The sequence below is a fragment of the Streptosporangium sp. NPDC050284 genome, from assembly GCF_044459525.1.
Lineage (GTDB): Bacteria > Actinomycetota > Actinomycetes > Streptosporangiales > Streptosporangiaceae > Streptosporangium.
On record NZ_JBITIZ010000008.1, the window covers coordinates 286,608 to 377,196 of the forward strand.

74 protein-coding genes and 1 tRNA gene (1 of these 75 running past the window's edge) are annotated in these 90,589 nt (G+C 70.0%); 30 read left to right on the forward strand and 45 right to left on the reverse strand.

Translation table 11 applies throughout. From position 1 onward, the window contains the following. Positions 1-1,302: the 3' portion of an acetate kinase gene (locus ACIBH4_RS20860; protein WP_362507975.1), read on the forward strand. It extends 24 nt beyond the left edge of the window; only the last 1,302 of its 1,326 coding nucleotides appear in the window; its start codon lies beyond the left edge, outside the window; the stop codon is at positions 1,300-1,302. A 263-nt stretch (positions 1,303-1,565) separates the two neighbouring features. On the opposite strand, the gene ACIBH4_RS20865 is transcribed toward ACIBH4_RS20860, so the two are convergent. Continuing rightward, a complete protein-coding gene (locus ACIBH4_RS20865; protein WP_362507978.1) occupies positions 1,566-2,999 on the reverse strand; it encodes an aldehyde dehydrogenase in 1,434 nt (477 codons plus the stop codon). Between the two features lie 525 nt (positions 3,000-3,524). Here ACIBH4_RS20865 and ACIBH4_RS20870 point away from each other — a divergent pair. After that, entirely contained in the window at positions 3,525-4,391 is an 867-nt protein-coding gene (locus tag ACIBH4_RS20870; RefSeq protein WP_362507981.1) for a hypothetical protein, read from the forward strand. A gap of 321 nt (positions 4,392-4,712) precedes the next feature. After that, positions 4,713-6,185: a DUF1996 domain-containing protein gene (locus ACIBH4_RS20875; protein ID WP_362765686.1), complete on the forward strand. Its 1,473-nt coding sequence runs from the start codon at positions 4,713-4,715 to the stop codon at positions 6,183-6,185. 440 nt (positions 6,186-6,625) lie between these two features. Here ACIBH4_RS20875 and ACIBH4_RS20880 read toward each other — a convergent pair whose 3' ends face one another. Then, positions 6,626-8,740, reverse strand: a complete 2,115-nt coding sequence (locus tag ACIBH4_RS20880; RefSeq protein WP_362765684.1) for a cellulase family glycosylhydrolase — start codon at positions 8,738-8,740, stop codon at positions 6,626-6,628. Continuing rightward, entirely contained in the window at positions 8,737-8,919 is a 183-nt protein-coding gene (locus ACIBH4_RS20885; RefSeq protein WP_362507990.1) for a hypothetical protein, read from the reverse strand. Before ACIBH4_RS20885 ends, ACIBH4_RS20880 begins: the two co-directional genes overlap by 4 nt. 295 nt (positions 8,920-9,214) lie before the next feature. On the opposite strand from ACIBH4_RS20885, the gene ACIBH4_RS20890 reads away from it, so the two are divergent. Together ACIBH4_RS20890 and ACIBH4_RS20895 are read left to right on the forward strand one after the other, a co-directional pair. Continuing rightward, positions 9,215-10,783 carry a glycoside hydrolase family 43 protein gene (locus ACIBH4_RS20890; RefSeq protein WP_362765750.1) on the forward strand — a complete coding sequence of 523 codons (1,569 nt, stop codon included), beginning with the start codon at positions 9,215-9,217 and terminating at the stop codon, positions 10,781-10,783. Continuing rightward, on the forward strand, positions 10,767-11,891 hold the full coding sequence (locus ACIBH4_RS20895) for a LacI family DNA-binding transcriptional regulator (protein WP_362507993.1): 1,125 nt from the start codon (positions 10,767-10,769) through the stop codon (positions 11,889-11,891). The genes ACIBH4_RS20890 and ACIBH4_RS20895 overlap by 17 nt, the downstream gene beginning before the upstream one ends. Positions 11,892-11,928: 37 nt before the next feature. Here the strand turns inward: ACIBH4_RS20895 and ACIBH4_RS20900 are convergent, their stop codons facing one another. Beyond that, positions 11,929-12,360, reverse strand: a complete 432-nt coding sequence (locus ACIBH4_RS20900; protein ID WP_362765682.1) for a hypothetical protein — start codon at positions 12,358-12,360, stop codon at positions 11,929-11,931. An 80-nt stretch (positions 12,361-12,440) separates the two neighbouring features. On the opposite strand from ACIBH4_RS20900, the gene ACIBH4_RS20905 reads away from it, so the two are divergent. Continuing rightward, positions 12,441-12,965 (forward strand): hypothetical protein, encoded by a 525-nt coding sequence (locus ACIBH4_RS20905; RefSeq protein WP_362507999.1) that lies wholly within the window; start codon positions 12,441-12,443, stop codon positions 12,963-12,965. A gap of 31 nt (positions 12,966-12,996) precedes the next feature. Here the strand turns inward: ACIBH4_RS20905 and ACIBH4_RS20910 are convergent, their stop codons facing one another. Beyond that, positions 12,997-13,383 carry a hypothetical protein gene (locus tag ACIBH4_RS20910; RefSeq protein ID WP_362508002.1) on the reverse strand — a complete coding sequence of 129 codons (387 nt, stop codon included), beginning with the start codon at positions 13,381-13,383 and terminating at the stop codon, positions 12,997-12,999. A gap of 626 nt (positions 13,384-14,009) precedes the next feature. On the opposite strand from ACIBH4_RS20910, the gene ACIBH4_RS20915 reads away from it, so the two are divergent. Beyond that, positions 14,010-15,434 (forward strand): arabinofuranosidase catalytic domain-containing protein, encoded by a 1,425-nt coding sequence (locus ACIBH4_RS20915; RefSeq protein ID WP_362765679.1) that lies wholly within the window; start codon positions 14,010-14,012, stop codon positions 15,432-15,434. A gap of 152 nt (positions 15,435-15,586) precedes the next feature. On the opposite strand, the gene ACIBH4_RS20920 is transcribed toward ACIBH4_RS20915, so the two are convergent. After that, positions 15,587-16,534, reverse strand: a complete 948-nt coding sequence (locus tag ACIBH4_RS20920; RefSeq protein ID WP_362508009.1) for a helix-turn-helix domain-containing protein — start codon at positions 16,532-16,534, stop codon at positions 15,587-15,589. 102 nt (positions 16,535-16,636) lie between these two features. Between ACIBH4_RS20920 and ACIBH4_RS20925 the strand changes: the two genes are divergently transcribed. Next, a complete protein-coding gene (locus ACIBH4_RS20925) occupies positions 16,637-17,788 on the forward strand; it encodes a saccharopine dehydrogenase NADP-binding domain-containing protein (protein WP_362765676.1) in 1,152 nt (383 codons plus the stop codon). Between the two features lie 24 nt (positions 17,789-17,812). Here the strand turns inward: ACIBH4_RS20925 and ACIBH4_RS20930 are convergent, their stop codons facing one another. The 12 genes from ACIBH4_RS20930 to ACIBH4_RS20985 form a co-directional block, all read right to left on the reverse strand. Beyond that, positions 17,813-18,874 carry a VWA domain-containing protein gene (locus ACIBH4_RS20930; protein ID WP_362765673.1) on the reverse strand — a complete coding sequence of 354 codons (1,062 nt, stop codon included), beginning with the start codon at positions 18,872-18,874 and terminating at the stop codon, positions 17,813-17,815. A 62-nt stretch (positions 18,875-18,936) separates the two neighbouring features. Further along, positions 18,937-19,887 carry a VWA domain-containing protein gene (locus tag ACIBH4_RS20935; protein WP_362508018.1) on the reverse strand — a complete coding sequence of 317 codons (951 nt, stop codon included), beginning with the start codon at positions 19,885-19,887 and terminating at the stop codon, positions 18,937-18,939. Between the two features lie 175 nt (positions 19,888-20,062). After that, complete coding sequence (locus ACIBH4_RS20940) at positions 20,063-21,127, reverse strand: DUF58 domain-containing protein (RefSeq protein ID WP_362765670.1); 1,065 nt, start codon at positions 21,125-21,127, stop codon at positions 20,063-20,065. Between the two features lie 6 nt (positions 21,128-21,133). Further along, a complete protein-coding gene (locus ACIBH4_RS20945; RefSeq protein WP_362508024.1) occupies positions 21,134-22,123 on the reverse strand; it encodes a MoxR family ATPase in 990 nt (329 codons plus the stop codon). Between the two features lie 80 nt (positions 22,124-22,203). Then, entirely contained in the window at positions 22,204-23,022 is an 819-nt protein-coding gene (locus ACIBH4_RS20950; RefSeq protein ID WP_362508027.1) for a trypsin-like peptidase domain-containing protein, read from the reverse strand. Between the two features lie 80 nt (positions 23,023-23,102). After that, complete coding sequence (locus ACIBH4_RS20955) at positions 23,103-24,377, reverse strand: glycosyltransferase (protein WP_362508030.1); 1,275 nt, start codon at positions 24,375-24,377, stop codon at positions 23,103-23,105. After that, a complete protein-coding gene (locus ACIBH4_RS20960; protein WP_362508270.1) occupies positions 24,374-26,611 on the reverse strand; it encodes a glycoside hydrolase domain-containing protein in 2,238 nt (745 codons plus the stop codon). The genes ACIBH4_RS20955 and ACIBH4_RS20960 overlap by 4 nt, the downstream gene beginning before the upstream one ends. Before the next feature lie 199 nt (positions 26,612-26,810). Next, positions 26,811-27,674: a maleylpyruvate isomerase family mycothiol-dependent enzyme gene (locus ACIBH4_RS20965; RefSeq protein ID WP_362765667.1), complete on the reverse strand. Its 864-nt coding sequence runs from the start codon at positions 27,672-27,674 to the stop codon at positions 26,811-26,813. 190 nt (positions 27,675-27,864) lie between these two features. Next, a complete protein-coding gene (locus ACIBH4_RS20970; RefSeq protein WP_362508036.1) occupies positions 27,865-28,626 on the reverse strand; it encodes an SDR family oxidoreductase in 762 nt (253 codons plus the stop codon). A 226-nt stretch (positions 28,627-28,852) separates the two neighbouring features. After that, positions 28,853-29,845 (reverse strand): sigma-70 family RNA polymerase sigma factor, encoded by a 993-nt coding sequence (locus tag ACIBH4_RS20975; protein ID WP_362508039.1) that lies wholly within the window; start codon positions 29,843-29,845, stop codon positions 28,853-28,855. A gap of 54 nt (positions 29,846-29,899) precedes the next feature. Beyond that, positions 29,900-30,745: a hypothetical protein gene (locus tag ACIBH4_RS20980; RefSeq protein ID WP_362765664.1), complete on the reverse strand. Its 846-nt coding sequence runs from the start codon at positions 30,743-30,745 to the stop codon at positions 29,900-29,902. A 303-nt stretch (positions 30,746-31,048) separates the two neighbouring features. Further along, positions 31,049-31,903: a helix-turn-helix transcriptional regulator gene (locus tag ACIBH4_RS20985; protein ID WP_362508045.1), complete on the reverse strand. Its 855-nt coding sequence runs from the start codon at positions 31,901-31,903 to the stop codon at positions 31,049-31,051. Between the two features lie 151 nt (positions 31,904-32,054). Between ACIBH4_RS20985 and ACIBH4_RS20990 the strand changes: the two genes are divergently transcribed. Next, positions 32,055-32,660, forward strand: coding sequence for an NAD(P)H-dependent oxidoreductase (locus tag ACIBH4_RS20990; protein WP_362508048.1), 606 nt, complete (start codon positions 32,055-32,057; stop codon positions 32,658-32,660). 87 nt (positions 32,661-32,747) lie between these two features. Here the strand turns inward: ACIBH4_RS20990 and erm are convergent, their stop codons facing one another. Then, positions 32,748-33,443 (reverse strand): ErmE/ErmH/ErmO/ErmR family 23S rRNA (adenine(2058)-N(6))-methyltransferase, encoded by a 696-nt coding sequence (gene erm / locus ACIBH4_RS20995; protein ID WP_399172643.1) that lies wholly within the window; start codon positions 33,441-33,443, stop codon positions 32,748-32,750. Positions 33,444-33,928: 485 nt separating this feature from the next. Beyond that, the gene (locus tag ACIBH4_RS21000; RefSeq protein WP_362508055.1) at positions 33,929-35,245 is read right to left on the reverse strand and encodes a GH1 family beta-glucosidase; all 1,317 of its coding nucleotides are present in this window, start codon (positions 35,243-35,245) and stop codon (positions 33,929-33,931) included. Positions 35,246-35,315: 70 nt separating this feature from the next. On the opposite strand from ACIBH4_RS21000, the gene ACIBH4_RS21005 reads away from it, so the two are divergent. Then, positions 35,316-35,972 (forward strand): TetR/AcrR family transcriptional regulator, encoded by a 657-nt coding sequence (locus tag ACIBH4_RS21005; protein WP_362508058.1) that lies wholly within the window; start codon positions 35,316-35,318, stop codon positions 35,970-35,972. 13 nt (positions 35,973-35,985) lie between these two features. On the opposite strand, the gene ACIBH4_RS21010 is transcribed toward ACIBH4_RS21005, so the two are convergent. Further along, on the reverse strand, positions 35,986-36,924 hold the full coding sequence (locus ACIBH4_RS21010) for an aldo/keto reductase (RefSeq protein WP_362508061.1): 939 nt from the start codon (positions 36,922-36,924) through the stop codon (positions 35,986-35,988). Positions 36,925-37,198: 274 nt separating this feature from the next. On the opposite strand from ACIBH4_RS21010, the gene ACIBH4_RS21015 reads away from it, so the two are divergent. Further along, the gene (locus ACIBH4_RS21015; RefSeq protein WP_362508064.1) at positions 37,199-37,555 is read left to right on the forward strand and encodes a MerR family transcriptional regulator; all 357 of its coding nucleotides are present in this window, start codon (positions 37,199-37,201) and stop codon (positions 37,553-37,555) included. A 326-nt stretch (positions 37,556-37,881) separates the two neighbouring features. Continuing rightward, positions 37,882-39,342, forward strand: a complete 1,461-nt coding sequence (locus tag ACIBH4_RS21020) for a penicillin-binding transpeptidase domain-containing protein (protein WP_362508067.1) — start codon at positions 37,882-37,884, stop codon at positions 39,340-39,342. Here the strand turns inward: ACIBH4_RS21020 and ACIBH4_RS21025 are convergent. Beyond that, a complete protein-coding gene (locus ACIBH4_RS21025) occupies positions 39,330-41,207 on the reverse strand; it encodes an ABC transporter ATP-binding protein (protein ID WP_362508071.1) in 1,878 nt (625 codons plus the stop codon). The genes ACIBH4_RS21020 and ACIBH4_RS21025 overlap by 13 nt on opposite strands. A 167-nt stretch (positions 41,208-41,374) precedes the next feature. Here ACIBH4_RS21025 and ACIBH4_RS21030 point away from each other — a divergent pair, with 167 nt between their 5' ends. From ACIBH4_RS21030 to ACIBH4_RS21040, 3 genes are all read left to right on the forward strand, one after another. Next, positions 41,375-43,882 (forward strand): tetratricopeptide repeat protein, encoded by a 2,508-nt coding sequence (locus ACIBH4_RS21030; protein WP_362508074.1) that lies wholly within the window; start codon positions 41,375-41,377, stop codon positions 43,880-43,882. Positions 43,883-44,568: 686 nt separating this feature from the next. Further along, positions 44,569-45,345, forward strand: a complete 777-nt coding sequence (locus ACIBH4_RS21035; RefSeq protein ID WP_362508077.1) for an AMP-binding protein — start codon at positions 44,569-44,571, stop codon at positions 45,343-45,345. Positions 45,346-45,520: 175 nt separating this feature from the next. Next, positions 45,521-46,303: an SDR family NAD(P)-dependent oxidoreductase gene (locus tag ACIBH4_RS21040; protein ID WP_362508080.1), complete on the forward strand. Its 783-nt coding sequence runs from the start codon at positions 45,521-45,523 to the stop codon at positions 46,301-46,303. A 59-nt stretch (positions 46,304-46,362) separates the two neighbouring features. Here ACIBH4_RS21040 and ACIBH4_RS21045 read toward each other — a convergent pair whose 3' ends face one another. Beyond that, positions 46,363-47,349: a winged helix-turn-helix domain-containing protein gene (locus ACIBH4_RS21045; RefSeq protein ID WP_362765660.1), complete on the reverse strand. Its 987-nt coding sequence runs from the start codon at positions 47,347-47,349 to the stop codon at positions 46,363-46,365. Between the two features lie 66 nt (positions 47,350-47,415). On the opposite strand from ACIBH4_RS21045, the gene ACIBH4_RS21050 reads away from it, so the two are divergent. Then, on the forward strand, positions 47,416-48,771 hold the full coding sequence (locus ACIBH4_RS21050) for an MFS transporter (protein WP_362765657.1): 1,356 nt from the start codon (positions 47,416-47,418) through the stop codon (positions 48,769-48,771). 48 nt (positions 48,772-48,819) lie between these two features. Here the strand turns inward: ACIBH4_RS21050 and ACIBH4_RS21055 are convergent, their stop codons facing one another. From ACIBH4_RS21055 to pcaB, 5 genes are all read right to left on the reverse strand, one after another. Next, entirely contained in the window at positions 48,820-49,461 is a 642-nt protein-coding gene (locus ACIBH4_RS21055) for an MBL fold metallo-hydrolase (RefSeq protein WP_362508089.1), read from the reverse strand. 96 nt (positions 49,462-49,557) lie between these two features. Next, a complete protein-coding gene (locus ACIBH4_RS21060) occupies positions 49,558-50,016 on the reverse strand; it encodes a hypothetical protein (protein ID WP_362508092.1) in 459 nt (152 codons plus the stop codon). A gap of 236 nt (positions 50,017-50,252) precedes the next feature. Beyond that, on the reverse strand, positions 50,253-51,059 hold the full coding sequence (locus tag ACIBH4_RS21065; RefSeq protein WP_362508095.1) for an IclR family transcriptional regulator: 807 nt from the start codon (positions 51,057-51,059) through the stop codon (positions 50,253-50,255). Further along, positions 51,043-51,504: a 4-carboxymuconolactone decarboxylase gene (gene pcaC, locus ACIBH4_RS21070; protein WP_362508098.1), complete on the reverse strand. Its 462-nt coding sequence runs from the start codon at positions 51,502-51,504 to the stop codon at positions 51,043-51,045. The genes ACIBH4_RS21065 and pcaC overlap by 17 nt, the downstream gene beginning before the upstream one ends. Positions 51,505-51,542: 38 nt before the next feature. After that, on the reverse strand, positions 51,543-53,027 hold the full coding sequence (gene pcaB / locus ACIBH4_RS21075; RefSeq protein WP_362765654.1) for a 3-carboxy-cis,cis-muconate cycloisomerase: 1,485 nt from the start codon (positions 53,025-53,027) through the stop codon (positions 51,543-51,545). 198 nt (positions 53,028-53,225) lie between these two features. On the opposite strand from pcaB, the gene ACIBH4_RS21080 reads away from it, so the two are divergent. Both ACIBH4_RS21080 and ACIBH4_RS21085 read left to right on the forward strand, forming a co-directional pair. Further along, positions 53,226-54,677, forward strand: coding sequence for a benzaldehyde dehydrogenase (locus ACIBH4_RS21080; RefSeq protein WP_362765744.1), 1,452 nt, complete (start codon positions 53,226-53,228; stop codon positions 54,675-54,677). Between the two features lie 176 nt (positions 54,678-54,853). Then, the gene (locus ACIBH4_RS21085; protein ID WP_362765651.1) at positions 54,854-56,062 is read left to right on the forward strand and encodes an MFS transporter; all 1,209 of its coding nucleotides are present in this window, start codon (positions 54,854-54,856) and stop codon (positions 56,060-56,062) included. A 74-nt stretch (positions 56,063-56,136) separates the two neighbouring features. Here the strand turns inward: ACIBH4_RS21085 and ACIBH4_RS21090 are convergent, their stop codons facing one another. Genes ACIBH4_RS21090 through ACIBH4_RS21100 form a run of 3 tightly spaced genes read right to left on the reverse strand, consistent with a single transcriptional unit; the run spans position 56,137 to position 59,023 of the window. Continuing rightward, the gene (locus tag ACIBH4_RS21090) at positions 56,137-57,210 is read right to left on the reverse strand and encodes an ATP-binding protein (RefSeq protein WP_362508107.1); all 1,074 of its coding nucleotides are present in this window, start codon (positions 57,208-57,210) and stop codon (positions 56,137-56,139) included. Beyond that, positions 57,207-58,721, reverse strand: a complete 1,515-nt coding sequence (gene kaiC, locus ACIBH4_RS21095; RefSeq protein WP_362508110.1) for a circadian clock protein KaiC — start codon at positions 58,719-58,721, stop codon at positions 57,207-57,209. Before kaiC ends, ACIBH4_RS21090 begins: the two co-directional genes overlap by 4 nt. Next, on the reverse strand, positions 58,718-59,023 hold the full coding sequence (locus tag ACIBH4_RS21100; RefSeq protein WP_362508113.1) for a circadian clock KaiB family protein: 306 nt from the start codon (positions 59,021-59,023) through the stop codon (positions 58,718-58,720). The genes kaiC and ACIBH4_RS21100 overlap by 4 nt, the downstream gene beginning before the upstream one ends. A 432-nt stretch (positions 59,024-59,455) precedes the next feature. On the opposite strand from ACIBH4_RS21100, the gene ACIBH4_RS21105 reads away from it, so the two are divergent. The 3 genes from ACIBH4_RS21105 to ACIBH4_RS21115 all read left to right on the forward strand — a co-directional run bounded on the left by ACIBH4_RS21105 (position 59,456) and on the right by ACIBH4_RS21115 (position 62,456). Then, a complete protein-coding gene (locus ACIBH4_RS21105) occupies positions 59,456-60,109 on the forward strand; it encodes a response regulator transcription factor (protein WP_362508116.1) in 654 nt (217 codons plus the stop codon). Positions 60,110-60,298: 189 nt separating this feature from the next. Next, a complete protein-coding gene (locus tag ACIBH4_RS21110) occupies positions 60,299-61,180 on the forward strand; it encodes a HAMP domain-containing sensor histidine kinase (protein ID WP_362765647.1) in 882 nt (293 codons plus the stop codon). Between the two features lie 178 nt (positions 61,181-61,358). Beyond that, the gene (locus ACIBH4_RS21115) at positions 61,359-62,456 is read left to right on the forward strand and encodes a glycerophosphodiester phosphodiesterase (RefSeq protein WP_362765644.1); all 1,098 of its coding nucleotides are present in this window, start codon (positions 61,359-61,361) and stop codon (positions 62,454-62,456) included. 147 nt (positions 62,457-62,603) lie between these two features. Here ACIBH4_RS21115 and ACIBH4_RS21120 read toward each other — a convergent pair whose 3' ends face one another. Beyond that, positions 62,604-63,122 (reverse strand): cysteine dioxygenase family protein, encoded by a 519-nt coding sequence (locus ACIBH4_RS21120; RefSeq protein ID WP_362508124.1) that lies wholly within the window; start codon positions 63,120-63,122, stop codon positions 62,604-62,606. A 157-nt stretch (positions 63,123-63,279) separates the two neighbouring features. Continuing rightward, complete coding sequence (locus tag ACIBH4_RS21125) at positions 63,280-64,308, reverse strand: amidohydrolase (protein ID WP_362508127.1); 1,029 nt, start codon at positions 64,306-64,308, stop codon at positions 63,280-63,282. 212 nt (positions 64,309-64,520) lie between these two features. Here ACIBH4_RS21125 and ACIBH4_RS21130 point away from each other — a divergent pair, with 212 nt between their 5' ends. Then, positions 64,521-65,513: a LacI family DNA-binding transcriptional regulator gene (locus ACIBH4_RS21130; protein WP_362508130.1), complete on the forward strand. Its 993-nt coding sequence runs from the start codon at positions 64,521-64,523 to the stop codon at positions 65,511-65,513. A 43-nt stretch (positions 65,514-65,556) separates the two neighbouring features. On the opposite strand, the gene ACIBH4_RS21135 is transcribed toward ACIBH4_RS21130, so the two are convergent. Together ACIBH4_RS21135 and ACIBH4_RS21140 are read right to left on the reverse strand one after the other, a co-directional pair. After that, positions 65,557-67,107, reverse strand: coding sequence for an aromatic amino acid lyase (locus tag ACIBH4_RS21135; RefSeq protein ID WP_362765641.1), 1,551 nt, complete (start codon positions 67,105-67,107; stop codon positions 65,557-65,559). 4 nt (positions 67,108-67,111) lie between these two features. Then, entirely contained in the window at positions 67,112-67,492 is a 381-nt protein-coding gene (locus ACIBH4_RS21140; protein WP_362508136.1) for a phage holin family protein, read from the reverse strand. 788 nt (positions 67,493-68,280) lie between these two features. On the opposite strand from ACIBH4_RS21140, the gene ACIBH4_RS21145 reads away from it, so the two are divergent. From ACIBH4_RS21145 to ACIBH4_RS21155, 3 genes are all read left to right on the forward strand, one after another. After that, entirely contained in the window at positions 68,281-68,604 is a 324-nt protein-coding gene (locus ACIBH4_RS21145) for a hypothetical protein (RefSeq protein ID WP_362508139.1), read from the forward strand. 87 nt (positions 68,605-68,691) lie between these two features. Further along, complete coding sequence (locus ACIBH4_RS21150; RefSeq protein WP_362508142.1) at positions 68,692-69,087, forward strand: OsmC family protein; 396 nt, start codon at positions 68,692-68,694, stop codon at positions 69,085-69,087. 478 nt (positions 69,088-69,565) lie between these two features. Then, positions 69,566-69,642: transfer RNA gene (locus ACIBH4_RS21155), tRNA-Lys, on the forward strand. A gap of 152 nt (positions 69,643-69,794) precedes the next feature. On the opposite strand, the gene ACIBH4_RS21160 is transcribed toward ACIBH4_RS21155, so the two are convergent. Continuing rightward, the gene (locus ACIBH4_RS21160; protein ID WP_362508145.1) at positions 69,795-71,561 is read right to left on the reverse strand and encodes a protein kinase; all 1,767 of its coding nucleotides are present in this window, start codon (positions 71,559-71,561) and stop codon (positions 69,795-69,797) included. 6 nt (positions 71,562-71,567) lie between these two features. Further along, positions 71,568-72,968, reverse strand: coding sequence for a DUF4407 domain-containing protein (locus ACIBH4_RS21165; RefSeq protein WP_362765638.1), 1,401 nt, complete (start codon positions 72,966-72,968; stop codon positions 71,568-71,570). Between the two features lie 305 nt (positions 72,969-73,273). On the opposite strand from ACIBH4_RS21165, the gene ACIBH4_RS21170 reads away from it, so the two are divergent. Genes ACIBH4_RS21170 through ACIBH4_RS21185 form a run of 4 tightly spaced genes read left to right on the forward strand, consistent with a single transcriptional unit; the run spans position 73,274 to position 79,387 of the window. Beyond that, positions 73,274-74,740: a hypothetical protein gene (locus ACIBH4_RS21170; RefSeq protein WP_362765635.1), complete on the forward strand. Its 1,467-nt coding sequence runs from the start codon at positions 73,274-73,276 to the stop codon at positions 74,738-74,740. Then, a complete protein-coding gene (locus ACIBH4_RS21175) occupies positions 74,737-75,756 on the forward strand; it encodes a hypothetical protein (protein WP_362508154.1) in 1,020 nt (339 codons plus the stop codon). Before ACIBH4_RS21170 ends, ACIBH4_RS21175 begins: the two co-directional genes overlap by 4 nt. Positions 75,757-75,776: 20 nt before the next feature. Further along, on the forward strand, positions 75,777-77,699 hold the full coding sequence (locus ACIBH4_RS21180; protein WP_362765632.1) for a hypothetical protein: 1,923 nt from the start codon (positions 75,777-75,779) through the stop codon (positions 77,697-77,699). Between the two features lie 14 nt (positions 77,700-77,713). Further along, entirely contained in the window at positions 77,714-79,387 is a 1,674-nt protein-coding gene (locus ACIBH4_RS21185) for a hypothetical protein (protein ID WP_362765629.1), read from the forward strand. Positions 79,388-79,532: 145 nt separating this feature from the next. On the opposite strand, the gene ACIBH4_RS21190 is transcribed toward ACIBH4_RS21185, so the two are convergent. The 8 genes from ACIBH4_RS21190 to ACIBH4_RS21225 all read right to left on the reverse strand — a co-directional run bounded on the left by ACIBH4_RS21190 (position 79,533) and on the right by ACIBH4_RS21225 (position 89,510). Beyond that, positions 79,533-82,340, reverse strand: coding sequence for a hypothetical protein (locus ACIBH4_RS21190; protein WP_362765626.1), 2,808 nt, complete (start codon positions 82,338-82,340; stop codon positions 79,533-79,535). Then, on the reverse strand, positions 82,337-83,635 hold the full coding sequence (locus ACIBH4_RS21195) for a CHAT domain-containing protein (RefSeq protein ID WP_362508276.1): 1,299 nt from the start codon (positions 83,633-83,635) through the stop codon (positions 82,337-82,339). Before ACIBH4_RS21195 ends, ACIBH4_RS21190 begins: the two co-directional genes overlap by 4 nt. A gap of 5 nt (positions 83,636-83,640) precedes the next feature. Then, a complete protein-coding gene (locus ACIBH4_RS21200) occupies positions 83,641-85,401 on the reverse strand; it encodes a hypothetical protein (protein ID WP_362508166.1) in 1,761 nt (586 codons plus the stop codon). Further along, positions 85,398-86,333, reverse strand: a complete 936-nt coding sequence (locus tag ACIBH4_RS21205; RefSeq protein WP_362508169.1) for an AAA family ATPase — start codon at positions 86,331-86,333, stop codon at positions 85,398-85,400. Before ACIBH4_RS21205 ends, ACIBH4_RS21200 begins: the two co-directional genes overlap by 4 nt. Beyond that, positions 86,330-86,671, reverse strand: a complete 342-nt coding sequence (locus tag ACIBH4_RS21210; protein ID WP_362508172.1) for a CU044_2847 family protein — start codon at positions 86,669-86,671, stop codon at positions 86,330-86,332. Before ACIBH4_RS21210 ends, ACIBH4_RS21205 begins: the two co-directional genes overlap by 4 nt. Before the next feature lie 335 nt (positions 86,672-87,006). Further along, complete coding sequence (locus ACIBH4_RS21215; RefSeq protein WP_362508174.1) at positions 87,007-87,642, reverse strand: hypothetical protein; 636 nt, start codon at positions 87,640-87,642, stop codon at positions 87,007-87,009. A gap of 13 nt (positions 87,643-87,655) precedes the next feature. Next, complete coding sequence (locus tag ACIBH4_RS21220) at positions 87,656-88,777, reverse strand: transposase (protein WP_362508177.1); 1,122 nt, start codon at positions 88,775-88,777, stop codon at positions 87,656-87,658. 61 nt (positions 88,778-88,838) lie between these two features. Continuing rightward, positions 88,839-89,510, reverse strand: a complete 672-nt coding sequence (locus ACIBH4_RS21225; RefSeq protein WP_362765623.1) for a hypothetical protein — start codon at positions 89,508-89,510, stop codon at positions 88,839-88,841. A 254-nt stretch (positions 89,511-89,764) separates the two neighbouring features. Here ACIBH4_RS21225 and ACIBH4_RS21230 point away from each other — a divergent pair, with 254 nt between their 5' ends. Continuing rightward, positions 89,765-90,454, forward strand: coding sequence for a ThuA domain-containing protein (locus tag ACIBH4_RS21230; protein WP_362765620.1), 690 nt, complete (start codon positions 89,765-89,767; stop codon positions 90,452-90,454). Positions 90,455-90,589 lie beyond the last annotated feature (135 nt).

Consider the following 90,589-nt stretch of genomic DNA (forward strand, 5'->3'; position numbering starts at 1 on the left):
ACCGAGGTCTCCGGCCTGGACGGGGGTGCCGGCCGTAGGAGTGACGCGGGCCGGGTGGGTGACGCGCTCCGAGGGAGTGGTGCGGTTCAGGGGAGTGGTTCGGTGGTGGGTGGTGACGCGGGTCGGGGGAGTGGCCTGGAGAGGGAGGACGGCGGGGCCGGGGAGCCGGGCCGGGTGCTCGTCCTCAACTCGGGGTCCTCCTCGCTGAAGTACCGGCTCCTGTCCGGCGCCGAGCGGCTCGCCTCGGGAACGGTGGAGCGCATCGGCGAGCCCGGCTCCCCGGTACCCGACCACCGGGCGGCGCTGAGGGTCGTCGCCGAACGGCTGTCCGCCACAGGCCTGGGACTCGACTCGCCGGAACTCACCGCGATCGGGCACCGGGTGGCGCACGGGGGGACCGCCTTCACCAGGCCCACCCTCATCACCGACGAGGTGGCGAGAGGGATCGAGCGGCTCATCCCGCTCGCGCCCCTGCACAACCCCGCGAACCTGGCGGGCATCGAGATCGCCCGGCGGCTCCGCCCCGACCTGCCGCAGGTCGCCGTCTTCGACACCGCCTTCCACGCCACGATCCCCCCGGCCGCCTCGACGTACGCGATCGACCGCGAGGTGGCCGCGCGGCTGGGCGTGCGGCGCTACGGCTTCCACGGCACCTCACACGCGTACGTCTCCCGACAGGCCGCACTCCTCGCCGGCGGGCCCGAGGCCAACGTGATCGTCCTGCACCTCGGCAACGGGGCCAGCGCCTCGGCGGTGTCCGCAGGGCGGTGCGTGGACACGTCCATGGGCATGACCCCGCTCGAAGGGCTCGTGATGGGGACCCGCAGCGGCGACCTGGACCCGGCGGTGGTCCTCTACCTGGCGCGTACGGCGGGCATGTCCCTCGACGAGATCGACGCGCTGCTCAACCGTCGCAGCGGCATGCTCGGCCTGTGCGGGGACAACGACATGCGCGCGGTGACGGAGCGGGTGGCCGCGGGGGACCCCGACGCCGAACTGGCCCTCTCGGTCTACTGCCACCGGCTCCGCAAGTACGTCGGCGCCTACTACGCCGTCCTCGGCACGGTCGACGTCATCGCCTTCACCGGCGGTGTCGGCGAGAACTCCACCCTGGTCAGGGAGCGGGCGCTCGCCGGTCTCGGGGCGCTCGGCATCGCCGTCGACCCGGTGCGAAACGCCCGCGGCGACACGCTCATCTCCGCCGACGGCGGGGCCGTGAAGGTCGCGGTGATCCCCACGGACGAGGAGTTCGAGATCGCCCGCCAAACTCTTTCCGTCGTTTCCCGAACCTTTCGCGGCTGAAAGACGTCTATCACGACAGCGGATGGATCGAATCCGCCGTGAGAAGTACACGGGACCCGAATCATCGTTCGGGGATCGTCGTAGGCCATACTTCTCGTAGTCGGATGGTCGCCCAGCGTCGCGGGGGTGCGTTGGGCGGCCGTCCGGCGGTGTGCCCGTACGGCTCGTCGCGAGCCGTACGGGCACACCTGGGGGTGGTCAACGAACCGACCCGGCAACCGCGGAAAGGTGTGCGCCGTACGGGCACACCTGGAGTGGTCCCCTCAGCCCAGACGGGCGATCGACTTGTACTCCAGATAGGCGGACAGCCCTTCCGGGCCCAGTTCGCGGCCGAGGCCGCTGCCCTTGAAGCCGCCGAAGGGCGAGCTGTTCTCGATCATGAAGAGGTTCACGCCGTAGGTGCCGGTGCGCACCTGGCGGGCGATGTCCATGCCGCGCTCGGTGTCGGCGGTCCACACCGTCCCCGCCAGGCCGTAGTCGCTGTCGTTGGCGATGCGGACCGCGTCCTTCTCGTCCTCGTACGGGATCACGGCCAGGACCGGCCCGAAGATCTCCTCGCGGGCGATGCGCATCTCGTTGGTGGCCCCCGCGAAGACGGTCGGCGCCACGTACCAGCCGCGGTCGTAAGGACGCTCCAGGCCGCCGACGACCGGCTTGGCGCCCTCGTCGATGCCGATCCTGATGTAGCTCTCGACCCGCTCCTGCTGTCGCTTGGCGACCATCGGGCCGATGCCGGTGGCCGGGTCGGCCGGGTCGCCGACCGGCATGCCCCGCACCATCGCCGAGACCGCGTCCACGACCTCGTCGTAGCGGTTGCGCGAGGCGAGGATACGGGTCTGGGCGACGCACGCCTGGCCGTTGTTCATCAGCGAGGCGATCGAGAGGAAGCCCATCGCGGAGGGCAGGTCGCAGTCGTCGAGGATGATCGCCGCGGACTTGCCGCCCAGCTCCAGGGTGCACCGCTTGAGCTGCTCGCCGCAGATCGCCGCGATGCGCCGTCCGGCGGCGGTGGAGCCGGTGAAGGCGACCTTGTCCACGTCGGGGTGGGAGATCAGGTACTCGCTCGTCTCGCGCCCGGCGGCGACGATGTTGACGACGCCGTCGGGGATGCCCGCCTCTTTGATCATCTCGGCCAGCAGGTAGGAGTCGAGCGGGGTCTCGGGCGCGGGCTTGACCACGACCGTGCATCCCGCGACGAGGGCCGGGGCCAGCTTGATCATGATGACGAACTGCGGGACGTTCCACGGGACCACCGCGGCGACCACGCCCACCGGCTCGCGGCGGACGGTCACGCTGCCGAACGTTCCTGGGCGCTCCTCCTCGACGGGGAAGGTCTTGCCCAGCTCGGCGTAGTACTGGAGCATGCCGAGCGGTTGCGGGGCCTGCGCCAGCTGGGAGAAGGTGATCGGCGAGCCCATCTCCAGGGTGATGAGCTCGGCGATCTCGCCCTGGCGGGCCGCGTAGATCTCGGCGAGCCTGCCGACGACGGCCGCGCGCTCGGCCATCGTCATCCGGGGCCACGGGCCGTGGTCGAACGCCTGACGGGCGGCGGCCACCGCCCGGTCCATGTCGGCGGGGGTGCCGTCGGGGACCCGGCCGACGACCTCCTCGGTGTGAGGGGAGACGACGTCGATGACGCCGGTTCCCGCGGGGGCCACCCAGTCGCCTCCGATGAAGAGCGTGTCGTGCTGGCGCATGATGTGTTGCCTCCTGGTGGGCGGGCCAGAGTCGCGATTCTCGGATGGTCTCATCCGCCGGGGAGGGCGCCACGCGCCCTGCCGATGCTTGAGACGCTGTTTGAGACCGAATCATGTTCTACCGCTGATGACAAGAGTCGCCGGACGTCTCCGGCGTCCTCGTGGCGTCTTGGCCGGGTCCTCGCCGGATCTTCGTCACACTCCCCGCCGCGCTCTTCGTGATGTTCTTGGCGGCGGCCTTTGTGGCGGTCTTGGTGGTGCTCTTCCCGGCTCTTCCCGGTGCGGATGGCGTGGTGTGTTCTGTGCGAGGATTCACCGGAGTGACGGGAGTTGCATGTCCTGCAGCGCTTGGTTAAATCACCCTAAAGAGGCATATAGTTCACCAATGGTGCGCGAGTTCCTTCGTTCCGGTGGCGAGCGTCAAGATCGCCTTCTATAGTTTCGCTCCGTCTATGAGGGTGCTCCGGAGGTGAGCGAAGCGTGAGGCCGACTCGCGCAGCCGCATTGGCTGTAACACTCACCGTGATGCTCCTGTCGCCCGCCGTCGCCGGAGCCGCGCCCCTCCGGACCGCCAGGCCCAACCCCGAGGCCGAGCTCAAGAGGCTCACTCAAGAGGCCGCCGCGATCAACAAGAGTTACCGCGGTCAGGTGCAGAGCCTGGAGGAGACCCGGGTCCAGGCCGGCAAGGCCACGACCACCGCCAAGGGCCTCAGGCGCGCCCTGGCCAGGGCCGAGACCGACGTCGTGCGCTTCGCCCAGACCGCCTACATGGGCGGCGCCCTCGACGACGGCAGCCTGCTGAGCTTCCAGGGCGACGCCAACCAGGCCCTCAGTCAGGCCGCCACCATGTCCCACCTGGCCAGCCGCCGAGCCAGCCAGCTCAACCGGGTCAGGGACCTCATCAAGAAGGCCAAGACCGCGGAGAAGTCCGCCGACACGAAGATCGCCAAGCTCAAGAAGGACATCGCCGACCTCAAGCGACAGCGGGTCAGGATCGAGAGACTCCTGGCCAAGTACGGTTTCCAGACTCCCTCGGGCAACGGCGGCCTGACCCCCCGCACGGTCACCATGCGCAACCTCGTGCTGCAGAACTTCCCCATGCCCTACGGCTACGGCTGCCTGCGCCCCGGCGACCCCGGCGAACACGGCAGCGGCCGGGCCTGCGACTTCATGATGAGCTCCGGCGGCAGCGTCCCCGCGGCGGACGCTCTGGAGCGCGGCAACCGCCTCGCCCAGTGGGCCATCGACAACGGCAACCGCCTCGGGGTCATGTACATCATCTGGCAGCAGAAGTACTACGACGTCCGCACGGGCGCCGGATGGAAGATGATGTCCAACCGAGGCGGCAACACCGCCAACCACATCGACCACGTCCACATCTCGATGTTCTGAGCTGCCGGGCTCCTGACCTGCGGTGATCTCATTGTGATGGCGGAGCATGTGGAAGCCGTTCTCACGCGTCGTCGGGATGCCCGCCTTGATCAGGGCGGGAATTCCGGCAGCCGAAGCCATTACGGGCGGCACGCCGATGACCGCCCGCAAGGCGCCTTTGCGGAAGACGGACCGGGCACGGGACGGGCAAGAAAAGTTTCGAGCTTTCCCGAGGTTTTCGTTATCCGCCCGTGGCCTGAGGGTCTCCTTTGTGGCGGCACATGCGAGCGCCGCCAGATGTCCCCTCCGAGATTTCCCAACAGGACAAGGACTTCATTCACTATGAGCACAACCGCCTCGCGCGGCATCCGAGCCGGACGCGCGTCCGTCGTACGCCAGGTCCGCCGCCTGTCGCTGGCCGGTGTTCTCGTCAGCCTCCTGGGCGCCTCCATGGTGAGCGTCATCTCCCCGGCCGCCGCGGCCGAGGTGCCCCTCTCGCAGGGCCGTACCGCCATCGCCTCCTCGGCGGAGCGCGGTGACCTGTCGGCCGCGGCCGCCGTCGACGGCAAGGCCGGCACCCGCTGGGGCAGCAAGTTCAGCGACCCACAGTGGCTCGCGGTCGACCTCGGCAGGTCCACCGCCATCAAGAAGATCGTCATCAACTGGGAGAACGCCTACGCGACGGCGTTCCAGATCCAGACCGCCGCCGGCGGTGACGGCCCCTGGAAGACGGTGCACAGCACCACGGCGGGCAAGGGCGGCGTCCAGACCATCAACCTGTCGGCCACCGGCAGGTTCGTGCGGCTGTACGCGACCAAGCGGTCCAGCCAGTACGGCGTCTCGCTGTGGGAGTTCCAGGTCTTCGGCACCGGCTCGGGCACCACGAACCCGACCTCGACTCCGAAGCCGACCATCACCGCGACGCCCAAGCCGACGTCCAGCGCCACCCCGACCAGCACCGCGCCCGCCGCCGGCTGGGTGCCGGTGAACCAGGCCGCGTGGAAGAAGGCCCTGGACATCTACAACAAGGTCGCGCCCCAGGCGGTCCCCGCGGGAATCGTGAGGGTCCCCGAGTTCCACACCAACTGCACGGTGGCCAACGAGGCCAAGGACGACCCGATCGTGCTGCCCGGCCTGGTCGGCGCCTCCCACCTGCACACCTTCTTCGGCCCGAAGGTGTCGGCGAACACCACGACGGAGGACCTGCTCAAGAGCGCCACGACCTGTGACGCTCTTGGGGACAACAGCGCCTACTGGGCACCGACCCTGCTGAAGAACGGCAAGCCGGTCCCGATGAAGAACTTCCGCGTGTACTACGGCTCCCGGCTCAAGGACCCGTCGGAGGTCGTGCCGTTCCCGCCTGGCCTGCGCGTGGTGCAGGGCGACGCGAAGCGGCAGGTGGCGACGCCGAAGGGTGCCTCCGGCCAGTTCTGGTGCGCCGGCAGTGCGGAGACCGGCCGTAGCGCCGACGGCAACTGGCCCGTCTGCGCCCCAGGCGGCAACCTGATCTACCAGCTGACATTCCAGGATTGCTGGGACGGCAAGCACATCGACTCGCCCGACCACAAGTCGCACATGGGGCCGGCCAAGAACGGCACGTGCTCCGGTGACTACCCGGTCGCGGTCCCCAACCTCTCGTTCATGCTCGGCTACGACTCTCTCGGCGGTGACGGCCTGGCGCTGTCGTCGGGCCTGCCGTCCTCGATCCACGGGGACTTCATGAACGCGTGGACGCCGGAGACGCTCGGCGCGCTCGTGAAGGTCTGCCTCAACGCGAAAGCCAAGTGCGGCACCACGCCGGGTTGGGGTCGCTGACCGATCCCCGCCACCACCTCGCATGACATGCCGTGCCGGCGGCCCCGCCTCCCGTGGGGCCGCCGGCACGGCCGCTTGGCGGTGATCCCGCGTTCCGCGGGGCCGCCGGCACGCTCGTTTGGCGGTGATCGGCCAACGCCCTCGCCGGTACCACCAGTACGAACAGTGCGACGACGGCTCACACCGGCGCGCCACCGCGATTCCCCTCGACGCGGCCCGGCCGTCAGAGGTTGTCCACCGGAGGCCTCGACTATTGAATCCGGGGTATCGCGGTCGGTCACGTCCCGGTGCGGCCGCCACTTCGAGAGATCACCGCAGGTCGGTCGCGATGACAGATCAGGTCTCGATGCTCTGAGATTGCTACAGGTACCGGTACCTGTAGCAATCTCAGGTCGAAAATGGATACCGGTACCTGTTCTACCGCTGTTGAGGGACCGCTGTCAGGTGGTGGCGCCGGTTACGGTGCTTCCGGACTTGGTGATGTAGTACGTGAGCTGCTTTCCACTCCAGAAGTGGAAGGTCAGGGTGATGCGGCCGTCGTTGACCTCGGCGAAGAACTCGGGCTTCAAGATGATGCTGTTCGCGTTGTAGTCGGGCTGGAAGCTCTGCCAGAACTCCTTGTAGGTGGTCCAGTTGGCCGGGCCGGCGGGGCTGCCGTCGGCGTACTTGGCCTCCATCGTGGCGAGCTGGTCTCCGCGGAACTGGGTGGGAATGGTGAACGAGCCGGTCGTGCCGCTGGCGGCGGACTGGGTCGGTGTGTCGGAGCTGATGATGCTGATCGACCACGGCACTCCCTGGGAGAACCGGGCCTCGATGGTGGAGTTCACGCCGTAGGCGCGGTTTCCGGCCAGCCGGGTGAGGGCCGAGGCGGTGAGGGTGAGCGTGTTGCCGGAAACGGTGTAGTCGGTGCCCTGGGCGAGGTTGGTGCCGCCCTGCCGCAGGCCCTGGAACGTGGTGCCGTTGGGGTTGAGCGTGAGTGTCCGGCTGGTGATCGTGCCGGTCCGTGGCAGGTACACCTGATCGGAGGAGGCCGTCCCCGAGCGTGTGGTCCAGCTCGCCTTGAACATGTCGTAGACGCCTTGGTCGCGCCACTTCAGTTCGTCGCGGTTCAGGAACTGGCCCGCGTCCCAGACCATGGTGGTGAGGTTCCGGATCCGGGCGTGATATCCGACCGCCTCCAGGTACTTCAGGAACTCGCCCCGCTCGATGATGCCGGGCCGGGTGTGATCCCAGCTGAGGAGTGCCCACTCTCCGATGATCACGGGGATTCCGCGGGAGACGAATGTGGTCCGTACCCGGTCGAAGGAACCGACGAGGTCCTGTTCGACATTGCTGTCATATCGGGTGCCACCCGCGATGTTGACGCTGAACGGCCACCAGCCGTAGAAGTGGACCGTCGCGGCCAGGTTGGGATCACGCAGCGCGGTGATGGTGGCGTTCAACGCGTCCAGCCGAGCCTGCTCGCCACTGGTGTGCAGGGTGGGCAGCACGAGAAGCCGGGTGGCGTTGCCTCCGCCCGACTGCCGCACGAGGTGGACGAACTCCGTGTTGAAGGTGTTCGTCACCTGGTCGCTCTGGTCGTCTCCGGACGTGCCCGCGAACTGCGGCTCGTTGATGCTCTCGAACACCAACTTCGGCGAGTGGTTGCGGAAGGTGCCGGAGATCTGCCGCCACAGGGCCTTGTACCGATTCATCACGGTTGTGGAGTCGGCCGGGTAGCCGTTGATCCACTGCCATGAGTCGTGGTGGAGGTTGATCATCACGTAGAAGTCCTCGGCCAGCGACCAGTCGACGATCTGACGGACGCGGTTCAGCCAGGCGGTGTCGATGGTGTAGTCCGGTGCGGGGCCGTGGTGGTTGCTCCAGGTGATCGGCAACCGGATGCTCTTGTACCCCTGGGACCGTACGTGCCGGAGCAGGGTCTGGGTCGTCAGCGGATTGCCCCAGGCGGTCTCGTCGGGAATCGCGTCGAGAGTGTTGCCCAGGTTCCAGCCGGGTTGCATCGCGGCCACGGTCGCCATCGCGTTCCCCGGCTGCGGGGTCGGCGAGGGGGAAGGGCTCGGCGAAGGCGACGGCGAAGGCGAAGGCGACGTGGACGGGGACGTGGACGGACTGGGAGACGGTCCGACGTTTCCCGAGCATGTGACGCCGTTGAGGGTGAACGTGGCGGGCGCGGTGTTGCTGCCCGACCATGAACCGTTGAAGCCGAAGGAGACCGAGGCGTTGGTCGCCACGGTCCCGTTGTAGCTCATGTTCGCGGCGGTTGTCTGCGCCCCGGACGAGGTGGTCGTCGCGTTCCATGCCTGGGTGATCTGCTGTCCCGATGGGAACGTCCAGGCGAGCCGCCAGGTGTTGACCGGGTCGCCGAGGTTGGTGACGTTCACGTTGGCGGTGAACCCGCCCTGCCATTGGGACGAGACCGTGTACTCCACGCGGCATCCGGCAGCGGCCTGGGCGTTGAAAGCCGTCATCGTGCTCACTGTGAGCAACGCGATCACGGTGGCGAGGGCCGCGCCGATCCGTGAGCGGGCTCTTCGTAACCTGTGCGGTTTCACGGTTGTCCTCCTTCGGGCGCGTCAACCTTTGACGGCGCCGATCGGCACTCCTTCGATGAAGTGGCGTTGGACGAACGGGTGGGCGGCGCGACGCTGAGGACGACGACAGCCGTCTTGATCGCCTCGGTGGGCGGCGCGGTGGTGTCGGCGGAAGCGCCGGAGTTCAAGGTGGCCACCATGCGAGCTCCATCCGATTGGAGAGAAACTTTCTGGCGGTTTGAGCGAAAACATTAAATAAGGAGGTGGAGTGGTGCTGTCTATCCCCGGGCGACATGCTCGATGAGAAGGCCCAGGTTGGACGCGGCCGGCCCTGCACTGATCTGGAGGACAAAAGAGCAGGCCAAGAGCCTCATAGGCTCCGCCGTGGTGGTCGCCCGCAGCGACGAGGGGCGAGGAACGAAGAAAATTTTCTGGCTGTGATGCGCTGAATGTTTCAGACTGGTGATCATCCGATGAAGGAGCTGGCGAGTGAACATGCGGAAACCTGCGGCGGACCTCTGGACCGACGGCACGTTCGTCAACCCGGTGATCTCCGGCATGCACCCGGACCCGAGCATCTGCAGGGTCGGCGACGACTACTTCCTGGCCTGTTCCAGCTTCGAGTACTTCCCCGGCGTACCGATCCTGCACAGCCGGGATCTGGTGCACTGGGTACAGATCGGCAACGCCCTGGACCGGCCGAGTCAGTTGTTCCTGCCGCCCGACACCCCGTCGTCGGGCGGTATCTACGCGCCGACGTTACGGCACCACGATGGCCGCTTCTGGTTGATCACCACCAACGTCGGTCCTGACGGCGGTGCCATGTTGTTCTCCAGCATCGACCCCGCGGGACCGTGGTCGGATCCGGTCCACGTGCCCGGGGTCGGTATCGATCCCGATCTCGCCTGGGATGAGGAGGGCCGGTGCTGGTGCACTTTCGCCGGGATCCAGCAGGTACGCATCGACCCGGAGACCGGGCACCATCTCGGCCCGCTGCGACCGCTGTGGTCCGGCACGCCCGGTGCCCAGGCTCCCGAGGCTCCGCACCTGTACCGCATCGGAGAGCACTGGTACCTGCTGATCGCGGAAGGCGGGACGGAGCGGGGCCACGCCGTGGCGATCGCGCGTGGGCCCGCGCCCGACGGGCCCTTCGAACCGTGCCCCGCCAACCCCATCCTCACCCACCGGGGCACTGCGCTTCCCATCCAGAACACCGGGCACGCCGACCTGGTCCAGGCCCCTGACGGGTCGTGGTGGATGGTGCTTCTGGGCGTACGCCCGCGCGGAGGGACGCCGGGTTGGCACGTGCTCGGCCGGGAGACCTTCCTGGTTCCGGTGACATGGGCCGACGGATGGCCCGTGGTCGGTGAGGTCGCGCCCCTCATGGCGGCGCCGCCCTGGCCGCCGCACCCCGTCGTCGTGCCGCAGAGGGACGACTTCGACGAGGAGGTCCTGGACCCTCGTTGGATGTCGGTACGTTCGCGGCCGGTCGGCGATTGCTCGACGACGGAACGACCTGGATGGCTCACCCTGCATGCCCGCGACGTCTCGCTCGACGGTCCGGGCGTCACGTTCGTCGGCCGACGTCAGGAGCATCTGTCCTGCCGCTCGCGCGTTCTGATCGACCCCGCCGAGGGACGCGGCGGGCTCGCGGTCCGCCTCGACGAGCGCCATCACTACGAGATCGAAGCCGAGGACGGAGAAACGCGGGTCATCGCGCGGATCGGCCCGCTTCGCACCGTCGCGGCCGTCCGTTACACGTCCCCTGGGCCGGTCCGGCTTCGAATCGACATCATCGCCACCCGGCAGGAGGAGCAGCATCCCCGGAAAGAACCCGATAAGCTCCGTTTCGGGATAGAAGACACAGACGGCGGGTTCGACGTGCTGGCCGAACTCGACGGCAGATACCTGTCGACGGAGGTCGCCGGTGGCTTCACCGGGCGCGTGATAGGTCTCTACGCCGCGGCGGGCACCGTCCGGTTCGACTGGTTCGACCACGAGTCGCTCGACGAGGACGCACGGCGCCGTTCAAGCGAAACCCGACGGGTTGTCCTTGCGCCGTGACCAGGCCCGCGACGGCTCACCGGGCGAGAACGAAACAGCGAAGAAGGGGGCCACGTTGTCGTACGCCGAGGCGGGCGGCCCGGTCGCAGACAGAGAGCACCCCGCAGGCGACCCCACGCGTCCCGTGACCATTTCCTACATCGCGGAGACCGCCGGAGTGTCCGTTCCGACGGTCTCCAAGGTCATCAATGGCCGTGCCGGTGTCTCCGCTGACACCCGTGCCCGAGTAGAGGCGCTGATCAGCGAGTACGGCTATCGGAAGAGTAACCGTAAGAACATGATGGAGCTCGTCTTCGGCGAGCTTGAGGACATGTGGGGCCTGGAGATCATCCGAGGAGTCGAGCGGGTGGCCCGTGAGCAGCGAGTAGGTGTCGTGCTGACGGAGTTCGGCCCTCGCCAGGATTCCACGGAACATCCGATCGACGAGACCCTGGCCCGCCGCCCGGCATGCGTCGTGACGGTGGCCCAGCTGTCGGAGGAACAGCGGAACCAATTGCGGGCCAAGGACATTCCGTTCGTGGTCTTCGACCCCACCACCGAACTACCGGACGGTGTCCCCTTCGTCGGAGCGACCAACTGGGCCGGCGGACGGTCGGCCACCCGGCATCTCATCGAACTGGGCCACCGGCGCATCGCGATGATCGCAGGCCCGGACCGTGTCCTGTGCTGCCGCGCCAGGCTCGACGGCTACCGCTCCGCCCTGGAGACGGCGGGCCTGTCGATGGACGACAGCCTCGTCGTACGTGCCGAACTCACGAGAGAGGACGGCCGTGAGGCGGCGATCAGACTGTTGGGAGGCAGGGAGCGGCCGACGGCGGTCTTCGCCTGCAACGACCTTCAGGCGCTCGGGGTGTACCAGGCTGCTCGCGAGCTGGAATTGCGGATTCCCGGAGACCTGAGCGTGGTCGGCTTCGACGATCTGCCGGTCGCCGCATTCGTCGACCCTCCGCTGACCACCGTCCACCAGCCACTGACCGAGATGGCCGTTACGGCCACCGAGTTGGCGCTCGCTCTTGGCCGCGGCGAGGAAACGCAGCAGGTCGGCCTCGAACTGGCAACCACGCTGACGATCCGGGAGAGCACCGCCCCGCCGCACCACGATGACTGACCGGTCGGTAGAGGAGACCGTTCGCTCAGGTACGCCTTCAGAACGTGATGAATCCATACAACGCGAGATGGTTCGACTTCGTGCCGCCCACCGTGTGGCCGATGCTCGACGGTTGCACGGCACCCTTGACGAACAGGTAGTCGATCTTTCTGGAGCCGGAGGTCGCCTTCGTGCCGTAACCGGTCATGCCGAAGCCGCCGAGCGTCGTCGGGGCGATGTCCGTGCGATTGGCGTCGATCCCGATCACGCGGATGGTCGACGCGTTCATCGGGTTCGTGGCGTCCGCGCCGATATGGATGCCGGATTTCGCGATGCCCGCGGAGCCCGCGCCCGCGCAGGCGTTCGCCCCGTTCTGTTCCGGGAGGTGCATGGTCGCGGCGAACACCGGTGTTCCCGTCGCCTTGATCGATGATCGAATGGCATTGCCGCAGACTACCGATTCTCCCGGCGCTGACAAGGCGAACGCCACAGATAACGGACGATGGTCTCGTCCCGTGTTAACTCCTCCCGGAACGATCTCTCAGGGCGTCGCGACGGTACGGTGTGCCGATGGGGGACATCTACGAACTCGTGCTGTCGGTGAACATTCGTGCTGACGTGACCGACGACGAGCTCGCCGAACTGCGGTGGCACATGGGGCAGGGGCCACGACCTGAGCGGCTGCCGATCGGCTCTGACCGATATGTGGAAACCTGTCCACTCGGTGATCCCGACGACCCCGATTGCGAGTGGGAAGACGCGGATGTGGAGCCCGTGTTCGCGCAGCGAGGCGCTGCCTGGCGGGTAGGGGGTGCGCTCGTCGCCGAGTTGGTCGCGCGAGAGCGATCGGACGGCTGGGCGCTGACGGTACGCCAAGAACTCCATCCCGACGACTTCTACCGGCTCAGGACACTGCTGGACTGGCTCGGCCGGTGCTCGGTCGGCGCACCTGCCGACGGTGTCGAATCCTTCGTCGGCTACCTGCGCTTCCACGAGAGCATCGAGATCGCGCCACTCGTTCTCGTGGACGGGCGGATTCGCATGCCGGAGGACATCGAATCGCATACTCCGCACTGGGAGGACGCCACGCTGTGACCGTGATTCGCCGGAAGGCCGAGAGCCGCGGCTACTGACCCCGGAGCGCGGTCACGAGGAAGGGGATCAGGTACCGGGGCGGTTCGCCCAGGAGCACGGCCAGCTCGTTCTCGGTGACGCTGAGGGTGAATGCCGAGCCTCGTTGGCCAGGGTTCCATCCCTGTTCGACGGCCCGCCGGATGCATCCGGTGACGAGGGCGGGGCGGACCGCGATCGTCCGTTCTCCGAGCCAGTTGTCCGGCCGGGCGCAAGGAAGCGACACCGCGAGAACACACCCCGGCTCCTCGGCCCGCTCAACGGTGACGGTGAGGGGACTCCAACCGTTGCCCTGGTGGTAGGTGGGCTTGTGCCGGACGCGCCAGCGGAAGGCGGTGCCGTCGACGCTGATGAGCCGTGAGCCCTTTCCGGGCATCGCCACGGGCGCCTCCAGTTGTTTTGCGCATGATAACGTTCCTCCGAAAACAGCGTACTCGTCGGTCCGTTAATTTGCCGTGGATAATGCACCTGACGAGTGTTGGGGTTACCTCGTTCCGGATGTCACGATCGGCTCGGCGGGTCGCGTCCGTACGGAAAAACGCCGATGCCGAACCTGTTGAAGTCGTTCGTGAGATCCTTGTCGGGTCCTGCGGCGTCCGCGGTGCACCGCGAGTGCATGCGGAGTTGACGCCGGAGTCGGGAGTCTGACATCGCGCCGCTGGTGAGCGGGCCGCTGGGGACCTCGCGGGCGATGGCTCACCGCCTGGCGGGCGCGACGGATGAAAGTTTCACGATGTCTCATCGTGATGGTGAGAGTTTGCCGCGGCAAGAGTCCAGGTAATGCGCCGAGTGCGCTCGGATGTCCGAGAAATTCGGCCCACCCTATTGACGCGAGGATCTCCGTCGAATGTACTCCACAGTATCTTCAGCCGCGAATCGCTGTCAGACGGGCCATTTATGTTAGCGCTAACATCGCGACCTGGCCTGTCGTCCCGGCGCCGTCCGATCGCGATTTCTTCATCGAGAGAAGAAGGCATGATGTTTTTCGGGACCCTGAGAAGGTCGCTCGTGATCGGTGCGAGCGCGCTGATCGCCATGACGTGGCCAGTCGGCGCCGGTACGGCCGAGGCCGCGGCGGCACAGTCATGCGACATCTACGCCGCGGGCGGCACGCCGTGTGTGGCGGCGCACAGCACGACCCGTGCGCTGTACGGCGAGTACAACGGTCCGTTGTACCAGGTCAGGCGCGCCTCGGACAACGCCACCCGCGACATCGGCGTGCTGAGCGCGGGCGGATACGCCAACGCGGCCGCGCAGGACTCGTTCTGCTCCGGCACGACCTGCCTCATCACCATCATCTACGACCAGTCCGGCCGCAATAACCGGCTCACCCAGGCGCCGCCCGGCTTCTGGCCCGGCCCCGGTCCCGGCGGATGGGACAACCTCGCGAACGCGACCGCGGCGCCGATCACCATCAACGGGAACAAGGCATACGGTGTCCGCGTGGAGCCCGGCACCGGCTACCGCAACAACAACACCAACGGGGTCGCGACCGGTGACCAGCCCGAGGGCATCTACGCCGTCGTCGACGGCACGCACTACAACCAGTGGTGCTGCTTCGACTACGGCAACGCGCAGACGGACGGCCAGGCCGACGCCCGCGGCATCATGGAGACCGTCTACTTCGGCGCCAACAAACAGTGGGGGTACGGGGCCGGAGCCGGTCCCTGGATCATGGCCGACATGGAGTGGGGACTCTTCTCCGGGGTGAACGCGGGCTACAACAACCTCCCGTCGATCAACCACCGCTTCGTCACGGCCATCGTCAAGGGCGAGCCGAACCACTGGGCGATCCGGGGTGGGAACGCGCAGTCGGGCGGTCTGACGACCTACTTCGACGGACCGCGTCCCAGCGGCTACCACCCGATGAAGAAGGAGGGCGCCATCCTGCTCGGTATCGGCGGCGACAACAGCGTCTCCGCCCGCGGCACCTTCTTCGAGGGCGTGTTGACCTCCGGTTATCCGACGGCCGCCACCGAGAACGCCGTACAGGCCAACATCACCGCCGCCGGTTACGCGCCTGCGGGCGGCGGTAACCCGCAGCAGAACGTCCAGATCGTCGGCGGTCAGTCCAACCGTTGCATCGACGTGCCGAACTCCAGCACCGTCAACGGCACCCAGGCGCAGATCTGGGACTGCGGGAGCGGCACCAACCAGCGGTTCACCTACACCGCGGGCAAGCAGTTGCAGGTGTATGGCAACAAGTGCCTGGACGCCTACGGGCAGGGCACCGCGAACGGTACCCAGGTGGCCATCTGGGACTGCAACGGTCAGGCCAACCAGCAGTGGAACGTCAACGCCAACGGCACCGTCACCGGCGTGCAGTCCGGCCTGTGTCTCGACGCGAACGCCGCAGCCACAGCGAACGGCACGAAGATCATCCTCTGGTCCTGCAACGGCCAGGCCAACCAGCGATGGACCCTGCGCAGCTGACGCCGACCAGCCGGTTCGGCGCATGAGGGCGATCGGGTGAAGCGCCTCGGGCGGAGGTCCGGACACCTGGGAGGGCTACGGCTCCCCGGGACGGGCCTTCGCCCGCTGTCGTGAATACGCGGCCGGGACGGTTTCGAGGTCGGTGAGTGGTCTCACGGTCGGAATGTGCGGCGGTAGGTGTCCGGCGGTACGCCGATCGTGCGGTGGAAGTGGCGGCGCAGGGTCGTCGCCGTGCCCATGCCCGCGGCCGAGGCGATGGCCTCGACGCTGTCGTCCGTGCTCTCCAGCAGTTCCTGCGCGCGGCGGATCCGCTGAGTCAACAGCCACTGCAGCGGGGTGGTGCCGGCCACCGAGCGGAAGTGGCGGGTCAGGTGGCGCGAGCTCATGTTCGCCTGGCGGGCCAGGTCCTCAACGGTGAGAGGCTGGTCCAGTCGTCGCATCGCCCAGGTGAGCAGCTCGGCCAGGGGGTGGCCGTCCTGGGCGGGCACCGGTGTGGTGACGAACTGGGCCTGGCCGCCGGCCCGGTGGGGCGGTACGACCAGGCGGCGGGCGACCACGTTGGCGATCGCGGAGCCGTGGTCGCGGCGCACCAGGTGCAGGCACAGGTCCATCGCCGCGGCCTTGCCCGCGGATGTGAACACGCTGCCGTTGTCGACGTAGAGCACGTCCGGGTCGACCTCCACCCGGGGGTAGCGTGCGGCCAGTTCCTCGGTGTGAGCCCAGTGCGTGGTCGCGCGCAGCCCGTCCAGCAGGCCGGCGGCGGCGAGCACGAACGCGCCCGTGCACAGGGAGACCACCCGCGCGCCCGACGCGTGAGCCGCGCGCACCGCCTCGACCAGGTCGGCCGGCGGGTCCTCGTCGACGTCCACCAGGGCGGGGACGATCACGGTTTCGGCGTGCGCCAGCCGGTCGAGCCCGCAGTCCGGCTCCAGCAGGAACCGGCCGACCCGGACGGCGTGCGTGCCGCACACCCTGACGTCGTACCAGGGGCCGGGCAGTGCGGCCGGGGCGGAGCCGAAGACCTCGTAGGCGAGGGCCAGCTCGAAGTGCAGCATCCCGTCGGTGGCGGCGACCGCGACGGAACGCGGGACAGGGCTCATGTCGGGAATTGTACGAGTCATGTCATTCCAGACACTGGCCCCGATGGGGCAACGGGGACAGGATTTCGGCGGTGGATCACTTCGAGTACGCGGGGAGCAAGCATGGGATCGGGTCGGAACGTGGCGGTGTTCGGCGCCTACGGGCACACCGGGCGGTTCGTGGTCGCGGAGTTGCGGGAGCGCGGATACGTCCCGCTGCTCCTCGGCCGTGATCAGGACAAGCTGGCGGCGCTGGTGGAGGCCCACCCCGGACTTGAGAAGCGGCAGACGTCGGTCGAGGATCCGGCCTCGCTCGACCGCGCGCTGAAAGGCGCGGTCGCCGTGATCAACTGCGCCGGGCCCTTCGCCGCGACCGCCGCCCCGCTCATCGAGGCGGCATTGCGCGCCGGCATTCCGTATGTCGACGTGGCCGCCGAGATCGAGGCGAACGTCGACACGTTCGCGCGCTTCGCGGAGCGCGCCCGCGCCGCGGGCACCCTGGTGGTCCCGGCGATGGCCTTCTTCGGCGGGCTCGGCGACCTCCTGGTCACCGCCGCGATGGGCGACTGGACGGCGGCGGACGAGGCGCACATCGCCTACGGCCTGAGCAGCTGGCACCCCACCGGCGGAACGCTCGCCTCGGGCGTGGTCTCGGGGCAGCGGCGAGGTGGTCGCCGTGTTCGCTTCACCGGTGGACGGCTGGAGTATCACGACGACGCCCTGCCGATCTTGGAGTGGCCCTTCCCTGCTCCGCTCGGCCCCCAGAGCGTGATCGGAGAGTTCACCATGGCCGACGTCGTCACCGTTCCCAGCCACCTGGCCGTCCCGGAGGTGCGCACCTACATGACCGCCAAGGCGGCCTCGGACCTGTCCGCTCCCGACGCCCCGGCTCCGACCGCCGTCGACGAGCGTGGCCGTTCCGCGCAGACCTTCGTCGTCGACGTCCTCGTCCGCTCCGGCGGCACGGAACGCCGGGTGACCGCCGCCGGTCAGGACATCTACGCCATCAGTGCGCCGCTCGCGGTGGAGGCCGTCGACCGCATCCTCAGCGGCCGGACCAGGGGTGTCGGCAGCGCCGGGACCAGCGGAGGTACCGGAGTCATCGGCGGCGCCGAGAGTTCCGGCGGTGCCAAGGGCAGAGGGAGCACCGGCGGCGCCGGGAGCGCTGGGAGTGCCGGCGTCGCCTCCGCGGGCGCGGTCTTCGATGCCCCGGACTTCCTCCACGCCCTGTCCCCGCACCTCTCGCTGTACGCCCCGCTCGACGGTCGCCGCTGAGGTTTCGCGCGGACGCAGGTACGGTCAGCGGGCCGGAGGCCGGGGGCGGTTCCACCAGAGGGAGAGGGCGAGGGCCGCGGCGACGAGGAGGCCACCGCCGGTGGCGAAGGCGGCGGCGGTGTCGACCTGTTGGCGGATGACGGTGAAGGTGCCGGGGAGGGCGTCGAGGGCGTTTTGGAGCTGGTCGGCGTTCTCGGCGCGGTGGTAGGAGCCGCCGGTGGTCTGGGCCATCTGTTTGAGCGCGGGCTCGTCGATGGTGCGGGGGTTGCGGCCCCTGTCGAATCCACCACGGCCGCCTCCCCAGCCACCGCCCCAGCCGCCGAAGCCGCGGCCGTCGAACTGTGAGTTCTCGCAGACCATCGGGGCCGGGTCCGTGGTGCCGAAACCGATGGTGAAGACGCGGACGCGGCGCAGGGCCGCCTCCTGGGCGGCGACCTGCGGGTCGACGCCCTGGATGTTGGCGCCGTCGGTGAGTACGACGATCGCGGCACCGGCGTAGCCCGACCCGCTGTCGCCGGGGTCCGCCCCGGTGGGGGCGACCGACGGGTCGACCTCCGCGATCGCGTCGATCGAGGTGAGCACGGCCTGCCCGATCGCGGTGCCACGGGACACGGTGAGGCCGTCCAGCGCCTCGATCAGCGAGTCGGTGTCGTCGGTGGGCGGGACGAGCAGGCCCGCGGTGCCCGCGAAGGTGACCAGGCCGATGCGCGGCCCGCCCCGCTGTGACTCGATGAACTCGGCGGCGGCCTTCCTCGCGGCGGTGATGCGGTTGGGATCGACGTCCGTCGAGCACATCGAGCCGGAGGTGTCGAGCGCGAGCAGGATCGTCGCCGAGGTCTGCGGCACCGGGACCGACGCCTGCGGTCGCGCGGCCCCGACGGCGAGCAGCGCGAGCCCGACTGCGAACAGTGCCGTGGGGATCTTCCGCGTCCAGAGCGTACGACCGGGCAGGGCGCCGCGTACGAGCGCGATGGAGGTGACGCGCACGGCGGCCCGCCGACGGCGGCGGCGCGCCCACTCGCGGACGGCGAAGATCAGCGGGATGACGAGGAGGGAGAGCAGCGCCCATGGCCACGAGAACGACACTCAGATCACCCGCCCGGTTCGGAGTACGGTGAGCGCCGCGTCTGCGGCCATGGGAATGACACTTAGATCACCCGCCCGGTTCGGAGTACGGTGAGCGCCGCGCCCGCGGTGAGCAGGGCGAGGGCGAGTCCGATCAGCCCGCCGGCGAGCGGCAGAGGCTCGTCGGAGACGGTGACCCGCAGGTCGATCGTGTCGGCGATCCCGTCGAGTCGCGCGGTGTCGGAGGCCGGGTGGTAGGCGCCACCGGTGGTCTGCGCGATCAAGGTGAGGGTGTCCTCCTCAAGCGAGGTCTGCAGACGGTAGCCGTCGACCTTCACCGTCGCCCCGGCCGTGGTGCCGACCCCGACGGTGTGGATGTGGACGCCCGCCCGCTGGGCCACCGCGGCGGCCTGTTCGACGTCCCCGCCCCCGTTCTGGCCGTCGGAGAACATCACGACCGTCGCGGACGGCCAGTAGCCGATGTCGGGCGCGGGGCCGTCGCGGCCGACGGCCACCTGCTTGCCGGTGATCGCCGACAGGGAGGCCGTGATGGCCGCCCCCAGCGAAGTGCCACCGACGATCTTCAGCCGGTCGATGGCCTTGAGCGCGACGGAGTGGTCGGCGTCGGGCCGCGCGGTGGTGAGCGCACCGCGTTCGAACGCGACGACTCCGATGTCGACGCTGTCGGGCTGCGCCGCCACGAACGCGCGGGCCGCCCGCTGCGCGGCCGCGAGCCGGGTGGGCGCGACGTCGTCGGCCCCCATGCTGTTGGAGACGTCGATGGCGAGGATGACGGTGCCCGCGGTCCGCGGGACCGGCACCATCGCCGCAGGTCCGGCCGCGGCGACCGCGAGTATCCCGACGCCGGCGATCACCAGGCCGACACCGAGGTACGCCTGGCGGCCGCCGGGCACCGCGACTCCGGCGGCGGTGAGGGCGGTCGTTCTGCGGCGTGCCGAGACGACGGCCGCCCAGGCGAGCGCCGCCGTGAGGAGCAGTCCGACGGCGAGCAGCAGCGGGAAGGACAGCGTCACGAGGCCTCCTTCGCCGGCCTCGGGTATCCGTTGACGACCTCGTGGTTCCGGGTTCGATCGACGGTGCCGAGGTGTTCGGTCGTGGTGGCTTGGTTCCGGGTTCGGGTGATGAGTTCGGCATGCTCGGTCGTTGCGGCTCGGCTCCGGGGCCGATCGATGGTTCCGACATGCTCGGTCATGGCGACCGGTCCCTGGTCCGGGCGACGACTTCGACGAGTGCCTCGCCCAGGTCGCGGTCGGTGTCGATGCGGTGGACGGGCACCCCCGCCCGGCGCATGCCCGCCTTGAGCCGGGCGTCGCGGGCGTCGACGGCGGCGCGGAGGCGGACCCGTAGCAGCGGGTCGGCGGAGTCGACGACGAGTTGCTCGCCGGTCTCGGCGTCCTCGACCACGATCAGCCCGGCCTCGGGCAGTACGTCGTCGGCCGCGTCCACGATCCGCAGGGCGACCACCTCGTGCCGCCGGGCCAGGCGCTGGAGCGAGCGTTCCCAGTCGCCGTCGCCGATGAAGTCGGACAGTACGACGATGAGTGCGCGGCGGCGCGCGAGCCGCCCGGCCGCGTCGAGCATCTCCGCCAGGTCGGTGGTGGTGCCGGAGTGCGTCTTGGAAGCACGTTTCGGCTCGGCGTCGGCGCGTACCTTGAAGGCGCGTTTCAGCGTGGCGCCGACGCCGGTCCTGGCAGTATGTTCCGGTTCACCGCCGACGCCGGTCTCGGGAGTACGTTCCGATTCACCGCCGACGCGCGTCCTGAAGGTGCGTTTCGGTTCTGCGCCGTCGCGCGCCCCGGAGGTGCGTTCCAGTTCGGCGCCGATCCGCAGCGCGTGCCGCCGGGAGGTGCCGGGTGGCACGACGCGCGGCTTCCCGGTGTCGAAGAGCAGGGCGCCGACGCGGTTGCCGCCCCGGCCGAACAGCCGGGCGAGGACGAGCGCGAGTTCGGCGAGTACGTCGTGCTTGCCGCGTCCCGGCCGGCCGGCCGTCATCGACGCCGACCGGTCGAGGACGAGCCACACCGTCAGCTCACGGTCCTCGGTGAACACTCGCAGGTGCGGATCGTCCAGCCGTGCGGTCACGTTCCAGTCGATGTGCCGGGCGTCGTCGCCTTCGCTGTAGGCGCGTAGCCCGGTGAAGTCGATTCCCGAGCCGCGGTGCGCGGTGCGGTGGGCGCCCTGGAGCCGGCCGTCGAGCCTGCGGACGACCTTCCACTCCAGGCGGAGCAGGAGTTTTTCGGGGGCGGTGGCCATGGCGGTTCAGCGGTTCTGCAGGACGACGTCGGGCGTACGAACGGCCCCGAGCACCGCGGTGATGATCGCGTCGGTGTCGACGTCGTCGGCGAGGGCCTCGTAGGACAGTACGAGGCGGTGGCGCAGCACGTCGAGCGCGATCTCGGACAGGTCGTGCGGCAGCACGTAGTCGCGGCCACGCAGGAACGCCAGAGCCCGGGCGCCCGTGACGAGCGCGATGGACGCCCGCGGGCTCGCGCCGTGGGTGACGTACCGTTCCAGCTCGCCGAGCCCGGCCATCGCGGGGGAACGGGTCACGGAGACGAGCCGTACCGCGTAGTCGACGATCGCCAGGTCGACGTACACCTGCTGGGCGCGGGCCCGCATCGCGATCAGGTCCTCGGCCGTCACCGTCGGCTGCGGCGGCTCGGGCGGGCGCAGCGCCCGTTCGACGATCGCCCGCTCCTCGACCTGTGTCGGATAGTCGACGACCACCTTCATCATGAAACGGTCGACCTGCGCCTCGGGCAGCGGGTAGGTGCCCTCCGACTCGATCGGGTTCTCCGTCGCCATGACCAGGAACGGCTCGGGCACCCGGAACGTCTCGCGGCCGATCGTCACCTGGTGCTCCTGCATCACCTCCAGCAGGGCGCTCTGCACCTTGGCGGGGGCGCGGTTGATCTCGTCGGCGAGCAGCAGGTTCGCGAACACCGGGCCGAGCTCGGTTTTGAACTCCCCGGAGTGCTGGTGGTAGACCCGCGTGCCCACGAGGTCGGCCGGTACCAGGTCGGGGGTGAACTGGACGCGCTGGAAACTGCCGGCGATCGCGGCGGCCATCGACCTCACCGCGAGCGTCTTGGCCAGGCCGGGTACGCCCTCGACGAGCAGGTGGCCACCGGCGATCAACGCGACGGCCATGCGTTCCAGCAGGACATCCTGCCCGACGATCGTGCGTTTGACCTCGAACAGCACCTGTTCGAGCGGATGGGCCGACTGGGAGAACCTGGTCGAGGTCATCGTGTTCCTTCCGGCGTGGAGACCCCCGCCTTGAGGTGTGGGGAGGAAGTCAAATGGCGTCCCTTCTCGTGACGCCGCGGTCAGATCTGGGGTCCGTCACCCGGCGGCCCGTCGCCTTCGCCGCCGCCCAGGGCCGCACCGATCGGCACCGCGAACGCGATGCCGGCGAACGCCTCGTCGTTTCCCGGGTCGGCGATCGAGACGACGACCCCGATGACCAGGCCGCGGGCGTCCAGGAGGGGGCCGCCGGAACTGCCGGGGTTCACGGAGGCGTCGAACTGGATGAGCCCGTTCGGGCCGCCGTCATTGGCGGTCCGGTTCAGGCCGGACACGACGCCGGTGGAGACGCTGTAGGTGAGGCCCAGCGGATTGCCGATCGCGACGACGGGCGCGCCCACGGCCGCGGTGCCGCCGAGCGTCGCCGGGACGACGATCTCGGGCAGCTTCTCGGGTTTTAGGGTCGCGACGTCGAGCTTGGGGTTCGACGACGCGACGACGGCCTTCGTCCTGGTGCCGTCGGCGAACGTCACGGTGACCTTCCCGGCGTCTTTGCCGGAACCGCCTTTGTCGGAGGTGCCTTTGACGACGTGGTGCGCCGTCAGGATCGTCCCGTCCTCGGCGGCGATCACTCCGGTTCCGAGCGACTTCTCGGCCTGGATGACCACCACCGACGGCCCGACCCTCTTGAAGACGTCGTTCACCGTGAGCGTCGCGCTGGGCGTCGGTGTCGCGCTCGGCCCGGACGCGGCCTCCTCGCCGTTCCCGCCGCTGCTTCCCAGCCAGTACGCGAGCAGCGCCACGACGACGAGCGTGACACCTCCGACGACGAACCGCCCGGTCCTTCCGGCCACGGTTTTTTGAGCCCTGGCCGCGTCGGTCTCCTGCGGCATGGGCTCCATCTACCCATACTCATTAATCTCAGTCGAAAGTGCTACAAACTCTGCCTGGGAACTCCATGGGAACCGGGGGCGTGCGGAGGTCAGAGGGCGCCGACGGTGAGAGCTTTCTGGGGGAACAGGTTGTCGAACACCGCGGCCCGGTCGAACGCCATCGCGCGGGTGCGGGCGCGCTGTTCCAGGTCCTGGCGTTCGGTGGCGGACATCTCCAGGACCACCCGGTCCACGGCCGCGGCGAGGCCGCCGATGTCCCTGGGCTCGACGATGACGGCGGTGTCGCCGACCGCCTCCAGGGTCCCGCCCGTCCTGGTCGTGACGATCGGTCCGCCTCCGGCCAGCATCTTCTCGGCGAGGGCGATGCCGAACGTCTCGACGAAGTCGGGTTCGGGTTTGGTGGGCAGGACGTAGGCCGCGCAGCCGCGCATGAGCAGTGGCTTCTCGTTGTCGTCCACGTCGGTGAGGATCGTCACCCGGTCGTCCTCCTTGGCCAGCGCCCGTATCTCCTTCAGCGCGGGCCCGGTGCCGGCGACGACCAGCTTCACCCGCGACCGGCAGCGCATCCGGCCGTAGGCGGCCATCAGGTCGTGGATGCCCTTCGCCCGGGTCACCCGGGACAGGAACAGGATGTATCCGTCGCGCTCCAGACCGCGTTTCGCGAGCGCGGCGTCCACGTCGGCCGGATCCGGGTCGAGGAAGGCGGAGGAGTCGATGGGCGGGTAGCTGACGGTCACGCGACGCCGGCACTGCTCGGCGAACGTGGTGCCGCAGTGAGCGTCCACCTGCTCGGCCGAGGCGACGATCTCCTCCCGGGTGTACTCGGAGACCGCGACGACCTCGTCGTTGGCGAGGAACGTGGTGAACAGCACGGTCGCCGCGCCGAACCGGCCCTCCCGCAGGCAGGACCGGATCACGTTGGTCACGTCGGAGCCGACCGCCTTCGCGACGGTGTGCACGTCGGGCGCGAACCCGGCGGCGCGCGCGGAGGTGACCGCGTCCATGACGACCGAGGTGTGCGGCACGAGATACATGGACAGGCAGGTCGTGGGCACCGGTTCCGCGAGCAGTTCGACGAGGCGTCCGGTGAGTCCCGCCTGGTGGCGCCCGTCGGGCACCCGGTAGTCGCCGACCGCCTCGGGACGCTCCACGGTGATCCCGGCGCTGTACGGCAGCAGCCGGTCGAGCGGCTTGAGCGGCAGTCCGGCCGCCTGCAGCGCGGGGATCGGCCAGGTCAGCAGGCGTACGTCGTCGAACCCGCGGGTCAGTGCCACCTCGGCGAGGTTGCGGGCCTCGCCTGAATGGCCGCAGATGACCGGGTCGGCCCTGACAACGATGACGAGACGGCGGCGGGGGTTGGTCATCGTGCTTCCTTCGTTCTGGCGGGCGGATCTGAAAGAGACGGGGGGCGGACCTCCCGCCCCCACCCGGACGGCTCCGGGCCCAGCCGCAGGTGCAACACACCGCCCCGATGCACGGTGGCGGCGCTCAGATGCGTCGCGTTCATGGGTTCGCCGTTGAGGGTCGCCGACTGGACGTACTGCGCCGGCGGGTCACGGTCGATGCCGTCGACACCGATCGGCGTCTCGCGGTGCCCGCTGGTCTCGATGACGAACTCGTTGCCACCGGCCTTGAGCACGGCCCCGGAGAACGCGGGCGCGTTGACCAGGAACAGGTTCTGGCCGGCGATCGGGAACAGTCCCAGCGACGCCCAGACGTACCAGGAACTCAGGCCGCCGGAGTCGTCGTTGCCGGGCAGCCCGCCGGGTCCGGTGCCGAACTGCCAGGTCAGCGCGGCCTGGACCACCTCGGCCGTACGGTCGGGCCGCCCCGCGTAGTGATACGCCCACGGCGCTTCCATGTCGGGCTCGTTGTTCAGCCCCTCGAACCGGTTCAGGGCGTATCCGGCCGCCATCTCCGCAGCCTGGGGGCGCCGCCCCGGCTGTGCCACCGGTGCGGCGTCGAAGCCGAAGAACCTGTCCAGCATGCCGATGAAGGCCCGGTCTCCGCCCGCCAGGGCGATCCTCGCGGCCATGTCGTGCAGCAGCCGGAACGAGTAGTTCCACTTGCCGCCCTCGTAGAACTCCGAGTCGCGCAGCAGTCCCGTACTCGGGTCGAAGGCGTTCACCCACCGGCGGCTGCGGTCGTCGAGATCGTCGGCGAGGCGCCGGTCGTTCATCGCGCGGGCGACCTGCGCCGTGCAGTGGTGGCCGTAGGCGAGGTCGAGGGTGTGGGTGATCGGGTGCACCACCCCGTGCTCGAAGAACTCCTCGCCGTACAGGCGACGCAGGTCGTCGACCATGTGCACGAGCGCCCAGTTCCAGTCCAGGCCCGCCCGGCCGAGAGCGTGGGCGTCGGCCAGCGCGGTGTGCGCGAGCGCGCTCGCCTGGCGGTAGAAGCGGTCGGCGCCGCGAGCCATCCGGTAGCCGATGGGGAAGTTGCCCTCTTCCTCGCAGACCCGGATCAGCGACTCCAGCAGATGCGCGGCCCGGTCGGGGACGATGGCCGCGAGCAGCGGCAACTGCGTCTTGTAGATGTCCCACATGGTGCACACGTCGAACGCGAACGGCCCGGACGTCGGCCAGAACGGGCTCTCGTCGTCGGCGAAACACGGCTTGATCAGCGAGTGGTAGAGCGCCGTCGCGAACACGGTGCGGCGGGCCGGCGTGCCCCCCTCGACCTGAACGCGGTCGAGGTGGTCGCCCCAGCGGACCCTGGTCTTGGACCGCACCACGTCGAACGCCGGCCGGGCCCCGCACTCGCGCTCCAGGTTCTCCCGCGCCTGGTCGCACCCGCGCAGCGAGAACCCGAGCCGCACCTCGATCGTCTGCCCAGGCTCGGTGGGACCCATGAAGAGCATGCCGAAGGGACGCAACGTGGTGTGCCGGATGCTGTCGAAGTCCAGGCGGGTGCCGCCGTCGATGAGCCGCCGGTCGTACCAGAGCATCTGCCGCCAGCCGGGAGCGTCGACGTCCAGGTACACCGAGAGCGGGACGCCCTCCATCGCCACCGTGCCCTGGGCCCGGCCGTGGCCCATGCTCTCCACCTGCGCACGCAACGGCACGGTGCGGCCGTGCTCGATGGCGAGGCCGCCGCAGGACAGGTCGACCACCACGCGAGCGCTGCTGTGCCGGGGGAACGTGTATCGGTGCACGGCGACCTTGGTGCCCACGGTGAGCTCGCAGCGGATCCCGGTGTCGAGGGTGGCCGCGTAGTAGCCCGCCTCCGCCACCTCGTCGTGCAGCGGCCAGGCCTCACCCAGCGCGTCCAGCGGCTGCACCATCGGGGTGACCCGGACGTAGTTGTAGTACTTGCGGATCGCGCCGGTGCCCGACTGCTGGAAGTGGGTGAACCCGGACGCCTGCAGCCGCTCGAACATCTCCTCGGGGACACCTTCGGTGTTCTTGGTGTATCTGCCGTAGCCCGTCGGGTACGCGCCGGAGTAGGCGCAGGCCGACACCATGCCCAGCGGTGACGTGGCGCCCGGATGGGTATTGCCCACCTGCGGTTTCGGCCACCACCAAGTGGCGGCCAGACCATGTGCCCGAGGCAGGTCGGTGGCCGCTACGCCGATGAAGGGATCAACATTGTCGAGGATGGCGGGACTCTACCCAGACGCGATACCGCCGTAGGTTTCGGTGAGGTGAAATCCTGTGTCCGGAGTCACAAAAGACCCGGATCGGCCGATGATTTCCGGGATCTTCCGCGACTCTCGGGACCACCGCGACGGTGTGCGGGTCCGCTCGGCGAACCGGTGCCTCTCACCCGGCCCCGGGCACGCTCGGGATCATCGGCTTCTACGACGACGTGTCTTCGGGATCTTCAGGCCTCATGGCGGTGGACAGCTTGGAAAGGCCCTCGACGGCGGCGTTCGAGACCCCGACGATCTCGGAGAGAGAGGGGCCGCGCCCGGAGAGGCTCTCCAGCACCGCCTCGAACGGCCCGCCGAGGTCAGGGGGCGAGGCGCTTCCGGCGGTCACCCTGACGTCGTCCTGCCGCCCCGAGATCTCGTACACGCCGTCGGGACTGCCCACGAGTTGGAAGGACACCTGTGGGAGGTCGCCGAACAGCGCGGCGACACCTCCGGCGAACAGCAGGCCGTACAGGGCGGCGAGGCGCCGAACGGTGACGTCCGGCGGGCCGTCCGTCCGCAGGGTCTGCGACATGTCGCGCTCGTGGAGCCAGGTGTCCCACAGCACGTGCAGGGACCGTACCGACCACAGGGTCTCGCGACCCGCGACGTTGCGTTCCAGGGAGGAGTCGCCCTTCTCGATCCGGGCACCGAGGCTGTCGTACTCGTCCTCCGTCACCGTCAGGAGCGCCTCGACCGTCTGCTCGGGGGACCGGCCCGCGGAGTCCTGGAGCCACAGGTCGGGAGTCGAGGTGGGATCGAACGATCCGAGCCCGTTGAAGCGGGTGTACCCCGACTGGCCGGTGAGCTCGGCGACGTGATACTCCGCCACATCGACGATGTGGCGGACGACATCGTGAACGGACCACTCCGTGCAGTGCGTCGGAGCCGCCCAGTCGGATGGCGTCAACTCGGCGAGGCGACCGGCGAGGCTCCTGCGCTGCGTGTACAGCGCCTCGCGCATCACCTCTGGGCCGCAGCTCAATCCCGCCCTCTCGGTGAGTGTCAGCCGGCTCGAATCAACGCTCACGAAGACTCCGCTCGTTTTCTCGGGGGTGCGCAGGGTATCCGGCCGGATTCGCGTCTGTCGAGGATCTTCGCGGCCATCCGCTCGTCGAACGCGTCACCCGAGGAAGTCCGCTGGATTACCCCTTCCGCCGCTGTCGAGCCGCCTCCCCGATCACAGGTGAAGCGACGTCGTCGGCCGCCGAGCGCGATCGTCAGTCCAGGACCGCGCCGCAGGTGATGTTGAGCACCGTCCCCGTCATGGTGCGTCCCCAGTCGGAGGCGGCGAAGACGGCCACGTTGCCGACGTCCTCCAGCGACGCCGCCCGCCCGACCAGGGTTTGCCCCACGATGTCCCGCACGATGTCCTCGCGCTCGTCGAGGTGGGCGGGGATCGTCTCCGGCAGGCCACCGGTCCGCAGGGTGACGACGCGAATCCCGTGAGGGCCGAGCTCGACGGCGAGCTGGCGTCGCATGGACTCGACCGCGTCCAACGAGGTGAGCAGACCTCCCAGGTTGTAGCGTCGCGTCGCGCTGTGGTCGCCCGCCCCGCCGAAAAACATGATCACGCCCGACCGCCGCCCGATCATGTGCCGGGCGGCCGCGCGCGAGGTGAGGAGTTTTGAGCGTACGGCGGTCACGACCGGGCTCAGGTAGTCCTCCAGGGACATGTCGACCATCGGCGTCCCCTGCACGTCCGTGTCCGCGATCACGTTGAGGGAGACGTCGATGCTTCCCGCCTCCGCCGCGACGGCGGCCGCGTGCTCGTCGACCGACCTCTCGTCCAGCGCGTCGACCTCGGCGGTCTCGGCCGCGCCTCCCACGGCACGGATCCGGTCGGCGACCCTCTCCAGGGTCGTCAGGGTCCGTCCGGCGAGAAAGACGCGTGCCCCCTCGCGGCCGAACGCGCGGGCGACGGCACCCCCGACCGAGCCGCCTCCGCCGTAGATGATCGCGTTCTTGCCCTTGAGCGACATGGTCCGCCTCCTGTGTGTCGAATGGGTGGTGTCGCCGCGTACAACCCGTGGAGGGCGCCGAACTCATCGCCCGGCGTCGAGATTCCGCCCGACACCGAGACTGCCCGGCGTCGAGACCGCCTCATGGTGGGATCATCCGGCGCCCAGACCGCTTCACACTGAGACTGCTTCACCCGAGACCGCTTCACACCGCGATCGCCTCATGCCGGAAGCGGTGGGCGCCGGATCAGTCCGCGATCTCGCCAGGGAGGCCGAACATGGGGAAGATCTCCGGCGTCAGGAACGAGACGATCTCGGCGATCCTCGTACCCCGCAGTGTGAGCAGGTCGAGCCCGGTCGCGGCGTGGACCTTCCTGCCCTCGTCCCACATGTAGGTGCCGAACGCGAGCTGCCCGTTCGCGTACGTCGGCAGGAAGCGCCACCGGCCGGTCAGCGGTCCCTCGATCAGGAAGGCCCTGATCCTCTCGTGCCCCTCGTACCATTCCGTCAGCGGCGGCATCGCGTATCTGGCGTCGTCGGTCAGCATCGCCACGATGGCCTCGACGTCTCCTGCCTCCCACGCGGCGGCGTACCGATCCGCGATCTCCCGGAGCTCCTTCCCGTCCGGGGAACGCCGGTCGATGTCGGGAAGCCGTGGGCCGATCACCTTGCGGGCCCGCTGCAGCGCGCTGTTGACCGAGGCGACCGTGGTCTCCAGCAGGTCCGCGACCTCGCGTGCCGAGAACCCGAGGACCTCACGCAGGACCAGGACGGCCCGCTGGCGAGCCGACAGGTGCTGGAGCGCGGCGACGAAGGCGAGTTCCATGCCTTCGCGGGCCATGTAGCGGGCCTCGGGGCCCGGTCGCTCGTCGGGGTACGGCTCGATCCACGAGGTCTCGGCGAGCGGCGCGGCACCCGGGCCGAAATCGGTGGGGAGCTCCCGGCGGCCCCGGCGTTCGATCAGCGTGAGACACCTGTTGGTCGCGATCTTGTACAGCCACGACCGGATCGAGCCCCGGTCCTCGAACCGCTCCAGGCTCCGCCAGGCACGCACCAGCGTCTCCTGCACGGTGTCTTCGGCATCGTGGACCGATCCGAGCATCCGGTAACAGTGCGCGTGCAGCTCACCGCGGAACGGCTCGACCAGCTGCCCGAACGCGTCGGGGTCACCCTTCCTCGCGGCGTCCAGAAGCCGCGCTCCGGGCGCGTCGAGCCCGGACTTCCCCTCGATCTCGCTCATCTCGCGGAACCTACCGGCGAGCCCTGACAGTTCGCCGGGCGGTGCTGCGAGGGGTCAGCAACGGTCGCGTTTGACGCAGGTGGTCGAGGCGTTGAAGAACTGCCAGATGCTGAACCTTCGTACGTAGAGGGGGGCGGAGGCTCGACCGAGCACCTTGATCCGCCTGATGCCGGTCTGCTTGTTCATCGTGACCTTCACGCACGTCAGGCACGCCCCGTGGTATCCCGGCAGGACGAAGCGGGAGATGGACGCGGCGCGGTGCCCCAGCCCTCGGTTGGAGAGTCCCAGCCCCACCTCCCGGTAGATGCGCCTCGACCCCTTGAGGTTGAACGCGCCGGAGCCGATGATCGCGTGGTTCGAGTTCGGGGGGCAGTGTACGAATATCCGGACGCTACTGGCCTGGCGGGGCCACGTGGGGACGACGCGGAGCGAAGGGACCTTTTTCAGCCACGGGGGGATGGTGTTCCTGCCGCCGAAGGGAGGCAGCCAGACCGTGCTCTTGGTCTTGCTCTTAATGGTCGCGGTCGCGGTCGCGGTCGCGGTCGAAGTGGCGTTCACGGTCGCGGTGGCGCTGGCGGTGGCACTGGGGGTTGCCGTGGCGAGGGGGGTGGGGGTGAGCGTGGGAGTCGGGGTGGGTGCGGCCTTGGCGCCGGCCGTGGCGGCCGGGGTGGGGACGGCTTTGACACTGTTCGTGGGGACGGGTGCGGGGGTGGGGGCGGCGTTGGCCGTGACGACGGGGGTGGGGAGGGCCTTGACGTCGACCCTGGTGGTCGGCGCGGGAATGGGCGGGGCGATCGGCCTGGCGGCGGGTGTGGGAGTGGGCGGGACGACCGGTTCGGCCGGGGTGCTCGGGGCCGCCATGAGAGTGGTGGCCACTCCGATCCGTATGGCGAGACGCATGCGCTCCTCCTGTCTGACGCCCGGGTCGCTGTACGGTCGTCACGTGGCGTGACGTGGGTGTCGGTGGAGGGGATCCGCCCGGCGGTACGAACCGGAGGGGAGCATCGCGCGTGCGCCCTGACCAGGCTGATCGTCTCGATTATGCCGGTTGTGACGCACAGTGGGGGGAGCCACGCTGGTACGGACCCGATCGTGGCCGTACGCGGGTATGGTCCGCTTCCCCGGTGGGCGACGTGTCCCGTGCCGGATGATCTGTACGATCCGGGTGGACGCACCGCTTCCCCAGCGGCGACGTATCCCGCGTCAGCCGGACACCGCGCGCAGCGCGCCCGGGCGGCGGCCGGTGAGGCGGTCGAGTGCGGCGGCGGTGGCGTCGTCCGCGGGGAGATGGACGATGAGGCGCTGGTCGTCGTCGGCGGGCAGTTCGAGGGTTTCGTACGCCAGGCGCAGCTCACCCGCGTCGGGGTGGACCAGTCGCGTGACGCCGCTGGACTTCGGGAGGCCGGGCAGGGTGTCCACCCGCCCGGCGAAATCCGCCCCGGCGGTGACGGCCAGCTCGTCGGCGAGTGTGGCGATGTGCCAGTCCGCCCTGAACGGCCCCTGCTTGAGCGCGGCGACCTGTTCGTCGGCGACATGCTCCCAGTCGGGGTAGGCGGTCCGTGCCCGGCTGTCGGCGAACACGAAGCGGGCGAGGTTCGGCGGGCTGCCGTCCAGCAGGCCGATCGGCCGCGCCAGCCGGTCGTACCCCGTCGTCCAGGCGAGGATCTCGCTCAGCCGGTTGAGCAGCAGGGCGGGGGCGGGCTCCAGCCGGTCGAGCAGTGCCCGTACGGTGGGGCGGACCGCGCGGGCCGGCGTCGTCGCGCCCATGCAGGTGAAGCCGCCGTCGGCCGACTTGGAGAGCCGGTGCAGGTGGACGCGTTCGCTCGTGGTCAGCCGTAGCGCGGTGGCGAGCGCGGACAGTACGGGGGTGGACGGGCGGCGGTCTCGTCCCTGTTCGAGCCGGGTGAGGTATTCGACGCTGACTCCGGCGAGCGTGGCGAGCTCGGCCCTGCGCAGGCCCGGCGTGCGGCGGCGGGAGCCGGTGGGCAGCCCCACCTCGGCGGGGGTGACGGCTTCACGGCGGATGCGCAGGAACATGCCCAGCTCGTTGTCGCTCACGTTTCGAACGTAACAGCCGTGGCCGCCGTGGTCGTGGCCCTGTCACTACCAGCCTTGGCCCGGTCTTCCTGGTCTCCACGCCGCCCGGCAGGTTGGGGGACGTGATCTTCCGGTCACCCATGAACCCCTATCTCCAGCAGGGAGCACAGACATGCCCAGTGAGACCCTCAACCTCACGGTGATCATCGGTAGCGTGCGGCAGGAAAGGTTCGGCCCCGTGGTCGCGAACTGGTTCACCGAGCGGGCCGAGCGGCACGGCCGGTTCGCGGTGGACCTCGTCGATCTGGCGGACACGCCCCTGCCGCTGGAGCTGCCGCCCCTGCCACCGGCGCTCGAACCCGACATGGCCCGCCCCGCCGAGATGGCGGACCTCACCCGGCGGATCGACGCGGCCGACGCGATCGTCGTGGTGACACCGGACTACAACCGCAGCTTCCCGGCCTCGCTGAAGGCCGCGATCGACTGGCACTACACCGAGTGGGCGGCGAAGGCGGTCGGCTTCGTCGGCTACAGCGGGGGGAGCGGCGGCCTTCTGGCGATAGAGCAGTTGCGGCAGGTCTTCGGTGAGTTGCACGCCCACACGGTCCGCGACTACGTCAGCTTCCCCCGGTACTTCGAGCTGTTCGGCCCCGACGGCGACCTCAAGGAGCCCGAGAGGTACGACGCGGCCGCGAAGGCGATGCTCGACCAGCTTCTCTGGTGGGGCTCGATCCTGCACGACGCCCGGCGCGACCGCCCGTACGGCGCCGAGGGGTAGGGCCCCCTCGAACAGCCGTTCGCCGTACGGGTTGGGAACCCCCGGGGCCGGCCGATGGGGCGGGCCGGCCCCGGGGGTTCCCGGGTGTCATCGGTGAAGCAGCTCGAACAGCGTGAGCCACCGGTCAGGATGGACGAACGCCACCACGGTGTCACGGTCGACCCGCGCCTCCGCGAACGCGGCGTCGACCCGGTGGGGCGCGTACCGCATCCGCAGCGAGGCGTGCAGCGAACCGCCCAGCCCGGTGAAGCCGTACTCGACGAACTCCCGCCAGGCCGCGTCCCGGCCGCCGGGCAGCAGCGGGACGGGACGCGACTCGATCCGCAGGATCGCGGAGTCGACGGCGGGCACCGGCCGGAAACTCGCGCGGCCGACGTGGCCGGCCAGTTCCCAGGAGTGGCCGGGCCACGTCAGCACGGTCAGCCTGCTCCAGCGGCCGAAGTCGCCGGAACGTTTGCGCGCGTACTCCAGCTGGGTGAGCAGGGTCGCCGAGGTGAGCGCGGGCGCGCGCAGGCACCAGTCGACGATCTTCGAGGTGATCGAGTACGGGATGTTCCCGGCGACCGCGAACGGCTCGCGCGGGACCCGCGCGGCCAGGAAGTCGCCCCTGACCACCTCGATCCGGTCGTCGTCGCGGGTGCGGGCGGCGAGTTTGCCCGCGTGCAGCGGGTCGATCTCGTACGCCACCACCCTGGCGCAGCTTCCGGCGAGGGCGAGGGTGAGAGCACCCTCTCCCGCGCCGGGCTCCAGGACCAGCTCGTGCGATCCTGCCGCCTCGGCCATCCGCCGCACGGCGTGCGGATCGACGAGGAAGTTCTGCGAGAGGGTGCGTCTGGCGCGGTCGCGGTCACTGCGGCCACCGCCGTTTTTGACCTTTCTCTGGGTGTGTGAATGGTTTCCGTGCGCGAAGGAGTGCGCCACAGCTTTTCGCCCTTTCGGGTCCGAGGTGAAGGAAGGTCTCGGAGGCCCTGGGCGCGCGTAGGGAACGCGTGAAGAACGGAAGGAAGGTGAAGGTCCCCTAGCGGGCCGGAGGCCGGCTGTGGCGGGGACGGATCACGTAGCCGGCCGTCTGGCAGGCGAAGTACAGGCACATGGCCCTAGACGGTACGACCCGTCTCGTGTCAGCACAACGGGTTTTTCCTTCGGCGCGGCACACCGGGGTCGGCTCGGGAAAGGGCGCCCCGGCGCCTCGCGGGCGACGAGGGGGTCGGCGTGGGCGGCACGGGCGGCACGGCCGGGCGCGGTGAGGGGGCCGCCCGCGCCGCGCGTCACGACGGGGAGGGCGTGCCGCGCGAGATGCGGTCGCGCAGCCAGTGGTAGGAGGCCTTCGGGGTGCGCGTACCGGTGGGGAAGTCGACGTGCACGAGCCCGAAGCGCTGGCTGAAGCCCTCGGCCCACTCGAAGTTGTCCAGCAGGGACCAGACGTAGTAGCCGCGCACGTCCACCCCCTCGGCCCGCGCCCGCTCGACGGCCTCGATGTGGCCGTCGAGGAAGGCGATCCTGTCCTGGTCGTCCACGGTCCCGCCGGGGCCGGGCTCGTCGGGCTGGGAGCAGCCGTTCTCGGTGACGTAGACCGGCGGGAGTGCGTCGCCGTACCGGGCTTCGAGGCCGCAGAGCAGCTCGCGCAGGCCGTCGGGGACGACGGGCCAGCCGAAGGCGGTGGTGGGGTAGCCGGTGACGCCCACGTCCTCGAAGGGGAGGCCCTCGCCGCTGGGCGCGGCGATCCGGGTGGGGTTGTAGTAGTTGATACCGATGCCGTCGAGGGGCGCGCCGATCAGTTCCAGGTCGCCGTCGCGCACACAGTCGAGGCTCACCCCGTACGCGGACAGGTCGGGATAGGCGCCGAGGAGTACGGGGTCGTTGAACAGGCGGTTGTGCAGGGTGTCGTAGGCGTCGGCGGCGGCGAGGTCGGCGGGGTCGGGGGAGGCGGGCCAGACCGGGGTGCAGTTGTTGGTGATCAGGACCTTTTCCGCGCCGCGCGCCCTGAGCTCCCGCACGGCCAGGCCGTGCCCGAGCAACTGGTGGTGGACGGCGGGTAGCGCGTCCAGGACGAGGGTCCTGCCGGGGGCGTGGGTGCCCAGGGCGTAGCCGAAGACCATGTGGATGAAGGGCTCGTTCAGGGTGATCCACAGGGGGATCCGGTCGGCGAGTCTGTCGGCCACGGCCGCGGCGTACTCGGCGAAACGGTAGGCGGTGTCGCGGTTCAGCCAGCCGCCCTCGTCCTCCAGGGGCTGGGGCAGGTCCCAGTGGAAGAGCGTGGCCGCGGGGACGATGTCCTTCTCGTGGAGCGCGTCGGTGAGCCGGTCGTAGAAGTCGAGGCCCGCCCGGTTGATCGCGCCCCTGCCGTCCGGCTGGACGCGTGGCCAGGCGATGGAGAAGCGGTAGGAGTTCACCCCGAGATCGGACAGCAGCGCGATGTCCTCCGGCCAGCGGTGGTAGTGGTCGCAGGTCACGTCGCCGGTGTCACCGTCGCGGACGCGGCCGGGCCGGTGGGAGAAGGTGTCCCAGATCGAGACACCTCGCCCGTCCTCGGCGACGCCGCCCTCGATCTGGTAGGACGCGGTCGCCGTACCCCACAGAAACATCCCGACCTCCAGATAGCGCGAGTCTGGCTCATGTTAATCCCTCGGTCTGTCCGTGGGGGATGATGGGGAGATGACGAACGTCTCCGGGGGAACGCTTCGCCGTCGGCCCGCCCAGCGCCGCAGCCTGGAACGGGTGGAGCGCATGCTGGACGAGTGCGCGCGACTGCTGGACGAGGTCGGCTACGAGGCGCTGACCACCAAGGAGGTCGCGCGCCGCGCGGAGGTGCCCATCGGCACCTTCTACCAGTTCTTCCCCGACAAACAAGGACTCGTACGCGCGCTGGCGCTGCGCAACCTGGAGGCGTTCCTCGGCCGGGTCACGGCCAGGCTCTCCGAGGTGCGGCTGTCGGAGTGGACGGAGATGGTCGACCTCGCGATCGACGAGTTCGTCGCGATGAAGCGGTCCACGCCGGGCTTCGGGGTCGTCGACTTCGGCGAGGTGCTCGCCGCCCCCGGCGGTCCCGCCGTCAAGGGGACCAACCGCATGCTCGACGCCGCGCTGGAGAACAACGCCATCGTGGCCGACCGGCTCCGTACGATCATCGTCGAGGTGGTCGGCACCCCGATCGGACCCGAGCTGGACCGGGTGCTCTTCGTCGCGGTGGAGGCCGCCGACGCGGTGCTCAAACTCGCCTTCCGCTCCCTGCCCAACGGGGATCCCGACCTGATCGTCGAGTGCAAGCACCTGGTCCGCCGCTACCTGTCGGCGCACCTGCCCCAGGACTGACCCGCCCTCCCCGTCAGCGGGCGGCCTCCAGGCGGGCGCGGTGCTCGTCGTCGAGCTTGAGGTCCAGGGCGCCCAGGGCCTCCTCCAGCTGGGCGGTGGAGGTCACGCCGACGATCGGGATCGTCTTCACGTCACCGCCGATCAGCCAGGCCAGCACCACCTGGTTGACGGTCGCGTTCAGCTCACCCGCGATCTCCCGCAGCACGGCGAGCCCGCGGGTGGTGCCCGGGTGATCATAGATGTCCTGGATCGGGCGGTCCTCGCGGGTGTAGGCGCCGAACATGAGCGTGTTGTACGCCCACAGGGTGAGGTCGGACTCCGAGCGCAGATAGTCGAGCATGTCGTCCTGGGCCAGGACGTGGCCCCCCTCCCGCAGCGACACCCCGGGCCGGGGGCGCAGGTAGGTGTGGCGGAGCTGCACGTTCGTGTAGGGCGGCCAGCCGTTCGCCCGCGAGACGGCGCGGGCGCGCTCCAGACGCCAGGCCGGTACGTTGCTCGCGCCGATCTCGCGGACCTTGCCCGCCTGGGCGAGCTCGGCGAAGGCGCCCAGGGTCTCCTCCAGGGGAACGGAACGGTCTTCGAGGTGCGCCCAGTAAACGTCGACGTGGTCGGTGCCCAGCCGTCGCAGGCTGCCCTCGGCGGCGGCGGCGATCACCGGGGCGGACAGGCCCTCGGCGGAGTCCAGGGTCCGGTCACCGGGGACGGTCGGCCGCCCGCCGCACTTGGTGCTCAGCAGTATCCGGTCGCGGTTGCCCCGGGCGGCCAGCCATCGGCCGATGGCGAGCTCGCTCTCGTCGCCGGTGGCGCCCTCGTTCCAGAACGGGTAGTTGTTCGCGGTGTCCAGCAGGGCGCCTCCGGCGTCGACGAACCGGTCGAGGATCGCGAAGACGGTCTTGTCGTCGACCGTCGTGCCGAAGGGGATGGTGCCCAGAGCGAGGGGGATGTGAGTCATGGGCACCACCTTGAATGCTGGAGTGAACTCCAGGGCAAGTGGATGGCCGGGAAATGATGGAGAAAAATTGTTTGTGATGGCCAAGAGGGCATAGGTAGGGTTATGCGTGGTTTATCCCCTGGCTTCTCCGCAGGTGGATATGCCAAGGCTCTGAGCCGGTGTGGGCACACCGGATCGGGGCCGTTTTTGGTTGTGCCGATTCGTCGGTGGCGACAGGTCGGCAGGGGCGACTTTTCGGTTAGGCGGTTATTCGATGGGGGCCACGAGTGTGAGTGTGTACACACCGAGACAGGTGGTGGAGGAGACCGGCTTCAGCCTCGACACGCTCCGCTACTACGAGCGGATCGGGTTGCTTGAGTCGATCGACCGCAACGCGGCCGGGCAGCGCAGGTTCACCGAGAAGGACGTCGGCTGGCTCGGTATGGTCCGCTGCCTGCGCGACACCGGCATGCCGATCGCGGAGATGATCCGCTTCGCGGAGATGATCAGGGAGGGCGACCACACGGTCCACGACCGGATCGCGCTGCTCGAAGCACACGACCGGCGGGTGCAGGAGCAGGTCGAGAACCTGCGCGAGCAGCAGCGGGCGATCCGGAACAAGATCGCTTACTACCGCTCGGTGGCCGACTAGAAATCGCGGGGCCCGCCCCGGCGGGAGGTCGGGAACCGCGCGGCCCGCGTCGGTGGTCAGGCGGGAGGTCGCGCGGCCCGCGTCGATCCGCTCTCCCCGAGAACCGCGCGGTCCGCGTCGGTCCGCGTTGATCCGCGTCGCCCCGCGCCGTCGGGGGCCGCGTGTCCGGGTCGGTGGAGAGCCGTACGGCCGCGCGGTCCGCGTCGGCGTGACCCCTGAGGTATATGGCCGTTCAGAAGTCGTACGACGGCTTTGCCCCCGGTCGAGGTGCCCTTTTCGGTCCGGCTGTTAAACCGGTATCGAGGTCGGGTGTCCGGGGAGGGGTCATGATCGCACCGCGGGCACGCCGGATCAACATTCCGCTGCGTCACGTCGCCCTGATGTGCGGGGGGATGCTGTTCGCCCTTCTCGCCAGCGTGACCTACCTCCAAGCGCTGGACTCCGAACGGCTCAACGAGGACCCGCGCAACCGGCGGACGATGATCGCGCGCTTCGAGAACCCCCGGGGCAGGATCCTGCTCCGCGACGGCACGGTCGTCGCGACCAGCCGCAAGGCCAGGAACGCCGCCTACCGATACCGAAGGGTCTATCCCGGCGGTCCGCTCTACGCCACGATCACCGGGCACTTCTCGCTCCGCGGCACCGGCGGCGTCGAGCAGGCCGAGGAGGCACTGCTGTCGGGGAAGGACCCCCGGGTGAGGGTGCACGGGCTGGTCGAGGGCACTCGCGACGGCGCCACACTCAGGCTCACCGTCGACCGCGGTGCCCAGCGGGCCGCCTACGACGGGCTGCGCGCCACGGGAAGGCCCGGTGCCGTTGTCGCGATCGATCCTCGCACCGGCGCGATCCTCGCCATGGTCTCCCTGCCCTCCTACGACCCGAACCTCTACGCGAGCTTCGACGCGGCCATGCTCGACATGACGGACAAGCGGCTGCGGGGCGACCCCGCGGACCCGCTGCTGAACCGGGCGATCCAGCGGACCTACCCGCTGGGATCCACCTTCAAGGTAATCACCAGTGCGGCGGCGCTCGGCTCGGGGCGGTACGACCTCGACACCCGCGTCGGCGCCCCGAGGTCCTTCCACCTCCCCGGCACCGGCACCCACCTGCGCGACGGCCGCGCCGCCTGCGGCGACGTCGACCTTCCGCTGCTCCAGGCGTTCAGGCTCTCCTGCGACACCCCCTTCGCGAAGATCGGGATCGACCTCGGCCAGGACGCGCTGCGCGAGCGGGCGGAGGCCTTCGGGTTCGACACCGACGACCTGGAGGTGCCCATGCCGGTGACCAGGAGCGTCTATCCCTCCGAGCTGGACGACGCGCGGACCGCGATGTCGGCCCTGGGGCGGTCCGACGTCCGGGCGACCCCGCTCATGATCGCGATGATCGCGGCGGCGGTGGCCAACGACGGCTCGCTGATGCGCCCCCACCTCGTGGACGAGGTCCGCCTCGCCGACGGCGCGGTGATCGACGTGACCGAGCCCTCGCCGTACCGCCGCGCGGTCGGCGCCGAGGAGGCGGAACGGCTCACGGAGATGATGATCGCCGCCACCGGCAGGGAGGGAACCGGCGCCGCCGCGGCCCTCCGGAGGATGAAGGGCGCGGGGAGGACCGGCACGGCGGAGAACGTCCCCCCGGGGGAGGACCACGCCGTCTTCAGCGGCTTCGCCCCCGCGGTCTCCCCTCGGATCGCCGTCGGAGTGCTGGTCGAGGGCGGCGGCCCCGACAGGCGGGCGGCATCGATCGCGAGGGGCGTGATCGAGGCGTTCCTCGGCGGTCAGGCCGAGTAGGCCCTCGCCTGGAGGCCGTAGAGGTCGGCGTAGAGGCCGTCCAGATCCATGAGCTCCTCATGGGTGCCGTGCTCGACGACCTCGCCGTGGTCGAGGACGTAGATCCGGTCGGCGTAGCGGACGCTCGCCAGCCGGTGGGTGATGAGCAGCACGGTGCGCCCGTCGGCGTGCTGCCGGATGCGTTCGAACAGGGCGTGCTCGGCGCGGGCGTCCAGGGCGGCGGTGGGTTCGTCGCAGATCAGCAGCGGAGCGTCCCTGTGGAACCCCCGGGCCACCGCGATCCGCTGCCACTGGCCGCCCGACAACTCCTGGCCGTCCTTGAACCGCCGGTCGAGCAGGGTGCCGTAGCCGTGCGGCAACTCGGCCACCACCTGGTCGGCGCCCGCGACCTCGGCCGCCGCGACGAGCGCCGGCTCTCCCTTGTCGGTGCCCATGCTGATGTTGTAACGGGCGGTCAGCGGCCAGCGCGTGTGGTCCTGGGCGATGACCGCGATGCGATTGCGCAGCTCGTCGGGGTCGACGTCCGCCAGGTCCGTGCCGTCCCAGCTGACCCGGCCACTGTCCGGTTCGTACAGACCCGACAGGATCTTGGCCAGCGTGGTCTTGCCGGAACCGTTCTCCCCGACGAGGGCGATCACCTCCCCCCTGCCGATGGTGACCGTGAGCCCCCGGAGCGCGGGCTCCGCGGCTCCCGGGTAGGTGAAGACGACGTCCTCGGCGGTGATCCGCTCGAAATCCTCCGGCGCCCGCGCCGGGCGTCCGGCGGGCAGCCCGCTCTCGGTCTCGGCACAGAAGTCGAGGAAGTCGGTGAAGTACAGGCCCTCCTCGTAGAGGCGGTTCGTGGCGTGCATCAGGTTGGCGAGGTAGGTCTGGCCGGAACGGATCGCGAGCACCGCGGTGCCCGCGACCGCGAGAGGGACCGCGCCCACCGCGAGCAGCACGCCCAGGGCGACGTAGACCACGGCCGTGCCGACGCCGCCCAGCGCCTCGCCCACCACCCGCGCGAGGGCCTGGCGCCGTGCCAGTCCGAGCATCACGTTCTGCTCGGCCGTCGCCACCGCGTCGTACATCCGCATCAGGAAGCCGCGCATGGTGAACGAGCGCACCTCCGCGGCCGGCTCACGCTCGGCCAGCAGCTCCGCGATGATCCACTTACGGCGCCTGGCCGGGATCAGGGCGTACATCGTCGTGTAGCGCATGCGCGCCGCGCGGACCGCCGCCCACGCGTCGGGGAGCACCGCCAGCACCAGCAGAGGCAGCAGGACCGGGTGGAGCACCCCCAGCACGCTCGCCGCGGCGACGATGCCGATGAGCGCGGTCAGCGTGTTGATCGCCGTGCTCACCACCTCGTCCGCGACGCCGACCCCACGCGACCTGGCCCGCTGGAGCGCGTCGTGGAATTCGGGGTCGTCGAAGGACGCGAGGCCGACCCGGCTGGTCAGCCCGTACAGACGTTCCTCGGCGATCCGGCCGACCTGGGGTTCCAGCCGCGACTGTGCCCAGCCCGCGCCCGCCTGCGTGAGGGTGCGCAGCGTCGCGGCGACACCCACCAGGATCAGGCTGGGCAGGGCGGCCCGCACCCGCTCGGGGGTCGGTCCCGCCTCGAACAGCGCCGACAGCACCCCCGTCGTGGCGAACAGTCCGAACGCGGTGAAGATCCCGCCCAGCAGGCTCAGGGTGATCGCGACGACGGTGTCACGGGGGCCGGCCAGCCACGCCAGTCTGACGGCCTGCGACACCAGCGCGGGAAGCCTGCGGGCTATGGTCAGGAAGCCGACCTTCGTCATCTTGTCGGTGTGGGCGTACCAACCGGAGACGCTGATCTCGCCGATCTCTGGAGCCGGGTCGGCCGGGGAGTCTGTCATGGGAGCAGTGTGAGTCGACGCACCGGTGATGGCCATCGGATGGCCGAGGGCGGCCAGGGCTGGGCAGGATAATCCATAGCTAGAAAAGATTCTAAGAGTTGGGCATGGTTCGGTAATTGATGTCACACTTTCTGTGACGGTTCTACCCGCGACCTCTTTAAGAGCCGATGACCCAGGACACCGCACACGCCTCCCTCACCGGAGGCAATCTCCCCCTCGAACCCAACGGTTTCGTGGGGCGTGAAGCCGACGTGGAAGAGCTCATCGACCTGCTGGGCGTCGCCCGGGTGGTGACGCTCTGCGGTGCGGGTGGCATCGGCAAGAGCAGGCTCGCGGTCCGGGTCGCGCGCCAGGTGGCGGAGGATTTCCCCGGCGGCGTCTGGCTGGTCGAGCTGGCCGACGCGGTGCGCGGCGACCAGATCGAGCCCCGGGTGGCCGCCGTGCTCGGGGTGAAGGCCGAGCCGTCCCGCGCGCTGGCCGACACCCTGATCGACGCGCTCGGCGACCGGCGGCTGCTGCTCGTCATGGACAACTGCGAGTCGCTCATCGAGGAGGCCGCGAGGTTCTGCCGCGCCGTGCTCACCGTCTGCCCCGACGTGCGCGTGCTCACGACCAGCCGTGAGCCGCTCAGGGTGGCGGGGGAGACCGTGTGGCGGGTGCCGCCGCTCACCCTGCCCAGAAGCGGCGGCCACGACCTCGGCACCGGCGAGGCGGTGCACCTCCTCCTCAACACCAGCGAGGCGGTGCGCCTCTTCGCCGACCGTGCCACCGCCGCCTCGCGGGCCTTCTCCGTCACCGAGCAGAACGCGGCCGACATCGTCGGGCTCTGCGAGGCGCTCGACGGGATGCCGCTCGCGATCGAGCTCGCCGCGGCCCTGTGCAGGGTGCTGACCGTGGAGCAGATCAACGCCAGGATCAGGGACAGGTTCCGGCTGCTGTCCGCGGGCGACAGGACGGCCCCGGCCAGGCAGCAGACGCTCAGGGCCACCGTCGACTGGAGCTACCAGCAGCTCAACGAGCCCGAGCGGATCCTGCTGCGCCGGCTGGCGGTCTTCACCGGCGGGTGGACGCTCGACATGGCCGAGCAGGTCTGCGCGGGTAACGCGCTGTGGGCCGAGGACGTCCTGGGGGTGCTCTGCGACCTGGTCGACAAGTCGCTGGTCCTGGCCGACGCCCAGGTGGCCGGCGAGACGCGTTACCGCATGCTGGAGACGATTCGCGAGTACGCCGTCGAGCAGCTCGACGCCTCGGGCGAGGAGCCCGAGTTCCGGCGGCTGCACCGCGACCACATGATCGAGGTCGCCGCCAGGATCCACCGGACGATCGTCAGGCGCCCCCGCCCGACCTGGCCGGAGATCTGCCCGATGCTGGTCATGCTGGACGAACTCCAGACCAACGTGTGGGCGGCGGTGCGCTGGTCGGTCGAGTCCGCGGGCGACCCGGAGAGCGCGCTGCGCCTCCTCGTCCTGCTGCGCTGGCCGATCATCGCCGGAGGGAGGTTCACCCCGGCCGACAAGTGGCTCGACCGCCTGCTCGACGCCGCCCCCGAGGAGCTGACGCCGTGCGTGCGCGGCGACGCCCTCGCGCTGCGCGGGCAGGTGGCCTTCGGGCAGGGCGACCCCGACACCGCGCAGATCGCCTGCACCGCCGCGGTCGGCCTGTGCCGCGAGGCGGGCCTGTACGGGCCGCTCAGCGGCGCGCTCGCCATCCTCGCCTGGGTGGCCATCTACCAGCGGCGCCCCGAGAGGGTCAGATCCCTGCTGGATGAGGCGCTGGAGGCCGTACGCACGGTCGACGACCCCTGGCACGAGACGGTCATCCGTTCCATGGAGGGCACGTTCGCGCTGTCCGAGGGCAGGGCGAAGGAGTCACAGCGATCCTTCGAGGCCGCGCTCGCCATCGCCCACGAGCTCGACAACCACTGGGCCGCGCCGGTCGCCCTCATCGGCCTGGCCCAGGTCGCCTGGCTCCGCGGCGACCTCGTCGAGGCCCGAGCCCACTACGAGCGCGCCCTCGACATGCTCCAGGACATCACCGCCCACTGGCAGGCGATCACCTGCCTGTCGGGGCTCGGCAGGATCGCGCTGGCCCAGGGAGACCTCCCCACCGCGCGGGTCAGGCTGATCGAGAGCCTGAGACTCTGCATCGGGACCGGACAGCGGCTCGGCGTGGCCCGCCGCATCGAGACGCTCGCGCAACTCGCGCTCGCCGAGGAGGACGACCGCCGGGCGGTGCGCCTGGCCGGGGCCTCCGCCGCGATCAGGAGCGCGATGAGCGGCGCCGTGCTGCCACCCGGGTTCGGGGCGCGGATGGAGGAGCTGCTCCAGCCCGCCCGTGCGCGCCTCGGTGACGCGCTCGTCGCCCAGCTGTGGGCGCACGGCCAGGAGATGTCCCAGGAACAGGCGGTCCGCTACGCGCTGCAGTTCGACGAGCCGTCCGAGACGCCCGTACTGCTCGGCAAGCATCCGGTCGCGGCCCCGCTGACCACGCTGACCTGCCGCGAATGGGAGATCGCCGAGCTGATCGCGAGGGGGATGAGCAACAAGGCCATCGCCGACGAGCTGGTGATCAGCCCCGCCACCGCCGCCAGGCACGTCGCCAACATCCTGGGCAAGCTCGGCTTCTCCTCCCGCACCCAGGTGGCCACCTGGGTCATCGAGCAGAACCGCTCCTAGGCCGCGCGTTCACGCGTCCCGTCCGGCGGGCGTGCAGCTCTACATACCCCGGGCTACACATTCGTGGGCGTGAAGATACATCTCCGGATACGCAGTCCGGTGCATGTGTCGTGCTCACCGCGCGCCATACGTTTTCCTGGTGTTCGACCGATGACGTCCAGCCTTCCGCACCGTGCCGGTCACAGTTCCGGTCCGGGACGGCAGGTCCACACCATCCCGGGCGTCTCGGTCGAGCACGTCGCGGACGTCGCGTGTCCCCGTTGATGGCCCGGGTCCCCTCGGAGGGGTGGGGACCTGGGTCATGGGCCATGCGACAGCGGGCTCGAGTCGCGCAGGGCTCGGGCCCGCCCATCGCGTCTCCGTTTCCACGGAGGCCACGGAGGTTCACGACGGAGGTTCACAGAGGCCGGGGAGTCGGCGGACCGGTCGCATCGGGGGTTTCGAGCGCGAGGAGCGGTTTCAGCGGTTTCATCGGAGGCGGAGCCCGTGGCCCCGACGCCCGCCGGGGGGCAGGGGATTCGGAGCGGAGGCACGTTTTCATCGGGGATTCGGAGCGCGGGGAGCGGTTTCATCGGGGGTGCGGACCCGCCGACCGGGTGCGCGCCGGGGGCAGGGGGCCGAATACACAGTCATCTACATACATCTACGGATGCCCGCGCGGATGGAACGGCCCTACCGTCGGCGGCATGAGACCCACCTCCCCGTCAACCAGCTGCACCCTCACCGAAGCGGTGTTCGGCTACGCACACGGTCGAGGTGATCGACCCGCGCTGATCGACCTCGGTGCCGGGGTGGTGTACGGCTATCGCCGGCTGGCCGCGGAGGTGACGCGGGGAGCGTCGGGCCTGGTGCGGCGGGGAGCCAGACGGCGCCAGGTGGCCGGGATCCACGTGGACAGCGCGGTGGCCCAGACACTGGCGGTGCACACGGTCATCGCGGCGGGAGGGGTGGCGGCGCCGATCACCTCCGGATGCGAGGAGATGGCCGACCTGCTGGCCGAGTGGGACGCGCGGCTGCTCATCACCACCCCGCGCCTGGCGGACGTGTCGTTGCGGGCCGTGGAGGACTCGCGGGTCCGGCAGGTGATCGCGTTCGGTCAGGCCCGTGACACCGTCGACTTCGCCGACCTGCTACTCCTGGAGCCCGTCCCGCTGCCCTTCCTCGATCCGGCGGTGCAGCCCGCCCTCCTGATCGACGACGGGGGGGTGCTCACCCACCACGACCTGATCACGCGGATGAACACCCTCGACGAGGGTGCCGAGCTGGGCAAGTCCGACGTCCTTCTGGTGACCTGGCCCCTGGGGTGCAGCCTGGCCATGACGACGCTGATCGGGCTGGCGCTGATGCGCGGTTCCCTGGTCGTCGTAGCCCCTGGCCTCTCGTCCGACGAGCTGTCGGCGACGATCCACGACTTCGGCGTCACCGTCGTGGCGATGTCCGACGGAGCCGTCCAGCGCGTCTGACGGCCTCTCCGAGGCGACCTGCAGGTGGTCGCCGACCGTGTCCGGGCGCGTCCGATGGCCTCCTCGAGATGGCCTGGCAGGGGTTTGACCTGGCCTGATGCCCATCCGGCGGCGTGCGCCCCCGTTCCGCTGGGTAGTCAACGATCAGCCCGTTCGAAAAAAGGGGATCGTCTCCATGGCACGTGTTCTGATCACCGGCTCCACCGACGGCCTCGGTCTCATGGCCGCCCGGCTGCTGGCTCACGACGGCCATGACGTCACCCTGCACGCACGTAACGACACCCGCGCCGGTGACGCGCGCGATGCGCTGCCGGAGGCCGAAGCCGTCCTCATCGGCGACCTGACCACCATCGAGGGAATGCGGTCGGTCGCCGTCCAGGCAGGCAGGATGGCCCGCTACGACGCGATCATCCACAACGCCGCCGTCGGATACCGAGAGCCGAGCAGGATCGAGACCGCCGACGGGCTCGCCCACGTGTTCGCGGTCAACGTGCTCGCCCCGTACCTGCTCACGGCACTCATCGCCCCGCCCGCCCGGCTGGTCTACCTGAGCTCGGGCATGCATCGCGGCGGGGACACCGGTCTGGACGACCTCCAGTGGACCGCCCGGCCCTGGGACGGCTCGCGGGCGTACGCCGACAGCAAGCTGCTGGACGTCGTTCTCGCGTTCGCGGTCGCCCGCCGATGGCCCGACGTGCTGTCCAACGCGCTCGAACCCGGCTGGGTCCCGACGAAGATGGGAGGTCCGGGCGCGCCCGACGACCTCTCCCAGGGGCCGGTGACGCAGGCGTGGCTCGCCGTGAGCCAGGACCCCGAGGCCACCGTGACCGGCGGCTACTTCCACCACCGGAAACCGTGTTTCGTCCATCCCGCCGCGCGCTCGCCCGAGTTGCAGGACGGGCTCCTCGACGCGTGCGCCAAGCTGACCGGCGTCTCTCTCCCGTCGCACGCGGCATGAGCGTCCGGGGCATCGTGTTCCGTGTCGCGTTCCTCATCGTCTGATCGGCCGTCGGCTCCTCAAGACCGCAGCCCTGATGGGCTGACCAGGGAGTCGCCCAGCGCGGTGCGGTGGTACAGGACACCGCGACCGGTGCGGCTCCCGGTGACCAGGCCCGCCCTGCGCAGGGCGGAGATGTGCCCGCCCACGGTCCCCAGGCTCAGCTCCAGCAGGGACACGAGCTGGGTGGTGGTCGCCGGGGTCGCCAACTCCAGCAGGAGGCGGGTCCTGGTCCTGCCGATCAGTCCGGCCAGGCCGTCCGGCGTCTCGGGCGGGACGCCGGTGCCCCGAGCCGGATAGCTGATCGCATACGGCCAGTGGGACTCCAGGTAGGAGCCGATCCCGGTGGGGAACACGGTCGGTATGAAGAGCAGCCCGCGCCCGTCGAGCCGGTGGGTCTCCTTCTTCTCTCTGGAGAACACCTCGATGACACCGTCGGGACGCCACCGGACCCGGGGGTTGAGGTCGTCGAGTGCCGCGCCCCAGCCGTAGGTCGCCAGACGGCCCGCCCGCTGGACCACGTCCCGCTCCAGGATCGCGTGGAAGCGCGGCCACGCGGGGGAGACGATCTCCTGCCAGATCGCACTCAGCGCCTCGGCGAACAGTCGTACGACCTCCGGCGAGAACAGCACGTCCATGACGGGCCGGGGAAGGCGCGGCGCCCCCTCCAGGTTCCTGGTGATCTCGGCGTGTGCCCGCGCCACCGGGGTGGCCCGCACCACCGCGATCTCCGCCTCGAACGGGGTGTTCACGCCGGTCGGTGGCGGCGCGGGGAAGTCGGCGTTGTAGTAACGCTCACGGAACAGCGCCACCATGGGAACCAGCCCGGGGTGTGTGAGCAGCAGTCTTTCGTACGGCTCCCGCATCCTGGCGATCCACGCCCGCCACTCCCCGGCCTCCCGCCTGCCGGAGAGGATCCAGAGCGCGTGCTTGGTCACGATGAGCGGGGAGATGGCGAACCTGCTCGCCATGATGTCGTGCGGGGTGACCTCGATACGGAAGACCACTGGGCGACCTTTCGGATATATCCGAAAGCTTAGTCAGCCGTTCGGGCGTCTTCCACCATCGTGTCCATGACCACACAAGAGCGCGGCGCGACCTATACGGAGGTCTTCGCGAGCCGGGAGTTCCGTGTCCTGTTCGGAAGCTTCACCCTCCTGGTCGCGGGGGACCAGGTCAAGATGCTCGCCCTGTCGGCGCTGGTGTACGCGCGGACCGGCTCGCCGGGACTGTCGGCGGCGGCGTACATGGTGGGCTTCCTCCCCTACATCGTCGGCGGGACGTTCCTGCTCTCGCTGGCCGACCGGCTCCGCCCTCGCGCGCTGATGATCATCGGTGAGCTGCTGCGGATGGTGACCTGCCTGCTCCTCGCCTTCACCGGGCTGCCCGTCTGGGCGATGCTCGTCCTCGTTCTCGCCACCGGTCTGTTCTCGCCGGTCTTCGGGGCGGCGCGCAGCGCACTCCTGCCCGACCTGCTGCCCGGCGACGCGTTCGTCCTGGCCAGGTCGGTGCTGAACGTGACGGCCGCCGGGGCCCAGATCGGCGGCCTCGCGGCGGGCGGCGCCATCCTCGCCTTCGTCGGACCCGAGGGGGCGCTGACCGTCACCGCGGTGCTGTCCCTCCTGGCGGCCGCGGTACTGCGCTACGGCCTGCCCGACTTCCCCGCCAGGAACGCGAGGGACACCGGCTTCCCCGGCGCCGATACGAAGGACGGTGGCCCCTCCGGCGGTGGCCTTCCCGATGAGAACCTCTCCGATGGCGAGCTCTCCGATACGGGTATTCCAGGCGGCGGCTCCCTCACCGAGGAGACGGGCAGGGCGGATGCCCGGACCCGGGCGGATGGCGGTGCCGTACGGGAGACGCTGCGTGTCAACCGGGCCCTGCTGACGGACCCCCGCGTACGCGGACTGCTGCTCGCGCAGTGGCTGCCGATCTCGCTCATAGTGGGTGCCGAGGCGATGATGATCCCCTACCTGGGCAACACCGCAGGGTTCGCGCTCGCCGCCGCCTCCGTCGGCCTGGCGGCCGGAAACTTCGTCATCGGCCGGTTCGTCTCGCCCACCGGAAGGGAACGGCTGGCGTTTCCCTTCGCGATCGTGTCGGGCGTCCCCCTGCTCGCCTTCGCACTCCAGCCGGGACTCGCCGGAGCCGCGCTGATCGTGATGCTCGCCACCGCGGCGTCGAGCGCCTGCCAGCTGGGGTTGCAGCGGTGGTTCGTGGACGCGGTGCCGGAAGCCGTGAGGGGGCAGGCCTTCGGCCTGGCCGCCGCGGGAATGATGACCGGCCAGGCCGTGGGCGGCGCCCTCGCCGGCGCCGCCGCCGAGCTGACCTCCCCGCACACGGCGATCGTCCTCATGGGAGCCGCGACCGTCCTCAGCTCCCTCGCCCTGCACCGCCCCCTGAGAACCGGTGGACAGCCGCCCGCATGACGATGCTCCGCCCCAGGAGACCGGGCATGGTTCGTCATCAACAGGGGGTCAGAGGTCGACGCTCTCGCCGGGGGTGAGGCGCCGGATGTCGGCCCCGAGTCGTTCGGCCTCACTGGCGAGCACGCTCTCCAGCACCTTGACGCCCCAGTCGTTGATCAGCCCGTCGTGGATCGCGTACGCGCGCCGGGGTGCCATCGTCCGCAGGTAGACGATCATGTCGGGAACCGTCATCCAGGGGGCCTGGCCGGGCACCAGCAACGTCGGCACGTCGACGACGGTGAGCGCGTCGCCGGGGTGGAAGACCTCCCCGTCGACGATGAACCCGACGTTGTCCACCGGTGGTACGTCGGGATGACTGAAGTGGTGTTTCTCTCCCACGACGGTCACCTCGAACCCGGCGACCGCCAGCACGTCCCCCGCACGCACGACCCGTACGCTGTCGCCCAACTCGGTCAGGTGCCGGGCCACGCCGGGGCAGGTGTGGACGACGAGACGCGGATTCTCGGCGACGGCCGCGCGCAGACGGTCGGGTTCGAAGTGGTCGAAGTGCTCGTGGGTGACGAGCACGGCCTCGGCCCCGGTGATGGCATCGACCTCGGGGGTCATCGCACCGGGATCGATGACGAGGCTCCGCCCGTCCTTCTCCAGCCGTACGCACGCGTGTCCGAGTTTGGTGAGTCTTATCGTCATGCGCCCATCCTGCTCACCCGTGGCGCCTCCTTGATCGGATCCGCCAAGGGCGAACGGGCGCCGACGGATCGTACGCGGAGACGGACGCCGGCCGGGTCAGGGGCGGGTCAGGCGGTCGTACACGGTCGCGGCCGTCACGCCGTAGGCCAGGTGGGGGACGATGTCGGAGACCCAGGACGACGCGTCCCACTCGCGCGGGTCGGTCAGGCGCAGCGCGGTGAGGGGGGCCACGCTCGCGGCCATCGCCATCGCCGACAGTCCCAGGGCGGCCAACGGCGGCGGAACGCGACGGTCTCCGGTCAGCAGGCCGTACAGCCCGCCGACACCCAGCCCCGTCGCGTACCCGAGCAGCGCGCCCATGCCCTCGCGCCTGCTGTCGGCGGCCTCCCCCGAGCCGAGGTCGGCACCCGCGCGGTCGGCCAGCTTGCCCGCGGCCTCGGCCGGCAACCCGCTCGCGGCCCGGCCACGTACGACCATGTCCAGATAACCGGCGATGTTCAGCGCGGTGGTGCCCGCCGCGCCGGCGAGGATCCCCGCCACCGGGCTCACGCTCATCGCCTTCCCGCCAGGCGCAGGCAGACCGGGTCGTGGACGTGCCCTGACCCCGTGGCGGTCCGGACCCGTGGCCGTCGCTGCGGAACGGCCGTCTTCCACCCCTGCGACATGCGTTTTCCCCCGAGTCGGCGACGAGGTCGGTATGCCCGCCGTCGTCACGGCCAACCCCGCGCCGACCTGCGCCTTCGCGGGGCGGTGGGCAGCGGGGAGACAGCGGGGGACAGCGAGGGACAGGGTCAGCGGTGGGACAGGGAACCGCTCCTGACGCCCGCCGCGTGCAGGTCGGTCTCCACCCGCGCGGCGGTGGCGAGCAACGGCGGGAGCAGATCGCGGCGGGCGGACTCCGGGGTCGTACGGCTCGCGTGCGAGGAGATGTTGATCGCGGCGCTCACCCGTCCCGAACGTTCCCTGACGGGGACGGCGATCGAGCGCAGGCCCTCCTCCAGCTCCTGGTCGACCATGGCCCAGCCCTGGGCGCGGATCTTTTCCAGCTCGGCCCCCAGGGCGGCGGGGGAGGTGATCGTGTTGGGGGTGAACCGGTGGAGCTCGACGCGCCCGAGGTAGGCGTCGAGGTCGTCGGGCGGCAGCCAGGCGAGCAGCACCCTGCCCATCGAGGTGCAGTGGGCCGGGAAGCGGGTGCCGATGTTGATGGTCACCCGCATGATCCTGCTGGTGGCCACCCGGGCCACGTAGACGACGTCCTCGCCGTCGAGCACCGCCACCGACGCCGACTCGCGCACCTCGGCGACGAGGCGTTCGAGGTGCGGCTCGGCCACCTCGGGCAACGAGAGGCCCGACAGGTAGGCGTACCCGAGATCCAGGACGCGGGGGGAGAGCGCGAACAGCCGCCCGTCGGTCCTGACGTAGCCGAGGTCGACGAGCGTCAGCAGGAACCGCCGGGCCGCGGCCCTGGTCAGGCCGGTCGCGCGGGCCACCTCGCTGAGCGTCAGCTCGGGGCTCGTCGCGCTGAACGCCTTGATCACCGAGAGCCCGCGTGCCAGTGACTGCACATGCTCCGAGCCACGGTCAATCGGTTCGGTCATCCCCGCCCTCCTCGTTCCCCTCGAAGTTTCCCCCGGACCTCAGCGCCGCCCGTGCCACCGCGAACGCCCGGTTGGCGGCGGGCACGCCCGCGTAGATCGCGGTCTGCAGCAGGACCTCCTTGATCTCCTCCTCGGTCAGGCCGATGCGGAGCGCGGCCCTCACGTGCATGGCCAGCTCGTTCTCGTGCCCGAGCGCGGCGAGCATCGCCAGCGTGACACAGCTGCGGGTGCGCCGGTCCAGGCCGGGGCGGGTCCAGATCTCGCCCCAGGCGTACCTGGTGATGAACTCCTGGAAGTCCGCGGTGAACGGGGTGGTCGTCGCGACGGCGCGGTCCACGTGCTCGTCGCCGAGCACGGCCCGGCGCGTCGCGTCCCCGGCCTCCCACCTGTTCGCCTCGCTCACCTCTCCGGTCTTCCCGCGCGTCCGCGCGTCCGCGTCGCTCATTCCTCGGGCCTCCCCGCGCTTCTGTCCGTCCGAGCCGCTCATTCCCGTGGGAATCCCGTCTGTGTTCCCGTATCCCCGGCTTCCCGTCCGCCCGCGCCGCTCATTTTCCGGTCTCCTGTCCGTTCGTGCCACTCGTCCGCGTTCCGTCCGCTCAGGTGCGGGCTCATGCGGTTCTCGTGGGCGGCGAGCGCCCGGTCGACGAAGACGGCGGCGGAGCCGAGGGCGCCCGCAGGGTCGAGGGCCGCGTCGATCTCCTCGGCGCTCAGACAGACACCGGGATCGGCGAGCAGGACCTCCCGCAGCTCCGAGCCCCCCTCGGTGGCGCGGGCGCAGGCGGCGTCCACCAGTCGCCGGGCCTCGGGGGTGCCTCCGAGGCGTACGACGACCTGCTCGGCCATGAGCAGCCCGCGGGTCGCGCCGAGGTTGGCGCGCATCCTCGCGACGTCCACGGTGAGGCCCTCCAGTACCTCGCGGAGCCAGGAGGCGGCGCTGCCGACGAGCCTGAGCAGCTCGCCCAGCGTCTCCCACTCGGCCTGCCAGGGGCCCGCCGCGCGCTCGTGCTCCTGGACCATGCCGTCGAGGATCGAGGCGACCAGCCCGGGGACGCGCTGGACACAGGCGAGTACGGACATCGAGCCCACCGGGTTGCGCTTGTGCGGCATCGCGCTGGAGGCGCCCCGGCCGGGACCCGCCGGTTCGGCGACCTCCGCCACCTCGGTCTGGGCGAGCAGCTTCACGTCGTTCGCCGTCTTGCCGAGCGTTCCGGCGACGGTGCCGAGTGCGCAGGCGAGCCGGGCCACCGGGGTCCGGTCGGTGTGCCAGGGGACGACCGGTTCGGCGAGTCCCAGCTCGGCCGCGAGGAGTGGCGGCACCTCGTGGCCCCGCCCGCCGAGGACCGAGAGGGTGCCCGCGGCCCCGCCGTACTGGACCGGCAGCGGCACCTGCGCGAGCCCGGTCCTGGCGTGGTCCAGCGCGCTCAGCCAGCCCGCCGCCTTCAGCCCGAACGTGATGGGTACGGCGTGTTGCAGCACGGTACGCCCGGCCATGACGGTGCCGCGGTGTTCGGACGCCAGTCGCGCGCAGGCGTCCGCGCAGGCCGACAGGTCGGTGAGGACCGGTGTGAGGGCGCGACGGGCGATCAGCATGGCCGCGGTGTCGTTGACGTCCTGGCTGGTGGCGCCGTAGTGGACGAACCGCCGCAGCTCCGGCTGGATCCGTTCTCGCAGGGCGGTGACCAGGGGGATGACGGGGTTGCCGGTACGCGCGGCCTCGCGGCCCAGCTCGGCGATGTCGTACAGCTCGGGACGGCAGGCCGCGGCCAGCGCGGCGGGCACCTCGGCGGGGACGAGGCCGATCCCGGCCTGCGCGCCGGCGAGCGCGGCCTCGACGTCCAGCATGGCGGCGAGCCAGGCGACATCCGACACCCGCGCCGACGCCTCGCCCCTGGAGAACATCCCTGAGAACAGACCGGGGGGCGGGCCGGTGGGCGTGCGGGCCGCGTCGAGGATGTGGACGTCGTTCACGGTGGGAGGCTCCTGTCTGGGGGGCCTGGAGGTTGCTCTCCGGATGGTCGGTCCCTCGGTGATCGTTCCTTGACATATCCGACATAAGCGGCGTAGCTTCCGCGATACGCCTCGTTCGTTCAGGGAATCATTGTTCGCATAACGAACACTATCCCCTTGTCCTTTCCCTCGGGAGGTCCCGTGCCCCGTACGACCCTCATGGATGCGACGACGTGGACCGGGCAGGTCTTCGGGAACGGCTGGGTCACCTCGCACGCGGGCGACACGGCCGTGGTCGAGCCCGCCACCGGAGCCGAACTCGGCAGGGTCGGCGTGGCGGGGGCCGAGGACGTGGCGGCGGCGGCCGTGCTCGCCGTACGGGCGCAGCGGGAGTGGGCGGCGGCCTCCTTCGAGGAGCGGGCGGCCGTGCTGCGACGGGCCGGGAGGCTGTTCGAGGATCACGCGGAGGAGATCCAGGACTGGCTGGTTCGCGAGGCCGGGTCGATCCGCCCCAAAGCGGGTGTGGAGACGCACGTCGCCGCCCAGGAGTGCCACGAGGCCGCCGCGCTGGCGTCCCAGCCGCTGGGGGAGATCCTGCCGACCGTCAAGCAGCGGCTCAGCCTGGCCAGGCGGGTACCCGTGGGGGTGGTCGGCGTGATCGCGCCGTTCAACTTCCCGCTGATCCTCGCCATCCGTTCGGTCGCCCCGGCGCTCGCCCTGGGCAACGCGGTGATCCTCAAGCCCGACCCGCGCACCGCCGTCTCCGGGGGTGTCGCCGTCGCCCGCGTCTTCGAGGAGGCGGGACTGCCGTCCGGCCTGCTTCAGGTACTGCCGGGAGGGGTGGAGGCGGGGCAGGCGCTCGTCGGCGATCCGCTGGTACGGGTGATCTCCTTCACCGGCTCGACCTCGGCGGGACGCGCGGTCGGCGAGGCGTGCGGGCGGCTGCTCAAGCGGGCGCATCTGGAACTCGGCGGGAACAGCGCGCTCATCGTCCTGGACGACGCGGACCTGGACCTCGCGGTCTCGGCGGGCGCGTGGGGCTCCTTCCTGCACCAGGGACAGATCTGCATGACCACCGGACGCCACCTGGTGCACTCCTCGATCGCGGAGGAGTATGTGGCCCGGCTCGCGGAGAAGGCCGACCACCTGCCGGTCGGCGACCCCGCGAGCGGGCAGGTCGCGCTCGGTCCGCTCATCGACTCAGGCCAGCTGGACAAGGTGCACGGCCTGGTCACCGCGAGCGTCGACGCCGGGGCGCGGCTGGCGGCGGGCGGCACCTACGAAGGGCTCTTCTACCGGCCCACGGTCCTGGCGGACCTGCCCGAGCGCGCTCCCGCCTACGTCCAGGAGGTGTTCGGCCCGGTGGCGCCCGTCGTGCCGTTCTCCACGATCGAGGAGGCCGCCGCGCTGGCGTCCGACAGCGAGTACGGACTGTCGCTGGGCATCCTCACGCGCGACGCGATGCGGGGCCTCGCGCTGGCCGACCTCGTTCCCACCGGGATCGTGCATGTCAACGACCAGACGGTGGACGACGAGGCGGTGGCCCCGTTCGGCGGGGTCGGGGCCTCGGGCACCGGCGCGCGTTTCGGCGGGGGACGGGCCAACATCGAGGCCTTCACCGAGACCCGCTGGGTGACGATGCAAGGAAATATCGCGACTTACCCCTTCTGATCGCCTGACCCAACTTTCCCTGACGGTGCGTCGTGACGGCGGTAGGCCGTGTCCTGGCACCTTTCTGTGATGACCCAACTTTCCCTGACGGTGCGTCGTGAGGCTTATGGGAGAGTTGGGCAATGTCCGAACGGGGAGTCAGTGTGTCACGGGCGTCGATGTCGCCGATGTCGCCGATGTCGCGGGTTTTGCTCATCGCGGGGTTCGTGCTCGCGTCGCTCAACCTGCGGCCCGCGCTCGCGGGCATCTCCCCGGTGCTGGGCGAGATCATGGAGGACCTCGGGCTGAGCGCCGCCGGGGGAGGGGCGATCACTACGGTCATGGTGGTCTGCCTGGGCATCCTCGGCCCGCTCGCCCCCCTGCTCGCCCGCCGCTTCGGCCTGGACCGCACACTCCTGGCAGGGCTGCTGATCCTGGCGGCCGGGGTGGCACTGCGTGCCGAGGGAAGCGTCCCGGCCCTCTACGCGGGCGCGGCCGTCGCCGGTACGGCCATCGCGGTGATGAACGTGGTGATGCCCGGCGTGGTCAAGCAGCACTTCCCCTCGCGGGTCGGGCCGTTCACCGCGATCTACGTCTCCGGCCTGGTGCTGGGCGCCGCCCTGGCATCGGGTTCCGTCGTACCGATCGAGCGGGCCACCGGGCTCGGCTGGCGCGAGGTGACCGCGATGACCGCGATCCCCGCCCTGGCCGCGGCGGCGCTCTGGCTGCCCCAGGCGCTGCGCCGCCCCGCCCGCCAGGAGGCCGCGCCCAGGCCGTTCGCCCTGCTGCTCCGCAGCCGGGTGACCTGGTACGTCACCGCCTACATGGGCATACAGTCGCTGACCTTCTACATCATGCTGGCCTGGATACCGACGATCTTCAAGGACGCGGGACTCCCCGCCGACCAGGCCGGATACATGCTCAGCCTCACCAACCTGGCCCAGGTGGCGGCCACGCTGACCGTCCCGGTGCTCGCGGGACGTGCCCGCTCCCAGGTGCCGTACGTCACCGCCGCGACCGTTCTCACGATCGCCGGATACCTCGGTGTGCTGGTCGCGCCCGCCGCCCTGCCGTGGCTGTGGATGATCGTCCTCGGGGTGGGGCAGGGCGCCTCGATCGCGCTCGCCCTGCTCATCATCACGCTCCGCGCGCCCGACCCGGTCTCGGTGACCGCGCTGTCGGCCGTCGCCCAGTCCGTCGGCTACACGCTGGCCGCGCTCGGACCGCTCCTGATCGGCGCGCTCCACCAGCTCTCGGACGGCTGGACACTGCCGCTGCTGGCCGGGCTCGGCGCGTGCGCCCTGCAACTGGGGGCCGGGTTCATGGCGGGGCGCCCTACCGGGCAGACCGGTACGGGCGCCCCGCAGGGAACCCGGGCGGCCAAGGATTCGCCCTCCCCGGCCTGACCCGTCGCCCCCTGGGGATCGGCGGAGCGGCTCAGGGTTTGACCCGTCGCCACCCCGGGGATCGGCGGAGCGGCTCAGGACGTCGGCTCTCGGCGCAGGCGGAGACAGAAGCAGGCGCCCCCGTTCTTGCCGGGTTCGTACCAGGCGTCGCCGCCGTTGCCCTGGGCGAGGCTGCGGACGATCCAGAGCCCCAGCCCGGTTCCCTCCGTCTCCTGCTCGACCGCCGGCGCCCGGCTGAAGCGCTCGAACAGCCGGGGCACGAAACCCTCCGGTACACCCGCCCCCCGGTCACACACCCGCACCTGGACCCAGCCGGACCGCCCGAACGCGGACATCTCGATCGGTGGGTGCCCATAGGTGAAGGCGTTCTCCAGGTAGTTCTCCAGCATCGCCGAGAACTCCTTGCGATCGACCATGGCCACCAGTTCGGGATCGCAGGACAGGTGCACGTCCTGGGATCGCTCCTCCAGCTCGCCCAGCCGTTCGAGGATGAATTCGAGCACGGGGACGCGTTCCAGGGAGGCGGACGCGCCCCTCGCGTCGATCGTCGACGCGGTGAGGAGCTTCCGGACCAGCCCCTGGAGACGGGCCGTGCGATCGGCGATGCGCTCGATGATCTCGGCCCGCTGCTCCTCGGCCAGCGCGACCAGGCGGTCACGGAGCACGTCCACCAGCACGCTGATCGCCGCAAGGGGATTGTGGAGTTCGTGGGCCGCGATCGCCACGGCGACGTTCTGGCGATCCAGGGCCGCTTCCATCTCTCGCTCCTCGCGCCTCTGGCGGGTGACGTCGCGGAGTATCGCCACGTAGAGATGCTCGCCCTCCAGGGTCGTGGTGGTGATCCGCATCTCGACCACCCGCCTGCGTCCGCCGGGCAGTATCAGGTCGATCCCGGTCGCCGTGCCGGCGACGAGGGGGAAGCCGAACAGGGTGCCGATGAGTTCCTCCGCCGTGCGGGCGAAGAGTTCCGCGGCGGCGGGGTTGCAGAGCCGGATCACGCCTTGCTCGTCGACCGCGATGATCCCGTCCGCCGAGGCCGACACGATTACCTGGTTGATGTTGCCCGGAGTTCCCGCGTCGTCGGGCCGCCCCGGCTCGGAGCCCGCGGCGGCCCCGCCCTCGGCTGAGGGATCCCCTCCGATCCTCACCCCGGGGGCCCTTCTGCCGCCTCGGATCCGGGTACCCACAGGGTCGCGGGACTGATGTCCCCGGCGAGGATCTGGGAGATGCCCCGCAAGGGCTCACCGATGTGCATGCCGGTGCCGTCGATCGTCACCTCGCGAATGCCTTGGTCGTGGGCGGAACCCCGTGTCTGGAGTACGGCTATCGCACGCTGGATCGCCCCGACACGCTCGACGTATTCGAGCAGGACCCAGACGTCGGCGAAGCCGGCGATCTCCGCGGTCGTCGGCGTGCCCGTCGCCATGACCCGCCCCGTGGGTCTCGCGGTGATAAGTGTGGTGATCTCGTTCTGGCGAAGGACCGCTCCCAGCGCGATGACGAAGTCGAGCAGTGCCCGTGGTGTGACGACGCGTTCGAGCGCGGACAGCGTGTCGATGACCAGCCGACGGGGACCGAACTCCTCGACGGTCCGCCTGAGCTGGAGAAAGTGATTCTCTGGTGACGCCACCTCCGGGTAGTTGGAGATGACCCGGAGCAGACCCGACGCCTGCATGGACCTGATGTCCAGGCCCCAGCCCTCGGCGTTGCGGAAGAGTTGCTCATCGGTCTCGTCGAAGGTGCAGAACAGGCTGCGCTCGCCCGCCTCGAAGGCGGTGGCGGCGAAACGCAGACCCGCCAGCGTCTTGCCCGTGCCGGTAGGGCCGGACATCAGGACGATCGCGTCCCGGTAGAAGCCGCCGCCGCACATCTTGTCCAGTTCGGCGTTGCCCGACGAGACACGGTCCGGTGACGCGCGGCCGGAGGACGCCAGGAACGCGAGGGGAATGACCACGATCCCGTCCTGCGGGTCGATGGTGAAGAGCCATTCCCCGGAACTGTGCGGGGCGCCGCGGAACTTGACGATCTCGACGGTACGGCTCCGCCGCCCCTGTCGCAGGACGTTGCGCAGGATGACGACGTTGTCCAGCACGAATTGTTCGACCCCGTAGCGGGTCACGCCGTCATACTCGGCGGGCCGCTCCGCGGTGAGCACCGAGGTGACCCCGAGCGTTTCGAGGACGGAGGCGATCCGGACCAGTTCGTGGCGGATGGTCTCGACGCCGGTGAAGCGGGTGAAGATCGCGCCGAGCGAGTCGAGCGCGACACGGCGGGCCCCGGTCTGGCGGACGGCGTGCTGGACGCGGGCCACCAGCGCGCCGAGGTCGTAGGACCCTACGGTCGGCTCCTCCTCACCGATGCCCATTGACGCGTCGACGAAGGCCCACTTCCCCTCGTCCTCCCACTGCTCGATGGGGAAGCCCAGCGAGGCCGAGTTACGCCGGATATGGCTGGATGTCTCCTCAAAGGTGACAAACACCCCCGGCTCGTCGAAGCGCATGATCCCGCGAGCGAGAAACTCGACGGCGAACAGTGTCTTACCGCTGCCGGTCGTGCCGCTCACGAGTGTGGACCGGTTGGCGGGCAGCCCGCCCAGGGCGATGTGGTCGAAACCGTTGATCCCCGTGGGCATCTGCTCGATCGTTGCGCCGCCGCTCATCGTCGTGGCCTTTCCGAGGGCGGTTCTTCGAGGACCGGGAAGCCGAGGGCGACGGCGGCGCGGTCATGGTCGGACAGGTCCCCGATCACCCGTCGTTGCGGGGGCGGCGCGAGTCTGATCACCGTCGGGGTGGCCAGGATCCGTCCCTCCTCCGCCAGGTCGGGTCGTTCGGCGGCGTCGACGACCTCGACCTCGTACGTGCCGGACAGGCGGGCGTCGCAGAGGAACCGCAGGTTCACCTCCGCAGCCTTGGACCGTTCCGTGTTGCCGGCCACGTACAGTCTGAACGAGTAGGTGGTCACCTGGAAACTCGTCTCCAGCCTGCGCGAATCCCAAACGGCGCCCCCGGGGGATGTGCCGCCGCCCGTGCCCCATCGGGGGTGCGGAAGGGCCGCAGCGCGCACCTGGATCAGATGAGCACGACCCTCCCCGGTACCTCGCATGCTCATCGGTCCCCGCGGTCACACCCGCCGCACGGTGACTCCCGCGACTCCCGCGACTCCCGCGACTCCCGCGACCCCGGTGACCGGGTCCGGCGGGCCTTGCCCACCGCCCCGCGCCACGAGTAGCGTCGTGACCAGGGTTTTCGGACAGGCTGTGTCGGCCGTTCGGCCTGTTTCACGCCCCCGACCCCTGATTCGCCCGCAGGGCCACGGGCCCGGGGAACCGTATGGCGGCGAGGGCCGCCCACGAGCCGGGAGGCGTTCACGGTCCAAGTGAGCAGGAGTCATCCGATGACCCGAGTCCTCGTGGTAGAGGACCAGCGGGCGCTTGCCGGCGCCCTTGAGATCGCGATCGACATCCAGCCGGATCTGGACTGTGTGGGGGCCGTTGGAACGGTCGAGGATGCCGTGCCCCTCATGAAGGCACACCACCCTGACGTGGTGCTCATGGACATCCACCTGCCCGACGTCGACGGAATCGAGGGGACGAGGCGGATCAAGGCGGCCTACCCGGATACCCGCGTCCTCATTCTGACGGGAGACGCCACTCCTGATCTCTTCACGGCCGCCGAGGCGGTGGGTGCCGCCGGATTCCTCGCCAAGGACGCGACGTTTCCGGCCATCCTCAGAGTGATCAGGGCTTCGGTCGACGAGAAGATCATCATGGTTGAGGGGGAGACGCTCGAAGTGCTCCTGCGGAGCCCCTCACCCGATACGCCGCCCCGAGACGGCCGTGAGAACCGGGCGGGGCTCACCATGCGCGAACTGGAGGTCCTCGGGTTGATGGGGGAGGGGCTCGCCCCCCGGGCGATCGCCGCACGGCTCGTCGTCAGCCCGCACACCGCTCGTGGCCACGTCAAGAACGTCATGGCGAAGCTGGGCGTGCACAGTCAGCTTGAGGCGGTCGTCGTGGCTACCCGGACGGGTCTCCTGCCAGGCCGGTAGGCGTACGGCCGAGCCGCAGGGGCGAGATCCGACACGCAGGGGTCCCCTCCGGAGGAGGTCGCCGATCCACCCCATCTGGGGGGTGAACATCGGACCGCCTGGGGGTGGCGGGGCCGCTCGCCGTCCTCCTAGCGTGGTGACCACGCACCGCACACTGCCAAGGCTTGGTTGCGGGAAGGAAAAGCTGATATGAGGGACATGGCCGGTCTGTGTGACTGCGTCGATGATTTCGATGCGTCTTCAGACCTCGGGCACGGGTGCCACGAGACCCCCGAGCTCTCCGACGGTGTCGAGGTCGCCCAGACCGTCGCCCGCACGCTGAAACGACTCAGGCAGGCGCTGCAGCAGCAGCGTCGGTTCGCCTCCGACGCCTCACACGAGCTGCGCAACCCCGTCGCCGCGCTGCGCGTGGAGCTCGAGGAGGCTCAACTGCATCCCGGCGATCACGATCTGAGCGAGGTGCTCGGGCGCGCACTGAGCGACGTAGATCGACTTGAGGCGATCATCGCCGACCTGCTCACGCTCTCCAGGGCCAGGGAGAACACGCCGATCGAGTGGGAGCCTGTGGACCTGGCACAGCTGGTCCAGACGGAGATCTTCCGGCGGACGGACCGGCTCGGCGTCCAGTTGCGGCTCGTACCCGGGGTGAACGTCAACACGGTCCGTCTCCAGCTCGCCCGGGTGCTCGCCAACCTGCTGGACAACGCCCAGAGGCATGCGAAACGAGTGGTGCGGGTCGAGGTCACCCATAACGCGCACACTGCGGAACTGTCGGTCTCCGACGACGGAGCGGGGATCGCAGAGGCCGACCGGGAACGGATCTTCGAACGGTTCACCCGGCTGGACGCGGCCCGCAGCCGCGACCGCGACCGCGGCGGCACCGGCACCGGCCTCGGCCTGGCGATCGCCCGCGAGATCGCCGAGGGCCATCGGGGAACCCTCAGTGTCCAGGACTCCCCCATCGGCGGCGCGTGTTTCGTGCTGCGGCTCCCGCTCACAGAACCCTCCGGACTCCCGTTTCACGACGGGCACGACGCCTTCGGGGGGCAGATGCCCGGCAACCCCGTGTGACCTTCGCGCACCTGAGGTTCGGGCCACCGGGTCAATCATGGCGAGCTTCAAGAAGACCACCAGGCCGGTGCCCCGAGGCCGTTGACTTTGTGACCCGCTGTCCTTGTGGCTGACTGTGGCTGACTTCCTTTGCGAGTCGTCGCCCCGTTGGTCATCGGGTGCCTCTACCGTCCTGAACATGATCCGTAGGTTTCAGGGCGTGCTGCTGGCGGTCCTCATGACCGGTACCGTCGCCTTCGTGCTGCCAGAATCCGAACCCGCGATCGCCGAGTCCCGCGCCGGTAAACCCGTCATCATCGGCCACAGGGGCGCCAGCGCGCACCGGCCAGAACACACCCTGCTCTCGTACGAGACCGCGATCGCGCTGGGTGCCGACTACATCGAGCCCGACCTGGTCTCGACGAAGGACCACGTGCTGGTGGCCAGGCACGAGAACGAGATCGGCGGCACCACGGACGTCGAGAGCCACCCCGAGTTCGCGGGGCGCCGGACGACCAAGACCGTCAACGGCGTCTCGATCACCGGCTGGTTCACCGAGGACTTCACACTCGCCGAGCTGAAGACGCTCAGGGCCGAGGAGCGCATCCCCGACCTGCGTCCTGGCAACACCGCCTTCAACGGCCTCGCGGAGATCCCGACCTTCGACGAGGTCGTCGCGCTCGCCAAGCGGAGCGGGGTCGGCGTCTACCCCGAGACCAAGCACCCGAGCTACTTCGACTCCATCGGGCTCTCCCTGGAGGAGCCGCTGCTGGCGGTGCTCGGCCGCCACGGCTGGCGCGGGAGCGGCGACCCGGTCTTCATCCAGTCCTTCGAGACCGCCAACCTGCGCGAGCTGAGAGAGAAGACCAGCTTGCCGCTGATCCAGCTCGTCACCGCCACCGGCGCCCCGTACGACTGGGTCGCCGCCGGAGACCCGCGCACCTACGACACCATGGTCACCCCCGCGGGGCTGCGCGAGGTGGCGGGCTACGCGGACGGCATCGGCGTCGACACCAGGCGGATCGTGCCCGCCGGACCCGACGGCCGCCTCCTGCTGCCCACCACGCTCATCCGCGACGCCAACCGCACCGGCCTGAAGGTCCACACCTGGACCGTGAGGAACGAGAACGCGCAGCTCCCGGTGGACTTCCGGCTCGGGAACCCGGCGAGCCCGGCCTACCCGCGCGCCACCGGCGACGTGATGGGCTGGCTGGAGAGGCTCTACTCCCTCGGCGTCGACGGCGTCTTCGCCGACGACCCGGGCATGGCCAACGCCGTCAGGGCGCGCGTCTTCTAGACCGTCAAGCCGCTGTAACGAAGGTATGAGTCCGCGGTGAGGCGTCCGGTCCTACGACCGCCGCACCCGTGAACGACGGGTGCGGCGGTGAGGGCGGGGACACTCGGGCCCCGAGTCGGTCGGCGAGGACCGACCCGGTGGCTCCCGTCAGGCGACGCCGGCCATCTGCTCGGCGTCGTCCATCGGACGCAGTTCGTCGGCGTAGCTGACCGAGACGCGGCGCATCACTCCGCTGTCGCTGATGGAGTACTGGCCCAGGCGCCACAGCGGCGGCGAGTACGCGTGGATCGAGACGCTGCCGTGAACCGCGCCGGTCAGCCGGTGGATGTGGTCGGGGCCGAAGGAGAAGGACTCGCCCTCCGAGATCACGGTCTCCAGGTGCTCGCCGCCGATGCGGGGGTTGCACTCCAGGAGCGTCCCGGCCACCACGCGCACCGCCCCCGAGGAGGTGTCGTGGTCGTGCCAGCCGGTGTCGTCCTCCGGCCGCCAGCACAACAGCCAGACGTCCACGTGGGAGTCGCGGTAGAGGGAGGCGAAGTGGCGCCCGCCCTCCTCGGGGAAGTCCACCTGGTCCGCCCACCGGGACGGGTCGGCGGCCAGCTCGTTGACCAGGTCGAGGAGTTCGCGCCGGTCGAGGGCGCGAGCGGGCAGGGCCTCGTAGCTCATGAGGTCTCACCGCCGAACGGTCCGGAGACCGCGATGTCCACTCGTCCGGGGTGAATGGCGTGACCGGTGCGGTCGGCGGGCCGGGCGGCTCGTGCGCGCCGCGGGCTCGCGGCTCTGGTCGCCGGGAGCGCACAGCTCTCGCGGCCCTGGTACTGGTTCACTTGCGCGACTCCTTTCCGTTCAGCAGGCGGTTCGGGTTGGTGACCGCGATGGCGTGCCAGGCGGCGTCGCCGAGCGCGGGGTCGGGGGCGATGGCGTAGGGCTGGTCGGAGCCGCTCACCACGATGTCGACGCCGAGTTCGCGGACGATCGCGTCGATGGCGCGCGGGCCGTAGGAGGAGGTCTCCAGGAACAGGTCGGGATCGACCTGTCCCCGGCCCTTGCCGCCCCGGTTGGCCAGGCGCTCGGAGTGGAGCGGGGCGAGCCCGGCGAGCAGCGAGAAGCAGACCCGCAGGCGGGGGTGGCGGGACCGTCCGAAGGCGGTGAAGGCGTACCACGCGGCGTGCATCTGCTGCACGTACGGCACGACGGCGGGCCACCAGCCGGGCCCTTCAGGATCGGTGGCGGGACCGGGGTGCACGAAGAGCGGCAGGTCGCGCTCGGTGAGGATGTCGAGCAGCGGGGCGACTCTCGCCAGGCCCGCGGCGTCGCGCACCGCGGTCGCGGGCAGCTGGAGCCCGACGAATCCTGGCCGCGCGCCCCGCGTGCCGCCCTCCGTCTCGCGGTCCTTCGCGTCGTCTCGTACGCCGTTTCCCGTGTCGTCTCCCGCCGCGCTCCGTACGTCGCGCCGGGCGACATCTCGTGTGTCGTCTCGCGCGTCGCCTCGGGTGTCGAGGGTCTTGGCGAGCCTGGCGGGGTCGATCTCGCTGAGGCAGGTCGCCGCCCAGGCGCCGAAGGGCGCGGGCAGGGCGAGGGCGTCCTCGTGGTAGGCGTCGATGATCGGCCAGGCGTCCTCGGGAGGCAGGGACTCGATGCCGAGCGGGCTGGACAGCGACACGAGGGCGAGGTCGAGATCCGCGTTCAGCGCGAGGCGCCCGGCGAGGTCGTGATCGGCGGGGTCGACCTCGTAGGCGGGCTCGCCGCCGGTGTGGAGGGTCCAGCCGTCGAGCCGGGGCGCGGCCGTGCGCCGTCTGAGCGCGTCCACGAACGCGGGCGTCCACAGATGCTGGTGAACGTCGACGGTCACGACGGATCTCCTCCTTCCACGCTTCACGGCATTCCCTACCTAGAATACGGGTAAACACTCTCACCTTGCCACATCCAACAGTGACACGGTTCAGTGAACCGCTTCAGTGAACCGCTTCACCCCGTATCGTGTCAATACCTCCCGCCGCCCTTCGACGCCTCTGATCGCGCGAGGAGCACGCCCCCGAAGGTCCCGGGGAATAGGGTGGACCGATGCCCCAGCCCCGGAAACGAGCGACCATCCGTGAGGTGGCGAAGGCCACCGGTCTGTCACCGGCCTCTGTCTCCTACGCCCTGCGCGGCATGCAGGTGTCGGAGGAGACCATCGAGCGGGTGCGCCGGGCCGCGGCCGAGCTCGGCTACGAGGCCGACCCGATCGCCCGGGCCCTGGCCAGCGGCAGGACCGGCATGATCGGACTGCTCTGCGGTTCCCTGGAGGATCTCTGGCAGCAGGCGCTCGCCGTGGGCATCGGCCGCGCGCTCAAGGACAACGACCGGTACGCCCTCATCCTGGACGCCGCCGGAGACCCCGCCAGGGAGAAAACGCTCGCCAGGCAGCTCCGCGACCAGCGGGTGGACGCGCTGATCGTGCAGCCGGTCGACCCCGCGGCGCCGCTCTGGGCCGAGCTGTGCGAAGGGCTGCCGGTGGTGTCGATCGGCGACGCCCTGGCCGGGGCACGCACCGCGGGCGAGGTCGTCTTCGACAACCGGGCCGGGGTGACCCTCGCGCTGGAGCACCTGCGCAAGCGGGGTCACCGGCGCCTGGCCGTCCTCACCTCGACCCGGGCCAGCACCCCCGACCGGCCCGCGGACGTGCACGTCATGGCCGAGGCCGGGCGGCTGGGACTCGACATCGAGATGGTCACCGCCTCGCAGTCGCTGGGACCGGCCACCAGGGTCGCGGGCGAGATGCTCGACGCCGGACACCGGGCGTTCTTCTGCTTCGCCGACTCGATCGCCTACGGCGTCTACGCGGCCTCGGCCGAGCGGAAGCTGGGCATACCGTACGAGGTGTCCGTGATGGGCTACGACGACCACCCCATGTCGGGCCTGCTCACCCCCGGCCTGACCACGGTCGACTGGGACATCGACGGCATCGTCCGCGCCGCCGTCCGTATCGTCGTGGCCGCCGCCGACGGCACCGCCACGCGCCGCCGCCGTATCGTCCAGGCCCCCCAGCTCCGCGAACGCGGCTCGGTGGGCTGAGCCGGTCACGTGAACCTCGCGGGTCGTGAAGAACTCGGAGGTCTCAGGGGACGAGACCGGGCAGGAGCCCGCGTGCCGCGTCGAGGTCGGCGTCCAGGGGGCGGTCGCGCATCGCCGGATCGAGTGGCAGGTCGCAGGGCAGGCCGCGCTGCCGCAGGGCTCGTACGGAGGCCACCAGCTCGCACGCCAGGACGATCTCCAGCGGTTCGGCGGCGGCGAGCGCGGAGCGGGCCGCCTGTGGGGTGAAGCTCGCGTGGTCCTCGGTGCCGAGGGAGAGCACGGCTCCGCCCAGGGTGACCGGGGCGGCCAGGTGGCGCAGCTCGGCCAGGGCGGAGTGCGCGACGTATTCGAGGATCATGACCCCGGACAGTCCCGGACGCTCGGCGAGGAAGGGGAGCAGGCCCGTGTGGGCCGGGTCGTTCAGGGTGGCGAGCCTGGCCGCGCTCAGCGTCGCGGTCTGCACGAGCGCGGCCCGCAGGGCGTCGAGGGCGAGCGCGACCCGCGCCGAGTGGAAGTTGCCGTTGTGCCAGGCCCGGCCGCCGGCGATCAGCGGGTTCTCGGGAGCCGCGTTCATCTCCTCGGTGATCGTTCGTTCCGCTCGCCCGAGAGCGTCGAGCACGGCTCCGTGGACCTGCGGAAAGGCCCGGTAGCCGTACGGGTCCTGGACGCGGCGCGGGCTGGTGGGGCCGACCAGGGCGCGCAGCCCGGCCGCTACCTCGGTCTGCTCGGGGCCGCGTTGCACGACGGGGGAGAGCGGTTCGAGCGAGGCCTCGATCGCCCGGAAGGAGCGGGCCGCGACCGCCGTGGCGGCGGACAGGAGGACTCCCAGGCGGTGACAGGCCAGCGCCGCGTCCGCCAGGGTCGCCGCGCCCGAGCTGATGAACGGCAGCGCGTCGACGGAGGCGAGCGCGAACCGGGGCACGGGATCCCCCTGCCGCGTCCCCGGAGGGCTGCCCTCGGCTCGTTCCCAGGAACGGGTGTCCCCGATTCCGGCTCGGGCCCCGATTCCGGCTCGGGCCCCGATTCCGGCTCGGGCCCCGATTCCGGCTCGGGTCCCGGTCCCGGCTCTGGTCTCGGACTCGGTCGGGGGATTCCCGGTGTCCCCGGCTCGTGCCTCGATCCGTACGGTGTCCGAGGGCCGGGTCCAGGGAAGCTCGCCGAGGAGGCAGAGCGCGGTGGTGGCGAGGGCGGTGAGGTCGCCGGTGCCGATGGCGCCGTAGGTGCGGATCGGTGGGGTGAGACCCAGGTTGACGGCGGCGGCGAGAACGGGAAGAAGGGCCGGGTCGACTCCCGAGCCGCCGGCCAGCAGCTGGTTGAGACGGACGACGAGGGTGGCGCGGGCGCGGAACGCCTCGATCGTCGGCCCGGCGCCGCCCGCGTGGCTGCGGAGCAGGTCCAGGCCGGTGTCCTCGGTCTCCACGTCCTTGTTGGCGCCCACCCCGGTGGTCCGGCCGTACACGGGCCCGTTGAGCAGGCCGGCCATCCGCCACGCCGCCTGCGCGCGGGCGGTGGAGCCCAACGCGATCCCGGAGCCGTGGGCCGCCCGGTCGACCTGCTCGCAGGTCAGGTGGGCGCCGTCAAGGACGAGGGTCATCCGCTCAGTCGCCGACGATCGCGTCGAAGATCAGGTCGAGCAGCCAGCTGACCAGAGCGATGACGATCGCTCCCCAGAACGCGGCCCAGAAGCCGTCGACGTGGAAGGGCAGATGGAGCTGTTCGGCGATCCAGCTGGTCAGCAACAGCAGGCCGGCGTTGACCACCAGGGCGAACAGGCCGAGTGTGAGGATGTAGAAGGCGCAGCCGAGCGTCGCGATGATCGGCTTCAGGACCGCGTTGACGACCCCGAAGATGAGGGCGACGGCGACGAGCGTGCCGATCTCCTTGGTCGGGGTCGCCGCGGACACGGCGATACCGCTCACGAGTTGGGTCGCCGCCCATAGAGCGGCTGCTACAACCACTATTTTGATGAGTATTTTCACGTTTCGGCATCCTCGCATGGATGGTGGGACGGGTGATAGATCCACGTCTTGAGAGTGGATATATGCGTATAACAGGGAGTCTGCTGTATCGCCCCGGCATCTGCGGCTCCGATCGTCACCGGGTGACACGGAGGCACCGGTCGCCCCGATCGGCGGGACGGCGAGCCGCCCCCGGCTCCCGTGGAGAGTTTCGCATCCGTGACCGTATGCGGTCATGAAAGTGGCGAGATCCTGTCAGGCGTGCCGTTCCTCGGCGGGAAGGACCTCCGCCGGGTGGGAGAGTCCCAGGTGAGGAGCACGAATCGCCGAGGAGGGCCTCATCATGTCCGACAACCGATCGTCCGCCGGCCGACAGGGGGAGCCGTCCGCACGAACCGGGAGGAGCCCCGGGGTGGAACCCGGGAAGAGTTTCGGGAGGGGCCCCGAGGAGGGAGCCGGAACGAAGCCCGAAACGAAACCCGGTGCGGAACCCGGGACCGAATCACGTCCGGTCCCCAAGCCGGGACCTCCACCCAGGCCGGGGCCGGTTCCCAAGCCGGGGCCTCCTCCGAAGCCGGGCCCGGGGACCAAGGCGGGGACGAAAGCCGGGCCGGAGACGGAAACCAGGCCGGCGGACATGATCGATGAAGAGGGTATATGACTCCGTGAAACCAAGATCACCTTAGTCGGGACCGTGGTCGACGGCCGGAGACCGCTCTTCGGACGTTCATCGACATGCTTTCGCGGCGCCACCACGGGAAAGACACCGCTCCGGCCGACGCGTTGACGGTGCATACCGTCAATTGCGCATGATGGTCATATTCTCGGGGCAGAAGGGGCGTGAGGGGGTGGGTCTGTTGGAAACGGACGAGCTTGAGACGCTGTCGGCCCAGGAACTGCATGATCGCGCGGTGCACTACGCCGTGCACCACGGAGATCTCGGCTTTCTGTGGGAGTTGCTCACGTTGATCCCCGCGGCGAATGCGTCCACGGGCAGCGAGACTGAGACGACCAACGACCTCAGCAAGGTCTCGGCCCTGCTCAGCGATGCGATGGCCTCGGGCCACGGAGAGCTGGGAGAGGCGTTGCGACCGTTCTACATCGAATACCTCTCCAAACATCCCGAAGCCTGAGGGAGTCTCCTTCCTGCCTCAACCCGGGCGTTCCTCCACCTGCGCGCCTCTGTAGGGTGATCGGCAGGTTCTCAGGGGAGGGACGCCATGGCACAGGTGAGAGTGGAGCGGACCGAGGACGGGTTCGTGGCGCGCAACGACCGCGGAGCCGAGGTCGCGATGGGCGGCGGTGACGAGCAGGGGGTGTTCACCCCCGTCGAGCTGCTGCTCGCCGCGCTCGGCGGCTGCAACATCGTCACCGTGGAGCCGCTCACGGCCCAGCGCGGCCACCGCATGGTCCGTCTCGCCATGACCGTCCAGGCCGAGAAGATCGAGACCTCCAGGCTGGGGCCGATCACCATCACCTACGACGTGGAACTGCCCGAGGGCGACGAGAAGGCCGCCGAGGTCTTCCGCGCCGTGGCCCACCGCGTCGAGGAGAAGTACTGCACGGTGAGCCGCGCTCTGAAGGACAATACCGAGATCAATCTCGAACTCCCCTGACGACCCCGCCGGGCGCCCCAGCCGATGCGCCACCGACCCCCAACCAATGCGATCGCCTCCTCGACGGCACGTTTCCCCATGCCCGCAGGGCTGACGGCGCTTCGGTGATACCGGGTCAAGGTTGGGTGTAGGCGCAAAATCAACCTTTGGATGACGCGCTCGTTGCATTTGACTAGGTAGTGTTGTTGCAGGTCGAGGGGTCTGCGAAGCCCGGGGGGAGCGTTGCAGAGACTTTTCACCGGATAAGAACGCGAGGGGGATCGCGTTCCTGAGCGGAGCCGCCCGAGTCTTGGGGGAGACGACGGCAAAGCCCGCGAAGAGGCCGGGGCCGGACAGTTGGGGGACTGTCCGGCCTCGCGTCTGTTCAGGGGCAGATTCGGATTCCGGGCGATTCACGGGAGGATCCGGACAAGGGCCGACCGGGATCAACCGGGGTGCGAGCGCGCTGAGGCTGCTGCTAGAGTTACCTCCGTCGCAAGCGCCGCTAGCTCAGTTGGTTAGAGCAGCTGACTCTTAATCAGCGGGTCCGGGGTTCGAGTCCCTGGCGGCGCACCACCGGCTCAAGCCGATGACCTGGGCACCTTCCGCATCGCGGAGGTGCCCTCAGTCATTTCCGGCCCCGCCCGGTCCCTGTCAGGCCTTCATCCGGCCGTCGTCCGGCTCCCACCAGACCTTCACCCGGTCCTCACCCGGCCATCGTCCGGCGGTCACCTCCGGCCACCGCCCGGGTTTTCCGGGCGTGCCCCTCCCGCGCGCGGCCGTTGCTCCCTCGGCGGACGCATATGGCGCAGGACCTGAGCGCGTACGGCGTCGTCGAGCCCGTTGAGCAGGCGGTCGGCGCGGCCGTCGGAGGAGGATCCGAGCAGTCCGGCGATGACGGCCGGGGGCAGGTAGCCGAGCACGCCACACGCCCTTTTCACCGGCATCGTCTCGATCAGGCGGATGGCGAGCGGGCTCGCCGAGAGGGCGCGGACGATTCCGGCCGTGGTCCGCGTGTCCGTACACGCGAGGATCTTCGCGGCCTCACCGGGGGGAACGGCGCCCAGCAGTGCGCCGCCCCGCCCGGGATCGATGTGGCTCAGTGCCTGGCCCGCGCGGGTCGTCCCCATCGCTCGCAGCATCGCGGCGGCCTCCTGAGGCTTGGCCGCCATCACGTTCAGCACGGCGCCGCCGGTCCTCGCCGGAGCCGCGTCGAGGATCGAGGCGGCCCTCACTGCCGACAGTTCCCGCAGGATCGCCGCCGCGACGTCCGGCTCCATCCGGATCAGCACCCGCTGGGCGCTCTCCGTGGGAAGGCGGGCGAGCAGCCGCGCCGCGGGTGAGGCCGCCATGGCGCCGAGAACCCGTGCGGTTTCCGCCGGATCCATCCCTCCGAGATCCACGGACCTCTCCGGCGTGCGATCCGCGACTCCGGGCACGGGGCGGCGCGAGGGGGAGCGGGTGAGGTGGGGGGAGGGAGGTGAGGGGTTCGCTTCGTGACGGGGTGATGGAGGCGAGGGGGTGAGATCGGGTGGAGGAGAGGCGGGGGACGCCTGGCGATGGTGCGGCGGGGGAGACGCGGGGGTCGCCTCGCGGCGATGCGGTGGAGGCGAGGGCGCGAAGCCGGGAGAAGGAGATGCGGGAGCGGACCTGGATCGGTGCTGCGCGGGGTGGCTCCGGGGGGTGGCGACGATCGACCTCAGAACCTCCCTGAGCTCCCAGGCGTCCATCCGCCGTTCGGGGGCCTTGCGCAGCAGCCTGACGATGGCGTCGGAGAGCGGCCCCGTACGGGTGAGGGGGGGAGGGGCGTCGAAGGTAATGGCCTTCATGGTGGCCGGCACGCTGCCGCGGAAGAACGGTGAGTGGCCCTCCAGGGCGTGGAAGAGGGTGGCACCCAGGGACCACAGGTCGGCGGGCGGCCCCGGGGGGAGGCCGTTGATCCGTTCGGGCGCCATGTACTCCAGGGTGCCCGCGAAGGCGTTCTGCGAGGTGAGGCGGCTCTCGCCGACGATATGGGCGATGCCGAAGTCGACGAGGAACACCTCGTTCTCCTCGCCGAGGAGGATGTTGGCGGGCTTCACGTCGCGGTGCAGCACGTCGACCCGGTGTGCGGCGGTCAACGCGGCCAGCACCCGCCCGCCGATCTCGGCGATCCGGCGCTCGTCGAGGGGACCCTGCTCGATCAGGTCCTGGAGCGAGTGGCCCTTGACGTGGGCCATCACGATCCAGGAGAGATCGTCCTCCACGAACACGTCGTAGACCTCGACGATGCCGGGGTGCCTGATCCGCGCCGCGGCCCGCGCCTCGCGCAGCACGCGTTGGCGGCGCACGGACAGGGGCTCTCCGTTCGGTGACAGGACGAGCTCCTTGAGCGCGACGCGGCGGCCGAGCACCTCGTCCTCGGCGAGCCACACGTTGCCCATCCCGCCGCTGCCGATCACGGACAGGAGCCGGTAGCGGCCGTTGACCACGCGGCCGTTCGTCTCGGGGGTCACGCAGGATCAGTCGTCGTCATCGGGGAACAGCTCGATCCTGCCGGGCCGCTCGCCCGCAGGGCCGCCGCCGGAGTCGGATCTGCCGAACACCCGGGTGTTCGGCATCGCGCGCAGCATGTCGTCCTCGGCGGAGTAGTGGTCGCCGTCCAGGGTGCGAGGGTCGGTCATACGCGCGGTGTTCGACGGCCCGGCCGGAGTCTGCACCCTGTGAGCGGCGCGTAACGGGTCTGGCTCCTCCCAGATATCCCATATCGACGCGGGGTCGTCGGGGTCCTGCCGTGTCGCGGAACCCGGTGAGGGGATGGCGGAACCGAACTGGGAGCTGTAGCTGTCTCGCGCGTCGCGGAACTCCTGCTTCGCCGCGAGGTTGAGAATCTTCTCGTAGTTGCCCGGCTTCTGCATCAGCTTGACCGCGACCGGCAGGCACTCGATCAGCAGGAACAGCAGGATCAGCAGGAGGTGGGTCGCCCTGAGGGTGATGTCCTCACCGGACACCTCGTTGAGGGCCTGCAGCCGGATCAGCAGCCCGCCGGTGGCCCGGTTCTCCGCGTCGAACGCGTTCTGCAGGTCGCTCTGACGCCGTACGGCGGCGTCGAGCGACTCCTGGGTCCTGGGCAGTGCCTGCCTCGCCTGGGCGAGGCGCTCTGACCTGCTGTTCTCGTCCGTGGCGGTGAGCTCCGCCTTGCGCTCCTCGATCTGCCGGTTGAGCAGGTCGACCCGGCCTTTTGCCTTCTCGTAGGTCCTCTCGCTGGCCTGGGCGAGGGGGCCGTTGCCCTTGCGCGGACACGTCTTGCCGCCGTAGAGCTGGCACTGCCACTCGTCGTAGAGCTTTTCCGCCTGCTTCTGCTGGGCGTCGCGCTCGGCCGTCAGTGACTTGACCTTCGGGTCCTTGGAGGGATCCAGCGGGACGTCGCCCTCCGAAGTGATCACGTTCTGGAGAGCGGTCACCTCCTTGCGGAGGTCGCCGACCTCACGCCCGACGCTGCCCGCGCTCTGCCGCGTGGCGAACTCGTTGGCACGCTGCTGTTTGATCTGGACGATCTGCGCGTCGATCTCGGATTTGAAGATCTGCAGCACCAGCGGGGTGGAGATGACGATGCCGAGCAGCAGGGCCATGAGGATCCGTGGCAGGGCCACCCGCCAGCGGCGCGACCCGTCGGCGTGCATGGTGCTGACCAGCCAGCGGTCGAGGCTCATGATGGCCAGGCCCCAGACGAGGCTGGCGGGGATGGCGATGAGGAGGGAGACGCCGAGCGCGGAGTTGAGGGCGAATGTCATCGACACGACCGCCAGCACGCTGGTGGTGAGCACCGCCCCGCCGATGCCCTCGAACTTGCCCTGCTCGGTCGGGCAGAGCTTCAGGATTTCTGGGCGCGCGCCGGACAGGGCAATCAGGAGTGTCCTCATCTATTCCCCTTCCGAATGGCGCTCGAACCGGCGGCTATGAACTTTAGATCACGAGCGCGGGGCGTCGCCATGACATGGACACTATTATAATTCCGTAAGGTGTGATTCCTTATACCGCAGGGAAATCAAGCCCGGGGAGCGTCCCGGAGATGATCATTGTGAGGCCGTCGCGACCTTGACAAAAGGCGGAAAGGGAATTACGCCGCAGATGTTCGGGAATTCGCCGGGGGCTTCGGGAGGCGGGCGGAGTCGTCGCGCCGATGGTGCTCCGTGCCTTTCTTCAGACGCGTTACGGAGGCCATCAGGTGACCGAGCCGGGTGAGGTTCCGCTCCGCAAGGCTCTCGCCGGGGCGGTCGCGGGACTCGACGAGTCCGGGGGGCTGACCGTGGTGGAGGTGGCCGCCGACGGCATCACCACGTTCCACCTGCGCCGCGACGACCTGGGCAGGCCGCGCTGCCGGTTCACCCCGGTGATCCCGTGGACCTCTCTGTCGGGGGAGGGCGGGCGCGATTTCGCGCGGGGTGACCTCACGTGGCAGGACCCCGCGCGGCGTGATGCCGCGAGGCAGGACCCCACGGAGGAAGCCGTCCTCCGCGCCGCGGGCGTCCACTCCCGCGACGTGCTGATCCTTGTCTGCTCCTTCCCCGACAGTCCTCTGGCCGGGCAGGCGATGGCCTGGCTGCACGCGGCGTGCCCGGAGGCGATGGCCTTCGTCCAGGCGGACGTGCGGGTCGACGCGCTGCTGCGCGAGGTCGTCAGGAACGACCCGCTGGACCGCCCGTACGAGTTGGTCGTGCTGAGACGGAGCGCGGTGACGGGTGGGCTTGAACTCGCCGCTCACCAGCTGTTCGGCATCGGGGCGAGGCCAGGCGCGGTCGTCGAGGTCAGCGCTCGCTGTGAGGCGGGTGACGAGAGGGGCACCGCGTTCGCCGTGGTGGCCTGGGGGCACAGGCCGCTGCTGCTGTCGGTGCAGTCGGCGAGGCTCGTCCCCGGCCGTCACGATTTCACGGTCGAGCTGGAGAGACCCGGCCGGGTCCGTTTCCTCGGCCTGCCGGGGCTGGTGGACGACGACCGCAGCTGGGCCGACCTGGTCGAGGCGGTCCCGCGCCGGCTCGACACCCGGGACGGCTCGCGGCACCTGATCTGCGCGGTGGAGATCAGCGGTGCTCCGGATGACGTCACGACGCGGCTCGACCGCATCCGTCAGATGATCACAAGGATGTCCGCGGACCCCTCGGGCTTCCTCCAGGTTTCACTGGTCACCTACGGTGCGCACTCCTACGACCGGAGGGTTCCCGAGGCGAAGGTGGAGGTCGCGGACTGGTTGGTTCCTCCCGGGCAGGCCCTCGCCTCGCTGTCCCGCCTGGAGGAGCGCGACCCGGCGCCCGAAGGCCACCCGCACGGTGCGCAGCTGGAGGACATGCTCGCCGTGGTGGCCGGCCGGATCGGTGAGGGAGAGGCCGAGCGGACGGTGCTCCTCACGGTCGGCGACCGGCCGCCGCATCCGGCCAGAGTGAACGGGACGATCCTGCCCTGCCCGTATCGGCACGACTGGCGCGCGCTGCTGCGCCGGCTCGGACAGCACCCCGGCATCGCGTTCGGAGCGATCTGCGACCGAGACGTCGGAGAGGCCGACCCCGTCTGGTCCCGCCTGGGCGCCACCGCGCTGACCTGGCTGGACGCCCTGGACATCAGAGAGTTCGGTGCCGAGCTCGGTCTGACGGCGCCTCAGGACCAACCGATCCCCTTCCCCCTGATTGAGGTGCCATGACGAACATGTGGAGCGGGCAGCGCGTGGCTCCCGACCTCGGATCCGAGCGTTCGCTGCCCAACATCGCGATGTGGGGCGCTCCGGGCAGTGGGAAGACCACACTTCTCGCCGCGCTCAACATCGCCCTGCTCCGCCAGGAGGGCGACTGGAGCGTCGTGGGCGCGGACGCCCAGTCCACCAGCTTTCTGACGGAGAAGACCACGGCGCTGTCGCGGGACAAGGTGTTCCCTCCGGCGACGCAGGGGCTGGACAACTACAACTGGTTCCTGGTGGGGCAGCACAGGCGGCGCGCACGCTGGTTCCGCAGGTCGAGGACGACCCGTGCCCTCAAGATCGGCATCAATCTCCTCGACCCGCCCGGCGGGGCGTTCGGCAACCAGCGAGGGGGTGGCGCTTCCCAGCAGGACCTGCTCCGCAACCTGGTGCACAGCAGGGGCATCGTCTTCCTCTTCGATCCCATCAGGGAGAACGAGGACGGTGACGCGTTCGAATACTTCTACGGGGCCCTGGCCCAGCTCGCCGAGCAGGTGATCGCCGGATCCGCGGTGACGGACGGCAAGCTGCCGCACCATCTCGCGGTCTGCATCACCAAGTTCGACGACTTCAAGGTGCTGGAGACGGCGAAGCGGCTGAGGTTGCTCACGACCGACCCCGAGGATCCCTTCGGGTTTCCCCGGGTGGCGAACGACGACGCGAAAGAGCTGTTCCAGCAGCTGTGCAGGGTGTCGGCGAGCGGAAACGCGGATATGGTACTGAATGCTATTGGGCGATTTTTCCGTGAAGACCGAATTAGGTACTTTGTCACGTCATCGATTGGTTTCTACGTCGGCCCGAAGAACAAGCTCTTCGACATGGACGACTATCAGAATCTTGTTCCGATGATTTCCCGGCCGGCGGACGGTGAGCCGGCCTCCGAGACCCGATACAACACCGAGATCCGGATACGCGGCGAAGTGCGCCCCATCAATGTGATGGAGCCGATGCTCTGGCTCGGACAGCGGATTTCCGCGCCGTAGCCGATCAGGAGGACTGGCCGATGAGCACGGTGCGCCTGCCGTTCGAATGGGCGGTCGGGGGAAAGCTCCCCGGCAGCGGCGACGACTACAGGATCCTCGCCTGCAGCCAGGGGCTGCTCAGCCGCGACGACTTCGAGGACATCAGGACCGTCTACACGATCGGCACTCCCGAGGAGCTGCCCCAGGTCGTGATCGCGTGGGTGGGCAGCGGGGATGACGCGCACCTGGTCCTGGCCATCCAGAGCTGGTCGGACGAGGAGGACAGGCGGCACCGCAGGATCGCCCGCACCCACTACTTCTGCGTGCCGTACGCCCACATCGCCCAGTCCGCCTTCCCGGTGTCCTACGAAGATCTCTACCAGGCTCTCGGGGCGTTCCCGATGGACACGGAGAGGCAACTCGTGGTCCCCGTGCCCGCGTTCGACTCCGGCGCGGTCGCGGCGAGGATCAACTGGACGGCCATCTGCGCGGCCGCGCTGCTCATGACCGGTCAGCACGTCTGCGTCGTGGGTGGCGAGGCCGTTCCGATGATCGAGCGTCTGCGATTCCTCGACACGGTGGCCGCGCTGCTCCCGTACGGCATGCGCGCGAGGCTGACGGCGTCGACCTGGGCGAGCAGCACCGCCGACCACAAGATCAGACTCGCGTTCACCCAGCACGTCCCGGCGGGGACATACCCGGTCGTCTGGGGGCGGCCGGCGGAGATCCCCGATCGGGAGGAGGACGCGTACCGTTACCTCACCCTGCTGGCGCGTCACGATCCGGACGCCGATCTGGTCGACTGGCTCGCCTCGCGGACCGAACCGCTCACGTTCGGCAAGAACGGCAGGGCCCGTGCGCTGGACCTCCTACGGGGGTTCAAACCCTCAGTACCCGCACTCATGCCCCCGCCCGTGTCCCCGCGCGCTCAGGACTCGGTGGAAGGGCTGCTGACCGAGTGCGCCGACGTCCTCGAACGCGGCGGGACGGCCGAGATCAGGGATGTCCTCGAAAGGCTGGACGACGCTGTCGCGAACCGAGGGTCGGCGATCTCGGACGACGAGCGGGCCCGGTACCAGAAAATCATCAGGGACCGCCGGCTGCTGCCGCCGAAGGACGGTCTGCCCGAGGAACTGCGGGCCTACCTGCTCGCGGTGATCCAGATGGCCGGACACGGTCCGCCGGCCCCGTCCGCGCCGCGGACGGACGAGGTCGCCCGGGAGGTGGCCCCGCCGGTCAGGGTGTCGACGACGGCGATCGTCCACAGGCCCTCTCCCGATCCGGTCGCCTCCATGAAAACGGCGCACGACCAGGGTAGGGAGGAGCTGGAGGAGATACTCAGGCCACTGCAGACCAGGGACCTGGTCGCGATGGCCGCACGGCAGCCCTACGACATGCGGGTGATGGAGATCGCCTGTGACGAGCTCGTGAGGCGGGGTGGCGGCGATGCCGAAGACCCCCAGATCGCCGAGGCCCTGCGCGAGTACGGTTATCTCGCCGACGCGATCAGCGGGCTTCATCCGGCCGGAGACCGGGCCCGGTTCGAGAGGCTCTACCGCCTGCTGAGGGCGGCCTACGGGCCGGAGTTCGGCCCCAAGCAGTTCGAGGAGGTCGTCCGTTCCTCGGGCTGGCAGTCGGCGCCGCTGTTCGCCACCGCGGCGTTCCTGTTCGGCAAGGGCGCGGGGGACGCCCTGAAGAAGTCCGCCATCAACCTCGTGCGCGATTCGGGACTCGACCGCAAGGTCATCGAGGAGATCGAGAGGTCGCTGCTCGAATCCGAGTCGGGTGTGGGCCACCTGATCGCGGCCGATCCGCCGAGGAAGAAGCGGAGGCAGTGGTTCGGGCGCGGGCGACGAGGCAAAAGGGCCGAGTATCCCGTGCCCCCCTTCACCCTGTACTCCGTGATCGTCGCGCTCATGATCATCGCACTCGTGGAGCTCTTCCTGCTCTTCCCGGACTTCTGAGTGGGAGGCCGGCCATGCCGATAACCGTCGAGTGGGCGCTGTGGGGCATGTCCCCGGGAAGCAAGGGCCTGCCCGAGGTCCTGTCCTGCGGTCAGGGACGGATCCCCCGCTCGGGCTTCTCCGAGCTCGTCGAGCGGTACGCGATGACGACCCCCAGGCAGCTCCCCCAGGTGACGATCGCCTGGGCCGGCGCCGCCGAGGACGCGCACATCTTCCTCGCCGTCCAGGAGTGGTCCGGCACGTTCGACGGGTTGGGCCGGGAGATAGCGGTCACCCGCTGCTTCTGCGTGCCCTACGCGCAGGCCGCCTTCGGCCCCGTCTCCTACGAGCGGCTCTACCGGGCGCTGAACGATCAGAGACCGCCGGACGGCGGTCCGCTCGTCATCGACCCGCCGGCACTGGACGCCGAGGTCACCGCGGAGGCCGTGGACCAGACCGTCATCGGCGCGGCGGCCCTCCTGCTCACGGGGAAAAAGGTCTGCGTCGTCGAAGGCGGCGGAGCGTCGCTGCTCGACCGGCTCAGGTTCCTGGACACGGTGGCCGCGCTGCTCCCGTACGGCTTCAGGACCAAACTGATCGCCTCGACGTGGGCTCCCCTCGCGACCGGTCACCGGAGCAGGCTGTTCTTCGCCGACCACCCGTCGGAGAACGCGCTCACCATCACCTGGAAGCAGGGGGTGAGCGTTCCCGAGAGCCATCCCGTCGCCCACCGCTATCACGAGATGCTGGCGAGCGGGATGGAGAAGGGACTCGCCGGGCTGATCGCGCGGTTCGCCCGTGACACCGGGCAGCGGAGGTTCTCCACGGAGGACCTGGAGGTCGTCCCTTCGATCGTCGAGTCCGGTGGCGAGCCCACCCACACGTCGATCGACGACCTGCTGATCGCCTGCGCCGACAGCATCGAGGAGGGGCAGGTCGGCCTGATCCCCGATCACCTGGCCCGGCTCGACGCGCTGCGGGGTTCGGCCGCGGTGAACGGCGGCGTGCGTCGCCGCCGCAACATCGTGAGCGACCGCCGCCTCCTGGCCAGGAGCCCCGTCCTGGTCCCGTCGGTCCAGGAGCATCTCTACGACCTGGTGCTGAGCGTGGCCTACGGGCCCAAGCTCACCGTGGACGGGCTTGAGCAGATCCTCAGGGACGTGGATCCGGTTCCCGCGCGGCTCCTGACCGCGCTGTCCCGGATGCCGGTGGCCGACCCGGCCGTCACGGTGAGGCTCGCCGGCCGCCTCGACCCGCGCCGGTCCGCGCCGGCCCTCGCGTCGCTCTCCGTCGAGAAACTGGTCGAGGCGGGAGACCGGGAGCCGATCGACACCTCCGTCGTGCGGCTGGTGTGCTCGGAACTCGCGGCCCGCTGCGCCAAGCCCTCACAGCGGGCCGGCATCGGCACGGCGTTGCGGGGCCGCGCACGTCTCAGGGCCGCGATCGAGCGGCTTGAGGGGACCGACGCGGACAGCCGGTTCGAGAGGTGCCTCGTCCTGCTGGTGGCCGACTACGGCTCGTCCATCGACTCCGACGAGTTGCGGGAGGCCTTCACCTCTCACACCGAGGTGTTGCCGGTACCGCGGCTCGCCGCGCTCGCACTGCTGTGCGACGCCCCCGCCCGACAGCTGCTCGCGCAGCTCGTCTTCCGCGAGCTACTCGTCCAGGGGGGCATCACATCAAAGACCTTCGAGAAATTCCAGCTCTAGCGATGACAACCCGGAGGATCCCGATCCGTCGCGCACGCACGTTCCCCTGTCACGGAAGCAGCACGCTCACGCGCCGCCTCGGATCACCTACCGCGCACGCCTCCGGCCTCGGACCGGGGAGAGAAGGACCCCGGAGCGCTCCGCCTCACGGCTGCGCCAGCCAGAGGAAGGGCTTCTCCACGTCGATCGGATGCACCTCGCCGCGTACCCGGACCTCACCGGCGGGGTGGGTGCCGGATTCGGTGGAGGAGGCGGGTTGACCGCCCTCGCGTCCGGGGGCCGCCGGAACGATGTTCTGGTGGTCCTCCATGTCGAAAAGCCTCTTCCTGGGATCGAGATAGAAGCCGATCGACGAGGTCACGAAGTATCTGGTCCGGTTTTCGTGGAACAGGCGGCCCAGGACGTTCGGCAACATGCCGGGGTATACGTCCGACAATCCGCACAGCTGCGTGAACAACTCCTCGGCGTCCTCGCCGACCACCCGGGGAAACCGGAAGGGGTCCTCGGGGTCGGTCGTGAGCAGTCTCAGCCGGTTAGCCGTCTCCAGCACCCTGTAGTCGTCGAACTTGGTCACGCAGACCGCGAGACGGTGCGGCAGGCGACCGGTCTCGTCGAGAGGCAGGCCGAGCTTCGGCAGCGTCCTCAGGAAGAAGCCGGTGGCGTCGTCCCACCCGGATTCGCGGAGGGGGTCGAAGAGATAGATCAGATCGTCACAGGCGGCGAGCCATCGTGCCATGTCCTCGCGCGGCCTACCTGAGGTGGTCATGGAGCCGAGGTGGAGGACGACGCCGGTCTCACGGCGCCCCATCCCCATGAAGCCCCGGGACAACCGGCTCGTGCGGATCGTCACCTCCGCGTCGTCCAGGTCGGCGCTCGCCGGGGGGAACCTGTGTTCCCGTACGAGGACGTCGGTGAGTGCGACGAGCCGAGTGGCCGCCGCGCTGTCGGCGCCCAGCACCGACAGGCCGGAGTTCTGGCGCAGGACCGCCACGTTGAGCGCGCCGAGAAAGGCCGACTTGCCGCTGCCCACGGCGCCCAGCAACCCGATACGGCGCACGATGTGTTCGGGTTCGGCTGCCAGATCGCGCCCGGCCGCGAGTACGCGCGTGAGCGCGGGACTCCCGGCGGAGGCGACGTGCCGGATGGCCATCGCGTCCACGAGGGCGGCGGGGTCGGCCCGTCGCAGTTCCACGGCGTGGTCGGCGCCGATCCTTCGCAGGTGCGGGGACACCTGGCCGGGTGGGTCGTCGGTGACGGCCATGAGACGCACCCCGCGCTCGGCGAGCCGATCGGTCAGCTTGCGATGGTCGTAGCGGTTCGGGCAGGGAAGCGCGGTGTCTCGGCTCGCCCTGGCCGGGTGGGGCGGTTGCCCCGCCAGCACCAGCAGGACGACAGGCCGGTCCTGCTCACCGGAGGGAAGACGCTCGTCGATGTAATGCAGCGCGTCCTCCAGGGGAGCCGCCCCGGGGAAGACCGCCGACGTCGACTCCAGATTCGCCAGTGACTCCAGGGCGTCCTCCGCGGGCTCCAGCCAGGAGCCGGTGACCACCGGCCGGCGCCCGTCGCCGCGGCGCTTGTAGTCGTGGTAGGTGTAGCCGACGACCGCGACGTTCACCTCGCCGGGATAGGTGACCGCGAGCCGTTCGATGGTGTCCGCGGCCAGTTGCCTGCGTCGCTGGACCGCCTCGTGCCTCCCGGACATCTCGATGGCGAAGATCACGTCTGCCCGCTTCGGCGGGACGGGAGCGGGACGGGCGTCCATCTCATCCAGCACGTAGGCGGCTTCGTCCAGGAAATCGACGTCGACAGGCGGCGGGGCATCGGTATCGAGGTACGACGTGATGGGGTCCGGCACGAGGGCGGGGCGTCCCCAGAGGTTCGGGCCGTTCATCCGGTCCGGACCGCCCGGTCTGCTTCCGGGCGCCTCGGGCAGCTGTCCGGGAAGCAGTCTGTTCACCTCACGCATCGTGATCGCCACCCCGCCGCCGAGGCCGTCGGCGGAGGCGACAATTCCGACGACGGCCGCGTAGCCCGGCGACCACACCGGGGCGCCGCTGAGGCCGGGATCCAGCCGATGGCCGGGGTCGGTGGTGAGCGTGACGTTCCCGTGAGCGAAAGCGGGATCCACCATCCCCTTGACGATCACACTCCGGCCCTCGACGCCGACCGGCCCCTCCACCAGCCACCGCCGCCCCACCAGGTCGTCCACCTCCTCCAGACGCAGGGGCGCCGCGACCACCTCCGGTGAAGGGGGCTCCGCGAGCAGCAGGAACGCGGGGTCGCCCGGAGACGCCCCCGACAACGCGCCCGAGGTCCCCGCCACCGAGATCACCGAGGCGCCGTATCGGCGCGTCGGCGTGTTCGACCTGGGAAAGGTCACCCACAACCGGTCCGTGGGTCGGTGGCCGGTTGGGACGACGACATGGGCGCAGGTGAGCAGCCGGTTCTCGCCGACGAGGACTCCGGCGCCCACCGGCCTGGGATCGTCTCCCCGATGGATCGCGGCGATCCAGGTCCTCTCCCGCCTTGTCCGGTCTCCCGGCAGGGGAATCCCGGGTATCGCCTGAAGGTCGACCCGACGGTTCTCCCCGGGCGGGAGCGCGGTGATGCGTACGGGCAGCATGTCGGTCCTCACGGTGGCGCCCCTCTGGGTGCTGAGGCTGAGCCGGAGCCTGTGGTCCCCGGCCTCTCCTCGCGCGGTCACGACGAACCTGGCGGGCCCGTACGTGCCACCGAACCGGTGAAGGATCACCGAGATGTCGTCCACCGACTCGACGGCGATCCGCTCCCCGCCGTCGAGCATGCAGCTGAAGACGAACTCCTCCTCCCGGTACGGCCACTCGTCGCCGGGCCGCGCGAGCCTGAGGTCCACCGTGACCAGATACTCCTGGCCCACCGTCATGGTCCGGGGCCAGCTGACCAGCGGCTCCAGCTGGATGGTGGGCGGACTCACCGGGTCTCCTCGCGTGGCGTCGGCCTCAGGGTGGTCTCCGGGCTTCCGAAGTACGCGTACATGAAGGCGTAGAAGAACGGAAGCAGCTTCCCGACGGCTCCCTTGTCGTCCTCGTCAAGGTCGTCCCCGATCGAGGCCGACACCCTTCTTCGATGGTCGCGCAGGGCCACGGCGACGGGCGTCTCCGGGTTCTCGGAGAGCGCGTCGAGCAGGCCCTTCGCCAGGTCGTACCCGTGTTTCAGGCCGACCTCTCCCATGGTCCCGATGAACCCGGAGGCCCCCGCGTCGAGGAAGACCCTGGCGAAGCTGCGCAGGACGGTGTTGTCGAGGTCGGGGTCGACCCTCTCCCTGGCGGAGTGGCAGGCATTGAGGAAGACGAGTCCGCCGGCTCGTTCCAGGCGGAGCAGGTCGCGCGCGTGGACCTGGCGGAGACTGATCCCGCGCTTCGAGTCGCGAGAGCCCTCGAGGAGTTTGATCTCGGCTCCCAAGGAGGGTTTGTCGGCGTTCCCGTATCTTCCGTGGCAGGCCACGTAGACCAGTGAGACGGGGTCGCCCTCCGCGTCCAGAAGATTCAGCAGGTCCTTGAGGGTGACGTCCGTGGTGGTCGTCCGGAATCGATCCAGCAGGGCGCGGTCGTCGGACATGTCGGGAGCGACGTAGGCGAGGATCTCTCCGGTGCAGTCGGTCACCGCGGCGGGCGGTGTCCCCACCGAGCGCGCGATCGGGAACAGCGCGCCCAGCCACTCACCGGCCAGGCCCCTGTCACGGTGCCGCAGCAACTCCCAGGGGAGGTCGTAGCCTGTGAAATCCTCGATGATCATGCGCACGTCGTCGCCGTGCGCCCGGCGGATCGCGGAGATGAAGCCTTTGAGACCCTCGCTCGCGTCCTTGGACCAGCTTCTGAGGCGCCAGAACGTCTCGACCGGAGACTCCCCGCCGCTGCCGCGACGGATGAGGTCTCCCAGGGCGAGCTTGGGAGGCCTCACCTGTTGCGGCTGTCTCTGGTAGGTGAGCGCGATGCCGCAGCAGCAGATCCCCGCGAGTCCGTAACTCTCCCTGCCGGTGCCGCTCTCCCGCCACACGTTCAGGCGGGCGGTCCTGGGGGGCAGACCGGCGGTCGGGTCGACGGAGGTGGAGGGAAGGACGGTTGTCGTGGAAACCTCCGCCCCGGAGGCGCCGACCGGTGCCTCCGCCACCCCGGGATCCTCGGGGGGCCGCGGACGCGCCGGTCCGGCGGCGTGCGGGTTGAAGGGACGTCCGCCGTTGATCAGCGCCCTGCGCAGCCCGTTCGGCATGCCGCTCACCGGGGTTCACCGCCGTGCTGAAGCCGGGCGCCGCAGGCCTCGGCCAGCGCGCGGGTCAGGGTGGCGCCCGGTCGGGGCCCGGGATCGAGGACGACGGCGTGGATCCGTTTCATCCTGCTCAGTTCTCGTGCCATCGCCAGCGCGTCCTCCACTCCCTCCCTGCCGACGAGGTCGGGCAGCTCACCCGTCGCGCTCGCGCGCAACGGGATGTTGCCGCGCCCGTCGGTGACGATGACGAGCAGCACGTCGTCGGCGGGCACCCTCCCCAGGTGGAGCCGGTGGCGCAGCGTCTCGACGGCGAGGTCGAGCCCGTGCGCGAGCGGGGTGCAGCGGCCGACGGGCCGTTCCAGTGCCCGTACGACCCGCGGGTCGAGCAGGCTGGACGCGCTGAACCGCTGGGCGCGGAGCTCGTTGGCGACGCCCGCGGCGCCGACCTCGATCACACAGACACCTGCCCTGCCGGTATAGGCCCACTGCAGATAGGGGGCGAGGGCGTCGAGCCAGTTCCAGCCCGCCCTGCACGTGTGGTCGAGGACGAGGACGAGGAGCCTGGCCGGGTCGGCGCCTCGGCGATGGACCCTCAGATCCGGCGGGATCAGGTGCAGGGGATGCGGGGGGCGCGAGTAGTGATCCTCGCACCGCCGGGCCTGCAGGGGAGCGGCGCCGAGGATGGTGGCGACGATCGCCAGGTCGCCGAAGGCGCCGGGGCGTGATCCGATGGACCTGCCGTGGCTCGGCCGTGAGGAGGAGTGCCGCGTCGTCTGGGAGCGAAGCGACCCCGGGTCCCGTTCCGGCTCGATGTCGTCCTCCGGGTAGGGGCCGCCGAGGTCGGCGGGCGGGGCGGGGCCCGGAGCGAGCGGCTCGGCGGGAGCCGGGGAGACGACGTCGAATCCGTCCGTTCGCGCCTGCGGGGAGCGCTCCTCCCTGTCGCGCCGCCGCCTGGACCCTCCGCCTCCCACGGTGGCGTCATCTCCCCGGACGCCACCGCCGGGGCCGGAGTCGTCGCCGTGACCCCGGCCGCGTGGTGGGGGGAGACGCAGGAGCGACACCGCTCGCTCGACGTCGGCCTCCGTGGTTCGCGCACGGCCGTCGAGGGTCGCCAGCGCCCGGCCGATCCTGGCGAGGGCGAGGTCTCGGCGCGCACCGGCCGTGCCTGTCGCGGTACGGCCGACGACCTCTGTGACCACCTCGTCGGGTACGGTCGCCGGCCGGCCCCCGGCCAGCGCGCGACGCCACTTCTCCGACGGAGGGTCCAGGTCGGCGGAGAGTCCTGAGGCGTCGATGCGCAGGGGGAAGCGGTCGAGCAGATGTGGCGGGATCCGGCCGATGTCGGCGCGGGCGCAGACGGCCACCCACCGGCTTCGCGGTGCCCAGGTCACGCCGAGCCCCTCGCGCTCCAGGTGGGCCACGTCGGTGTCCAGGAGGGTGAGCGCGGCCCGCTGCCCGGTGAGCGAGAGCTTCGCGAGGTCGGAGACGAGGACGGTGAGAGGAGGAGCGCCGGGCCTGTCGACCAGGGGCCCGGGGGAGACGCCGAACGTGGGCCCGGAGGACAGGCCGATCCACGCGCTGTCCGCGACGGCCGACGCTCCCAGCACGTACGGGTGGGGGTTTCCGAGGAGTGAGCCGAGCCACTGCCCGACGTCGAGCAGCAGGGCGGGCTCAAGGTCGAACAGGAGCACCCCGCGAAGCCGTGGATCGAGCGCCGCGCACGCCAGGGCGTACCTCACTCGCGACGCGGTCGGCATGGCCATGGTCACCCCAAGATGATCGTGTCCAGCTGGTCTCGCTCCTTGGCGGTCCACTTGATCGACTCGCCGTACACCGCCTCGGGAAGGCGGTGCGCGAGGGCGAACTCGGCGACCGCGCGGACGTCGTCGGACGTGACGGTGCCGTGTCCGTCCAGTGCCGCCCGTGCTCTGGCGGCGAGTGCCATCACCTTCTCGCCGCGGTGTCCGGCCACCTCGAACTTCGCCGAGATCCGGGAGCAGAGGCCGAGGATCTCGTCCGGCATCTTCACCTCTCCCACCCTCGCCCTGGCCCGGTTGAGCCGCTTTCTTATCTCCCGGTCCTGCCTGGCGCCGTTCTCCAGCCACGAGGAGTCAGGCTTGGTGATCTCCTCCTCGAACCGCAGGACCGTGCGGAGGATCTCGTGCCGCTGCTCGGCCGCCGTCTCGGCACTCACGGGCACCAGCAGGCCGAACCGGTCGAGAAGTTGCGGGCGCAACCACCCCTCCTCCGGATTCATGGTGCCGACCAGGGTGAACTTGACGGCGATCGTCGGCCGGTCGAGCCCTTCCCTGTGGACCACGAGCACGTTGGTCGAGGTGACGTCCAGGATGATGTTGACCAGGTGGTCGTCGAGGAGGTTGACCTCGTCGATGTAGAGGAGGCCCTGTTTGTCGGCGGCCTCCAGCAGGCCCGGCTGCCGTTCGGGCTTGCCCGCCATCAGCGCGTCGATGCTCCAGCCGCCCAGCACGCGGTCCTCGGTGGCGTTGATGGGCAGCGTGACGGGAAGCTCGCCGTAGGCCATCAGGCTGAAGGAGCGCACCGTGGTCGACTTCGCCGTGCCGCGCTCGCCGCTGACCAGCACGCCGCCGATGCCCGGTGCGACGAAGGCCAGCTCCAGGCATCGGAGCAGGTCGGTCTGTCCGACGACGTGGCTGTAGGGCAGAATCCGCACCTTGGTCATGGAGCCGGCTTCCTCCAGCGCAGCGTCACCATGATCTGTGCCCCCGAGCTCAACTCCACGATCTTCGCGCCGACCTTGCCGTCGACCTTCACGGCGAGCTGCATCTCGAACTCGTCGGGACGGGTCTTCTCCTCCATGGCCTCGATCTGGTTGCGCGCCTCGTAGGCGCAGTTCGCCACCATCTGGAGTGCCTCGCTGAACAGGTGGCGGCTGATTTCCAAGGGCTTTTCCAGTGCCCCCCGGGTGTCGTCGTCGTAGATCGAGGCGTGGTCGTTCGTCTCGAATTCGTCGAGCTCTATGTTGATGACCCCGTGACCGGAGGCAGTCGGAGCCGCCACCACAACCATGAAACCTCACAGGAGATCGATGTTGTTCGTTGTGCCGCATGGCAGGTCATTGATTCTGCCGTAGATGCCGGCGTGCGTCACCATATCCACTGATGTGCTTTCTTTGGAATACGGCTCGGTTGATTCTCCTGCCGTCGGTCCTTCGGATGAGATGTCTCGTTTCCGACGGGGTTGGGGCTGGGCTTTCGTGTCGCCGCAGGTCGTGAAGGTGCTCACTCCCCCGGGGAGTCGACCGTCTCACCGCGGCGGGAGCCGAGGGGCCGGCCGCGTTTCGCGGCCTTCGCGCGTGCCGGGGCCGCCGATGTGAGGGCCGTGTCAGTGCGAGATCACAAAGATCCATAAGGTGATTTAGGTGGAATAGTACGAAATATCATTCTAATTCTGGTTCGATGCTGAAGGGGGGAACGGCGGTCCGGCGTCCATCTCCGGTCCTGCGCCGACGCGTGACCGGAAAGTCGCCGCCGCCTCGTCGCCGTATGACCGGAAATCTCGGGAAGGCGCCGTCGACGCGCGGCCAGAAAGGCCGCCTCGATTCGGCGGATGTGCGATGGGAAAGCCTGACCCGGCCGGATCCGCCTTTTCTGGAATCCTGTTCTTTCGCGGCAGGATCTGTCATTCGTCGAAGTGGTGCCGCGAAGTTCGACCCGTGTTTCCGTGGAGTCGTGCCCGCGCCGTACGATCATCGTGGTGCGGTCGGTGCCGGGGTTCCAGCAGGCGCGTAGCACGTCGGCGCTGTGCCGCATGACGGCCGCCCACTGGCCCAGCAGCCGTCCACGCTCCTCGTCGGTCAGGCGTCCCAGAATGTCAGGAGTCGTGCGTACCTGGGCGATCATCCACCAGTCGCTCCGGTCCGCGCACCGGTCGAGCAGCATCGACGCGATCTCGTCGAACGGGTTGTCCCGCCCGGACAGGGTCATGACCCCACGGCTGAAGCCGGGGGCTTGCAGCTCCTCGCCACTCACCGGATGTGAGGGTTCAGGCCGCGTGCGGCTGCATGACGGCAGCCCAGCCCGCGACACCGCGTGCGGCGATGTTGCGGGCTGCGTTGACGTCGGCGTGCTCAGCGAAGCCGCACGACGTGCAGGAGAAGGTTTCCTGGTTCGGCCGGTTGCGCCGGTCGATGTGCCCGCAGGCCGAGCACCCCTGGGAGGTGTAAGCGGGGTCGACGTACATCACGGCGACCCCGCTCCGGGCGGCCTTGTAGGCGACGAACGCACCGAGCTGGTGAAACGACCACGAGTGCAGCGTGACCCGCTGGGGCCTGCGGAGCCGTACCCGCTCGCGGATGCCCTGGAGGTCTTCCAGGGCGATGCCGCGTCCGGTGCGTGCAGCCTCGGTCACGATGGTCTTGGAAATCACGTGGTCGACGTCGCGGGCGAAGCGCGCCTCCTTGCGGCGACGCCGCTTCAGCAGCCGTTTGGCGGACTTGGTCTGCTTGGCCTGAAGGCGGCGGCGCAACTCCCGGTTGCGGTGGCGGACCGCGTTCAGGTGCTTGCCGCAGTGCCGGGTGCCGTCGCTGGTGGTGGCGATGTTCGCGATCCCGAGGTCGACGCCGAGGAAGGCGTCCGGTTCGGTGACATCGACGTCGGGGACGTCGCAGGTGGCCGTCAGCAGCCACAGGCCATCGCGGTGGATGAGGTCGGATTCGCCTTTGCGGTAGGCGGCCAGCGCGCGGGCCTGGTCGTCGGAGCAGCCGAACCGCAGGCCCTTCATCCGGCCGCCGGTGGTCCAGATGGACACGGTGCGCTCTTGGACCTGCCAGGACAGGCACCGGTCGTCGAACGGCTGGGCGGCGTCCGGGCGGAAGGCGATCGGCCTGTCGAGCGGCTTGCGGAGCCCCGCCTTCACCTGGGCTTTCACCGTCGTGTAGGCGTCGGAGACCTTCTTGATGACGTGCTGGGCGGGCTGGGCCGACAGGCCCATGTCCTTGAGTTGGCCGTAGGTGTGCCTGCGCAGGTCGTAGTTGCGGAACGTCTTCGTCTGCCAGGCGATGCCGGAGACGAGGTTGGCCGCGTCGTTGCACAGGCGCAGCGTGTCCGCCAGCGCCGCCTCCTGGGCGGGCGTGGGGAACAGCCGGACCTGCACAACGAATTTCACGCTGTGAAATCTACCCGCTCGGACCGGCATGTGCGGCGCCGCACGCCATTCCTCCCCAGGGCTAAAGCCCAGGGGATCCCGGCGAACCGTTGCTGAACTTCCGGCGCGTTTTACGGCGCGCGGTGTAGTACGCCACGAAGCACGCGGCGTCGACGTCGGAGACGAACCGCTCCAGTGGGATGTCCGCGCCGAATCCCGTGACGCCCACCATGAGCAGACGTCGCTTGACCTGCTCGGTACCCAGCGTGCCCGCCTTGGCGGCGACCCGGCGCAGCACCCTGAACCGGCGGTTGTACTGCCGCTTGGACAGATCCATGCCCGCGGCCTCCCGGGCGTCCCGGTTGAGCCGGTCGGCCAGGAAGTCACCGCGGTCCGGCGTCCACCGGATCTCGCGTCCCATGTTCGCCGCGAACTCCAGCAGCGACTCGGGAACGTCGGGGTCGACCTCCACCGACCGCTCGAACAGACGGCTCGCCGCCGCGACCTGCCGGGCACCACCCACCGGCCTCGCGTAATCGGTGGACATCGAGGAGAACCGGTCCGCGCGACGGGAGGAGTACCTGGCCGCGCGCTCCAACACCACACGCTCGCGCCGCGACAGTTGCCCGTCCAGTGCTCGCAGCACCAGATCGGCGACGTCCTCGGGCCGGTACCGCCGATCCAGTGAGTCGTGCAACTCGGCGAGGATCTCCCGGCAGGATCGGCCGCTGTCCTTGTCGTCGTGGAACGTCATGGAAGCAATGATCTCGGCTGGTCCGCCCCGGCTTCGACTGGTTTATCCGATCGCGGCCATCTGGCCCCGACCGGCGCCGGTGAGCCCCGCCGAGCGGGATCCCGGCGTCCGGTACCGCCACGCGCGGGAGTACGGCACCCAGCGATCTACGCGATACGGCTACTTCCTGTGAAAAATGGGGATTTAGGGTACGTAACATCATCGCGGTGATCACCGCGATGTTCGTCGTCACGATTGGTGTGGGTGCTCCGTTTATGACCGCTGATCCGGCATACGAGGTTCTGGTCTTCTCCAAGACGGCCGGGTTCCGGCACGACGCCATCCCGGCGGGCATCGCCGCGCTGGGCGAACTCGCGACCGAGAACGGCTTCACCGTCGACGCCACCGAGGACGCCGGTGTCTTCACCGCCGAGAACCTCGCCCGATACCGGGCGGTCGTCTTCCTGATGACCACCGGCGACGTGCTCGACGCCGGGCAGAAGACGGCGTTCGAGTCGTACGTCGCGGACGGTGGCGGATACGTGGGCGTCCACTCCGCCGCCGACACCGAGTACGACTGGCCCTTCTACGGCGGACTCGTCGGCGCCTACTTCTCCTCCCACCCCGAGATCCAGCAGGCGACCGTACGGGTGGAGGACGGCACGCACCCCTCGACGGCTCACCTGCCGACGACCTGGGTGCGCACCGACGAGCTGTACAACTACCGCACCAACCCGCGCTCCACCGTCCACGTGCTCGCCACGCTGGACGAGTCGACCTACTCCGGCGGGTCGATGGGAGCCGACCATCCGATCGCCTGGTACAGGACGTACCAGGGCGGCCGGTCCTGGTACACCGGTCTCGGCCACACCATCGAGTCCTACACCGAACCGCACTTCCGCGCCCACCTGTACGGTGGGCTTCGCTACGCGGCCGGGGTCGCCACGGGCGACTTCGGGAGCTGACGGCTTCGCGGTTCCGGTGAGGAGGGTCCCGGCCCGGGTGGGCCCGCCCGGGCCCCCCGGCCCGGCGACCGCACCCGCGGGCGGCGTGGGGGGCGCCGCGCCCCCGCGGCCCCCCGGGCGCCCGCCCCCCCCGGC

Bases quoted from the DNA above. Each gene is read 5' to 3' on its own strand.
- ACIBH4_RS20865 (WP_362507978.1), bottom strand. From the start codon at position 2,999: ATGCGCCAGCACGACACGCTCTTCATCGGAGGCGACTGGGTGGCCCCC.
- ACIBH4_RS20870 (WP_362507981.1), top strand. From the start codon at position 3,525: ATGCTCCTGTCGCCCGCCGTCGCCGGAGCCGCGCCCCTCCGGACCGCC.
- ACIBH4_RS20875 (WP_362765686.1), top strand. From the start codon at position 4,713: ATGAGCACAACCGCCTCGCGCGGCATCCGAGCCGGACGCGCGTCCGTC.
- ACIBH4_RS20885 (WP_362507990.1), bottom strand. From the start codon at position 8,919: ATGGTGGCCACCTTGAACTCCGGCGCTTCCGCCGACACCACCGCGCCG.
- ACIBH4_RS20890 (WP_362765750.1), top strand. From the start codon at position 9,215: ATGCGGAAACCTGCGGCGGACCTCTGGACCGACGGCACGTTCGTCAAC.
- ACIBH4_RS20905 (WP_362507999.1), top strand. From the start codon at position 12,441: ATGGGGGACATCTACGAACTCGTGCTGTCGGTGAACATTCGTGCTGAC.
- ACIBH4_RS20920 (WP_362508009.1), bottom strand. From the start codon at position 16,534: ATGAGCCCTGTCCCGCGTTCCGTCGCGGTCGCCGCCACCGACGGGATG.
- ACIBH4_RS20925 (WP_362765676.1), top strand. From the start codon at position 16,637: ATGGGATCGGGTCGGAACGTGGCGGTGTTCGGCGCCTACGGGCACACC.
- ACIBH4_RS20940 (WP_362765670.1), bottom strand. From the start codon at position 21,127: ATGGCCACCGCCCCCGAAAAACTCCTGCTCCGCCTGGAGTGGAAGGTC.
- ACIBH4_RS20945 (WP_362508024.1), bottom strand. From the start codon at position 22,123: ATGACCTCGACCAGGTTCTCCCAGTCGGCCCATCCGCTCGAACAGGTG.
- ACIBH4_RS20950 (WP_362508027.1), bottom strand. From the start codon at position 23,022: ATGGAGCCCATGCCGCAGGAGACCGACGCGGCCAGGGCTCAAAAAACC.
- ACIBH4_RS20955 (WP_362508030.1), bottom strand. From the start codon at position 24,377: ATGACCAACCCCCGCCGCCGTCTCGTCATCGTTGTCAGGGCCGACCCG.
- ACIBH4_RS20970 (WP_362508036.1), bottom strand. From the start codon at position 28,626: ATGTCGCTCAAGGGCAAGAACGCGATCATCTACGGCGGAGGCGGCTCG.
- ACIBH4_RS20975 (WP_362508039.1), bottom strand. From the start codon at position 29,845: ATGAGCGAGATCGAGGGGAAGTCCGGGCTCGACGCGCCCGGAGCGCGG.
- ACIBH4_RS20980 (WP_362765664.1), bottom strand. From the start codon at position 30,745: ATGCGTCTCGCCATACGGATCGGAGTGGCCACCACTCTCATGGCGGCC.
- ACIBH4_RS20990 (WP_362508048.1), top strand. From the start codon at position 32,055: ATGCCCAGTGAGACCCTCAACCTCACGGTGATCATCGGTAGCGTGCGG.
- erm (WP_399172643.1), bottom strand. From the start codon at position 33,443: ATGGCCGAGGCGGCAGGATCGCACGAGCTGGTCCTGGAGCCCGGCGCG.
- ACIBH4_RS21000 (WP_362508055.1), bottom strand. From the start codon at position 35,245: ATGTTTCTGTGGGGTACGGCGACCGCGTCCTACCAGATCGAGGGCGGC.
- ACIBH4_RS21005 (WP_362508058.1), top strand. From the start codon at position 35,316: ATGACGAACGTCTCCGGGGGAACGCTTCGCCGTCGGCCCGCCCAGCGC.
- ACIBH4_RS21010 (WP_362508061.1), bottom strand. From the start codon at position 36,924: ATGACTCACATCCCCCTCGCTCTGGGCACCATCCCCTTCGGCACGACG.
- ACIBH4_RS21020 (WP_362508067.1), top strand. From the start codon at position 37,882: ATGATCGCACCGCGGGCACGCCGGATCAACATTCCGCTGCGTCACGTC.
- ACIBH4_RS21025 (WP_362508071.1), bottom strand. From the start codon at position 41,207: ATGACAGACTCCCCGGCCGACCCGGCTCCAGAGATCGGCGAGATCAGC.
- ACIBH4_RS21030 (WP_362508074.1), top strand. From the start codon at position 41,375: ATGACCCAGGACACCGCACACGCCTCCCTCACCGGAGGCAATCTCCCC.
- ACIBH4_RS21035 (WP_362508077.1), top strand. From the start codon at position 44,569: ATGAGACCCACCTCCCCGTCAACCAGCTGCACCCTCACCGAAGCGGTG.
- ACIBH4_RS21040 (WP_362508080.1), top strand. From the start codon at position 45,521: ATGGCACGTGTTCTGATCACCGGCTCCACCGACGGCCTCGGTCTCATG.
- ACIBH4_RS21050 (WP_362765657.1), top strand. From the start codon at position 47,416: ATGACCACACAAGAGCGCGGCGCGACCTATACGGAGGTCTTCGCGAGC.
- ACIBH4_RS21055 (WP_362508089.1), bottom strand. From the start codon at position 49,461: ATGACGATAAGACTCACCAAACTCGGACACGCGTGCGTACGGCTGGAG.
- ACIBH4_RS21060 (WP_362508092.1), bottom strand. From the start codon at position 50,016: ATGAGCGTGAGCCCGGTGGCGGGGATCCTCGCCGGCGCGGCGGGCACC.
- ACIBH4_RS21065 (WP_362508095.1), bottom strand. From the start codon at position 51,059: ATGACCGAACCGATTGACCGTGGCTCGGAGCATGTGCAGTCACTGGCA.
- pcaC (WP_362508098.1), bottom strand. From the start codon at position 51,504: ATGAGCGACGCGGACGCGCGGACGCGCGGGAAGACCGGAGAGGTGAGC.
- ACIBH4_RS21080 (WP_362765744.1), top strand. From the start codon at position 53,226: ATGGATGCGACGACGTGGACCGGGCAGGTCTTCGGGAACGGCTGGGTC.
- ACIBH4_RS21085 (WP_362765651.1), top strand. From the start codon at position 54,854: ATGTCGCGGGTTTTGCTCATCGCGGGGTTCGTGCTCGCGTCGCTCAAC.
- kaiC (WP_362508110.1), bottom strand. From the start codon at position 58,721: ATGAGCGGCGGCGCAACGATCGAGCAGATGCCCACGGGGATCAACGGT.
- ACIBH4_RS21105 (WP_362508116.1), top strand. From the start codon at position 59,456: ATGACCCGAGTCCTCGTGGTAGAGGACCAGCGGGCGCTTGCCGGCGCC.
- ACIBH4_RS21110 (WP_362765647.1), top strand. From the start codon at position 60,299: ATGAGGGACATGGCCGGTCTGTGTGACTGCGTCGATGATTTCGATGCG.
- ACIBH4_RS21115 (WP_362765644.1), top strand. From the start codon at position 61,359: ATGATCCGTAGGTTTCAGGGCGTGCTGCTGGCGGTCCTCATGACCGGT.
- ACIBH4_RS21120 (WP_362508124.1), bottom strand. From the start codon at position 63,122: ATGAGCTACGAGGCCCTGCCCGCTCGCGCCCTCGACCGGCGCGAACTC.
- ACIBH4_RS21130 (WP_362508130.1), top strand. From the start codon at position 64,521: ATGCCCCAGCCCCGGAAACGAGCGACCATCCGTGAGGTGGCGAAGGCC.
- ACIBH4_RS21135 (WP_362765641.1), bottom strand. From the start codon at position 67,107: ATGACCCTCGTCCTTGACGGCGCCCACCTGACCTGCGAGCAGGTCGAC.
- ACIBH4_RS21145 (WP_362508139.1), top strand. From the start codon at position 68,281: ATGATGGTCATATTCTCGGGGCAGAAGGGGCGTGAGGGGGTGGGTCTG.
- ACIBH4_RS21150 (WP_362508142.1), top strand. From the start codon at position 68,692: ATGGCACAGGTGAGAGTGGAGCGGACCGAGGACGGGTTCGTGGCGCGC.
- ACIBH4_RS21165 (WP_362765638.1), bottom strand. From the start codon at position 72,968: ATGAGGACACTCCTGATTGCCCTGTCCGGCGCGCGCCCAGAAATCCTG.
- ACIBH4_RS21175 (WP_362508154.1), top strand. From the start codon at position 74,737: ATGACGAACATGTGGAGCGGGCAGCGCGTGGCTCCCGACCTCGGATCC.
- ACIBH4_RS21180 (WP_362765632.1), top strand. From the start codon at position 75,777: ATGAGCACGGTGCGCCTGCCGTTCGAATGGGCGGTCGGGGGAAAGCTC.
- ACIBH4_RS21185 (WP_362765629.1), top strand. From the start codon at position 77,714: ATGCCGATAACCGTCGAGTGGGCGCTGTGGGGCATGTCCCCGGGAAGC.
- ACIBH4_RS21195 (WP_362508276.1), bottom strand. From the start codon at position 83,635: ATGCCGAACGGGCTGCGCAGGGCGCTGATCAACGGCGGACGTCCCTTC.
- ACIBH4_RS21205 (WP_362508169.1), bottom strand. From the start codon at position 86,333: ATGACCAAGGTGCGGATTCTGCCCTACAGCCACGTCGTCGGACAGACC.
- ACIBH4_RS21225 (WP_362765623.1), bottom strand. From the start codon at position 89,510: ATGACGTTCCACGACGACAAGGACAGCGGCCGATCCTGCCGGGAGATC.
- ACIBH4_RS21230 (WP_362765620.1), top strand. From the start codon at position 89,765: ATGACCGCTGATCCGGCATACGAGGTTCTGGTCTTCTCCAAGACGGCC.